This window comes from Pseudomonas sp. KBN12P06040, from assembly GCF_037574965.1.
GTDB classification, from domain to species: Bacteria; Pseudomonadota; Gammaproteobacteria; order Pseudomonadales; family Pseudomonadaceae; genus Pseudomonas; species Pseudomonas aeruginosa.
The window spans coordinates 5,678,407-5,792,652 of record NZ_JBBELS010000001.1; the positions used below are offsets into that span (position 1 = coordinate 5,678,407).

At 67.1% G+C, this 114,246-nt stretch carries 97 protein-coding genes, 2 tRNA genes and 1 riboswitch (2 of these 100 cut by a window edge); of the genes, 29 read left to right on the forward strand and 70 right to left on the reverse strand.

Translation table 11 applies throughout. The features are described from left to right. Positions 1-229 carry the end of a TonB-dependent receptor gene (locus VQ067_RS26845; protein ID WP_277424053.1) on the forward strand. The gene continues 2,708 nt to the left of window position 1, outside the view, so 229 of the gene's 2,937 nt are visible here — the last part of the coding sequence; the start codon falls outside the window, past its left edge; its stop codon occupies positions 227-229. Between the two features lie 144 nt (positions 230-373). Here VQ067_RS26845 and VQ067_RS26850 read toward each other — a convergent pair whose 3' ends face one another. The 4 genes from VQ067_RS26850 to mdlC form a co-directional block, all read right to left on the reverse strand. Then, positions 374-1,627, reverse strand: coding sequence for an OprD family porin (locus VQ067_RS26850; RefSeq protein WP_033984403.1), 1,254 nt, complete (start codon positions 1,625-1,627; stop codon positions 374-376). A 107-nt stretch (positions 1,628-1,734) separates the two neighbouring features. Further along, positions 1,735-3,204: an aldehyde dehydrogenase family protein gene (locus tag VQ067_RS26855; RefSeq protein WP_033990025.1), complete on the reverse strand. Its 1,470-nt coding sequence runs from the start codon at positions 3,202-3,204 to the stop codon at positions 1,735-1,737. Between the two features lie 22 nt (positions 3,205-3,226). Further along, positions 3,227-4,567 (reverse strand): MFS transporter, encoded by a 1,341-nt coding sequence (locus VQ067_RS26860; protein ID WP_003135480.1) that lies wholly within the window; start codon positions 4,565-4,567, stop codon positions 3,227-3,229. Positions 4,568-4,653: 86 nt separating this feature from the next. Then, positions 4,654-6,240 carry a benzoylformate decarboxylase gene (mdlC, locus tag VQ067_RS26865; protein ID WP_015503737.1) on the reverse strand — a complete coding sequence of 529 codons (1,587 nt, stop codon included), beginning with the start codon at positions 6,238-6,240 and terminating at the stop codon, positions 4,654-4,656. Positions 6,241-6,340: 100 nt separating this feature from the next. On the opposite strand from mdlC, the gene VQ067_RS26870 reads away from it, so the two are divergent. After that, positions 6,341-7,237, forward strand: a complete 897-nt coding sequence (locus tag VQ067_RS26870) for a LysR family transcriptional regulator (protein ID WP_003095545.1) — start codon at positions 6,341-6,343, stop codon at positions 7,235-7,237. Between the two features lie 14 nt (positions 7,238-7,251). Here the strand turns inward: VQ067_RS26870 and VQ067_RS26875 are convergent, their stop codons facing one another. Further along, the gene (locus tag VQ067_RS26875; protein WP_003095547.1) at positions 7,252-8,586 is read right to left on the reverse strand and encodes an MFS transporter; all 1,335 of its coding nucleotides are present in this window, start codon (positions 8,584-8,586) and stop codon (positions 7,252-7,254) included. Positions 8,587-8,963: 377 nt separating this feature from the next. Here VQ067_RS26875 and VQ067_RS26880 point away from each other — a divergent pair, with 377 nt between their 5' ends. Further along, the gene (locus VQ067_RS26880) at positions 8,964-10,019 is read left to right on the forward strand and encodes an aromatic ring-hydroxylating dioxygenase subunit alpha (RefSeq protein ID WP_003099966.1); all 1,056 of its coding nucleotides are present in this window, start codon (positions 8,964-8,966) and stop codon (positions 10,017-10,019) included. 14 nt (positions 10,020-10,033) lie between these two features. Continuing rightward, entirely contained in the window at positions 10,034-10,987 is a 954-nt protein-coding gene (locus VQ067_RS26885) for a PDR/VanB family oxidoreductase (RefSeq protein ID WP_003135490.1), read from the forward strand. Here VQ067_RS26885 and VQ067_RS26890 read toward each other — a convergent pair. The 8 genes from VQ067_RS26890 to VQ067_RS26925 all read right to left on the reverse strand — a co-directional run bounded on the left by VQ067_RS26890 (position 10,984) and on the right by VQ067_RS26925 (position 19,026). After that, positions 10,984-11,697, reverse strand: coding sequence for a GntR family transcriptional regulator (locus VQ067_RS26890; RefSeq protein ID WP_003109450.1), 714 nt, complete (start codon positions 11,695-11,697; stop codon positions 10,984-10,986). The two genes, VQ067_RS26885 and VQ067_RS26890, sit on opposite strands and share 4 nt — an antisense overlap. Before the next feature lie 63 nt (positions 11,698-11,760). Next, the gene (locus VQ067_RS26895) at positions 11,761-12,522 is read right to left on the reverse strand and encodes an SDR family oxidoreductase (protein ID WP_003095557.1); all 762 of its coding nucleotides are present in this window, start codon (positions 12,520-12,522) and stop codon (positions 11,761-11,763) included. Between the two features lie 357 nt (positions 12,523-12,879). Beyond that, on the reverse strand, positions 12,880-13,812 hold the full coding sequence (locus tag VQ067_RS26900; RefSeq protein WP_033956952.1) for an ornithine cyclodeaminase family protein: 933 nt from the start codon (positions 13,810-13,812) through the stop codon (positions 12,880-12,882). A gap of 70 nt (positions 13,813-13,882) precedes the next feature. Then, positions 13,883-14,599 (reverse strand): ABC transporter ATP-binding protein, encoded by a 717-nt coding sequence (locus tag VQ067_RS26905; protein ID WP_033989947.1) that lies wholly within the window; start codon positions 14,597-14,599, stop codon positions 13,883-13,885. Further along, the gene (locus tag VQ067_RS26910; RefSeq protein ID WP_003095566.1) at positions 14,596-15,468 is read right to left on the reverse strand and encodes an ATP-binding cassette domain-containing protein; all 873 of its coding nucleotides are present in this window, start codon (positions 15,466-15,468) and stop codon (positions 14,596-14,598) included. Before VQ067_RS26910 ends, VQ067_RS26905 begins: the two co-directional genes overlap by 4 nt. Beyond that, a complete protein-coding gene (livM, locus tag VQ067_RS26915) occupies positions 15,465-16,742 on the reverse strand; it encodes a high-affinity branched-chain amino acid ABC transporter permease LivM (protein ID WP_003099983.1) in 1,278 nt (425 codons plus the stop codon). The genes VQ067_RS26910 and livM overlap by 4 nt, the downstream gene beginning before the upstream one ends. A gap of 10 nt (positions 16,743-16,752) precedes the next feature. Next, on the reverse strand, positions 16,753-17,667 hold the full coding sequence (locus tag VQ067_RS26920) for an ABC transporter permease subunit (RefSeq protein ID WP_003095571.1): 915 nt from the start codon (positions 17,665-17,667) through the stop codon (positions 16,753-16,755). A 234-nt stretch (positions 17,668-17,901) separates the two neighbouring features. Continuing rightward, positions 17,902-19,026 (reverse strand): branched-chain amino acid ABC transporter substrate-binding protein, encoded by a 1,125-nt coding sequence (locus tag VQ067_RS26925; RefSeq protein WP_003109453.1) that lies wholly within the window; start codon positions 19,024-19,026, stop codon positions 17,902-17,904. Positions 19,027-19,645: 619 nt separating this feature from the next. On the opposite strand from VQ067_RS26925, the gene VQ067_RS26930 reads away from it, so the two are divergent. Both VQ067_RS26930 and VQ067_RS26935 read left to right on the forward strand, forming a co-directional pair. Further along, a complete protein-coding gene (locus VQ067_RS26930) occupies positions 19,646-20,584 on the forward strand; it encodes a LysR substrate-binding domain-containing protein (protein ID WP_003095575.1) in 939 nt (312 codons plus the stop codon). Positions 20,585-20,640: 56 nt separating this feature from the next. Further along, positions 20,641-22,266 (forward strand): methyl-accepting chemotaxis protein, encoded by a 1,626-nt coding sequence (locus VQ067_RS26935; RefSeq protein ID WP_003095577.1) that lies wholly within the window; start codon positions 20,641-20,643, stop codon positions 22,264-22,266. 46 nt (positions 22,267-22,312) lie between these two features. On the opposite strand, the gene VQ067_RS26940 is transcribed toward VQ067_RS26935, so the two are convergent. Further along, positions 22,313-23,008, reverse strand: a complete 696-nt coding sequence (locus tag VQ067_RS26940; protein WP_033989945.1) for an NUDIX domain-containing protein — start codon at positions 23,006-23,008, stop codon at positions 22,313-22,315. 14 nt (positions 23,009-23,022) lie between these two features. After that, on the reverse strand, positions 23,023-23,625 hold the full coding sequence (locus VQ067_RS26945; RefSeq protein ID WP_003095582.1) for an adenylyltransferase/cytidyltransferase family protein: 603 nt from the start codon (positions 23,623-23,625) through the stop codon (positions 23,023-23,025). Between the two features lie 109 nt (positions 23,626-23,734). On the opposite strand from VQ067_RS26945, the gene VQ067_RS26950 reads away from it, so the two are divergent. From VQ067_RS26950 to choE, 4 genes are all read left to right on the forward strand, one after another. Beyond that, positions 23,735-24,394, forward strand: coding sequence for a nicotinamidase (locus VQ067_RS26950; protein WP_003095584.1), 660 nt, complete (start codon positions 23,735-23,737; stop codon positions 24,392-24,394). Between the two features lie 2 nt (positions 24,395-24,396). After that, the gene (pncB, locus tag VQ067_RS26955; RefSeq protein ID WP_003135529.1) at positions 24,397-25,596 is read left to right on the forward strand and encodes a nicotinate phosphoribosyltransferase; all 1,200 of its coding nucleotides are present in this window, start codon (positions 24,397-24,399) and stop codon (positions 25,594-25,596) included. 28 nt (positions 25,597-25,624) lie between these two features. After that, positions 25,625-26,452, forward strand: a complete 828-nt coding sequence (gene nadE / locus VQ067_RS26960) for an ammonia-dependent NAD(+) synthetase (protein ID WP_003099998.1) — start codon at positions 25,625-25,627, stop codon at positions 26,450-26,452. Between the two features lie 133 nt (positions 26,453-26,585). Next, the gene (gene choE, locus VQ067_RS26965; RefSeq protein WP_004347688.1) at positions 26,586-27,509 is read left to right on the forward strand and encodes a cholinesterase ChoE; all 924 of its coding nucleotides are present in this window, start codon (positions 26,586-26,588) and stop codon (positions 27,507-27,509) included. A 68-nt stretch (positions 27,510-27,577) separates the two neighbouring features. On the opposite strand, the gene azu is transcribed toward choE, so the two are convergent. Continuing rightward, entirely contained in the window at positions 27,578-28,024 is a 447-nt protein-coding gene (gene azu / locus VQ067_RS26970; protein ID WP_003095591.1) for an azurin, read from the reverse strand. 275 nt (positions 28,025-28,299) lie between these two features. On the opposite strand from azu, the gene VQ067_RS26975 reads away from it, so the two are divergent. Then, on the forward strand, positions 28,300-28,887 hold the full coding sequence (locus VQ067_RS26975; RefSeq protein ID WP_003116172.1) for an LOG family protein: 588 nt from the start codon (positions 28,300-28,302) through the stop codon (positions 28,885-28,887). A gap of 12 nt (positions 28,888-28,899) precedes the next feature. Here VQ067_RS26975 and VQ067_RS26980 read toward each other — a convergent pair whose 3' ends face one another. The 5 genes from VQ067_RS26980 to VQ067_RS27000 form a co-directional block, all read right to left on the reverse strand. Further along, positions 28,900-29,595: a peptidoglycan DD-metalloendopeptidase family protein gene (locus VQ067_RS26980; RefSeq protein ID WP_003095596.1), complete on the reverse strand. Its 696-nt coding sequence runs from the start codon at positions 29,593-29,595 to the stop codon at positions 28,900-28,902. A gap of 186 nt (positions 29,596-29,781) precedes the next feature. Beyond that, a complete protein-coding gene (locus tag VQ067_RS26985; RefSeq protein WP_003095599.1) occupies positions 29,782-30,633 on the reverse strand; it encodes a mechanosensitive ion channel family protein in 852 nt (283 codons plus the stop codon). Positions 30,634-30,883: 250 nt separating this feature from the next. Next, positions 30,884-31,819 carry a transglutaminase family protein gene (locus tag VQ067_RS26990; protein ID WP_023111933.1) on the reverse strand — a complete coding sequence of 312 codons (936 nt, stop codon included), beginning with the start codon at positions 31,817-31,819 and terminating at the stop codon, positions 30,884-30,886. After that, positions 31,819-34,317, reverse strand: coding sequence for a circularly permuted type 2 ATP-grasp protein (locus VQ067_RS26995; RefSeq protein ID WP_033989943.1), 2,499 nt, complete (start codon positions 34,315-34,317; stop codon positions 31,819-31,821). Before VQ067_RS26995 ends, VQ067_RS26990 begins: the two co-directional genes overlap by 1 nt. A 261-nt stretch (positions 34,318-34,578) precedes the next feature. After that, positions 34,579-36,822, reverse strand: coding sequence for a YgiQ family radical SAM protein (locus VQ067_RS27000; RefSeq protein WP_003135540.1), 2,244 nt, complete (start codon positions 36,820-36,822; stop codon positions 34,579-34,581). A 212-nt stretch (positions 36,823-37,034) separates the two neighbouring features. Here VQ067_RS27000 and VQ067_RS27005 point away from each other — a divergent pair, with 212 nt between their 5' ends. Continuing rightward, positions 37,035-38,915 carry a diguanylate cyclase gene (locus tag VQ067_RS27005; RefSeq protein ID WP_033989941.1) on the forward strand — a complete coding sequence of 627 codons (1,881 nt, stop codon included), beginning with the start codon at positions 37,035-37,037 and terminating at the stop codon, positions 38,913-38,915. Between the two features lie 166 nt (positions 38,916-39,081). Beyond that, positions 39,082-39,498: a family 1 glycosylhydrolase gene (locus VQ067_RS33545; RefSeq protein ID WP_445324205.1), complete on the forward strand. Its 417-nt coding sequence runs from the start codon at positions 39,082-39,084 to the stop codon at positions 39,496-39,498. Here VQ067_RS33545 and VQ067_RS27010 read toward each other — a convergent pair. Then, positions 39,461-40,617 (reverse strand): IS3 family transposase gene (locus VQ067_RS27010; protein ID WP_105446839.1). Its coding sequence is split into 2 segments (ribosomal slippage): positions 39,461-40,359 and positions 40,359-40,617, totalling 1,158 coding nucleotides; the frame shifts between segments, so codons are not numbered across the junction. The two genes, VQ067_RS33545 and VQ067_RS27010, sit on opposite strands and share 38 nt — an antisense overlap. Here VQ067_RS27010 and VQ067_RS27015 point away from each other — a divergent pair. Further along, positions 40,616-41,872, forward strand: coding sequence for a glycoside hydrolase family 1 protein (locus VQ067_RS27015; RefSeq protein WP_340080946.1), 1,257 nt, complete (start codon positions 40,616-40,618; stop codon positions 41,870-41,872). The genes VQ067_RS27010 and VQ067_RS27015 overlap by 2 nt on opposite strands. Before the next feature lie 23 nt (positions 41,873-41,895). Here the strand turns inward: VQ067_RS27015 and alr are convergent, their stop codons facing one another. The 8 genes from alr to rnr all read right to left on the reverse strand — a co-directional run bounded on the left by alr (position 41,896) and on the right by rnr (position 50,307). Then, positions 41,896-42,987: an alanine racemase gene (gene alr / locus VQ067_RS27020; RefSeq protein WP_019484479.1), complete on the reverse strand. Its 1,092-nt coding sequence runs from the start codon at positions 42,985-42,987 to the stop codon at positions 41,896-41,898. 68 nt (positions 42,988-43,055) lie between these two features. Next, complete coding sequence (gene dnaB, locus VQ067_RS27025) at positions 43,056-44,450, reverse strand: replicative DNA helicase (protein WP_003095622.1); 1,395 nt, start codon at positions 44,448-44,450, stop codon at positions 43,056-43,058. Positions 44,451-44,578: 128 nt separating this feature from the next. Further along, positions 44,579-45,025 (reverse strand): 50S ribosomal protein L9, encoded by a 447-nt coding sequence (rplI, locus tag VQ067_RS27030; protein WP_003095627.1) that lies wholly within the window; start codon positions 45,023-45,025, stop codon positions 44,579-44,581. 21 nt (positions 45,026-45,046) lie between these two features. Continuing rightward, on the reverse strand, positions 45,047-45,916 hold the full coding sequence (locus VQ067_RS27035; protein ID WP_003095630.1) for a hypothetical protein: 870 nt from the start codon (positions 45,914-45,916) through the stop codon (positions 45,047-45,049). 36 nt (positions 45,917-45,952) lie between these two features. Then, positions 45,953-46,183 carry a 30S ribosomal protein S18 gene (gene rpsR / locus VQ067_RS27040; RefSeq protein ID WP_003095634.1) on the reverse strand — a complete coding sequence of 77 codons (231 nt, stop codon included), beginning with the start codon at positions 46,181-46,183 and terminating at the stop codon, positions 45,953-45,955. A gap of 29 nt (positions 46,184-46,212) precedes the next feature. Beyond that, positions 46,213-46,632, reverse strand: a complete 420-nt coding sequence (gene rpsF, locus VQ067_RS27045) for a 30S ribosomal protein S6 (RefSeq protein WP_003095636.1) — start codon at positions 46,630-46,632, stop codon at positions 46,213-46,215. 214 nt (positions 46,633-46,846) lie between these two features. After that, positions 46,847-47,593, reverse strand: a complete 747-nt coding sequence (gene rlmB, locus VQ067_RS27050) for a 23S rRNA (guanosine(2251)-2'-O)-methyltransferase RlmB (protein WP_003095638.1) — start codon at positions 47,591-47,593, stop codon at positions 46,847-46,849. After that, positions 47,590-50,307 carry a ribonuclease R gene (gene rnr / locus VQ067_RS27055; protein ID WP_023094923.1) on the reverse strand — a complete coding sequence of 906 codons (2,718 nt, stop codon included), beginning with the start codon at positions 50,305-50,307 and terminating at the stop codon, positions 47,590-47,592. The genes rlmB and rnr overlap by 4 nt, the downstream gene beginning before the upstream one ends. 204 nt (positions 50,308-50,511) lie before the next feature. Here rnr and VQ067_RS27060 point away from each other — a divergent pair. Beyond that, a tRNA-Leu gene (locus VQ067_RS27060) sits at positions 50,512-50,598 on the forward strand. 129 nt (positions 50,599-50,727) lie between these two features. Beyond that, positions 50,728-50,814, forward strand: a tRNA-Leu gene (locus VQ067_RS27065). A 155-nt stretch (positions 50,815-50,969) separates the two neighbouring features. Here VQ067_RS27065 and VQ067_RS27070 read toward each other — a convergent pair. The 12 genes from VQ067_RS27070 to VQ067_RS27125 form a co-directional block, all read right to left on the reverse strand. After that, positions 50,970-52,262 (reverse strand): adenylosuccinate synthase, encoded by a 1,293-nt coding sequence (locus tag VQ067_RS27070; protein ID WP_003095642.1) that lies wholly within the window; start codon positions 52,260-52,262, stop codon positions 50,970-50,972. Between the two features lie 51 nt (positions 52,263-52,313). Further along, the gene (locus VQ067_RS27075; protein ID WP_340080947.1) at positions 52,314-53,498 is read right to left on the reverse strand and encodes an ATP phosphoribosyltransferase regulatory subunit; all 1,185 of its coding nucleotides are present in this window, start codon (positions 53,496-53,498) and stop codon (positions 52,314-52,316) included. Between the two features lie 34 nt (positions 53,499-53,532). Further along, the gene (locus VQ067_RS27080; protein WP_003095647.1) at positions 53,533-53,718 is read right to left on the reverse strand and encodes a DUF2065 domain-containing protein; all 186 of its coding nucleotides are present in this window, start codon (positions 53,716-53,718) and stop codon (positions 53,533-53,535) included. A gap of 95 nt (positions 53,719-53,813) precedes the next feature. Next, on the reverse strand, positions 53,814-54,683 hold the full coding sequence (hflC, locus tag VQ067_RS27085; RefSeq protein ID WP_003106429.1) for a protease modulator HflC: 870 nt from the start codon (positions 54,681-54,683) through the stop codon (positions 53,814-53,816). Next, positions 54,683-55,885 (reverse strand): FtsH protease activity modulator HflK, encoded by a 1,203-nt coding sequence (gene hflK, locus VQ067_RS27090; RefSeq protein ID WP_003106427.1) that lies wholly within the window; start codon positions 55,883-55,885, stop codon positions 54,683-54,685. The genes hflC and hflK overlap by 1 nt, the downstream gene beginning before the upstream one ends. A 94-nt stretch (positions 55,886-55,979) precedes the next feature. Next, on the reverse strand, positions 55,980-57,281 hold the full coding sequence (gene hflX, locus VQ067_RS27095; protein WP_003095652.1) for a ribosome rescue GTPase HflX: 1,302 nt from the start codon (positions 57,279-57,281) through the stop codon (positions 55,980-55,982). Between the two features lie 12 nt (positions 57,282-57,293). Next, positions 57,294-57,542 carry an RNA chaperone Hfq gene (gene hfq, locus VQ067_RS27100; RefSeq protein WP_003095657.1) on the reverse strand — a complete coding sequence of 83 codons (249 nt, stop codon included), beginning with the start codon at positions 57,540-57,542 and terminating at the stop codon, positions 57,294-57,296. Between the two features lie 105 nt (positions 57,543-57,647). Next, on the reverse strand, positions 57,648-58,619 hold the full coding sequence (miaA, locus tag VQ067_RS27105; protein ID WP_003109468.1) for a tRNA (adenosine(37)-N6)-dimethylallyltransferase MiaA: 972 nt from the start codon (positions 58,617-58,619) through the stop codon (positions 57,648-57,650). 57 nt (positions 58,620-58,676) lie between these two features. Continuing rightward, entirely contained in the window at positions 58,677-60,578 is a 1,902-nt protein-coding gene (mutL, locus tag VQ067_RS27110) for a DNA mismatch repair endonuclease MutL (protein WP_023099987.1), read from the reverse strand. Beyond that, positions 60,578-62,005: an N-acetylmuramoyl-L-alanine amidase AmiB gene (amiB, locus tag VQ067_RS27115; protein ID WP_033989938.1), complete on the reverse strand. Its 1,428-nt coding sequence runs from the start codon at positions 62,003-62,005 to the stop codon at positions 60,578-60,580. The genes mutL and amiB overlap by 1 nt, the downstream gene beginning before the upstream one ends. 8 nt (positions 62,006-62,013) lie before the next feature. Then, complete coding sequence (gene tsaE, locus VQ067_RS27120) at positions 62,014-62,481, reverse strand: tRNA (adenosine(37)-N6)-threonylcarbamoyltransferase complex ATPase subunit type 1 TsaE (RefSeq protein ID WP_003095664.1); 468 nt, start codon at positions 62,479-62,481, stop codon at positions 62,014-62,016. Continuing rightward, entirely contained in the window at positions 62,469-63,977 is a 1,509-nt protein-coding gene (locus VQ067_RS27125) for a bifunctional ADP-dependent NAD(P)H-hydrate dehydratase/NAD(P)H-hydrate epimerase (RefSeq protein WP_003141721.1), read from the reverse strand. Before VQ067_RS27125 ends, tsaE begins: the two co-directional genes overlap by 13 nt. A gap of 81 nt (positions 63,978-64,058) precedes the next feature. Here VQ067_RS27125 and queG point away from each other — a divergent pair, with 81 nt between their 5' ends. Further along, on the forward strand, positions 64,059-65,144 hold the full coding sequence (queG, locus tag VQ067_RS27130) for a tRNA epoxyqueuosine(34) reductase QueG (protein ID WP_003110324.1): 1,086 nt from the start codon (positions 64,059-64,061) through the stop codon (positions 65,142-65,144). A gap of 33 nt (positions 65,145-65,177) precedes the next feature. Here the strand turns inward: queG and orn are convergent, their stop codons facing one another. Next, on the reverse strand, positions 65,178-65,720 hold the full coding sequence (gene orn, locus VQ067_RS27135; protein WP_003095671.1) for an oligoribonuclease: 543 nt from the start codon (positions 65,718-65,720) through the stop codon (positions 65,178-65,180). Positions 65,721-65,831: 111 nt separating this feature from the next. Between orn and rsgA the strand changes: the two genes are divergently transcribed. After that, positions 65,832-66,851 carry a small ribosomal subunit biogenesis GTPase RsgA gene (gene rsgA / locus VQ067_RS27140; RefSeq protein WP_003102042.1) on the forward strand — a complete coding sequence of 340 codons (1,020 nt, stop codon included), beginning with the start codon at positions 65,832-65,834 and terminating at the stop codon, positions 66,849-66,851. A 3-nt stretch (positions 66,852-66,854) separates the two neighbouring features. Here the strand turns inward: rsgA and motB are convergent, their stop codons facing one another. Together motB and motA are read right to left on the reverse strand one after the other, a co-directional pair. Continuing rightward, complete coding sequence (gene motB, locus VQ067_RS27145; RefSeq protein ID WP_003095673.1) at positions 66,855-67,898, reverse strand: flagellar motor protein MotB; 1,044 nt, start codon at positions 67,896-67,898, stop codon at positions 66,855-66,857. A 19-nt stretch (positions 67,899-67,917) separates the two neighbouring features. Continuing rightward, on the reverse strand, positions 67,918-68,769 hold the full coding sequence (gene motA / locus VQ067_RS27150; protein ID WP_003095674.1) for a flagellar motor stator protein MotA: 852 nt from the start codon (positions 68,767-68,769) through the stop codon (positions 67,918-67,920). A 140-nt stretch (positions 68,770-68,909) separates the two neighbouring features. On the opposite strand from motA, the gene VQ067_RS27155 reads away from it, so the two are divergent. The 5 genes from VQ067_RS27155 to fimX all read left to right on the forward strand — a co-directional run bounded on the left by VQ067_RS27155 (position 68,910) and on the right by fimX (position 76,465). After that, the gene (locus VQ067_RS27155) at positions 68,910-70,421 is read left to right on the forward strand and encodes an HDOD domain-containing protein (RefSeq protein WP_023088637.1); all 1,512 of its coding nucleotides are present in this window, start codon (positions 68,910-68,912) and stop codon (positions 70,419-70,421) included. A 74-nt stretch (positions 70,422-70,495) separates the two neighbouring features. Next, on the forward strand, positions 70,496-71,311 hold the full coding sequence (gene rhdA, locus VQ067_RS27160) for a thiosulfate sulfurtransferase (RefSeq protein WP_004352542.1): 816 nt from the start codon (positions 70,496-70,498) through the stop codon (positions 71,309-71,311). Positions 71,312-71,314: 3 nt separating this feature from the next. Continuing rightward, positions 71,315-72,184 carry an archaetidylserine decarboxylase gene (gene asd / locus VQ067_RS27165; protein ID WP_003141725.1) on the forward strand — a complete coding sequence of 290 codons (870 nt, stop codon included), beginning with the start codon at positions 71,315-71,317 and terminating at the stop codon, positions 72,182-72,184. A gap of 317 nt (positions 72,185-72,501) precedes the next feature. Next, a complete protein-coding gene (gene fimW / locus VQ067_RS27170; protein ID WP_003095679.1) occupies positions 72,502-74,325 on the forward strand; it encodes a cyclic-di-GMP receptor FimW in 1,824 nt (607 codons plus the stop codon). Between the two features lie 64 nt (positions 74,326-74,389). Further along, complete coding sequence (gene fimX, locus VQ067_RS27175) at positions 74,390-76,465, forward strand: cyclic di-GMP-binding protein FimX (RefSeq protein ID WP_003095680.1); 2,076 nt, start codon at positions 74,390-74,392, stop codon at positions 76,463-76,465. A gap of 86 nt (positions 76,466-76,551) precedes the next feature. Here fimX and serB read toward each other — a convergent pair whose 3' ends face one another. After that, the gene (gene serB, locus VQ067_RS27180; RefSeq protein WP_003095681.1) at positions 76,552-77,766 is read right to left on the reverse strand and encodes a phosphoserine phosphatase SerB; all 1,215 of its coding nucleotides are present in this window, start codon (positions 77,764-77,766) and stop codon (positions 76,552-76,554) included. Positions 77,767-77,986: 220 nt separating this feature from the next. Between serB and VQ067_RS27185 the strand changes: the two genes are divergently transcribed. Continuing rightward, positions 77,987-79,525 carry a YtjB family periplasmic protein gene (locus tag VQ067_RS27185; protein ID WP_003095683.1) on the forward strand — a complete coding sequence of 513 codons (1,539 nt, stop codon included), beginning with the start codon at positions 77,987-77,989 and terminating at the stop codon, positions 79,523-79,525. Beyond that, positions 79,522-80,058, forward strand: coding sequence for a metal-dependent hydrolase (locus VQ067_RS27190; RefSeq protein WP_003110319.1), 537 nt, complete (start codon positions 79,522-79,524; stop codon positions 80,056-80,058). Before VQ067_RS27185 ends, VQ067_RS27190 begins: the two co-directional genes overlap by 4 nt. 57 nt (positions 80,059-80,115) lie before the next feature. Here the strand turns inward: VQ067_RS27190 and VQ067_RS27195 are convergent, their stop codons facing one another. The 9 genes from VQ067_RS27195 to VQ067_RS27235 all read right to left on the reverse strand — a co-directional run bounded on the left by VQ067_RS27195 (position 80,116) and on the right by VQ067_RS27235 (position 89,617). Beyond that, positions 80,116-80,826 carry a PqiC family protein gene (locus tag VQ067_RS27195; protein WP_003110318.1) on the reverse strand — a complete coding sequence of 237 codons (711 nt, stop codon included), beginning with the start codon at positions 80,824-80,826 and terminating at the stop codon, positions 80,116-80,118. Between the two features lie 292 nt (positions 80,827-81,118). Beyond that, positions 81,119-83,383, reverse strand: coding sequence for a DNA topoisomerase IV subunit A (parC, locus tag VQ067_RS27200; RefSeq protein ID WP_033940430.1), 2,265 nt, complete (start codon positions 83,381-83,383; stop codon positions 81,119-81,121). Between the two features lie 7 nt (positions 83,384-83,390). Further along, positions 83,391-83,915: a retropepsin-like aspartic protease family protein gene (locus VQ067_RS27205; protein WP_003116165.1), complete on the reverse strand. Its 525-nt coding sequence runs from the start codon at positions 83,913-83,915 to the stop codon at positions 83,391-83,393. Beyond that, on the reverse strand, positions 83,912-84,925 hold the full coding sequence (locus VQ067_RS27210) for an esterase-like activity of phytase family protein (RefSeq protein ID WP_003095689.1): 1,014 nt from the start codon (positions 84,923-84,925) through the stop codon (positions 83,912-83,914). The genes VQ067_RS27205 and VQ067_RS27210 overlap by 4 nt, the downstream gene beginning before the upstream one ends. Beyond that, the gene (parE, locus tag VQ067_RS27215) at positions 84,925-86,814 is read right to left on the reverse strand and encodes a DNA topoisomerase IV subunit B (RefSeq protein WP_003095690.1); all 1,890 of its coding nucleotides are present in this window, start codon (positions 86,812-86,814) and stop codon (positions 84,925-84,927) included. Before parE ends, VQ067_RS27210 begins: the two co-directional genes overlap by 1 nt. A gap of 11 nt (positions 86,815-86,825) precedes the next feature. Further along, the gene (locus tag VQ067_RS27220) at positions 86,826-87,446 is read right to left on the reverse strand and encodes a YqiA/YcfP family alpha/beta fold hydrolase (protein ID WP_003095691.1); all 621 of its coding nucleotides are present in this window, start codon (positions 87,444-87,446) and stop codon (positions 86,826-86,828) included. A gap of 132 nt (positions 87,447-87,578) precedes the next feature. Next, on the reverse strand, positions 87,579-88,397 hold the full coding sequence (cpdA, locus tag VQ067_RS27225) for a 3',5'-cyclic-AMP phosphodiesterase (protein WP_003110316.1): 819 nt from the start codon (positions 88,395-88,397) through the stop codon (positions 87,579-87,581). A 153-nt stretch (positions 88,398-88,550) separates the two neighbouring features. Then, positions 88,551-89,009, reverse strand: coding sequence for a DUF1249 domain-containing protein (locus VQ067_RS27230; RefSeq protein ID WP_003095693.1), 459 nt, complete (start codon positions 89,007-89,009; stop codon positions 88,551-88,553). Further along, complete coding sequence (locus VQ067_RS27235; RefSeq protein ID WP_003095694.1) at positions 89,000-89,617, reverse strand: NUDIX domain-containing protein; 618 nt, start codon at positions 89,615-89,617, stop codon at positions 89,000-89,002. The genes VQ067_RS27230 and VQ067_RS27235 overlap by 10 nt, the downstream gene beginning before the upstream one ends. A gap of 242 nt (positions 89,618-89,859) precedes the next feature. Between VQ067_RS27235 and VQ067_RS27240 the strand changes: the two genes are divergently transcribed. Beyond that, positions 89,860-90,606, forward strand: coding sequence for an RsiV family protein (locus VQ067_RS27240; protein ID WP_003141734.1), 747 nt, complete (start codon positions 89,860-89,862; stop codon positions 90,604-90,606). A gap of 53 nt (positions 90,607-90,659) precedes the next feature. On the opposite strand, the gene thiC is transcribed toward VQ067_RS27240, so the two are convergent. Beyond that, entirely contained in the window at positions 90,660-92,543 is a 1,884-nt protein-coding gene (gene thiC, locus VQ067_RS27245; RefSeq protein ID WP_003135615.1) for a phosphomethylpyrimidine synthase ThiC, read from the reverse strand. A gap of 89 nt (positions 92,544-92,632) precedes the next feature. Further along, positions 92,633-92,769, reverse strand: a riboswitch (TPP riboswitch). 229 nt (positions 92,770-92,998) lie between these two features. On the opposite strand from thiC, the gene opmH reads away from it, so the two are divergent. Further along, a complete protein-coding gene (gene opmH / locus VQ067_RS27250) occupies positions 92,999-94,447 on the forward strand; it encodes an efflux transporter outer membrane subunit OpmH (protein ID WP_003095699.1) in 1,449 nt (482 codons plus the stop codon). Between the two features lie 65 nt (positions 94,448-94,512). Here the strand turns inward: opmH and VQ067_RS27255 are convergent, their stop codons facing one another. From VQ067_RS27255 to VQ067_RS27310, 12 genes are all read right to left on the reverse strand, one after another. After that, positions 94,513-95,217 (reverse strand): NAD(P)H-dependent oxidoreductase, encoded by a 705-nt coding sequence (locus tag VQ067_RS27255; protein ID WP_033989936.1) that lies wholly within the window; start codon positions 95,215-95,217, stop codon positions 94,513-94,515. Between the two features lie 50 nt (positions 95,218-95,267). Continuing rightward, entirely contained in the window at positions 95,268-96,449 is a 1,182-nt protein-coding gene (gene aruH / locus VQ067_RS27260; RefSeq protein ID WP_033989935.1) for an arginine--pyruvate transaminase AruH, read from the reverse strand. 22 nt (positions 96,450-96,471) lie between these two features. Continuing rightward, complete coding sequence (locus VQ067_RS27265; RefSeq protein WP_074241113.1) at positions 96,472-98,151, reverse strand: 5-guanidino-2-oxopentanoate decarboxylase; 1,680 nt, start codon at positions 98,149-98,151, stop codon at positions 96,472-96,474. A 42-nt stretch (positions 98,152-98,193) separates the two neighbouring features. Further along, the gene (locus VQ067_RS27270; protein WP_033989931.1) at positions 98,194-100,284 is read right to left on the reverse strand and encodes an acetate--CoA ligase family protein; all 2,091 of its coding nucleotides are present in this window, start codon (positions 100,282-100,284) and stop codon (positions 98,194-98,196) included. A 66-nt stretch (positions 100,285-100,350) separates the two neighbouring features. After that, on the reverse strand, positions 100,351-101,511 hold the full coding sequence (locus tag VQ067_RS27275) for an acyl-CoA dehydrogenase family protein (protein WP_003095708.1): 1,161 nt from the start codon (positions 101,509-101,511) through the stop codon (positions 100,351-100,353). A 20-nt stretch (positions 101,512-101,531) separates the two neighbouring features. Then, positions 101,532-102,323 carry an enoyl-CoA hydratase/isomerase family protein gene (locus VQ067_RS27280; RefSeq protein ID WP_023101634.1) on the reverse strand — a complete coding sequence of 264 codons (792 nt, stop codon included), beginning with the start codon at positions 102,321-102,323 and terminating at the stop codon, positions 101,532-101,534. Between the two features lie 258 nt (positions 102,324-102,581). After that, the gene (locus tag VQ067_RS27285; RefSeq protein WP_023096220.1) at positions 102,582-103,994 is read right to left on the reverse strand and encodes an amino acid permease; all 1,413 of its coding nucleotides are present in this window, start codon (positions 103,992-103,994) and stop codon (positions 102,582-102,584) included. A gap of 183 nt (positions 103,995-104,177) precedes the next feature. Continuing rightward, complete coding sequence (locus tag VQ067_RS27290; RefSeq protein ID WP_033989929.1) at positions 104,178-106,430, reverse strand: ATP-binding protein; 2,253 nt, start codon at positions 106,428-106,430, stop codon at positions 104,178-104,180. Then, positions 106,427-107,203 carry a substrate-binding periplasmic protein gene (locus VQ067_RS27295; RefSeq protein ID WP_033989927.1) on the reverse strand — a complete coding sequence of 259 codons (777 nt, stop codon included), beginning with the start codon at positions 107,201-107,203 and terminating at the stop codon, positions 106,427-106,429. Before VQ067_RS27295 ends, VQ067_RS27290 begins: the two co-directional genes overlap by 4 nt. Before the next feature lie 3 nt (positions 107,204-107,206). Further along, entirely contained in the window at positions 107,207-107,941 is a 735-nt protein-coding gene (gene aruR / locus VQ067_RS27300; protein WP_003095718.1) for a two-component system response regulator AruR, read from the reverse strand. Between the two features lie 117 nt (positions 107,942-108,058). Further along, entirely contained in the window at positions 108,059-108,706 is a 648-nt protein-coding gene (locus tag VQ067_RS27305) for a TetR family transcriptional regulator C-terminal domain-containing protein (protein WP_003095720.1), read from the reverse strand. A gap of 76 nt (positions 108,707-108,782) precedes the next feature. After that, on the reverse strand, positions 108,783-109,874 hold the full coding sequence (locus tag VQ067_RS27310) for an ABC transporter substrate-binding protein (RefSeq protein WP_003095722.1): 1,092 nt from the start codon (positions 109,872-109,874) through the stop codon (positions 108,783-108,785). A 173-nt stretch (positions 109,875-110,047) separates the two neighbouring features. On the opposite strand from VQ067_RS27310, the gene VQ067_RS27315 reads away from it, so the two are divergent. Both VQ067_RS27315 and VQ067_RS27320 read left to right on the forward strand, forming a co-directional pair. Continuing rightward, positions 110,048-111,994 carry an oxidoreductase gene (locus VQ067_RS27315; RefSeq protein WP_003123586.1) on the forward strand — a complete coding sequence of 649 codons (1,947 nt, stop codon included), beginning with the start codon at positions 110,048-110,050 and terminating at the stop codon, positions 111,992-111,994. 77 nt (positions 111,995-112,071) lie between these two features. After that, positions 112,072-112,671, forward strand: coding sequence for a helix-turn-helix domain-containing protein (locus VQ067_RS27320; RefSeq protein ID WP_003095727.1), 600 nt, complete (start codon positions 112,072-112,074; stop codon positions 112,669-112,671). 48 nt (positions 112,672-112,719) lie between these two features. Here the strand turns inward: VQ067_RS27320 and waaA are convergent, their stop codons facing one another. Next, positions 112,720-113,997, reverse strand: a complete 1,278-nt coding sequence (gene waaA, locus VQ067_RS27325) for a lipid IV(A) 3-deoxy-D-manno-octulosonic acid transferase (RefSeq protein ID WP_023107293.1) — start codon at positions 113,995-113,997, stop codon at positions 112,720-112,722. 35 nt (positions 113,998-114,032) lie between these two features. After that, positions 114,033-114,246, reverse strand: partial view of a LysR family transcriptional regulator gene (locus VQ067_RS27330; RefSeq protein ID WP_003109888.1) — the end only. 671 nt of this gene lie beyond the right edge of the window; the window shows 214 of its 885 coding nt (coding positions 672-885); its start codon lies beyond the right edge, outside the window — the gene reads right to left on this strand; the stop codon is at positions 114,033-114,035.

A 114,246-nucleotide genomic window follows, 5' to 3' on the forward strand; every position in this document is an offset into this window, starting at 1 on the left:
CACCGCCACGGCGGACAAGCCCTGGCAGGTCGGCGCCACCACACCGCAGATCGAGTACCGCTCGGTGCAGCTGTTCGACCTGTTCCTCAAGTACAAGCTGTTCGAGCACACCGAACTGAATGCCTCGCTGCAGAACCTTACCGACCGCTATTACCTCGACCCGCTGGCACAGAGTTTCATGCCCGCGCCCGGGCGTACCCTGCGGGTGGGGATGCAGGCGAAGTTCTGAGCCGCCCTCTCCCCCTCCAGGCGTTGTCGGCGGAGCGCCGCTCCGGTAGGGCGGATAACCGCCCAGCGGTTATCCGCCGAAGCACCGGGCCTCCCGCTCCCCGTCCCTCCGGAACTGTCCGGAGGAGCGGCGAGACAGCGTCCGTCACCACGACAACGGGTAACTCACCACCAGCCGCGTCTGGTCGAAGTCGCTGTTGAAGCTGCGTCGGTTGCTGGCGTGGTTGAGGCGCACGTTGAGCCGCGCCAGCGGACCGCTCTGCACGGTGTAGCCGAGTTCGACATCGCGCTCCCATTCCTTGCCGCCGCTACCGGCCTTGGTGGTGGCGTTCGAGCCATGGCCGTAGCGGACCATGCCGATCAGGCCGGGCCAGCCGAGGCCGACGAAATCGTAGTCGTAGCGAACCTGCCAGGAGCGTTCGTCGGCGTTGGTGAAGTTGCCGTTGAACATGTCGTTGCCCATGCTCCGCCCACTGCTGCCGTAGACCGACTGCCAGCCGCTGTCGCCGCCGACCTTCTGCAGGCCAAGGTAGAAGGTGTGCAGGCCGATGCCGGCAGAAAATAGGCCGTAGACGGTATGGCTGTCGATCTCGCCGGCGCGCGCGGCGCCGTCGTCGCGGTCGACGAACAGGCCGAGGTTGGCGCCCAGGGTCCAGTCGCCGACACGCTGCTTATGCAGCAGGTTGGCGTAGCTCTGCCGGTAGACGTCCTCCAGTTGCCCGTGCCACAGGCCCAGTTGGGTGCGCTCGCGGTTGAAGCGGTATTCGGCGCCGGCGTAGTTGAAACCGTCCGATTTCTGCGTCGGCGCGCTCCAGGCCGACAGGTCCTGCATGTCCGCCGAATTGCGCAGGCTCACCGCGTCGAAGCGTCCGGCCTGCAGGGCCAGGCCCGGCAGCTCTCGGGAAACCACGGCGAAGCCGCGGAACGTCTGCGGCAGCAGGCGTCCGTCGTCGTAGCGCAACAGCGGAATGTCCGGGAGCATCTCGCCGATCTTCAATTCGCTGGCCGAAACGCGCAGCTTGGCGACCACGCCGACACGCCCATAGTCGTCCGCCGCGCGACCGTCATCGTGCAACGGAAGAAGCTCGGAATTGCTGGTGCCACGTCCGCTGTTCAGCTTCACACCGAACAGGCCGATGGCGTCGAGGCCAACGCCGACCGGGCCCGGGGTATAGCCGGAACTGAACTTGAGGATGAAGCCCTGCGCCCACTCGTCCACCAGGCTCTTGCCGGCATCGTGGTCGCGGAAATCGCGGTTGAAGTAATAGTTGCGCAGGACCAGGTCGGTCTTCGCCTCCTCCAGGAAGCCGCCCTCGGCAGCTTGCGCGGCAAGACAGGCGAGCATCGGCAGGACCGCCCCTGCATTGCGCGGGACTGCGGTTTTACGACGGATTTTCATTGTTATTGTGCTCCGTTTTTCAGGGACGACCGGGCCCCGGCAGCCTCTGCGGGCCACCTAGCGACGACGGTCGGGTCAGCGGCGGGGCGCGGGCCCCGCCGCCAGGGTCAGAACGGGTACTGGCGCGGCGCGTGCTGCACGCTGATCCAGTGGTCGGTGGTGAATTCCTCGATGGCCCAGTCGCCGTTGAAGCGGCCAAGTCCGGAGTTCTTCTCGCCGCCGAAGGGCGCGTTGGCCTCGTCGTTCACCGGAATGTCGTTGACGTGGGTCATCCCCGCGCGAAGCTGGCGGGCAAAGCGCACCGCGCGTTCCAGGTCGCGGCTGAACACCGCGCTGGACAGCCCGTATTCGCTGGCGTTGGCCAACTCCAGCGCATGCGCCTCGTCGCGCGCGCGGAGCAGGCCGACCAGCGGGCCGAAGATTTCATCGCGGGCGATCTCCATCGTCGCGCTGACCTCGCCGAATACGTGCGGAGCCAGCAACTGCCCATCGACGCCGCCCTCGTACAGCGGCTTGGCGCCTTCCTGGCGGGCCAGGCGGATCTTTTCCAGCAGGCCTTCGAGCTGGCGCGCGTTGACGATCGGCCCGACCGCGGTATCGGCGCGCTGCGGATCGCCGACGCGGAGACCCTTGACCCGCTCGACGAAGCGCGCGGCGAAGGCGTCGTAGAGGCTGTCCTCGACGATGATGCGGTTGATCGCCATGCAGATCTGCCCCTGGTGGAGGAACTTGCCGAACACCGCGGCATTCACCGCCTGCTCCAGGTCGGCGTCGCCGAGCACCACGAACGGACTGTTGCCGCCCAGCTCCAGCGCCACGTGCTTGAGGTGCGCGCCGCCGCTGGCGATGCGGCCGATGTTGCGGCCCACCGGGGTCGACCCGGTGAAGGTCACCAGGCCCGGCACCGGGTGCTCGACGAAGGCGTCGCCGATCTCGCTGCCGGGGCCGACCACCACGCTGAACAGCCCGGCCGGCAGCCCGGCCTCTTCGAAGATCCGCGCCAGCAGCAGTCCGCCGCAGACCGGCGTGTCGCTGGCCGGCTTGACCACCACCGCGTTGCCCAGCGCCAGGGCCGGGGCGATGGAGCGCTGGGTCAGGTGCAGCGGGAAGTTCCACGGGCTGATCACCCCGACCACGCCGATGGCGCTGCGGTAGACCCGGCTTTCCTTGCCCGGCACGTCGGACTCGACGATGCGCCCGTGCACCCGTGCCGGGAACGACGCCGACTCCAGGGTGATCGCGCGCGCCGCGCCCCATTCGATCTCGGCCTTCAGGCGGGTGCTGCCGGACTCGCGGATGAGCCAGTCGACGATCTCCTCGTGGCGGCGGTCGAACACCTCCACCGCCTTGTACAGCACCGCCGCGCGTGCCGAGGGGCCAAGCGCGGCCCATGCCGGCTGGACCTCGGCGGCCTTGGCGTAGGCGGCACCGAGGTCGTCGCGGTCGGCCTGCTCGATCTCCAGCAGCAGGCTGCCGTCGAACGGATTGCTCACCTTCAGCCGGCGGCCGGCCCGGCCGTGGCGCCACTCGCCGGCCAGGGGCTGGAGACCGAGGTCGGTATAACGGGAATCGCTCATCGCTCTTCTCCTCTTTCGAAAATCACAGGGGTTTCTTCGCCGTCGCGTCGACGGACACTTCCGCCGGCACGCGCGGCCGCAGGTGGATGCAGGCGATCGCCAGCGCGCCGATCACGCCAGGCGCGGCGAAGGCCAGGAAGTTCTGCTGGAACGGCAGCTCCAGGGCCAGCAGGCTGCCGCCGAGCATCGGCCCGGCGATGGCGCCGAGGCGGCCGACACCGGCGGCCCAGCCGACCCCGGTGGAGCGCACCCAGGCCGGATAGAACTGCGCGGCGTAGGCATGGATCACCGCCAGGGTGCCGATGGTGGTGGCGCCGGCCACCACCAGCAGGCCGTTGAGCAGCCAGGGGCCTGGCCCCAGGCCGAGGGCCGCCAGGGAGGCCGCGGCCAGGGCGAAGAACAGCACCAGGGTGCGGCCGGCGCCGAGGCGGTCGGCCAGCCAGCCGCCGAACAACGCACCGAGGGTCGCCCCGACATTCAGGGTGACGAGGAACGCCAGGCTCGAACCGAGGGCGTAGCCGCCGCCGGCCATCAGCTTCGGCAACCAGGTGTTGAGCCCGTAGCTCATCAGCATGCACATGGCGAAGGCCACCCACAGCAAGAGGGTGCCCAGTGCCTGGCGCCCCTCGAACAACTGGGCGACCCGTCCGCTCGGCGCTTCGGCCGCGACAGCGTTCGCCCGCTCGGCGCCGGGCCGGTAGTCGGGATCGACCTTGCGCAGCAGCGCGTCCAGTTCGGCGCGGCGGCCCTTGAGTTCGAGGAACGCCGCCGACTCCGGCAACCAGCGCAACATCAGCGGCACCGCCAGTACCGGCAGCACCGCCACGTAGAACACCGATTGCCAGCCCCAGGCGGGGATCATGGCGATCGCCAGTAGCGCCGAGAGCACCGCGCCCACCGAGTAGAAGGCCGACATCACCGTGACCAGGGTGCTGCGCCGCCCGGCCGGAGCGAATTCGCTGATCAGGTTGATCGCGCTGGGCACCAGCGCGCCCAGCGCCAGGCCGGTGAAGAAGCGTCCGGCGCCCAGTTCCAGCGGGTCGCGGGCGTGCCCGGTGAGGAAGGCGGCGAGGCTCGCCAGCAGGGTGGTGGCGATCACCAGGCGGCGCCGGCCGAAACGGTCCGCCAGCGGCGCCAGCAGGGTGCCGCCGAAGAGCATGCCGAACAGCGCGCAACTGCCGAGGGTGCCGGCCTGCACCGGGCTCAGCTGCCACTCCTGCATCAAGCGTGGCACCACCGAGCCGTAGATGACCATGTCGTAGCCGTCGAACAGCATGATGAAACACCCCCAGCCGAGGATCAGCCAGTGAGTACGGTTAAAGCGGGCAGCGTCGATCACCGCCGCAGCGGATTGCCTGTTCATACCAACCTCTCTCTTGTTCTTGTTATGGGCGCACGCGGGCGTCGGTCGGCACCGCCCACTCTGGCATGGGGCGGCGCCGTGGAACATCAGGGTTCGATGGTTTGCGTCGGCACCTCGATCAAAACCGGGCGATCAGCGGCCAGGGCATGCTTCAAGGCACCTTCGAGCTCTTCGCGGGTGGCCGCGTGGAGTGCCTCGACGCCATAGCCGCGGGCGATCGCGCAGAAGTCCAGGCCGGGCACGTCGAGCCCCGGCGCATCGGGCACCTCGAGCACCCCGGCGAACCAGCGCAGGGCGCCGTAGGTACCGTTCTTGAGGATGATGAACACCGCCGGCACACGGTATTGCGCGGCGCTCCAGAGTGCGGTGATGCCATAGTTGGCCGAGCCGTCGCCGATGATCCCGATCACCTGCCGCCGCGGCTGCGCCAGTTGCGCGCCGACCGCCGCCGGCAGGCCGAAGCCGAGTCCGCCGGCGGCCGGGAAGAAGTAGCTGCCCGGCTCGCGCATCTCCACGCGCTGCCAGAAGGCAGTCACGGTGGAAGTCGACTCCTTGACGAAGATGGCGTCGCGCGGCGCCAGCGCATCGACCACGTCGAACACGGTTTCCGGCCGCAGCGGTCCGCCCTCCTCAGCCATCGCCGGCGGTCGCGGCAGCGCCTCGGGCAACGGCCGCGCACTGGGGCGGACCTGTTCGAGCAGTGCCTCGAGGGTCAGCGCGATGTCGCCGACCAACGCGTCGCCCATCGGCGCCCGTGCTGCTTCGCCGGGATCGCAGGTGACCTGCACCAGCTCGGCGCCGGCCGGCAGGTAGTCGCCGGGGGCGAACTGGTGATAGCGGAACACCGGCGCGCCGACCACCAGGATCAGGTCGTGGCCGTCCAGCAGCCGGCTGATCCCGGCGATGGCCGCCGGCAGCACGCCGCGGAAGCAGGCATGGCGGGTGGGGAACGGACAGCGCGAGGCCGACGGCGCGACCCAGGCCGGCATCCGCAGCTTCTCCGCCAGTTGCACGGCCAGGCCGTTGGCATTCGCCCCGTCGACGTCCGGACCGAGCACCAGCACCGGGTTGCGCGAGCGCGACAGGCGCTCGCCGAGTTCGGCCAGCAATGCCGGCGCCGGCAGCGCGGCGCCGCTGACCTGGCGCGCGGCCAGGTGTTCGACGCCGGCCGGCGCCGGTTGCGCCCAGTCGTCGTAGGGAATCGACAGGTACACCGGCGCCCGCGGCGGCAGGCTGGCGGTCTGGATCGCCTGGCTCAACGCGCGCGGCACATCCTGGGCGCAGGCCGGCTCGTGGCTCCATTTCACCAGCGGCTTGGGCAGTTGTCCGGCATCGACGTTGGCGAGCATCGCCTCGACCCCGATCATCGAGCGCACCTGCTGCCCGGCGGTGATGACCAGGGGGCTATGGGAGTACCAGGCGTTGGTCAGCGCGCCCATGCCGTTGCCGGTGCCCGCCGCCGCATGCAGGTTGACGAAGGCCGGGCGGCCGCTGGCCAGGGCGAAGCCATCGGCCATGCCGACCACCGCGCCCTCGTGCAGGCCGAGGATGTAGCGGAAATCCTCGGGGAAGTCCTTGAGGAACGGCAGCTCGTTGGAGCCGGGGTTGCCGAAGACGGTGGTCAGGCCGTGGCGACGGAGGATCTCGTAAGACGCGGAATGGACGGTTTTCATGCAGGCCTTCAAGCTCGTTTCCTGGATTTGCGCTACTGTTGCAGCCGCTCGATAATCAATCAAATCGATACTCTTTCTATAAAAAATAGAACTGGTCTATATGAGTCCGATCGATCTCAACCTGATCCGCACCTTCGTCACCCTCTACGAAGCGGGCAGCGTGACCCTCGCCGCGGAGCGCCTGTTCGTCACCCAGCCATCGGTGAGCTACGCCCTGGCGCGCCTGCGCGAACTGTTCGACGACGCTTTGTTCACCCGCACCCGCGACGGCATCCAGCCGACCTTCGTCGCCGAGCAGCTCTACGGCACCTTCCGCGAGTCGCTGACGCGCATCGAGGGCGCGGTACAGAGCGTTCGCCACTTCGATCCGGCGACCACCGAGCGACGTTTCCGCATCGCCCTCACCGATCTCGGCGAAGTGGGTTTCCTCTCGCTGATCCTCGAACGCCTGACCCGCGACGCGCCGTTCGCCGAAGTGGAAGTGCTGCCGCTGCAGGTGGACGAGGTCGGCGCCTGGCTGAGCAGCGCCAAGGTCGACGCGGCGATCTGCCGCCAGCCGGTGCCCGGCGCGCGCAGCCAACGGGTCCTGCACGAGCGCTACGTGTGCCTGCTCAGCGACCGCCACCCACGGATCGGCGACAGCCTGAGCCTGGAGCAGTACCTGGCCGAGCGGCACATCGTGGTGACCCGCACCTCCGGCCACGGCATCGCCGAGGACGTGCTCGAGGCCATGCAGGTGCAGCGCCGCATCAGCCTGCGGGTGCCGCACTTCTCGGTGCTGCCGAAGATCATTCCCGGTACCGAGCTGCTGACCATCCTGCCGGCGCAGATCGCCTATCGCTTCGTCGCCGAAGGCGGCATGCGCATGCTCGAACTGCCCTTCACCCTGCCGCCGTTCGACGTCTCCCTGCACTGGCACGAGAGCAGCGAACGCTCGGCGGCGCTGAACTGGTTCCGTACCACCATCGCCGAGGCGATCATCGCCGCCCAGCGCTGAAACGCCGGCGGCCCTCACGCAGCGTCTCCCAGCGTCGGCGAGCGCTCGCGACGCCGCGCACCGAGCAGCGGCAACACGGCGGCCGCGGCGACGAACACCGCCGCGAACGCCCCATAGAGGGACAGCGGCTGCCAGCCGTCGTCGAGCAGGAGCCCGGCCACCAGCGGCGAGAGGATCGCCCCGCCGCGACCGACGCCGATCCCCCAGCCGACCCCGGTGGCGCGCACCGAAGCGTCGTAGAGGCTCGGCGCCAGGGCATACAGGCCGGCCACGCAGGCGTTGGCGCAAAGCCCGATCAGCAGTCCCAGCGGCAAGGCCGCGCCGGGCAGCCCGGCGCTCAGCGAGAACAGCGCGAGCAGAGCGGCAGTAAGCAGCATGAACAGCGCCAGCACCCGTTCCAGGCGAAAGCGCGCGGCAAGCCCGCCGAGCAAGGCGGCACCGAAGATCCCGCCGATGCTCAGCAGGGTGCCGCCGGTGATGCCCTGGGCGGTGGACAGGCCGGCGGCGACCAGCAGCTTCGGCGTCCAGCTCATGATGAAGTAGAAGCCGAACATCACCAGGAAGAACAGCGCCCAGAGCAGCAGCGTGGTGCGTCGCTGGGCGACGCAGAGCAACCGGGCGAGGCGGCTACCGTGCTCCGCTCCGCCGCCAGGCGGGCTCGGCAGTTCGGCGAGCGCCGCGCGGCCCAGGCGCCGGGCCAGCGCGTTGACCCGTTGCAACGCCCGCGGCGGCCGGCGCGCCAGGAGGAAGTCCAGCGACTCCGGCAGGCACAGGCAGACCAGCGGGATCACCGCCAGGGTCAGGCCAGCGCCGAAGACGAACACCGAGCGCCAGCCCCAGGCGCCGATCAGCCATACCGCGAGCAGTCCGCCAAGGGTCGCGCCGAGCGCGTAGCCGGTGGATTGCAGGCTTACCGCCAGGCCGCGCCAACGGCGCGAGGCGTACTCGCTGGCGATCACGTTGCTGCTGGCGAGGATGCCGCCGATACCCAGTCCGGTCAGCCCACGCAGCAACGCCAGTTGCCAGGCCGCCTGGCTCAGTGCCGAGGCGAGCATGCCCAGGCCCGACAGCGCCAGGCAGGCGAGGATCAGCGGGCGGCGCCCCCAGCGGTCGGCCCAGGGCGCGATGAACAGCGAGCCGGCGGCCATGCCGAAGAGGCCGGCGCTGAGCAGCAGGCCGATCTCGGCGCCGCCCAGGTTCCATTCGGCGGCCACCGAGGATGCGGTGAAGGCCATCACCAGCACGTCGAAGCCATCGATCAGGTTGAGCACGATGCACACAGCCACCGCCAGCCACTGGAACGGCCGCATCGGTTCGTCGTCGAGAGCGCGGCGCAAGTCCCGGTTCATGGGCGGCCCTCCCCGAGCGGACAGGAAAGAAGCGACGGCAGGCGGGAGCGAGGCGCGGGAATGCAGGAATCCATCATCGGGAAGACCCTTTTCTTGTTGTTGTAGGCACGGCAAGCGCAGGCACCCTGGCACCGTTGCGTCGATGCCGCAATCCTATTGGATCCATTTGTGCGACAAGAAAACGGATGGCCAGCGGATATCCCACTGTCAGCGAAATCCGAGAAAGGCTCTGGAACGAGATAATTGAGCAATTTTTTCCTGAAGTTTTTTATGTTCGACTATCGAACGGATTATTTTTTGTACAGAAACGGTTGACTTGGAAAAGTTGCCTCGCGAATCATTGGATCCAATTACAAAAACAACGAGAGGATCCGACGATGTTTCCGAAGAACGCCTGGTACGTGGCCTGCACCCCCGACGAACTGGCCGGCAAGCCGCTCGGCCGACGCATCTGCGACGAGCCGATGGTTTTCTACCGAGGCGAGGACGGCCGCGTGGCGGCCCTCGAGGATTTCTGCCCGCACCGTGGCGCGCCGCTGTCGCTGGGCTTCGTCGAGGACGGCGTGCTGGTCTGCGGCTACCACGGCCTGGCGATGGGCGAGGACGGTCGCACCCGCGCGATGCCCGGCCAGCGGGTCCGCGGCTTCCCCTGCATCCGTCGCTTCCCGGTGCAGGAGCGGCACGGCTTCGTCTGGGTTTGGCCGGGCGCGGAAGAACAGGCCGACGCCGCGCTGATACCCCGCCTGGAATGGGCGGAAAGCCCCGATTGGGCCTATGGCGGCGGGCTGTACCACATCCACTGCGACTATCGCCTGATGATCGATAACCTGATGGACCTGACCCACGAGACCTATGTCCATGCGTCCAGCATCGGCCAGAAGGAAATCGACGAGGCCGCGCCGACCACGCGGGTGGAAGGCGACGAGGTGATCACCAGCCGCCACATGCAGAATGTCATGGCCCCGCCGTTCTGGCGCATGGCCCTGCGCGGCAACGGCCTGGCCGACGACGTGGCGGTGGACCGCTGGCAGATCTGCCGCTTCACGCCGCCCAGCCACGTGCTGATCGAGGTCGGCGTGGCCCACGCCGGCCACGGCGGCTACCAGGCGCCGGCGGAGCGCAAGGCGGCGAGCATCGTGGTCGACTTCATCACCCCGGAGAGCGCCACTTCCATCTGGTACTTCTGGGGCATGGCGCGCAACTTCCAGGCCCACGACCAGGCGCTTACCGAGAGCATTCGCGAAGGCCAGGGAAAGATCTTCGGCGAAGACCTGGAAATGCTCGAAAGCCAACAGCGCAACCTGCTGCGCCATCCACGGCGCGACCTGCTGAAACTGAACATCGACGCCGGCGGCGTGCAGGCCCGGCGCATCATCGAGCGCCTGCTGGCGGACGAGCGCCAGGCCGCCGCCCCCAACCGCGCCCAGGCCTGACGGGAGCCTTCGCCATGATCGAGGTCATCGTCGGCGCCATCCGCCTGGAGGCGCAGGATATCCACAGCTTCGAACTGTTCCGGGCCGACGGGGCGGCACTGCCGTCCTTCGAGCCGGGCGCGCACATCGACCTGCACCTGCCCAACGGCCTGGTCCGCCAGTACTCCCTCTGCGGCCCCGCCGAACGGCCGCGCCACTACCGTATCGCCGTACTCCGCTGCCGCGACTCGCGCGGCGGCTCGGCCACGCTGCACGCCGAACTGCGGGTCGGCCAGCGGCTGCGCATCGGCGAGCCGCGCAATCTCTTCCCGCTGTCGCCGGAGCCCGGTCCGCGCCTGCTGTTCGCCGGCGGCATCGGCATCACGCCGCTGCTGGCGATGGCCGAACGCCTGGCCCGCGATGGCGCCGACTTCCAGTTGCACTACTGCGCGCATTCCGCCGAGCGCGCGGCCTTCGTCGACTATCTTGACCGGTGCGCCTTCGCCGACCGCGTGCACTGCCACTTCGACCACGGCGACAGCAGCCGCCGCGCGGACCTTCGCGCCCTGCTGGCGGCCAGTCCGCGCGACGCCCAGCTATACCTTTGCGGGCCGGCGGGCTTCATGCAGTGGATCGAAGAAAGCGCCCGCGAACTGGGCTGGGAAGCAAGCCGCTTGCATCGCGAGCACTTCGCCGCCGCGCCACGGGACGCCAATGCGGACGGCACCTTCGAAGTGCAGTTGGCGAGCAACGGGGCGCTGATCCGGGTCGCCGCCGGGCAGACCGTGCTGGCGGCCCTGCGCGAAGCCGGGGTGGACCTGCCGGCCTCCTGCGAGCAGGGCATCTGCGGCACCTGCCTGACCCGCGTGCTGGACGGCGAGCCGGAGCATCGCGACCTCTACCTCAGCGAAGAGGAGCAAGCCGCCAACGATTGCTTCACGCCCTGCTGTTCGCGTTCGCGCAGCCCACGGCTGGTGCTGGATCTCTAGTCGGCGGCGACGTCGCCGTGAAGCACGGTGACGCCCTTCCGCGCCGGATCGAAGTAGTCGGCATAGCGCAGGGTCGCGTTGGCGTGCTCGCGCATGATCGCCTCGGCGCGCGCCCCCTGGCCGTTGACCAGCGCGTCGACCACCGCGTGGTGCTGCATGTGGGCGAAGTTGAAACGGCGGAATTCCTGCTCGAGATTGTCGCGATCCACCGCCAGGGCGCTCACCGAGGCGAACGGCAGGTGGTCGTTGCGCGCCAGCGCCACGGCGATCGCCGGGTTGCCACTGGCCTCGATGATGGTGCGGTGGAAACGCATGTTCATGCGCTGGTAGCGCTCCAGCTCCTCCAGCAGGACCTGGCCGTTGGCGAACAATCGGTCGCCCTCGGCCAGGCATTCCTCCAGGGTCGCCCGTGCCTCGGCGGACAGCCCGCGCTCGGCCGCCTGGCGTGCCGCCAGGCCTTCCAGAACGCCGCGCACCTCGACCGCGCCGGCGATATCCTCGCGGGTCACCGCGCGCACCCTGTAGCCGCGCCCGGTCTTGCACAGCAGGCCTTCCTGCTCGAGGGTACGCAGGGCGATGCGCACCGGCATGCGCGAGACCTGCAGGCGTTCGGCGGTGGGAATCTCGACGATGCGCTCGCCGGCGGCGAGTTCGCCGGAAGCGATCAGCTTGCGCAGCTCGGCCAGCACGCGTTGGCCCGGTTTGCTCATGGAATTCGCTTATTCGATCGGGACGACCGGGGCATCATAGCGCGCCCCGGCCGCCTCCGCCGGTCAGCTTTCGCGGTGGATGGCGAAGCCGGCCCAGGACTGGCTCACCGGCATGATCTCGAGGCTGTTGATGTTCAGGTGGGCGGGCTGGTTCATGATCCAGAAGATGGTCTCGGCGATGTCTTCCGGCTGGATCGGATGGGCCCCGGCGTAGGTCTTGTCGTAGCGCGCCTGGTCGCCGCCGAAGCGGACCAGGGAGAACTCGCTCTCGCACAGCCCCGGCTCGAGGTTGGTCACGCGCACCCCGGTGCCCTGCAGGTCGCAACGCAGGTTCAGGGAGAATTGCTCGACGAAGGCCTTGGTGCCGCCGTAGACATGGCTACCCGGATAGGGCCACTTGCCGGCCACCGAACCCAGGTTGACGATGCTCGCCCCGGCGCCGTGGGCGATCAGCCGCGGCAGCAGCAGGCGCGTGCTGTAGAGCAGGCCCTTGATGTTGGTGTCGACCATGGTGTCCCAGTCGTCCAGGTCGCAGGACTGCGCCGGGTCGGTGCCCAGCGCCAGGCCGGCGTTGTTGATCAGGCCGCGCAGGGTGGCGAACTCTTCCGGCAGGTTGTCCACGGCCGCGCTCATCGCCGCGCGGTCGCGCACGTCCAGGGTCAGCGGCAACACCCGGGTCTTCGCCGAAAGCTCGCCGGCCAGGGCCTGCAGACGCTCCTCGCGACGGCCGGTGAGCACCAGCGACCAGCCGGCCTCGGCGAAACGACGGGCGCAGGCTTCGCCGAAGCCTGAGGTGGCGCCGGTGATGAACAGGGTGGACGACATGGGCATCTCCTCGTACGGGGCGGAAAAACGATATCCGGGGATTCTAGAGCCTCGCCGTGCCCGGTTGGCCATACAGTTGCGCACGAGTTTGCCGAGGCGTCTGCTCAAAAAACGACCAACCTCGCGGAACCCGCACCGTCCTTGGGCCGCAGCGAACAGCCACCAACTTGTCCACAGGGCGTCGCACAGTTTTCCTGAACAACTGTGGCAGCGGCATGACCACGCGCTGGGGATAAGTGCCCCGGCGCGAGCACTGATCATTTTCTGACCAGCCACGCCTAACCCTCGCCAATTCAAGGGCTTGGCGGTTCTTACCCACCTTATCCACAAGCCCCCGCACAGAAATCCTGAACAACCTCAGGCGGCGTTATCCACAACCCGGCGCGCGGCGACCAGGTCCTCCAGCGCATAACCCACCGACTTGAACAGGGTGATTTCCCCGGGATCGCCGCGCCGCCCTGCCCCGCCCAGCAAGTCGCGCAGTTCGGTGGATATCGCCTCGCGCCCGATGGCGCCTTCGGCGATCGCCTGCAACAAGTCGCCAGCCTCTTCCAGCGCGCCTGCGCGGGTATCCACCACGACCCGCGCGCGCGCCACCGCCAGGGCGTCAGTCTCGCGCATGGACGGCAGGAAGGCGCCGACCAGGTCGAGATGGACGCCCGGCTTCAGCCATGCGCCGCGCACCAGCGCTTCGCGGGAGGTGGTAACGCAACTGACGCAATCGGCCGCCTCCACCGCCGCGCGCAACCCGTCGGCCGCTCGCGCCGGGTAGCCCTCCGCGCGCAGCCGGGCGGCCAGCGCGGCGGCCTTGGCCGGATCGCGGCCCCAGATGTCGATGTGGCGATAGTCGCGCACGCAGGCGTGGGCCCGCACCATGTGCGCAGCCAGGGTTCCGCAGCCGACCACCAGCAGGCGCCGCGCATCGTCCCGCACCAGGTAGTCGGCGGCCAGCGCCGAGCTGCAGGCGGTACGCCGGGCGGTCAACTCCGAAGCCTCCAGCAACGCCAGCGGGCGACCGTCTTCGCCGTCGAACAGAGCGAACACCGCGGCCACCGCCGGCAGGCCACGCGCCCCATTGCCAGGGAACACCGTCACCAGTTTCACGCCGATCCCCTCACCGGCCTGCCACACCGGCATCTGTAGCAGCGAGGCCTGCGCCGGCAAGGCATGGCAGCTGCGTAGCGGCGCACTGCAAGGCTTGGCCAGGCCGATGCGCAACGCCTCGATCAGTTGTGGATAGGACAGGCGCTCGGCGACCTCGGCGTTGCTGAAAAAGCGCAGGCTGTGCATAAGTCGAGTTTCCTCCGTGGCTCCAGGGCAGCGCCCGCCCCGGCGGCCAGGCAGCCGGGGCGGGGCGCGCTCAATGTCCGCCGAGATAGGCGTTGCGCACCTCCTGGTTGCCGAGCAGTTCTTCGCCGCTGCCGCTCATGCGGATTTCCCCGGTGACCATCACGTAGGCGCGGTCGGAGAGCTTCAGCGCATGGTTGGCGTTCTGCTCGACGAGGAAGATGGTCATGCCGCTCCTGGCCAGCTCGCGCAGGGTCTGGAAGATCTGCGTGACCACGATCGGCGCCAGGCCCAGGGAGGGCTCGTCGAGCAACAGCAACTTCGGCCGGCTCATCAGCGCGCGGGCGATGGCGAGCATCTGCTGCTCGCCGCCGGACATGGTCATGGCGCGCTGGTTGCGCCGCTCCTTCAGGCGCGGGAACAGCTCGAACATGCGCTGCATGTCCTCCTCGGCGTGGTCCATGCCGATGGGGATGGTACCCATCAGCAGGTTTTCCTCGACGCTCATGTCGGGGAACACCCGGCGTCCTTCCGGCGACTGCGCGATGCCGTTGGACGCCACGTAGTGCGCCGACTTCTGGCGGATGTCCTGGCCGCGATAGAGGATCTGCCCGGCCGCCGCGCGCGGCTGGCCGAAGATCGACATCAACAGCGTCGACTTGCCCGCGCCGTTGGCACCGATCAGGCTCACCGTCTCGCCCTCGTTGACCTGCAGCGAGACCTTCTTCAGCGCCTGGATCGGCCCGTAGAACACGTCCACCTCACGGAATTCCAGCAACGCCGCGCTCATGACAGCTCCTCTTCGTCGGCACCGAGATAGGCGGCGATCACCTTCTCGTCATGGCGGATCTGTTCGGGGTTGCCACGGGCGATCACGTCGCCGTGGTCGAGCACGATGATGTGGTCGGAGATGTTCATCACCATGCCCATGTCATGCTCGATCAGCAGTACGGTGATCCCGTGGTGGTCGCGCAGGTAGCGGACGATGTTGCTCAGGGCGTGGGTCTCGGCCGGGTTGAGGCCGGCGGCCGGTTCGTCCAGGCAGATGAGTTCCGGCCGCGTGCACATGGCCCGGGCGATCTCCAGGCGCCGTTGCTGGCCGTAGGACATCTCGCCGGCCAGGCGGTTGGCGCAGTCCACCAGGTCGACCACCTCCAGCCAGTAGAACGCGTGGTCCAGCGCCTCGCTCTCGGCGCGGCGATAGCCGGGAGTGTTGAGGATGCCGGCGAGCAGGTTGCGGTTGACGAACATGTGCTGCGCCACCAGCAGGTTCTCCACCACCGACATGTCCTTGAACAGGCGGATGTTCTGGAAGGTCCGCGCCAGCCCGGCGCGGTTCACCAGGTGGGTGCCGCCGAACATCTTGTAGTAGAGGCGACTGCCCAGTTGCGGCGGCTTGACGAAGTCGTCCAGCTGGAACGGCTCGCCGAGCACCTGGATGACGTCCGTGGTGCGCCCCTGGGTGTTGAGCAGGATGTTGCCGCCGGTGGCCTTGTAGAAGCCGGTGAGGCAGTTGAACACGGTGGTCTTGCCGGCGCCGTTGGGGCCGATCAGCGCGGTGATCGAACCGCGCTCGACGTCGAGGTTGACGTCGTTGAGCGCCTTGATGCCGCCGAAGTGCATCATCAGGTGCTCGACGCTGAGGATCTTGTCGCTCATGGCGCCACCCCCTTGCGCGGGGCGAAGCCCACCCGGCTGATGCGGATCAGCCCGCGCGGCCGCCAGATCATCATCACCACCATGAGTATCCCGAGCAGCAGCACGCGGATGTCGGCGAAGCTGCGCAGCAGCTCCGGCGCCACGGTGAGGACGAAGGCGGCGATCACCACCCCGACCGTCGAGCCCATGCCGCCGAGCACGACGATGGCGAGGATCAGCGCCGACTCGAAGAAGTTGAACGAGGACGGGTTGACGAAGCCCTGGTAGCTGGCGAAGAACACCCCGGCCAGTCCCGCGGTGGAGGCGCCGAGCATGAACGCCGAGAGTTTCACCAGCACATGGTTGAGGCCCATCGCGCGACAGGCGATCTCATCCTCGCGCAGCGCCTCCCAGGCGCGCCCGACCGGCATCCGGGTCAGCCGGTGCTTGATGTAGAGCACCAGCAGCACGACCAGGAACAGCACCACGTAGATGAACAGGAACTTCATGTTGGGGTTGTAGGCGATGCCGAGGAACTCGTGGATCGGCACCCCGCCATCCTTGGCCCGGCGGCCGAACTCCAGGCCGAGGAAGGTCGGCGCCGGCGCCGGCATGCCGTTCGGCCCGCCGGTGAAGGACAGCCAGTTGTTCAGTACCAGGCGGATGATCTCGCCGAAGCCCAGGGTGACGATCGCCAGGTAGTCGCCATGCATGCGCAACACCGGGAAGCCGAGGATCGCCCCGGCCACCGCGGCGGTCAGCGCGGCCAGCGGCAGGACGGTCCAGAAACCCAGGCCGAGGTACTGGTAGCCCAGCGCCAGGCCATAGGCGCCAATGGCGTAGAAGGCCACGTAGCCGAGGTCGAGCAGCCCGGCGAGGCCGACCACGATGTTCAGGCCCAGGCCCAGCAGCACGTAGATCAGGCCGAGGATGACCACCGCCAGCAGGTACTTGCTGGCGAAGAACGGGAAGATCACCGCGGCCACCAGGATCAGCGGCACGATCCAGCGCAAGCGGGTCTTGTAGCCCGGCGGCAGGACGTGGACGCCGCTGCCAGCCCCCTCGAAGCGCTCCAGCACGGCCCGCCCGCCGCGGGTCTGCAGGTAGAGGCTGAGCAGGAAGCGCCCGGCCATCACGATCGCGATGATCCAGCCGACCCGCTCGTAATGCAGGTTGAAGCCGTAGCCGTCGAGGACCACGCCGACGATGGGGCCGAACACCACCAGGGCGATCAACCCGGAGAGCACGGCATCGAGGACGCACTGCTTGAGATCGATGGAAGTCTCGTTGCTCATCGTCGTCCCCTTACACCTTGGCGATCTGCGGGCGGCCGAGCAGGCCCTGGGGACGGAAGATCAGGATCAGTACCAGCAACGAGAAGGCGAACACGTCCTTGTAGTCGGTGTTGACCATCCCCGAGAACTGCGCCTCGGCCACTCCCAGCACCAGGCCGCCGAGCATCGCCCCGGGCAGCGAGCCGATGCCGCCGAGCACCGCCGCGGTGAACGCCTTGATGCCGATGATGAAGCCGGCGTAAAAGTCGAAGGTGCCGTAGTTCATGGTGATCAGCACCCCGGCCAGGGCGGCCATCGCCGCGCCGATGACGAACACGTAGGAGATCACCCGGTCGGTGTTGATCCCCAGGATCGAAGCCATCTTGCGGTCCTGCTGGGTCGCCCGGCACATGCGCCCGAGCTTGGTGTAGCGGATCACGTAGGTCAGCACCGCCATGCCGATCAGCGAAGCGATCAGGATGAACAGCTTGGTGTAGGTGAGCTGGACGAAACCGTCGCCGACGTGGAATTTCAGGGCGCCGTCGAGCAGGGTCGGGATCCCCTGCTGGCGCGGTCCCTGTGCCACCTGCACGTAGTTCTGCAGAATCAGCGACATGCCGATCGCCGAGATCAGCGGCGCCAGGCGCGTGGAGTTGCGCAGCGGCTTGTAGGCGATGCGCTCGATCACCCAGCCGTAGGTGCAGGTCACCAGCACGGTGAACAGCAAGGTGCCGAGGATCAGCAGCGGGAAGTTCTGCAGGCCGAAGAAGGCCAGCAGGGCAAGGGCGATGGCCGACAGGTAGGCGGAGATCATGTACACCTCGCCGTGGGCGAAGTTGATCATGCCGATGATGCCGTAGACCATGGTGTAGCCGATGGCGATGAGGCCGTAGACCGAGCCGAGGGTCAGCCCGTTGATCATTTGCTGGAGGAAGATGCCGTCCATTTTTCAGTCTCTTCAGGGCGAATCGCGACGGCCTTTGTAAGGCGCGCCGGCGCTCGCCGGTGAAAGCGGACGGGTGCTACTGAAACGGCCCCGGATCGCGGGACTCCAGACCGACCACACGCAGACGTCTTCGGTGAATCCGCACTACGGCGGCAAGCACGGGCGAGCACTTCAGCAGCTCCCGGACTTACCCATGCGCCGAGCCTGTGCCCGGCGCATGGCGGTCGAGCGCGATCAGGGCAACTGGTGGTACTTGCCCTTGTCGTCCCACTCGTAGACCACGTAGTCGGAGACTTTCAGGTCGCCCTTCTTGTCCCATTCCTTCTTGCCCATCACGGTCTGCACCGGATGCGACTTCAGCCACTCGGCGGCCTTGGCCGGATCGTTGGCGCCGGCGCCGTTGAAGGCCGCCGCCAGGGACTGGATCGAGGCGTAGGAGTAGAGGGTGTAGCCTTCCGGCTCGAAACCGCCGGCACGGAACTTCTCCACCACCGCCTTGCCGTCGGGGATCAGCCGCGGGTCGGCGCCGAAGGTCATCAGCACGCCCTTGACGTACTGCGGACCGCCGGCGGTGGTCGCCAGTTCGTCGGTGACCACGCCGTCGTCGGACATGAACTTGGCGGTCAGTCCCTGTTCACGCATCTGCCGTACCAGCGGACCGGCTTCCGGATGCAGGCCGCCGAAGTAGACGACCTCGGCACCGGAGGCGCGGATCTTGGTAACCAGCGCGTTGAAGTCCTTCTCGCCGCGGGTCAGGCCCTCGTAGAGAACCTCTTTCACGCCGAGCTTGTTCAGTTGCGCCCTGGTGGCGTCCGCCAGGCCCTGGCCATAGGTGTCCTTGTCGTGGATCACCGCGACCTTCTTGGCCTTCAGCACCTTGACGATATAGTCGCCGGCGACCACGCCCTGCTGGTCGTCGCGGCCGCACATGCGAAACATCCCGGAGAGTCCGCGCTCGGTGACCTGCGGGTTGGTGGAACCGGGGGTGATGGCGATGATCCCGGCCTCGTCGTAGACCTCGGATGCGGGGATGGTCGAAGAAGAGCAGAAATGGCCGACCACGGCGATGGCCTTGTCCTGGTCCACCAGGCGGTTGGCCACGGCCACGGCCTGCTTCGGTTCGCAGGCGTCGTCGGCCTTGACCAGCTTGATCTTCTCGCCGTTGATCCCACCCGCCGCGTTGATGTCTTCCGCCGCCTGGGACGCGCCGCGCCAGTATTGCTCGCCGAAGGAGGCGTTGGCGCCGGTATGCGGTCCGGCCACGCCGATCACGACGTCGGCCAGCGCATGCGTGGAAAGACCCATCACGGACGAAACCGCGAGAGCCAGGATGCCTTTTCTGAACAGCTTCTTGGACATGGGGTGTTGCTCCTGAGGATGATGTTGGCGCTCGTAACTACGATGTTGTTGTTGTGTTTCGCTCAACAGGCAGAGCAAGCGGCGTGCCATTCGTTTTTTTCCTGAGTGGCCGGCCACAAGAACTTTAGCCCTCCTTTCCGTTTTTATCTTTGTTATTGGAAATCAGTCATTTAGGCATTTCTCCGAATCCCCTTCGGAGAGCTACAGCCCAGGCCTCACAGGGCCTGAACCGTTCCTAGGAATAACTCTACAACGATATTGAAGCGGTTAGAAACTGCACGTCACTGGTGCGCTGCACGCACTAATTGAGGTCCTCTTTTTCAATGAAAGTGCAGGACAGAGCGGTTTTTAAAATTAATATGAACATGAACTTCCCGGGATTCGGTACTTGGCGGAAAAAGTCGATTCGAATACGACATGGACATATCCGTGAGCGACGCCACGTTCGGCGCAAAGCGCTGTGACGGATTCGTCATAAGCCAGCGAATGCTCTATCGCGAGACTTGCCGGCAGTAATAAGCGTCGCCCGCCACTCCGGCAAGCGAGCTTTCCTCCCCACGTCATTCCGTTTATTCATATAACGCGTTCCGCCCGCTCCACCCGCGCCAGGAAACCCGCCATGCTGAACAAACGCCGCCTGCCGTCGATGACCGCCCTGCAATGCTTCGAAGCGGTAGCCCGGCACCTGAGCTTCACCCGCGCCGCCGAAGAGTTGAGCCTGACCCAGAGCGCCATGAGCAAGCAGGTCGCGCAACTCGAGGAGCAGTTGCAGCACGCCCTGTTCCGCCGGGTGCGCAAGCGCCTGCAACTGACCCCGGCCGGCGAGCTGTACCTGGCCGAGGTACGACGCATCCTGCAGCAGGTAGAGCTGTCCACCCGCTTCCTGCTTTCCTACGGCGGCGAGACCGAAGTGCTGCGAGTGGCGACCCCGCCGACCTTCGGCGCGCGCTGGCTGATCCCGCAACTGAACGGCTGGCGCCACCGCCACCCGAACATCCACCTCGACCTGCGCCAGGAACTGGAACCGGACGACCTGCGCCAGGGCCATTGCGACCTGGCATTCTTCTTCGGCCCCGGCACCCTGCCGGGCGCCGAGTGCATACGCCTGTTCGGCGAACAACTGGTGGCGGTCTGCGCGCCATCCCTGCTGCCGGCCGGCGGACTGGACGAACCGACCCAACTGGCGGGGCTGGTGCTGCTGCAGAACGCCAGCCGCGCGGAGGCCTGGCACGACTGGTTCGCCAGCCTGGAGCGAAATTGCCAGGGTTGCTACCACGGTCCACGCTTCGACACCTTCTACATGTGCATCCGCGCCGCCCAGGCCGGTTGCGGGGTAGCCCTGCTACCGCGCTTCCTGGTCGAGGAGGAACTCGCCGAAGGCAAGCTGGCGATCGCCTGGCCGCACGCCCTGCCCAGCCAGGAGGCTTACTACCTGGCCTATCCCGAGCATGCCGCGGAAGTCCCCAAGGTGCGCCATTTCATCGAGTGGATGGTAGAGCGCCTGGAGCAGGAGCAACCCTCAGCGGGCCCCCGCCAGACGCGCCACGGCCCGGTTTGACGTTTCCGCTGCGCGGAACCATCTTTACTCTCACTCGGTTCACCTCGGAACGTCCCATGCTCACTGGCGTCACGGTTCGAATCCGCCTGCTGGTCCTGGCGTTGCTGCCCCTGACGATGCTCGTCACGGTCATCGCGATGGCGCTGGCCAACGCCAGTCGACTCGATGCCAGCTTCCAGGACCTTTTCAACAACCGGATGAAGCCCATCAGCCAGCTCAAGATCGTCGCCGACGCCGTTGCGGTCAGCGTGGTCGACGCCCTGCACAAGTACCGTGCGGGCGTCTTCGATGAAGAGCGCCTGCAGCAGGAGTTGAGTGGGGCGCTGTCGCGCATCGAGAAGTCGTGGGCCGACTATTCCGCAGACCACCGGACTGCCGCCGAGAAGGAAATCATCGAGTCGCTGGTCCCCACCCTGGAACAGGTCAAGCGGATGACCCTGGCATACGGCGAGCAGGCCAGGGCCGGAAGCCTGCGAAACGTCGAGGCCGGCACGTTCAATCGCGAGATGTATGGTGCGTTCGATCCCCTGGGAACCGCGCTGTCGACGCTGATCGACCTGCAGCTCAGCGAAGGCGCCAAGCTCAACGAGCAGATGGAGAAACGCTACGACTCCATGCGCACCACCTTCCTGCTCATCGGCGCCGCAGCCCTGGTCCTCATCGTCGCCGCGGCCTGGTTCATCAGCCTGTCGATCATGCGCCCGCTTTCCGATCTGCGCGGGGTGATCCGCCGCGTGCAGGACTCCTCGAATCTCACGCTCCGCGCCGATGCGCGCGGGCGCGACGAAGTGTCCGATACGGCGCGCGCATTCAATATGATGCTGGAAAGCCAGCAGGCGCTGCTCCGCCATCTCGCCGAAACGGCCAGGAAGCTGACCGTCACCTCGGACGAGATGAGCGCCATCAGCAACCAGGTCAGCCATGTCGCCACGTCCCAGGGCGACCAGACCGACATGGTCGCCACGGCGGTACACCAGATGAGCATGGCGGTCCAGGACGTGGCGCGGAACGCCCAGGCCGCCGCGGCCAGCGCGGAATCGGCGAACAGCGAGGCGCACACCGGAACCGGCCTCGTGCATGCGAACCTCGACGCCATCCAGGGCCTGTCGGTCATGGTCGGAGAGGCGGGAGCCGTCATCGACACGCTGCGCAACAAGACCGAGGAAATCAGCACCGTTCTGGAAGTCATCCAGAACATCGCCCAGCAGACCAACCTGCTCGCCCTCAATGCCGCGATAGAAGCCGCACGGGCGGGCGAGGCCGGACGCGGGTTCGCGGTGGTCGCCGATGAAGTGCGCAGCCTGGCCACCAATACGCACAAGGCCACCGAAACCATCCGCGAGATGATCGAAGCCCTGCAGGCAGGCGCCAGCAGCGCGGTCAGCGTGATGCAGCAGTCACGCGAGCAGGCCCAGGTCAGCGTCCAGCGCGCCCACGAGGCGGGAAAGGCGCTCGGTCTCATCGCCCAGGCGATCGAAGGCATCGCCCAGAGCAACGCGCAGATATCCACGGCGACGGAAGAACAGACCGCCACCGCGAGCGAGGTCAGCCAGAACATCGACTCGCTCAATGCCAGCATCGGTGAAGTCGCCGAGGGCGCGGTGAAGACCTCCACCTCCAGTGTCGAGCTGGCGAAGCTGGCAAACGGACTGGAGCAGCAGATCCAGCGCTTCACCGTCTAGCAAGCGCGGCAGGGAGCGGCCTCACCGGCCCTGCCGCACCCGTTTGTCAGGACGCCAGCAGGCTGCGGTCGAAAACGAAGGCGCCGCCCTGCTTCGGGGTGAAATGCAGGACGTGTTGCGGGCGCCCCATGGGCGGACGCTGGCGTTCGCCGGTGTCCTCGACCCAGCCAGCCTCTTTCATCCGCTCCAGGCGCCCGCGCAGGCTGGAATGCTGGACTTCCTGGCCGATGGCGCACTCGAAGGCCTTCAGCGCCTCGGCCACGGTGAAGCGCGGCGCCAGCAGGAACAGCGGCAGGGCGCTGTACACCGACTTGCTCGCCAGGCGCTCGCAGGCCTGCTGTACCAGTTGGGCGTGGTCGAACGGCAGGGCGAAGCGCTCGCTGCAAACGTCGCGCAGCGGCACGAAGTCGAGGTCGTCGTCCTCCACCCGGGTGTCCGGGCCGACCAGCACCAGGTAGAACACGCTCAACGACCAGCCGCGCGGGTCGCGTACCGCGTTGCCGACCGTGGCCACCTGCTCGATGTAGGCCGGCTCCAGCCGCGCCTTGTCGCGCAGGGCGCGCACCGCCGCGTCGTCGAGGCTGTGGTCGGCGCTGCGGCCGTTGACCAGCACGCCGGGCAAGGCCCACTGGCCGGCGAAAGGCGCCTGGGCGCGGCGGATCAGCAACAGCTCCAGTCCGTGCCCGGGGTTCAGGCGCAACGCCACGATATCCACGCTGGCCAATACTTCCGCTGAACTCATCGTCACTCCTCTCTTCAGACCGCCTGGCGTTCGCCGCCATAGCAGTGCAGTTCGTCCTTCACTTCCGGCAGGCACCAGGCCTCCGGTATCGCCAGTCCTTCGCGCAGGCGCTGGCGGATCATCGAGCTGTGCAGCGGCAGCCGCTCCTCCGCCACCAGCCGGCCGAAGCGCCAGCACAATTCGGCGGCGCGTTCGAAGCGCGGCAGTTCCGCCTCGTTGTCAGCGCCGATCAGCAGGGCGATCCGCGCTGACGCCAGGCCGCTACGCGCGGCCAGCGCTTCCAGCAGGTCGATGCTGTAGACCGCCGGACGATCAGGCATCAATCCTGCTTCGATCGGCTCGCAATACACCCGCCGCGGATCGATCCGCCGGGCCAGCCGCGCCAGCCAGCGGCAGCGCAGCTCGAAATCGCCCATGCGCTTGCCGAAGGCGTGGCGGTGGCTCGGCACCAGGGCGACCCGTTCGGCGCAAAGCAGCGCCCGGCGGATCACCGACTCATGGCCGGGGTGCGGCGGGTCGAACGCCCCACCATAGACCGCGAGAGCGAAGTCGGGGGCGCGTCCGCCGCTCATCCCGGCAGGCAGTCGGCGAATCCGGGAACTTATTTCATCACGCATAGAAAATACCTTCCACTGCGAAATTTTGTAGTACAAGTGCTTGACGACTTATTTCACGTGATGAATTATGTACCCACATTCAGCCCCAACCCGTCAAGCGGAGGCTTCCATGAATCGCCCCAGCAAGATCGCCAGCTTCGATGTCGACGCCCAGAAAGGCTTCACCCCGCTGTGCCCGGACGAACTGCCGGTGCCCGGCGGCGACGCCATCGGCGCCGCCCTCAACCAACTGGCCAGCCGCGCCGCGCTGCGCCTGGGCAGCAAGGACGCGCACAGCCCGAAGGCTGCCTGGGTAGTGGAAAGCGCCGAGCAGATGCTGCGGCCGCTGGCCTATCCGGATGCCGACCTGACCTGGGTGAGCCACTGCGTACCGGGTACGCCGGGCTTCGAGCTGCTCGACGAACTGCCGCGGCCGATCGACTACGACTTCTTCGTCTGGAAGGGCGTGGAGCCGGACCTGCACCCCTACGGCGCCTGCTACCACGATCTGGCGGAACGCCGCAGCACCGGGGTCATCGAATACCTGAGGCAGAATGGCGTGAGCCATGTGCTGGTGGGTGGCCTGGCGCTGGACTACTGCGTGAAGAACACCGCCCTGCAACTGCGCCGCGCCGGTTTCGAGGTGCTGCTCTACCTGCCCGCCTGCCGGGCCATCGCCGAGGACACCGCGCAGCGGGCCTGCGACGAGATGCGCGACGCCGGGGTGATCCTCTGCGCCGACCTGGAACGACTGGATAGCGCCCTCGCCGGCGCCGACAAGGAGAAGTGAACATGGCCGAAAGCGTCTTTGCCGAGCGCATCGTGCAGAACCTGCTCGATACCGATTTCTACAAGCTGACCATGATGCAGGCGGTGCTGCACAACTACCCCAACGCCGAAGTGGAGTGGGAATTCCGCTGCCGCAACGCCGAGGACCTGCGTCCGTACCTGGCGGAGATCCGCTACCAGATCGAGCGCCTCGCCGAAGTCGAGGTAACCGCCGACCAGCTCGCCTTCCTTGAACGCATCCCGTTCATGAAGCCGGACTTCATCCGCTTCCTCAGCCTGTTCCGCTTCAACCTGCGCTACGTGCACACCGGCATCGAGGATGGCCAACTGGCAATCCGCCTGCGCGGCCCATGGCTGCACGTGATCCTCTTCGAGGTGCCGCTGCTGGCCATCGTCAGCGAGGTGCGCAACCGTTATCGCTACCGCGAGGTGGTCCTGGAACAGGTCGGCGAGCAGCTCTACCGCAAGCTCGACTGGCTCTCCGCCCAGGCCAGCAGCGAGGAACTCGCGGAATTCCAGGTCGCCGACTTCGGCACCCGCCGGCGCTTCTCCTACCGCACCCAGGAGGAAGTGGTGCATATCCTCAAGCGCGACTTCCCCGGGCGCTTCGTCGGCACCAGCAACGTGCACCTGGCCCGCGAGTACGATCTCAAGCCGATCGGCACCATGGCCCACGAATGGCTGATGGCCCACCAGCAACTCGGCCCGCGGCTGGTCGACAGCCAGCAAGCGGCACTGGACTGCTGGGTCCGCGAGTACCGCGGACAGCTCGGCATAGCCCTGACCGACTGCATTACCATGGATGCCTTCCTCGACGACTTCGACCTGTACTTCGCCAAGCTCTTCGACGGCCTGCGCCACGATTCGGGCGACCCGCTGGCCTGGGCGGAGAAAGCCATCGCCCACTACCGCCGCCTGGGTATCGACCCGCTGAGCAAGACCCTGGTGTTCTCCGACGGGCTGGACATGCCCAAGGCGTTGCAGCTGTTCCGCGCGCTACGTGGCAAGATCAACGTCAGCTTCGGCATCGGCACCAACCTGACCTGCGACATCCAGGGAGTCGAGCCGATGAACATCGTCCTGAAGATGACGGCCTGCAACGGCCATCCGGTGGCGAAGATATCCGACGCCCCGGGCAAGACCCAATGCCGCGACGAGAACTTCGTCGCCTACCTCCGCCACGTCTTCAACGTGCCGGCCTAATCCTTTCGCACCTAACGGGAGCCCGAACATGCAACAGATCCAACGCGACATCGCCCAAGCCCTGCAGGTCCAGCCGCCGTTCCAGTCGGAGGCCGACGTGCAGGCGCAGATCGCCCGGCGCATCGCCTTCATCCAGCAGTGCCTGAAGGATTCCGGGCTGAAGACCCTGGTGCTGGGGATCAGCGGCGGCGTCGACTCGCTCACCGCCGGCCTGCTGGCCCAGCGCGCCGTCGAGCAACTGCGCGAGCAGACCGGCGACCAGGCCTACCGCTTCATCGCCGTGCGCCTGCCCTACCAGGTGCAGCAGGACGAGGCCGATGCCCAGGCCTCGCTGGCGACCATCCGCGCCGACGAAGAGCAGACCGTCAACATCGGTCCGTCGGTGAAAGCCCTGGCGGAACAGCTGGAAGCCCTGGAAGGACTCGAGCCGGCGAAGAGCGACTTCGTCATCGGCAATATCAAGGCGCGCATCCGCATGGTCGCCCAGTACGCCATCGCCGGCGCACGCGGCGGCCTGGTGATCGGCACCGACCATGCCGCCGAGGCGGTCATGGGGTTCTTCACCAAGTTCGGCGACGGCGCCTGCGACCTGGCTCCGCTCAGCGGCCTGGCCAAGCATCAGGTACGCGCCCTCGCCCGCGCCCTCGGCGCTCCGGAGAACCTGGTGGAGAAGATCCCCACCGCCGACCTCGAGGACCTGCGCCCCGGCCATCCGGACGAGGCTTCCCACGGCGTCACCTATGCCGAGATCGACGCCTTCCTGCACGGCCAGCCACTGCGCGAGGAAGCCGCGCGGGTGATCGTCGACACCTACCACAAGACCCAGCACAAGCGCGAACTGCCGAAGGCGCCCTGAGCCTCCCGGCCCGTGCGGCAGGCCCGTCGTCGACGGGCCTTTGTCGCGGGCGGGAATGTGCCTGTCGCAACCAGGTCTTCAAGTCCGCGCGGCGGCACGCTAGAAGGAAGCTGAATCCCTGCGAAGGCCAGCCATGCGCACCCGTCTCCCCGCCCTGCTCCTCGGTGTCCTGCTGGCCGGCCAGGCCTGCGGACACACGTCCCCGCTGCTCGCGCCGGTACGGCAGATCCACGCCTTCGGCGACAGCTATTCGGACAACGGCGAAAGCCAGCGACTGACCCGCGAGATGCTCGCCAAGGGCATCGCCGGCGCCCAGGCATTGCCCGGCGAAGTCTACTGGCAGGGCCGCTGGAGCAACGGCCCGACCGCCGTCGAGGTGCTCGCCCGCCAGCTCGGCGCACAACTGGCCGACCATGCGGTGGGCGGCGCCAAGAGCGGAGCGGACAACTACTACGGCTGGATGAGCGCCTACCGCCATACCGGCCTCGCCGGCCAGGTCGACGCCTACCTCGCCACGCTGGACGGCAAGCCGGCCGACGGCCAGGCGCTGCACTTCATCTTCGTCTCCGCCAACGATTTCTTCGAGCATGAGGATTTCGCCGGCGAGCAGACCCTGGAACAACTGGCCGGCAGCAGCGTGGCGAACATCCGCGCCGCGGTGCAGCGTCTCGGAGAGGCCGGCGCACGACGCTTCCTGGTGGTCAGTTCGACCGACCTGAGCGTGGTCCCGGCGGTGGTCGTCGGCAACCGGGTCGAGCGGGCGCAGCGCTACCTGCAAGCGGTCAACGCCAGCCTGCCGATCCAGCTCGCCGCCCTGCGCAAGACCCGCGGCCTGGAGCTGAGCTGGTTCGACCATCTCACCTTCAGCCGCCACTTGCGGCGCAACCCGGCACGCTACGGCCTGGTGGAGCTGGACGCGCCCTGCCAGCCGACCCAGCCCAGCGTCCGCCCGGCCTGCGCCAACCCGGACCAGTACTACTTCTGGGACGAGTGGCATCCGACCCGGCGCGTGCACCAACTGGCCGGCGAAGCGATGGCGGCGCGCTACGCGCGCTGAGCCCGGCGCGCGCCCATGAAAAAGCCCGGCAGCGGCCGGGCTTTTTCATGCAGCGGATCGCTCGCGCATCACTTCAGGGTCAGGGTGCCCTTCATCAGCGCGGAGTGGCCCGGGAAGGTGCAGAAGAACATGTACTGCTCGCCTTCCTTCAGCTTGGAGACGTCGAAGGTCACCGAGTCCTTCTCGCCCGAGCCGATCAGCTTGGTGTGGGCGATGACACGGCTGTCGTCGGGTTTCAGGTAATCCTTGTCCAGGCCGGAAGCCATGCCGTCGGTGACCACGCCCTGCATGTCGGCGGCGGTGCTCAGTACCCAGTTGTGGCCCATGACGTTCTTCGGCAGGTTGCCGGGGTGGGACAGGTTGACGGTGAACTGCTTGCAGCTCTTGTCGACGGTGATGGCATTGGTGTTGAACTGCATCTGGTCGTTACCCTGGATGTCCACCGAGCACTCGGCAGCCAGCAGCGGCGCACTGAGCAGGGACAGCAGGGATACCGCAGCGAGTTTACGTAGCATGGAGCAGCCTCCTAGGCAGGTTGGGCGATGAATCCTGAAAGAGCAGACTGCCCGATCGGGCACCGAGTTCCACTGATTCAGGTCAAACCCGAACCGGACGTGGCGGGGCATCGAGCGGGATCTGCCCGGCGTTTACTACGGGGAACTCCTGTTTTAGCACAGATGTGCCGCTTCGCGCCTGCGACGCAACGTCCGGCAATGCTTCGCACGGCTTGGTCGAAGCGCTCCCAGCCGCTACCCTGTGCGCCTTTTTCCACCCCCGACAGGAGTCGATCATGACCTTGCGTTCCGTCTGCGTATTCTGTGGCGCCAGCCCCGGCGCTTCCCCGGTCTACCAGGAAGCCGCCGTGGCCCTCGGCCGGCACCTGGCCGAGCGCGGCCTGACCCTGGTCTACGGTGGCGGCGCGGTCGGTCTGATGGGCACCGTGGCGGACGCCGCATTGGCCGCCGGCGGCGAAGTGATCGGGATCATCCCGCAGAGCCTGCAGGAGGCCGAGATCGGCCACAAGGGCCTGACCCGCCTGGAAGTGGTAGACGGCATGCACGCGCGCAAGGCGCGCATGGCCGAGCTGGCCGACGCCTTCGTCGCCCTGCCCGGCGGGCTCGGCACCCTGGAAGAGCTGTTCGAGGTCTGGACCTGGGGCCAACTGGGCTACCACGCCAAGCCGCTGGGCCTGCTCGAAGTGAACGGTTTCTACGACCCGCTGCTGACCTTCCTCGACCACCTGGTCGACGAACGCTTCGTCCGCGCCGAACACCGCGGCATGCTGCAGCGCGGTGCCAGTCCGGAGGCGCTGCTCGATGCCCTCGCCGCCTGGACGCCAAGCGTGGCGCCAAAGTGGGTCGACCGCACCCCGCAGTGATCCGCTCCTCTCTCAGGACGGCGGCAGCAGGCTCAGCGGGTCGAGCGGCCGGCCGTTCTGGCGGATCTCGAAGTACAGCTGCACCCGGTCGGCATCCGAGGAACCGGCCTCGGCGATCTTCTGGCCCTTGCTGACCATCTGCCCCTCCTTCACCAGCAAGCGGCTGTTGTGCGCGTAGGTGCTGGTGTACGAGGTACCGTGCTGGATGATCACCAGGTTGCCGTAGCCACGCATGTTGTTCACCGCGAACACCACCTTGCCGGCCAGCGAGGCCTGTACCGGCTGGCCCAGGGTGCCGGCGATGCGGATGCCCTTGTTGAGCTTGTCGGAACTGGAGAAGCGGCGGATCACCGGCCCCTTCATCGGCCACTGCCAGCCGCGCAGGGTCACCGACGGCGGCGGAGGCGGCGGCTTGCGCGCACGGCTGCTCGACGAGGAGCGGCTGCTGGCGACGTAGGTCGACTTGCGCCCGTCGAAGCGCACTACCTGGCCGACCTTGACCGCGTAGGGCGGGCGGATGCCGTTGGCGCGCGCCAGGTCCTTGTAGTTCCAGCCGTGCCGGGTGGCGATCGAATAGAGGGTGTCGCCGCGCTTGACGCGATACTCGCCGCGCACGACCTTCGGCACCGACGCCCCCGGGCCGGGAGCCTTGGAGCTGCACGCGGATACCGCCAGCAGGACGGCGATCAAGAGCAATCTGAAGAACACACGGAATCCTTTTCCCGATGAAACCCGGCCGGCTGCGGCGACGGTTGCAGGCCCGCACTATACCTTGTTCGCCGGGGTGCCCGTTGGACTCGCCGATGGCCCGTTTTCTCCGCGCGGCCCGCCACCCGGTCCGCGCACAAACGCCAACGCCCCGCAGGACGGGGCGTCGGTGCCGAGCGGGAAACGTCAGGCGCCGGCGGACTGCTGCACGATCACCGTCTGCGCCGGCATCGGTGCCGGGAAGTCGGCGCCGAGGGCGTCCTTGATCACCTTGTTGGTATCGAAATAGACCTGCCAGTAATGGTCGTTGTGGCAATACGGGCGCACCGCCAGCACCGGCCCGACCAGGTTGAACTCGAGGATCTCCACGTCCACCGGCGGCTCGCCGAGCACGTTGGGAATCGCCGCGACGCGCTGCTTGAGCAGGGCAATGGCCGCCTGGTAGTCGGCGGCACCGGAAAGCTGCGCCTTCAACTCGACCCGGCGGAACGGGTTGTGGGTGAAGTTCTGGATGTTGTCGCCGAATATCTTGTTGTTGCCGACCATGGTCAGCACGTTGTCCGGAGTGTTGATCGCCGTGGTGAACAGGCCGATCTCCTTGACCGTGCCGGTCACTCCGCCGGCGCAGATGAAGTCGCCGACCTTGAACGGCCGCAGGACGATGATGAAACCGCCGGCCGCCAGGTTCGCCAGCAATCCCGACCAGGCCATGCCGATGGCCAGGCCGACCGCCGCGATCAGCGCCGCCAGGCTGGTGGTCTGGATGCCGAAGAAACCGAGGATGCCCACCACCAGCAGCACGTTCAGGGTCACCGTGATGAACGAACCCACGTAGCGCAGCACGGTGGGATCGACCTTTTGCCGCTCGAGGGATTTCTGCACCATGCCGACGGCGAAGCCGATCAGCCAGCGGCCGATCACCCAGAAGGCGATGGCCGCGAGAATCTTGATGCCGAAGGCGAAGGCGTACTGGGACACCGTCGCCCAGAGCGCGTTGATCTTCTCGGTACCTACGTTGACGATCGTCGTGTCATCCATATCGCTCACCGTGCGCAAGGAAGGAGTCTGGCTCCGTACGAGAACCGCCCCTGGCACCGGAAAGGCAGGCTCCGGCCCTTGGCCCGACAACGTCCGTAGCGGATTCTGGAAAAGCTAGCACGGCGCCGCGAATTTGCCGGAGCACCGCTTCGTTGTCCCCAAACGGCGTGGGCGAGGCTGTGGACAACCTGGGTGAAAAGGTCCGGGAGTCCCGGGCGGCAGGGCCTCCGCGGAGCCGATCACTTTTTGATCAGCCGGCAGTTTCCCGTAGCGGCAGCACCGTCACCCGCACCTCCGGGTCATGGCTACCGCCACCGAGGATCACCCCGCGCAGCGGCGACACATCGGAAAAATCCCGCCCCCAGGCCAGGGTGATGTGCTCCAGGTCAGGCAACAGGTCGTTGGTCGGGTCGAAATCCACCCAGCCGTTCTCCGGGCAATACAGCGAGACCCAGGCATGCGAGGCGTCGGCACCGATCAGTCGCGCCTGCCCGGGCGGCGGGCGGGTCAGCAGGTAGCCGCTGACGTAGCGCGCCGCCAGTCCGCGCGCGCGCAGGCAGGCGAGCATCAGGTGGGCGAAGTCCTGGCAGACCCCGCGACGGCGCTCCAGCACTTCGTCCAGCGGCGTCGCCACCTGGGTGGCCTGCGCATCGAAGGCGAACTCGCGGAAGATCTTCCCCATCAGTGCCGCCGCCACCACCAGCAACGGCCGTCCGGGCAGGAAGCAGTCGGCGGCGAACTCGACGAACCGCCGCTGGATGCGCACATAGGGCGACTCGACGCGGTAGCGGCAGGCTTCCAGTTCGGCGGCGGACAGCGCCCGCCCGGAAAATGCCAGCCCGGCGGCGACGCGCTCCCATGCCGGCGACGCGGCCAGTTGCGCCGGCGCATGGGCGAACACCTCGACCTGCAGCCGCGCGCTGACCCGCAGCGCCTCGTGGGGACGCTCGAAGGCCAGCCGGCTCAGCGGATTGCCGAATGCGTCGTGGCCATCCTCGCGCCGGCTCGGCCCCGGCTCGATCAGCAGTGCCCGCTCATGACAGGCCTGCCAGGCGCATTCGCGTGGCCAGAGATGCGCCAGTTGCCGCGACAGCGAGACCGGCGTCGCATAGCGGTAATGGGTGTCGTGCAGCACCTGGTAGCGGGCGCCCTGGAGCGGAACGGAGCGAAGCGCGGGTGCGGACATCAGGTGGATACCGTTCTCTGGCTGACATCGTCGACATGGGCGAAATAGCGCAAGCCTAGCCGATCGGAGACCTGTCCGGCGCAGGCGGCGATGTCGCGCAGCAGTCGCGCCAGCCCGACGAGCACCTCGTCGAGTCCTGCCGCGCCGAACAGCGGGCTTTCCAGGGCCGCCAGATCGAAGCTGCGCAGGCGTTCGCCCAGGGTCCTGAGTTCCCGCTCGCGTGGCCCGCCGAACTCCTCGTGCAGGCGCTCCAGCGAACGCTCCAGGGCCTGCAACTGGAAGCGCAGCGAGTGCGGGTTCTGCTCGTGCAACAGGAGCAGGTCGAGCACCGGGACCAGCTGCGGCGACGCCAGGTAGCGCGAGCGGTAGGTGATGCCGCTGTTACCCAGCTCCAGCAGCCACTCCAGCGCGCCGGCGTCCCAGGCGCTACCGCCGTCGAGGAAGGCGGCGATGCTCTCGGCGAAGAAGCGCACGCGCTCGATGCGCCGGCCGATCATCAGGAAACGCCAGCCGTCGTCGCGGGTCATGTCGTCGAGGGCGAAACCGGACAACGCGGCCAGGGACATCACTAGCCGGTTGAGGAAGTCCAGCGCTTCGCCGAGGTCGGTGCGTGCCGGATCGAGCGCCTGCATGTCGCGTTGCAGCTCCAGCAAGGCCAGCCAGTTTTCCCCGGACAAGCGCCCGCGCACCTGCGCCGCCGCCCAGTGCAGGCGCCGCAGGTTGGCGCACAGGCTGGCCGGCCAGTGCTCGTCGAGCAGCGCCTGCAACAGGCGCCGCTCCAGCGGCGCGCCATCCCCGGGCAGCAGGCCGATGCCGCCGGCCAGGGCCAGGGCGCTGCGCAGCGCCTCTTCGTCGCCATCGGCATCCACGTAGCGCGACAGCACCACCCGCAGCAGGCGCGCGTGGTCGTCGCAACGCTCGGCATAGCGGCCGTACCAGAACAGGTTTTCCACCACCCGCGACGGCAGGTAGGGATCCTCGCGGACCAGGTCGCGCACGCCGAGCCGGCGCGGCCGCCACGGCTCGCCGCCGACCGCACGCTCGGCCAGTACCCAGGTGTCCTTGCTCGCGCCGCCGCGCTGCATCGACACCACTTCAGCGTCCGCCGCCGAGGCTACGCGGGTCAGGCCGCCGGGCATCACCCAGTAGCGGCCGTCGCTGGCGGCGACGGCGAATACGCGCATGCCGATGGCCCGCGACTGCAGGCCGACGCCGGCCTTGCCGTCGCGCCAGACCGGTGCCTGGGACAACTGCGCCAGGCGTTGCGCCACGTAGGCCTGCGGGCGCTCGCGCAAGCGCTCGCCGAGGGATGCCAGGCCGGCACCGTCGAGGGCGTGGCCGAACAGCGGTTCGCAGCGCTGGCCGGGAAAGGCCGGCTTGATCACCAGGTCGGGCAGTGCCGCGAGTATCGCCTCGAGTGCCTGCGGCTCGCCGCACCAGCGGGTGTCGAGCGAGGGCAGCGCCAACTCCTCGCCGAGCAGGCGGCGACAGGCCTGCGGCAGGAAGCCGAGCAGGCCGGGCGATTCCAGCACCCCGCTGCCCAACGCGTTGGCCACCAGTACGCGCCCCTGGCGTACCGCCTCGAGCAGGCCGGGAATGCCCAGCGCCGAGTCGGTACGCAATTCCAGCGGGTCGCAGAAGTCGTCATCGAGGCGCCGCAATACCGCGTGCACCCGTTTCAGGCCGCCGAGGGTCTTGAGATAGAGGGTGGCGTCGCGCACCGTCAGGTCGTGCCCCTCGACCAGCGGGAAACCGAGCTGGCGCGCCAGGTAGAGATGCTCGAAGTAGGTTTCGTTGAAACGTCCGGGAGTCAGCAGCACCACCAGCGGCGTCTCGCCGTCGCCGGCGGCCTGGCTGGCGAGGGTCTCCTGCAGGGTGCGGAAATACCCGGCGAGATGCTGCACACGCAGGTCGCGATAGAGTTCCGGCAAGGCCCGCGAGACGATCTGCCGGTTCTCCAGCGCATAGCCCGCGCCGGACGGCGCCTGGGTGCGGTCGGCAAGGACCTGCCAGCGTCCGTCGGCATCGCGCGCCAGGTCGACGGCATAGCTGTGCAGGAAAATCCCGCCGGGCGGCCGGATGCCGAGCGCCGGCCAGAGGAAGTTCGGATGGCCGAAGACCAGTTCGCTGGGCAGCAGCCCTTCGGCGAGCAGACGCTGCTCGCCGTACAGGTCGGCCAGCAGCGCGTTGAGCAGCCGAGCACGCTGTGCCACGCCGGCGGCGATCGGCTGCCACTCGGCGGCGGACAGCAGGTTCGGCAGAAGGTCCAGCGCCCAGGGGCGGTCGGTACCCTTGGGATCGGCGTAAACGTTGTAGGTGACGCCGTTCTCCTGGATCTGCCGTTCCACCAGGGCCTGGCGCTGGCGCAGTTGCTCAGGGCTGCTGCGCTCCAGTTGGCGGAACAGCCGCTGCCAATGGGGACGCACGCCACCCTGGCGATCGAGCAGCTCATGGTAGGCCGTATCGGTGAACGGATAGTGGGCAAGCAGCTCGGGCATCGAAGGCTCGCGGGGCTGGGGTTGCGGTCACTGTAGCGGAGTCGGCGACGCGCCGCCGGAGCGAAGCGACGAGGCGTTGCCGGGTCCGCCAGCGCGGTTCTCCGCGAAGACCGGGTTGCCCCGGAAGCGCAAGACTTGTGCCAGCGCCGCCAGGCCCGGGAGGCCAGGAGGTCGCGCCACGGCGATGCACCGCGACGGTGCGCGACCGCTGGCCGGGTTGCAGCCACGCACCCTTTGCGGGCGGCAGGGCCGCCCCGGCGATCAGCGCGGGATGTTCGGCTGGCGCGACTTCTTCTTGCCCTTGGCGAAGGCCGTCGCCTTGTTCTGCTGGCCCTTGCTCCACGGCTTGCCGCCGTCGCTGGCGCGGGGTGGCAGGCCGGTATGCTGGGTCAGCAGCTTGCCGGCCTTCTTGCTGCCGGCCGGCGTCGAGTTCTTCCGCCGGGCGCTCTGGTATTCGCCGGTATCCGGCTGGTAGGTCGGGACCAGGTGGTGCTTGCCATTGCCGATCAGGTCGGCGCGCCCCATCCGCTCCAGCGCCTCGCGCAGCAGCGGCCAGCCTTTCGGGTCGTGGTAGCGCAGGAAGGCCTTGTGCAGGCGCCGCTGCTGGTCGCTCTTGACGATGGTCACGCCATCGCTCTTGTAGGTGACCTTGCGCAGCGGGTTCTTGCCCGAGTGATACATCGCGGTGGCGGTGGCCATCGGCGAGGGATAGAACGCCTGGACCTGGTCGGCGCGGAAGCCGTTGCGCTTGAGCCACAGGGCCAGGTTCATCATGTCTTCGTCGGTGGTCCCGGGGTGGGCGGCGATGAAGTACGGGATCAGGTACTGCTCCTTGCCGGCTTCCTTCGAGAACTTCTCGAACATCTGCTTGAAGCGGTCGTAGGTGCCGATCCCCGGCTTCATCATCTTGTCCAGCGGACCGCGCTCGGTGTGCTCCGGGGCGATCTTCAGGTAGCCGCCGACGTGGTGGGTCACCAGTTCCTTGACGTACTCGGGCGACTCGACGGCGAGGTCGTAGCGCAGGCCGGAGGCGATCAGGATCTTCTTCACCCCCGGCAGCGCCCGGGCCTTGCGGTACAGCTCGATCAGCGAGCTGTGGTCGGTATCGAGGTTCTCGCAGATGCCGGGGAACACGCAGGACGGCTTGCGGCAGTGCCGCTCGATGTCCGGGCTCTTGCAGGCGATGCGGTACATGTTCGCCGTCGGTCCGCCAAGGTCGGAGACCACGCCGGTGAAGCCGGGCACCTTGTCGCGCATCTCCTCGATCTCGCGGATGATCGAGTCGTGCGAGCGGTTCTGGATGATCCGTCCCTCATGTTCGGTGATCGAGCAGAAGGTGCAGCCGCCGAAGCAGCCACGCATGATGTTCACCGAGAAGCGGATCATCTCGTAGGCGGGAATCTTCGCCTTGCCGTAGGCCGGGTGCGGTACGCGGGCATAGGGCATGCCGAACACGTAGTCCATTTCCTCGGTGCTCATTGGAATGGGCGGCGGGTTGAACCAGACATCCACTTCGCCGTGCTTCTGCACCAGGGCACGGGCGTTGCCCGGGTTGGTCTCCAGGTGCAGCACGCGGTTGGCGTGGGCATAGAGCACCGGGTCGTTGCGCACCTTCTCGAAAGACGGCAGGCGGATCACGGTCTTCTCCCGGGTCAGCCTGGGGTTCGCCAGCAACTGCACGACCTTGGCTTCCTGCGGGTCCTCCTGCACGCCCTTTTCCTGCTCGATGGCGCAGGCGGCAGTGTCCTGGGTATTCACGTAGGGATTGATGATCTTGTCGATCTTGCCCGGCCGGTCGATCCGCGTGGAATCGATCTCGAACCACCCCTCCGGGGTGTCGCGACGGACGAAGGCGGTGCCGCGCACGTCGGTGATCGCGCTCAGCGGTTCGCCCTGGGCCAGGCGCTGGGCGATTTCCACCACCGCACGCTCGGCGTTGCCGTAGAGCAGGATGTCGGCCGTGGCGTCCATCAGGATCGAGCGGCGGACCTTGTCCTGCCAGTAGTCGTAATGGGCGATACGGCGCAACGAGGCCTCGATCCCGCCGAGGATCACCGGCACATGGCTGTAGGCCTCCTTGCAGCGCTGGCTGTAGACCAGGCTGGCGCGGTCCGGGCGCTTGCCGGCCAGGCCGCCGGGGGTGTAGGCGTCGTCGGAACGGACCTTCTTGTCCGCGGTGTAGCGGTTGATCATCGAGTCCATGTTGCCGGCCGCCACGCCGAAGAACAGGTTCGGCTCGCCGAGCTTCATGAAGTCGTCCTTCGACTGCCAGTCCGGCTGGGCGATGATGCCGACGCGGAACCCCTGGGCCTCCAGCAGGCGGCCGATGATGGCCATGCCGAAGGACGGGTGGTCGACGTAGGCATCGCCGGTGACGATGATGATGTCGCAGGAGTCCCAGCCGAGCTGATCCATCTCTTCCCTACTCATAGGCAGGAAGGGCGCCGGACCGAAACACTCGGCCCAGTACTTGGGATAGTCGAACAGCGGCTTGGCGGCTTGCATCACGGGCACCAGGGGGTATCTCTAGGAATAGGGGGTCGCGAAAACGCGGGCGCGGAATATAGCACAAAAAATGAGCAATTCCGACGTTTTCACTGGGTATTGCCTGCCGTCGGCCGGCTTCGAAAAAATGCCATCATTTCGCCACCTTCTTTCTATACTCCATTCATCGTCATCTCACCCGGCCTCTAAGGCAGGCCCCCGGGAGAGTCATCGTGCGCCATCCTCTTGCCCTGCTCGCGGTCATCTTCCTGCTACTGGCCAGCGCCGTTTCGCGCGCCGCGCCGGAGTTTCCAGCGCCCCCGGCCAGCGGCGCCTGGTTGAACGGCTCGCTGGACCTGCTCGAAGACCCCGATGGCAACCTGGCGGTGGAGGACCTCGAACAAACGGAGCAGGCCGGCCGCTTCGTCGCCGCCGCCGGCCGCACCAGCGTCGGCCTCAGTCGCAGCGTCTGGTGGCTGCGCCTCGACCTGCCGAGACGCGAGGCGGTATCCGGCGGCTGGTGGCTGGAAGTCGCCAGCGCCAGCCTGCACGACCTGCGCCTGTACCTCCCCGACGAGCGCGGCGGGTTCCGCGAACATCGCAGCGGCGAAGCGGTGCCCTTCGCCGAGGGCCGCGACCACGCCTATCGTCATCCGCTGTTCCAGCTCCCTCCCGGCGATGGGCCGTTGCGCGTCTACCTGCGCAGCTACGATCCCGGCGGCAACGCCTTTCCGCTGAGGCTCTGGAGCCACGACGAACTGCTGGAATACCGCAGCCAGGGCAACCTGCTGTTCGGCATGGCCTACGGGCTGATCCTCGCCCTGCTGCTGTACAACCTGTTCCTCTTCACCAGCCTGCGCGATCGCGCCTATTTCTGGTACGTGCTGACCGCTGCCAGCGCGCTGGTGCTGACCCTGAGCATCAGCGGCCATGGTTTCGAGTATTTCTGGCCCGAGCGGGCGGTGCCCTGGTGGCTTGACCGCCTGGCGCTGCTGGCGATCTGGGGCATCTGCGTGATCCGCTTCAGCCAGAACCTGCTGCAAAGCCGGCAGCACGCACGCTGGGCCCATCACCTGCTGAACGCCTGTTGCCTGCTGTTCCTTGCCTGCCTGGCGTTCAACGCCGCCGGCTGGCGCTGGCAGGCGGCCGGCGTGCTGGCGCTGACCCTGCTGGCCAACCTGCCGATCGCCATCGGCCTGGCAGTGCAGCGCTGGCGCCAGGGTTCGGCCACGGCGCGCCTGTACCTGATCGGTTTCGGCCTGGTGCTCGGCAGCGTCAGCCTTGGCGTGATGCGCGCCACCGCGCTGGTCCAGCCGACCTCGGCCAACGCCATGGTCTTCCCCCTGGCGCTGACCCTGGAGGCCCTGCTGTTTTCCCTGGCGCTCGCCTCGCGCATCCAGGACCTGAAGCAGGAAAGGGCCCTGGCCCTGGACCAGGCCGACCAGGAAAAGAATGCGCGCCTGGCCCTGCTGCACAGCGCCCAGCGCGACCTGGCACGCGCCGTGGAAGTCCGTACCAACGAGCTGAGCGAGGCCAATCGCCAGTTGCAGATGCGCGAAGCGCAACTGCAGTACGCCGCCCATCACGACCCGCTGACCGGGCTTGGCAACCGCAGGCACCTGATGGAGTTCGCCGAAAGTGCCCTGGACGACGCGCGCCGCCACGGCAACAGCATGGCGCTGCTGCTGATCGATCTGGATCACTTCAAGCCGATCAACGACACCCATGGCCACGATGCCGGCGACTTCGTCCTGCAGAACGTGGCCCAGCGGCTGCGCCATTGCGTGCGCACCGAGGATTGCGTGGCACGCCTCGGCGGCGACGAATTCGCCGTGCTGGTCGGCGGGTCGAATGCCGAGCAGCATGCCCGCGACATCGCCGAACGCCTGCTGCGAGAACTGGCGAAACCGGTGGAGTTCGCCAAGCAGTGGCTGGTGATCACACCGAGCATCGGCGTCGCCCTGTTTCCCGGCGACGCCCTGCAGTTCGGCAAACTCTACAAGGCCGCCGACCAGGCGCTGTACCGGGTCAAGGGCGCCGGGCGCGCCGGCTATGCGATGGTCCAGGAGCTACAGTTGGAGCAAGCCATGGACAGCCTTCGAACTTACAAATGAAGCCTGGAGACAGCCCACATATCGAGCTATCCTACAATTCCTTTGAAAGATGATTTCCAGACCTGCGAGTAAAACGCTCAAAACGAGTAGAAATATAAAAATCGACTCGATATCACGAGAACACCTAGACCCCTACAATCATAAACCAACCTAAAAAACCATAAAAATGCGAAGAAGCCTCCTCCAATTTAAAAATTTTCGAAAAACCCTAAAAAAAAATATAAAGAACCGTCTCGCGCTTCTTTCTCTTGCGCTCCTATATGATACCTCGCTGGCCACTGCGAAGCCTCAGGAAAACTGCAACTTTCTCTGGGGAACGGCCTCAGCGGCCTATCAGGTAGAGGGCGGTTGGAATCTGGACGGGAAAGGACCTTCGAACTGGGACGACTTCACCCATAGAGGCATTACCAAGTATCTTATCGGAGAGAGCCACACTGGCGATGTTGCCACGAACCAGATATCCAGAGACGTCTATCTAAAAGACATAGATCTGATGCGCAAACTCGGAGTCAACTTGATCTTGCCCAGCAGCCGTGGACACGGGTTTAAGCACACATCCTGGCCTCGAAGGCCTCTGGGCTGATGTGCCCCAGCGTGCTGTGTCGCCGCTGGCGGTTGTAATCGGTTTCGACGTATTCAAACACGGTTTCACGCATCTGGGCGCGGCTCGTGAAGCGCTCGCCGTGGATGCACTCGACCTTCAGGCTGTGGAAGAAGCTCTCTGCACAGGCATTGTCGTAGCAGTTGCCTTTGGCGCTCATGCTGCATCGCAAGTGATGGGCGCGGATCAGCTCCTGGTAAGCCGCTGAGCAGTACTGGCTGCCGCGGTCGCTATGCACGATCACGTCATTAGGCTGCCTACGTCGCCACAGCGCCATGTGCAAGGCATCGCAAACCAAGTCGGCCGTCATGCGTTCGTTCATGGCCCAGCCGATCACCATCCGTGAATACAGATCGATGACCACTGCCAGATACAGCCAGCCTTCCTCCGTATACAGGTAGGTGATGTCACCCACCCATTTCTGATTTGGCGCAGATGCCTTGAAATCCTGCTTGAGCAAGTTCTCTGCCACTGGCAGGGAGTGCTGAGAATTGGTCGTGGCCTTGAACTTCTTGGCGGCCTTGGCACGCAGTCCTTGCCGTTGCATCGAGGCGGCTACCGTCTTGCGATTGCAGGGTAGGCCGGCTTCCCGCAGGTCGTGGCAAAGCCGTGGAGCCCCGCTGCGGCCCTTGCGTGCGCTGTATGCCTGAGCGACCTGCCGATCCAGTTCGGCTCTTCGCCGCTGGCGCATTGACGGCCTGCGAGAGCACCAAGCGTAGTAACCGCTGCGGGCAACGCCCAACACGCGACACATGGCCTGGATCGAGAAATGCGCGGTATGAGTCCTCATGAAGGCGTACTTCACTTGAGGCTCTTGGCAAAGTACGCGGCGGCCTTTTTTACGATGGCCAGCTCCTCGGCGTGCTCGGCCAACAGCCGCTTGAGTCGGGCATTCTCGTCGGCCAGCGACTGCTCGCGCTCGCTGCCGGACTGAGTCTGGTGCTTCTTGCTCCGCCAGCCGTAGAGCTGGGAAGCATGCAGGCCGAGCTGTTCGGCAGCCTTGCTGACGCCAATGCGCTCGGCCAAAGCCAGCGCTTCGTCCTTGTAGGCTTGGGAATGGCGGGTGCGGGTCTGTTTCATTGGGGTTGCTTGTCTTGCCATGATTCACCTCGTTGCAGTTTATCGCTTAACGGGGTGTCCACTGGGACTGGGCAAGATCAACTCGTACCGTTTCTCGATAAGCTGGGCACGAGTGCTGCCCGATGGCCAGACGATAAACCCCAAAGGGCTCGAGTACTACAAGATACTCATACAAGATTTGAAGGAAGCCGGAATAACTCCAATTGTAACACTTTACCACTGGGATATGCCCTTAGCTCTTTACAAGAAAGGTGGATGGTACTCCTCTAAATCGCCCGACTGGTTCGCTGGCTACGCAAAGCTCATTTTCAGCAATTTTGGCGAAGAGGTACCTTACTTCATAACTTTCAATGAGCCGGAGGGCAATATCTTTACCCTGACGCCCTTGGTAGAGAACTTCCTCACCGAGACCCCCTCACCCTATGAGAAAGTACTATCCGTAGAGTCACGCGCAGCTCAGGCAGAGGCCATGCACAACCTCCTGCTGGCGAACTCGCTAGCGGTTACCTCATACAAGGAAGCAGGGTACAAGGGACGAATCGGTATTGCCCTGAATCTATCCCCCTGTGTCGATAATGAGAACCCGAACAGCGCAGCCAAGAGGAACTGTAACTCTGTGCACAATGCCTGGGTTCTGGACGCGCTTTACAAAGGAAACTACCCGAAAGATATAAAAACTCTCTATCAGAAGTACGCACCCGCGTTCCAGCCCTCTCAGGATGATATGAAAAAGATCATGCAGGGAAGACCTGACTTCATCGGCGTAAACTTCTACTCTCCCACCCTGGTGAAAGACGATCCAAGCCAACCCTTCGGAATAGCAAATCGCCCAAATCCAGACCAGTATCCTTCCTATAACGGCCCCGTCTCTCCTTCTCATCTGGTCGAACTACTAATGCAGATAGACAAAGAATACGACCATCCTACTCTGATCATAACGGAGAACGGAGCCGGTTTCGGAGTGGACGATGAAAAACTCACTGAAAATAGGGTGCTAGATCCACTCAGGGCAAAGTATCTCTCTGACCACATTGATGCAGTGCTCTCAGCCAGGCATGCAGGAGTGAAAGTAGAAGGGTATCTATTCTGGAGTCTTCTGGACAACTTCGAGTGGCTGTTCGGCTACAGAAATCGCTTCGGAATGATTGGGGTCGACTTTGAAAGCCCACAACTAGCGAGGACACCAAAATCCAGCTATTACAAATACCAAGAGAAAATCAGGGATTATAAAGAGCGTAACAAGTGCCTGCCCCAGCAAAGCCGGCACTCAGGTTAACGACTTCAAAAAAAGACCTGGCGCTATAGGCGGCCAGGTCCGTACTGGAAGGCACGCGGAACCCGCGCACCAACCTTGCTCAGAAGCTCGTAGCCGAGGGTGCCGCAGGCACGGGCGACCTCGTCCACCGACAACCCGGCGCCCCACAACTCCACCGGGTCGCCAACGCGAGCCTCCGGCAGGTCGGAGAGGTCGACCGCCAGCATGTCCATCGAGACCCGCCCGGCCAGGGTCGCGCGGCGTCCCCCGACCAGTACCGGAGTCCCGGCTGGCGCGGTGCGCGGGTAGCCGTCGGCGTAGCCGCAACTGACCGTGCCGATCCGCGCCGGCCGCTCGGCGATCCAGGTGGCGCCGTAGCCGACGCTCTCGCCCACGGCCACCTCGCGCAGCGAAATCAACTGCGCGCCCAGGCTCATGGCCGGCCTCAGGCCCAGTTCGGCGGCACTCAGGTCGGCCAGCGGGGTCGACCCGTAGAGCATGATCCCCGGCCGTAGCCAATCCATGTGGGCGGCCGGGATGGTCAGCACCGCCGCCGAGTTGGCCAGGCTGCGCTGGTCGAAATCCAGGTCGAGCAGGCCGAGGAAACTCTCCAACTGCTGCTCGGTGAGCGGATGGTTGCGTTCGTCGGCGCAGGCGAAATGGCTGATCAGGTTCAGTTCGCGCACACCGGGATGGTTGCGCAGGCGCGCATGCCAGGCGCGCAGCGCGACGGGATCGAAGCCCAGGCGGTGCATGCCGGAGTCGAGCTTGAGCCAGACGTTGAGTGGAATATCCAGGCCGGCGGCGAGGAACGCCTCGCCCTGTTCCGCGCCCTGGATCACCAGGTCCAGGCGCAATTGCCCGGCGAGGGCGTATTCGCTCGCCTCGAAGCAGCCTTCCAGCAACAGGATGCGCGCGCTGGCGTGCAAGGCGCGGACTACCGCGGCCTCCTCCAGGCAGGCTACGGCGAAGCCATCGGCATCGTCGTGCAACGCGGTAACCACTTCGCGCGCACCGTGGCCATAGGCGTTCGCCTTGACCACCGCGAACGCCTGGCGCTGCGGCGCGCAGCGCTTGGCCAGGGCATAGTTGTGGCGAATGGCGGAAAGGTCGACGGTGGCAACGAGGGGACGCATGGCATCGGGTCCTGCAACTGAAACGGGTGCCTATGGTAAGGCGCCCGCCGGGCAAGACCCAAGCCGGGTCATTCGTCCTCGAAGTTGTACATGCCGGCGGCAAGGTTCTCGAAGCGCGTGTATTTGCCGATGAAGGCCAGGCGCACCGTGCCGATCGGACCGTTACGCTGCTTGCCGATGATGATTTCGGCGACGCCCTTGAACTCGGTCTCCGGGTGGTACACCTCGTCGCGGTAGACGAACATGATCACGTCGGCGTCCTGCTCGATCGCCCCGGATTCGCGCAAGTCGGAGTTCACCGGGCGCTTGTTGGGTCGCTGCTCCAGGGAGCGGTTGAGCTGCGACAGGGCGATCACCGGGCAGTTGAATTCCTTCGCCAGGGCCTTCAGCGAGCGGGAGATCTCGGAAATCTCGTTGGTCCGGTTGTCGCCGCTGGAGCCGGGTATCTGCATCAGCTGCAGGTAGTCGATCATGATCAGCGCCAGGTCGCCGTGCTCGCGCACCAGGCGACGGGTCCGCGCACGCATTTCCGAGGGGCTGATGCCGGCGGTGTCGTCGATGAACAGCTTCTTGTCGTTGAGCAGGTTGATCGCCGAGGTCAGGCGCGGCCAATCCTCGTCGTCGAGCTTGCCGGAACGGACCTTGGTCTGATCGATGCGACCGAGCGACGAGAGCATACGCATCACGATCGAGTCGGAGGGCATCTCCAGGGAGTACACCAACACGGCCTTGTCGGTGCGCATCACCGCATTCTCGACCAGGTTCATGGCGAAGGTGGTCTTACCCATCGACGGACGCCCGGCGACGATGATCAGGTCGGCCGGCTGCAGGCCGCTGGTCTTCTCGTCGAGGTCGGTGAAACCGGTGGACACCCCGGTCAGCGCCTCGCTGGTGTTGAACAGGTAGTCGATGCGGTCGATGGTCTTGACCAGGATATCGCTGATCCCCACCGGCCCGCCGGTCTTCGGTCGCGCTTCGGCGATCTCGAAGATCTTCCGCTCGGCCTCGTCGAGGATCTCGTTGGCGCCGCGCCCTTCCGGGTGGAAGGCGCTGTCGGCGATCTCGTTGCTGATGCCGATCAGTTGGCGCAGGGTGGCGCGCTCGCGGATGATCTGCGCGTAGGCCTTGATGTTGGCGACCGACGGAATGTTCTTCGCCAGTTCGCCGAGATAGGCCAGGCCGCCGACCTGGGCCAGTTGTCCTTCCTTCTCCAACTGCTCGGAGAGGGTCACCACGTCGATCGGCTGGTTGGCCTCGGCCAGCTTGTAGATGGCGCGGAAGATCAGGCGATGGTCATGGCGGTAGAAATCGCCGTCGGACACCGAGTCCGACACCCGCTCCCAGGCGTTGTTGTCCAGCATCAGGCCACCCAGCACGGCCTGCTCGGCCTCGATCGAGTGCGGCGGCACCTTCAGGGCTGTGGTTTCCAGGTCGTATTGCTCGGGGCTGGTGATCTCGTTCATAGACTCGACGCAAGAAAAAGGAACAGCGGAAAAAACAACGGGCACGGTGCCGTTGCCGGTACCGTGCCCGATGTTAGCGGACTGCCGCGGACACGCATATGCCCGCCCAGCCCTACCGATCGGATCGCTTACTCAGCGACGATGATCAGCTTCAGAGTGGTTTCCACGTCGGTGTGCAGGTGCACGGCGACGTCGAACTCACCGGTGTTGCGCAGCGCGCCGTTGGGCAGGCGAACTTCGGCTTTTTCCAGCGGGTAACCGGCAGCGGAAACGGCTTCGGCGATGTCGCGGGTGCCGATCGAACCGAACAGCTTGCCTTCGTCGCCAGCGTGGGCGCCGAGGGTTACCACCAGCTCGGAGAGCTGGGCAGCACGGGCTTCGGCAGCGGCCTTCTTCTCGGCGGCAGCCTTTTCCAGCTCGGCGCGGCGGGCTTCGAACGCAGCGACGTTCTCGGCGGTGGCGACGGTGGCCTTGCCCTGCGGCAGCAGGAAGTTACGGGCGTAACCGCCCTTGATGTTCACCTTGTCGCCCAGGTTGCCCAGGTTGGCGACTTTTTCCAGCAGGATGACTTCCATTTGAGTCTTACCTCTTAACTTTTAACCTTCACCGTTCGTGGAACCCTGGCGCCGGGCCAGGCGTCCACGAAAATCAAACAGACTGTCGACAACCGCCAAAAGACAGATCAGGTTCCCCAGCAGCAATACAGCCAGGTACAGGCCCACCAGCCAACCACCCGCGAGGCGCTTCAGGGCGATCAGGCCATGCCCGAGCGCCACGCCGGCGATGATCAGCGGCACGCTGCACAACGGGCCGAGCACCGCGGCCTGCACTTCCAGCGCCGGGACCACGACGGCCCCCAGCAGCAGGATCACGGCAACCGCCGGCGCCAGCCGCAAACTCCGGAATTCGCGGCCGAAGCCGCCCGGGTTGTACAGCGAAGCCTGCCAGTACCGCGCGAGCATCAGGCAGAGCAGGCAGGTCACCTGCAGCGAGGAAGCCATGACCCCGGTCAGGGTCGGCACCAGCGCCACCTGCAACTTGTCCAGCTCTTCGCCCGACAGCTGGGACTCCCCACGAAGCTGGGTCAGGACCTTGGTGACTTCCGTCGCCAGGGCGCCGATCAGCTCGCTGGAGGTATGCCCCAGCACCAGCGCGAATACCACGCCAACTGCAACACTGCCCAGCAGCACATGGCTCCAGGACGTACTGGCGCGCAGGATCTGCGCCAGCGTCAGGGTACCGAGCAGGACCAGAAGGATGCTCGGATCGCCCAGGTACCACCAGAACATCGCCGGTAGCACCGCCCAGGCCAGGACGCCGAAGGCGTCGCCGAATCCGCGCCGCAGCAGCACCAGGCTACCGGCGGCGGCACTCAGCCAGAACAACAGTGGAACAACCGCGGAGCCTGCCACGGCGAGCGTGGCCTGCATGCGGCCGCGCATGGTGAACTCAGCCAGTGCGCGCATGCGATCTATCCCTTACCAGCGTTCGACTGCCCGATCTCAACGGCCGTGGCTGTCGGTGTAAGGAAGCAGGGCCAGGTAGCGGGCGCGCTTGATAGCGGTCGCCAGCTGACGCTGGTACTTGGCCTTGGTGCCGGTGATACGGCTCGGAACGATCTTGCCGGTTTCGGAAACGTAGGCCTTCAGGGTGTTGAGATCCTTGTAATCGATCTCTTTCACGCCTTCGGCGGTGAAGCGGCAGAACTTACGACGACGGAAGAAACGTGCCATGTGATTGGCTCCTCAATACTGGTCCGGAATTACTCGTCAGCGTTATCGCTATCGCTGTTGTCGTCGCCATCGGCGCCTTCAGCGTTATCGTTCGGACGCTCACGACGCTCGCGACGCTCGTTGCGGCTTTCTTCAGCCTTGAGCATCTCGGACTGCTCGGTGACAGCTTCGTCGCGACGCATGACCAGGTTACGGATCACGGCATCGTTGTAACGGAAGTTGTCTTCCAGCTCAGCCAGGGCCTTGGCGCTGCACTCGACGTTCATCAGAACGTAGTGGGCCTTGTGCACGTTGTTGATGGCGTAGGCCAACTGACGACGGCCCCAGTCTTCCAGACGGTGGATCTTGCCGCCGTCTTCTTCGATGGCCTTGGTGTAACGCTCGACCATGCCACCGACTTGTTCGCTCTGGTCCGGGTGAACCAGGAACACGATTTCGTAATGACGCATAAATGCTCCTTACGGGTTGCAGCCTGCCGCAGAACGGTCAGGCAAGGAGTGAATGTTTTCTTGGCTTGCCTGGCGGAGAGGCGAACGAACGCCTGCCCGCGCGGCAAGGGGCGACATTCTAGAGAAGGGCAACCGGCGAAGCAAGGAAGATTGGCGAATATTTGTACAGCGGATGGAATGGCGCGGGGCCGCGCCACGGCGGCCCCGCACGCGCTCACTCCAGCGGGGTGCGCTGGCGGAGGATCTCGAACAGGCAGACGCCGGTGGCGACCGAGACGTTCAGGCTGCTGACGCTGCCGGCCATCGGCAACCTGGCGAGGAAGTCGCAGTGCTCGCGGGTCAGCCGGCGCATGCCCTTGCCTTCCGCGCCCATCACCAGCACGGTCGGCCCCTTGAGGTCGAGCTGGTAGAGGGTCTTGTCCGCCTCGCCGGCGGTGCCGACCACCCACAGGCCGCGCTGCTGGAGCTTTTCCAGGGTGCGCGCGAGGTTGGTCACCGCCACCAGCGGGATCACCTCGGCGGCGCCGCAAGCGACCTTGCGCACGGTGGCGTTGAGGGTCGCGGACTTGTCCTTGGGCACGATCACCGCCTGCACCCCCGCCGCATCGGCGGTACGCAGGCAGGCGCCGAGGTTGTGCGGATCGGTGACGCCATCCAGGGCCAGCAGCAGCGGCACGCCCTCGCTCCGCTCGAGCAGTTCCTCGAGCATGTTTTCGCCCCAGACCTGGCTGGGGCTGACTTCCGCGACCACGCCCTGGTGGACGCCTTCCGCCCACTCGTCGAGTTCGCGCCGGTCGCGCTGCCCTACCGGAATACGGAACCCGGCGGCCAGCTCGGTGAGCACCTGGACCCGCGGATCATGCCGCCCCTCGGCCAGCCACAACTGCTTGACCCGCTTCGGGTGATGACGCAACAACGCTTCCACGGCATGCACGCCGTAGACCTTTTCCCACTGACTCATGACTTGGCCTTACGTTTGCGCGCCCCGGTGGCGGCCGGAGCGTTGTCGGCCTTCGGCTTGGAAGGCCCCTTGCGATGCTTGGTCGGCTTTCCCGGCTTGGCGGCAGCGGCGGGCTTGCCGCCCTTGGCCTTGCCCTTCGCGCTCTTGCCCGCAGGAACGACCTTGCCCTTCTTCCCGCCCTTGTCCTTGCCGCCGCCGACGCGCGCCTCGGCGAGCAGCGCCTGCTTCACCTCGCGACTCTTGCGCACGTCGGTGTTGCCGAGCATCTCCGCGGCCTGCGCCAGCAGCTCCGGCGCGACCGGCGGCAGCGCCTGCACCTTGCCGGCCTTGCGCCGCGGCACCACCGCGGCGTCGGGACTGGCCAGCGCCGGCTCCAGGTCGACCTCGGGCACGGATGCGCCCTTGCGCCCCTTCGGCGCCTTGCCGGCGTTCGCCGACTTGTCGCCGTTGCGCTTCTTGCGTCCGATCGGCGCGCTCAGCACGTTTCCGGCCAGCTCGAAATCGATCTTCCGCTCGTCCAGGTCGACCCGCGCCACTACCACTTCCGTGGTGTCGCCGAGACGGAAGCTGCGCCCGGTGCGCTCGCCGCTGAGGCGATGGTGCACGGCGTCGAAATGATAGTAATCGCCGGGCAGCGCGGTCACATGGACCAGGCCTTCGACGAAGATGTCGGTCAGCTCGACGAACAGACCGAAACCGGTGACCGCGGTGATTACGCCAGGGAAGGTCTCGCCGACCCGCTCGCGCATGTATTCGCACTTCAGCCAGTTGGTCACGTCGCGGGTGGCCTCGTCGGCACGCCGCTCGGTCATCGAGCACTGCTCGCCCAACTGGTCCAAGCGCAATTCGTCGTACGGATAGATGCGCGCCTTGGGCATGCTCGCCGCGCCGGCCCGCTGCACGTGCGGAGTCTCCGCCTTGGAGCGGATCACACTGCGGATCGCACGATGCACCAGCAGGTCCGGGTAGCGCCGGATCGGCGAGGTGAAGTGGGTGTAGGCGTCGTAGTTGAGGCCGAAGTGGCCATTGTTGTCCGGGCTGTACACCGCCTGGCTGAGCGAACGCAGCATGACCGTCTGGATCAGGCGGAAGTCGGCGCGGTCGTGGATCTTCTCCAGCAACTCCTGGTAGTCGCCCGGGGTCGGCGCGGCCTTGCCGCGGCCGAGGCTCAACCCCAGCTCGCCGAGGAACTGGCGCAGGTTGTTGAGCTTCTCCTGCGGCGGGCCGTCATGCACCCGGTACAACGCCGGGATGGCGTGCTTCTGCAGGAAGCGTGCGGTCGCCACGTTGGCGCAGAGCATGCACTCTTCGATCAGGCGGTGCGCATCGTTGCGCTGGGTCGGGCGGATTTCCGAGATCTTCCGGTCGGCGCCGAAGACGATGCGGGTTTCCTGGGTCTCGAAATCGATCGCGCCGCGGACATGGCGGCCGGCCAGCAGCGCTTTATACAGCGCATACAGCTGCTGCAGGTGCGGCACCACGCCGGGCAACTGCTGGCGCAGGTTCTCGGCCTCGACGCTGTCGGGATGCTCGAGCAACTGGCTGACCTTGGTGTAGGTCAGGCGCGCATGGGAGTGGATCACCGCTTCGTAGAACTGATAGCCGGTCAGCTTGCCGGCCTTGGACAGGGTCATCTCGCAGACCATGGCCAGCCGGTCGACCAGCGGATTCAGCGAGCAGAGACCATTGGACAGCACCTCCGGCAGCATCGGGATCACCCGCTCGGGGAAATACACCGAGTTGCCGCGCCTGGCCGCCTCTTCGTCCAGCGCCGAACCGACCTTCACGTAGTGCGAGACATCGGCGATCGCCACGAACAGGCGCCAGCCGCCGCCGCGCTTGGCCTCGGCGTACACCGCGTCGTCGAAGTCGCGGGCATCCTCGCCGTCGATGGTGACGAAGGGCACCTGGCGCAGGTCGATACGCTTTTCCTTGTCCTTCTCCGCCACTTCCGGCTTGAGCTTGGCCGCTTCCTTCTCCACCGCGGCCGGCCAGACGTGGGGGATATCGTAGCTGCGCAGGGCGACTTCGATCTCCATCCCCGGCGCCATGTAGTCGCCGAGCACCTCGACGATCTCGCCCTGGGCCTGGCGGTGGATGCTCGGCCATTGCTCGATGCGCACCTGGACGAACTGGTTGTGCCTGGCCTTGCCGGCCTTGCCCGGCGGGATCAGGACTTCCTGCTGGATCTTCGGGTTGTCCGCGACCACCACGCCGATGCCGCTTTCCTCGAAGTAGCGGCCGACCACGATCTCGTGGGCCCGCTCGATCACCTCGACCAGTTGGCCTTCGCGGCGTCCGCGCCGGTCATGGCCGGACACCCGTGCCAGGGCGCGGTCGCCGTCGAACACCAGGCGCATCTGGGTGGGGCTGAGGAACAGGTCGTCGCTGCCATCGTCGGGGATCAGGAAGCCGAAGCCATCGCGGTGCCCGCTGATGCGGCCGCGGATCAGGTCCAGCTTGTCCACCGGCGCGTAGGCGCCACGACGCGTATAGATAAGCTGCCCGTCGCGCTCCATGGCGCGCAGGCGACGACGCAAGGCCTCTTCCGGCTCCTCGCCGGCGAGCCCGAACTCGTCGAGCAACTGGGAGCGAGTCGCCGGAGCGCCTCGCTCGGATAGGTGAGCCAGGATCAGTTCCCGGCTGGGGATGGGGTTTTCGTACTTTTCCGCTTCGCGAGCGGCCTCGGGATCGAGGTTTTGCCAATCGGCCATTAGAGGTAGGTCACCTTTTCTTCTTTAGCGTTTGCTGCCATTGCTCTATTGAAGCGCGAAAACGCTTCGTCGGTCAGCTTCGGCAGCAGAATAATTTTTATCGCATCAGGGGTTTACAAGCAGAATACGTACTCGTATAGTTCGCGCCCACAACGTTGCTGAGACGTTGTAACACGGAAACGATGAGCGATCATCGACTCCAGTGCCCAGGTGGCGGAATTGGTAGACGCACTAGGTTCAGGTCCTAGCGGTGGCAACACCGTGGAAGTTCGAGTCTTCTCCTGGGCACCATATTTCAGACAAAGCCGGACATTAGACCGTTTTTGTTTCAGCAGTTCAGCCACTACCAGGCATTGAAACTGCGACAAGGTTTGCAACACCCAAGTCGATGAGCGATCATCGCACAATGCTGAAAAGCATGCCCAGGTGGCGGAATTGGTAGACGCACTAGGTTCAGGTCCTAGCGGTGGCAACACCGTGGAAGTTCGAGTCTTCTCCTGGGCACCATCTTCAAGACAAACAGCCGAGCATCGCTCGGCTTTTTGTTGTCCGCGATTTTTCCCTTCGAGCCACGCCCCCTCCCCCGCTCGCCGCGGCGCCGACCCCAGAAATGAAAACGGGCCGCATGCGCAGCCCGTTCCGTCATCGCCCCGCTATCCGACTCAGGCGAATGGATGGCGCAGGATGATGGTTTCGTTGCGGTCCGGACCGGTGGAGATGATATCGATCGGCGCACCCACCAGTTCTTCCACGCGCTTGATGTAGGCGCGGGCGTTGGCCGGCAACTCTTCCAGGGTCTTCGCACCCACGGTCGACTCGCTCCAGCCGGGCATTTCCTCGTAGACCGGCTGCAGGCCGATGTAGCTGTCGGCATCGGTCGGCGCTTCCAGCACATCGCCATCGGCATTCTTGTAGCCGACGCACAGGCGCACCACGTCCAGACCATCGAGCACGTCGAGCTTGGTCAAGCACAGGCCGGAGATGCTGTTGATCTCGATGGCGCGGCGCAGGATCACGGCATCGAACCAGCCGCAGCGACGAGCGCGACCGGTGGTGGCACCGAACTCGTGGCCGCGCTTGGCCAGGTAGGCGCCGACGTCGTCGAACAGCTCGGTCGGGAACGGACCGGAGCCGACGCGAGTGGTATAGGCCTTGGTGATACCCAGTACGTAGTCCAGGTACAGCGGGCCGAAGCCGGAACCGGTGGCGGTACCGCCAGCGGTGGTGTTGGAACTGGTCACGTAGGGATAGGTGCCATGGTCGATGTCCAGCAGCGATCCCTGGGCGCCTTCGAACATGATGTCCTTGCCGTGCTTGCGCAGGTCGTGCAGGGTCGCAGCGACATCGGCCATCATCGGCTTGAGCAGCTCGGCATACTCCATCGCCTCGTCCAGAGTCTTCTGGAAGTCGATGGCCGGCTCCTTGTAGTAGTGCTGCAGGACGAAGTTATGGTAGTCCAGCAGCTCGCCCAGCTTGGCGGCGAAGCGCTCGCGGTGGAACAGGTCGCCAACGCGCAGGCCGCGACGTGCCACCTTGTCCTCGTATGCCGGGCCGATACCGCGACCGGTGGTGCCGATCTTGGCTTCGCCGCGGGCCTTCTCGCGCGCCTGGTCGAGGGCGACGTGATAGGACAGGATCAGCGGACAGGAAGGACTGATGCGCAGGCGCTCGCGCACCGGCACGCCCTTCTCTTCCAGCTTGGTGATTTCGCGCAGCAGCGCATCCGGCGCCAGCACCACGCCATTGCCGATCAGGCACTGCACGCCTTCGCGCAGGATGCCCGATGGAATCAGGTGCAGGACGGTTTTCTCGCCATCGATCACCAGGGTGTGGCCAGCGTTGTGACCACCCTGGTAGCGAACTACGGCAGCCGCCTGCTCGGTGAGCAGGTCGACGATCTTGCCCTTGCCCTCATCACCCCATTGGGTGCCCAGGACTACGACATTCTTACCCATAACACTTGTCCCCATCGTGGAAGTTCGATGCCGGCCGCGGCCGGCGGAATCTCAGGACGCCAGCGGCGCCACCTGCCAATTGCCATCGCGCAGCGCCAGCTGCCGGTCGCAGCCCGCCTCGCGCGCAGAAGCCGCATCCTGCCCGGGCAGAGCCTGGACGACACGCTGCCCGTCGCGGCGCAGTCGTTGCACCGCCTGCCAGAGCCCGGCCCCTTCGGCCGGCGCCCAGATACCCGATACAGCCTGGTCCAACCGGGCCTGGCCGAGAGTGACCAGGCTTTTCAGATCGGTGGAGAAACCGGTGGCCGGGCGGGCGCGCCCGAAATCGGCACCGATATCATCATAGCGACCGCCCTGGGCGATGGACTGGCCAACGCCGGGCACGAAGGCCGCAAACACCACGCCGGCGTGATAGTGATAGCCACGCAGCTCGCCGAGGTCGAAATACAGCGGCAAGCCGGGGAAACGTCCAGCCAGCGAATCGGCGATCTCGATCAGCTCGTTCAGCGCCACCTGGACATCGGCCGGCGCCGCCGCCAGACGGGCACGGCCCTGCTCCAGCGCATCGCGGCCGCCGCATAGCTCGGCCAGCGCACGCAACATGCCGCGCAGCTCGGCAGGCAGGTCGGCAGTCAGCGCCTCGACCTCGTCCACCGCCTTGCGCTGCAAGGCATCGAACAACTGCTGCTCGACTTCGCCGGACAGCCCTGCCGCGCGCGCCAGGCCGCGGTAGATGCCGACATGGCCGAGGTCCATGTGCACGTCCGGCACTTCCGCCATCTCGAGCATTTCCAGCATCAGGCTGATCACCTCGACATCGCTGGCGGGGCTCGGATCGCCGTACAGCTCGGCGCCCAGCTGGATCGGACTACGCGAAGTGGACAGCGCGCGCGGCTGCGCATGCAGCACGCTGCCGGCATAGCACAGGCGGCTCGGTCCCTCGCGGCGCAGGCTGTGCGCATCCATCCGCGCCACTTGCGGCGTAATGTCGGCACGGAAACCCATGAGCCGGCCGGACGCCGGGTCGGTCACCTTGAAGGTGCGCAGGTCAAGATCCTGTCCCGCACCGGTGAGCAGCGACTCCAGGTATTCGATATGCGGGGTCACGACGAACTCGTAACCCCAGCGGTGGAACAGATCCAGCACCTGACGGCGGGCTGCTTCGATGCGCGCCGCCTCCGGGGGCAGCACCTCTTCGATCCCATCTGGCAGCAGCCAGCGGTCTACCGTTGCCATTTCGCCTCTCCCCTTTCAGCCGGGCGGCACATCATCAGTGAATCCAGTAAAGAAGCAGGGTGCCGAGCAGCATGCTGCCCAGCCCCACGAGACGCAGGTGACGGTCGCTCAGCCGGCCGATGCCGGTGACCGCCTCGCGCCATTGTCGCGGACACAGGAACGGCAGGATGCCTTCCAGCACCAGCACGAGACAAAAAGCGATGCCGAATTCCTGCCACATGATTCTCGCGGACGCAAAAAAGCCGGGATTTCCCGGCTGGCTCATCATAACACGATTTCTCCGGCGGGCGCTGCCGCCCGCCGGAGAACCGAGTATTACTTGTTGGCCTTGTTCAGATAGCGGAAGAACTCGCTGCTCGGATCGAGCACCAGTACGTCGCGCTTCTCGGCAAAGCTTTCGCGATACGCCTTCAGGCTACGGTAGAAGGAATAGAACTCCGGATCCTGGTTGTAGGCCTTGGCATAGATCGCGGCAGCCTTGGAGTCGCCGTCACCGCGGGTCTCTTCCGACTCGCGGTAGGCTTCGGCAACGATTACCCGGCGCTGGCGATCGGCGTCGGCACGAATGCCTTCGGCCAGTTCGCGACCCTTGGCGCGGTGCTCGCGGGCCTCGCGCTCACGCTCGGTGCTCATCCGCTCGAAGACGCTGCGATTGACTTCCTTCGGCAGGTCGATGGCCTTGACCCGCACGTCGATCACCTCGATACCCAGCTCCTTCTGCGCCATGCGGTTCAGCGAAGCGGTGATGTCGCCCATCAGCGCGTCGCGCTCGCCCGATACCACTTCATGCAGGGTACGCTTGCCGAACTGGTCGCGCAGACCCGCTTCGAGACGCCGCGACAGGCGTTCGTCGGCGATCTGCTTGAGGCCCGAGGTAGCGGTATAGAAGCGCTCGGCATCCGCCACCCGCCACTTGGCATAGGCATCCACCATCACCGCTTTCTTTTCCAGGGTCAGGAAGCGCTGGGTCGGGGCATCCAGGGTCAGCAGGCGAGCGTCGAACTTGCGCACCTGGTTGACGTACGGGATCTTGAAGTGCAGGCCCGGCTTGACGTCGGACTCGACCACCCGGCCGAAGCGCAACATGACCGCGCGCTCGGTCTGCTGGACTACGTAGACGCTGTTCCACAGGACGATGGCGGCGACGACACCGACGATCAGAGCGATCAAAGACTTGTTGCCCATCAGCGGCTCTCCCTCGTACGCGCGTCTTGCTGGCGCAGATCGTTGACGATCCGCGACCCCAGGTCGGAAGCGCTGGCGCTGCCACCACCGGCGGAAGCACCGGCACCCGTAGCGGGTGCGGCGTTACGACCATCGATCATCTTGTCCAGCGGCAGGTAGAGCAGGTTGTTCTGCCCCTGCTGACCGGTCACCAGCACCTTGCTGGTCTGGCTGAAGACTTCCTGCATGGTGTCCAGGTACAGACGCTCGCGCGTCACTTCCGGAGCCTTGCGATATTCCACCAGCAGCTTGGAGAAGCGATCCGCCTCACCCTGGGCGCGCGAAATCACCTCGTCGCGGTAACCGTTGGCTTCTTCGATGATGCGCTGGGCCTGGCCACGCGCCTCCGGCACCACGCCGTTGGCATAGGCTTCGGCCTGGTTCTTCTCGCGCTGCTCGTCCTCGCGGGCCCGGATCACGTCGTCGAACGCTTCCTGCACCTCACGCGGGGCCTGGGCGCTCTGGATGTTCACCTGGGTCACGGTGATACCGGTCCTGTAGGTATCCAGGAAGCGTTGCAGGCGCTCGCGCACCTCGGTCGCCATCTGCTCGCGGCCTTCGGTGAGGATCCGGTCCATGGTGGTGGAGCCGGCGACATGCCGCAGCGCGCTCTCGGTCGCCTGCTGCAGGCTGACCTCGGGCTGGTCGACGTTGAGCACGAAGTCCTGCAGGTTGCTGATCTTGTACTGCACGGTCAGCGGCACTTCGACGATGTTCTCGTCCTCGGTGAGCATCTGCCCCTGCTTGCTGTACGCACGCTCGCGGGTGACGTTCTCCTGGAAGCGCTTGTCGATCGGCGGGAAGTAGAAGTTCAGGCCGGGACCGACCGTCTCGTAATACTTGCCGAAGCGCAGGATGACCGCCTGCTCCTGCTCGTCCACCACATAGATGGCGTTGTACAGCCAGAGCACGGCGAGGATCGCCAGGCCGATACCGAACAGGCCCAGGCCACCGCCCTTGCCGCCGGAACCGGAGCCGGAACCGTTGCCACTGCGTTTTTTTCCACCGAACAGCCCGTTCAGGCTGTCCTGAAGCTTGCGGAAAGCCTCATCCAGGTCGGGCGGCCCCTTGCGGTCACCACCGCCGCCACCACCACCGCGGCGGCCTCCCCACGGGTCTCGATCGTTGTTGTTCGAGTTGTCACCCGGCTCGTTCCAAGCCATAGCGCTCTCCATCTAGTAACGCGAAACGCGCCTGCGGCGCGGCCACCCATGCTACCGAATGCCCTGCCCGCTGCCAAAAGCAGCGATACGGGCTTTATTGCAAAGTGTGTTGCGCAACGAACTCCGCCGGCTGCCAGCCAGCGCGGCTCGCCAGGCGGTTCAACTCGGCCCGCGGCAGGCGCACCTGCAGCAGGGTACAACCTTCCTCATCGTGCGCCTCGGACTGCACCGCGCCCAGTTCGAACAACTGGGCGCGCAGGCGCCCGAGCCGCTGGGGCAGGCGCAAGGTCCCGACGAAGAGGTCCTCGCCGAGCAGCTCGGCGATGGCCTGGCGCAACAGGTCGAGGCCTTCGCCGGTCTGCGCCGACAGCCAGACGCGCACCGGCTTGCCGGAGTCGTCGCGCTGGATGTGCGGCTCGACCGAGGGTAACAGGTCGACCTTGTTATAGACCTCGAGCATCGGCAATTCGTTGGCGCCGATCTCGCCGAGCACCGCCAGCACCTGCTCGACCTGCGCATCCCGTTCGGGCTCGTAGGCGTCGATCACGTGCAGCAGGAGGTCGGCGTTGCTCGATTCTTCCAGCGTAGCGCGGAAGGCCTCCACCAGCTTGTGCGGCAGGTGACGGATGAAGCCCACCGTGTCGGCCAGCACCACCGGCCCGAGATCGTCCAGTTGCAGGCGACGCAGGGTGGGGTCGAGGGTGGCGAACAACTGGTTGGCGGCATACACCTCGGAGGCGGTGAGCGCATTGAACAGGGTCGATTTGCCGGCGTTGGTATAGCCGACCAGGGAGACCGCCGGGATATCCGCGCGCTTGCGCCCGCGTCGAGCCTGCTCGCGCTGGCTGCGGACCTTCTCCAGGCGCTGCTTGATCTGGCGGATGCGCACGCGCAGCAGGCGTCGGTCGGTTTCCAGCTGGGTCTCACCCGGACCGCGCAGGCCGATACCGCCTTTCTGCCGTTCGAGGTGGGTCCAGCCGCGTACCAGCCGCGTGCTCATGTGCTCCAGTTGCGCCAGTTCCACCTGCAACTTGCCTTCGTGGGTACGTGCGCGCTGGGCGAAGATGTCGAGGATCAGCCCGGTCCGGTCGAGTACGCGGCACTCGAACGCTCGCTCGAGGTTGCGCTCCTGGCTGGGCGTCAAGGTGTGGTTGAAAATCACCAGCTCGACGTTTTCGGCCTTGACCAGGTCGTGCAACTCCTCGACCTTGCCACTGCCGATAAGATATTTGGCGCTCGGCTGGTGGCGGGAGACGCTGACGAATGCCACCGTTTCCGCGCCGGCCGAACGCACCAGCTCCTGGAACTCCTGCGGGTCTTCACGCGCCTCGGGGTTCTGCCCTTCCAGATGCACCAGAACAGCCTGTTCCCCACCACCTGGGCGCTCAAAGAACAAAGCGGACTCCCGTCAAGCGTTGCCCGGCTCGGCCGGCTGGTCACCGCTCGGCAGACGCACCGGACGGCTCGGTACCACGGTGGAGATCGCGTGCTTGTAAACCATCTGGCTGACGGTGTTCTTCAGCAGGATGACAAACTGGTCGAAGGACTCGATCTGGCCTTGCAGCTTGATGCCGTTGACCAGATAGATGGAAACCGGGACGCGTTCTTTCCGCAGGGTATTGAGGTAAGGGTCTTGTAGCGAATGCCCTTTTGACATGTGCCGCACTCCTTTAAGGATCGTAGTTTGAAGTAGTCGAATAGGGTGACTTGGCGCCGTCCAAACTCCGGTCTCGCTCCGGAAACAGACGGACAAATTAAGGTCTCAGGCCAATATGGAGACCGTTTTCAGGTATTTCAAGGCACGCGGCAGATTGTCACCTGCTAGGCTGTCCATCCAGTGTAGATGGCTCCAGCTTCGCAGCCAGGTGAACTGGCGCTTGGCCAACTGGCGGGTAGCGATGATGCCGCGTTCGGTCATTTCAGCGTAGGACAGCTTGCCATCCAGGTAATCCCACACCTGACGGTAACCCACGGCTCTAATAGACGGTAATCCTGCATGCAAGTCACTTCTGGCATGCAGTGCTTCGACCTCGGCGATGAAACCCTGTTCCAGCATCTGGCGAAAACGCTGCGCAATCCGCGCGTGCAACACCTGGCGCTGCTCGGGAGCAATCGCCAGCTGAGCGACAGTATACGGCAATTGATTCCTGCCTGACGCGTCAAAATCCGCCTTTTCAGCGCTTTGCCGGCGACGCAGGTCGCTCATCGACACCCCGCCGAGGCGATACACCTCGAGCGCCCGCATCAGTCGCTGCGGGTCGTTGGGGTGGATGCGCGCAGCCGACTCCGGGTCGACCTCGGCGAGTTGCCGGTGCAGCGCCTCCCAACCTTCGGCCAGGGCCTCGGCCTCGATCGCCGCGCGCACCTCGGGATCGGCGCCGGGCATGTCGGCCAGGCCCTCGAGCAACGCCTTGTAATAGAGCATGGTGCCCCCCACCAGCAGGGGAATCCTGCCGCGCGCGGTGGCCTCGGCCATCGCCGCCAGGGCGTCGGCGCGGAATTCCGCGGCCGAATAGCTCTCCGCCGGGTCGCGGATATCGATCAGGCGGTGCGGATAGCGCGCCAGCAGCTCCCGGGAAGGCTTGGCCGTACCGATATCCATGCCGCGGTAGATCAGCGCCGAGTCGACGCTGATCAGCTCGCAGGGCAGCACATCGGCCAGCGCCATCGCCAGGTCGGTCTTGCCGGCGGCGGTCGGCCCCATGAGAAAGATGGCGGGAGGCAGGGAAGACATCGGAAAGCTCTTGGACAAAGCACATAGCTTCGGGCTTTGCGCCCGAAGCTGCAAGGCTCAGCGTCCGCGCAGGAAGAGCTTGTCCAGCTCGTCCAGGCCCAACTGGGTCCAGGTCGGACGCCCATGGTTGCACTGGCCGCTGCGTTCGGTGATTTCCATGTCGCGCAACAGGGCGTTCATTTCCGGCAGGGTCAGGCGCCGGTTGGCGCGCACCGCGCCATGGCAGGCCATGGTGCCGAGCAACTCGTTCAGGTGTGCCTGGATACGGTCGCTGGTGCCGTACTCCAGCAGGTCGGCGATGACATCGCGCACCAACTGGGTCGCCTCCGCCTGCTTGAGCAGCGCAGGGATCTGCCGGATCGCCAGGCTTTCCGGCCCCAGGCGCTGCAGCTCGAAGCCCAGGCGCTGGAACCAGCTGGAATGCTCTTCCGCGCAATCCGCCTCGCGCTCGCTGACCGCGATCGACTCCGGCACCAGCAACGGCTGCCCACGCAAGCCTTCGCTGGCCATCGCCACCTTGAGGCGCTCGTAGGTGATCCGTTCGTGGGCCGCGTGCATGTCCACCAGCACCAGGCCGTGGGCGTTCTCGGCGAGGATGTAGATGCCCTTGAGCTGCGCCAGGGCGTAACCCAGCGGCGGGATGTCCTGGGCGCCCTCGGGCAACGCGGCTGGCGCCTCGCCCGCGGGCAACGGCGCGAAGTAGGCCTTGTAGGCGCCACCGGCCTCGGCCAGAGAAGGCGGCGCCTCCGGCCGGGTATAGGCGGAATAGCCGGAGGAGCCGCCGGAGGCCGACGAGCCGCCACTCCAGCCCACCCGTGCCGCCGGACTCTCCAGCACGCTCTCGGCCAGGCGCATCTCGCCCTGCGGGCCGAACTCGCCGGCGGCAGCGCCGGTCGGTCGCGGCTCGGTCAGGCTGGTCGCCCCGGGCGGCGCGAGCTGGTCGTCGGGACGGACCTCGCCCAGCGCACGATGCAAGGTGCCATAGAGGAAGTCATGGACCATCCGGCTGTCACGGAAGCGAACTTCGTGCTTGGTCGGGTGCACGTTGACGTCCACCACCGCCGGATCGACTTCGAAGAACAGCACGAAGGTCGGATGCCGGCCGTTGTACAGCACGTCGCGATAAGCCTGGCGCACCGCGTGGGCGACCAGCTTGTCGCGCACCATGCGCCCGTTCACATAGAAGTACTGCAGGTCCGGCTGGCTGCGGGAGAAGGTCGGCAAGCCGACCCAGCCCCACAGGTGCAGGCCGTTGCGCTCGACCTCGATCGGCAGCGCCTGCTCGAGGAATGCCTGGCCGCACACCGCGCCGACCCGGCGCGCGCGGGCCAGCTCGTCTCGCGCCTCGTGCAGGGCGAAGATGGTCTTGCCGTTGTGGCGCAGGTGGAAAGCCACGTCGAAGCGGGCCAGCGCCAGGCGCTTGATGACCTCCTGCAGATGGTCGAACTCGGTCTTCTCGGCGCGCAGGAACTTGCGCCGCGCCGGGGTGTTGAAGAACAGGTCGCGAACCTCGACGCTGGTCCCCACCGGGTGCGCCGCCGGCTGTACCCGCGGCTGCATGTCGCGGCCCTCGGTTTCCACCTGCCAGGCTTCGCCCGCGTCGGCGGTACGCGAGGTCATGGTCAGGCGCGCTACCGAGCTGATCGAGGCCAGCGCCTCGCCACGGAAGCCGAGGCTCATCACCCGCTCCAGGTCTTCCAGCTCGCGGATCTTGCTGGTGGCGTGGCGAGCCAGGGCCAGCGGCAGGTCGTCGGCGGGGATGCCGCGACCGTCGTCGCGCACTCGCAGCAACTTGATGCCGCCCTGCTCGACCTCCACGTCGATGCGCCGGGAACCGGCGTCAAGGCTGTTTTCCAGGAGTTCCTTGGCCACCGAGGCGGGACGCTCGACCACCTCACCGGCGGCGATCTGGTTCGCCAGCCGCGGACTCAGCAGCTGGATACGCGGTGCTTCACTCATCACTGGGCCGCCAGGGCGGTGCTCGGGATGGACAGGGCCTGGCCGACTTTCAGGTTGTCGCTGGACAGGCTGTTGCTGCTGCGCAGCGCGGCCATGCTCACTTCATAGCGCTGGGCGATCATCGCCAGGGTCTCTCCGGGCCGCACCACGTGCTCGCGCGGCCCCATGGAGAGCTTGCCCTGGGCGCGCAAAGAGGCGATGTAGGTGCCGGGCGGCGGGCTCTGCTGGAAATACTGGCGGATGCCGCTGGTGATCGAACGCGCCAAGGCCTGCTGATGGCTGGCGCTGGCCAGCTTGCGCGACTCGTTGACGTTCGAGATGAAGCCGGTTTCCACCAGGATCGACGGGATGTCCGGCGACTTCAGCACCATGAACCCGGCCTGCTCGACACGACGCTTGTGCAGCGAAGTGATGCGGCCGACATTGGTCAGCACCTTGTGGCCGACGTCCAGGCTCGACGAGAGGGTGGCGGTCATCGACAGGTCGAGCAGCACGCCGGCGAGCATCTGGTCCTTGTCGCCGAGGCTGACGCTGCCATCGCCGCCGATCAGGTCGGAACGGTTCTCGCTGTCGGCCAGCCAGCGCGCGGTTTCCGAAGTGGCGCCGCGGTCGGACAGGGCGAACACCGAGGCACCGAAGGCGCTGCGGCTCGGCGCGGCGTCGGCATGGATCGAGACGAACAGGTCGGCGCCCTTCTTGCGGGCGATCTCGGTGCGCTTGCGCAGTGGGATGAAGTAGTCGCCGGTACGGGTCAGCTCGGCCCGGTAACCGCGCACCTGGTTGATCTGGCGTTGCAGCTCGCGAGCGATCGACAGGGTGATGTTCTTCTCGTGCAGCCCGCCCGGGCCAAGGGCGCCAGGGTCTTCACCGCCGTGGCCGGCGTCGATGGCGATGACGATATCGCGGGTACCGCCCTTGGTCGGCAGCGGCAGCTTGGCCACCGGCAGGGTCGGCGTCACCGGAGTGACCGGCACGCTCGGGGTCGGCGTCGCGGGTACGTCCGGGGTCAGGTCGGCGCCCTGGTCGTAGAGATCGACCACCAGGCGGTTGCCGTATTGCTGGTTGGGCGGCAGGACGAAGCTTTTCGGGGTGACCTGCGCCGACAGGTCGAGGACCATGCGCAGGTCGTTGGGCGTGCGCTGGGCGGAGCGCACCGCGGTGATCGGGGTGTTGCCGAGCTTGAGACCGTTGAGCTGGGTCGCCAGCTGGGCGCCGCTGACGTCGATGACGATACGGTTGGGTGCGGCCAGGGTGAACAGGCTGTGCTGCACCGGACCGGAGAGATCGAAGACCAGACGGGTGTTGTCCGGAGCGCGCCAGATCCGCACGCTCTTGATTTGCGCGGCGGCCAGAACCTCGCCGACCTGGCAGGCCAGCAGAATCATCACCCCAGTCAACAACGTCCGCAGACGCAAGCCCCAACCCATCGTTTTTCTCATGCTCCCATGGTCAGGGTGGCACACCAGGCTTCGCCCCGCGCACCGTGCGGTACCAGGCGCAGTGTCCGTCCACCCGCTTGGGCAGTAATGGTAATGTCCAGATCGGCGGTTGGCAAAACGCCCGCACCGCGCTCGGGCCACTCGATCAGACAGAGTGCGCTGCCGTCGAAATAGTCGCGGATGCCGAAGAACTCCAATTCCTCCGCATCGGCGAGCCGGTACAGGTCGAAATGGTAGGCGCGCAGCTCGCCGATTTCGTAAGGCTCGACCAGGGTAAAGGTCGGGCTTTTCACCGAGCCGGCATGGCCGAGGCCGCGCAGGATGCCGCGCGAGAGGGTGGTCTTGCCGGCGCCGAGGTCGCCATGCAGGTAGATCACCCCCTGCCCCCCGCTGACCCGGGCGATGCGCCCGCCCAGTTCGAGCATCGCGTCTTCCCCTTCGGCGGACAGGATCACTTCAGACACGGACTGCACTCCTCGAGCAACTGACGAACGGTAGGTATGAGATCGGTCGCCGCCAGCCCGCGACCCTGGGCGCCGAGCCGCTCACCGGCGGCGGCATGCAGCCAGACAGCCAGGCAGGCCGCCTCGAACGCCTCCACGCGCTGGGCCAGCAAGGCACCGGTGATGCCCGACAGCACGTCACCCAGGCCGGCGCCGGCCATCGCCGGATGCCCCTGGGAACAGACGGCGAGTCGTCCGTCGGGCGCGGCGATCAGGCTGCCGGCGCCCTTCAGCACCACCACCGCCTGGTAGCGACGCGCCAGTTCCAGCGCCGCCGCCGGACGATCCGCCTGCACCTCGGCGGTCGAGCGACCCAACAGGCGCGCGGCCTCGCCGGGATGCGGCGTCAGAATCCATGTCTGCGGCCCTGCTCCGACCGGTTCCAGGGCCAGCAGGTTCAACGCGTCGGCATCCCAGACCTGCGGCAACGGTCGCGACCGGACAGCGCTCAGCAGGCTGCGACCCCAGGCGCGCTGGCCAAGCCCGGGACCGAGCACCAGCACGCTGGCGCGTTCGGCAAGGGCCAGCAGTTGGTTCGCCGACGCCACGCCATGGGCCATGACCTCGGGACAACGGCCCAGCAACGCCGGCACATGTTCGACGCGGGTCGCCGCCGAGACCAGCCCGGCGCCGCAGCGCAGGGCGCTTTCCGCGGCCAGTAGCACGGCCCCGCCCATGCCGGTGTCGCCGCCGACCACCAGCAGGTGGCCGAACAGCCCCTTGTGTGCGGTCCGCGGCCGCGCTGCCAGCCTCGGCAGGGCATTTCGCGCCAGGCGGCGAGCCCGGGGCTGGAGCGCTTGCAGCACGACGGCGTCGCTACCGAGTTCGTCGAACACCAGCTCGCCGACCCGTGCCGGCGCCTCGCCAGTGAACAGCCCGATCTTCAGGCCGATGAAAGTCACTGTCAGATCCGCCCTGATCGCTTCCCCCAATACCGCGCCGGTGTCGGCGCTCAAGCCGGAAGGAATATCCACCGCCAGCACCGGCAGGTCGGCGGCGTTGGCCAGGCGGATGGCCTGCGCAAAGGGCTCGCGCACGGCACCTGCCAGGCCGGTGCCGAGCAATGCATCCACTACTACGCCCTCGAGCACGGCGCACTCGCTCCAGGGCTCCACCACGACCCCGGTCGCCAGCGCGGCGGCATGCGCCTGCGCCGCGTCGCCGGCAAGCCGCTGCGGCGCCGCGACCGCCAGCACCCGCACTCGCCAACCCGCACGTTGCGCCAGCGCCGCGATCAGGTAGCCGTCGCCGGCATTGTTGCCGTGCCCGGCGAGCACCGTCAGCGCCGCGGCCTCCGGCCAACGGCGGCGCAAGGCACGCCAGGCGGCGTGGGCGGCGCGCTGCATGAGTTCGAAGCCCGGCGTGCCGGCAGCGATCAGGCGCGCATCCAGGTCGCGCACCTGGGCGGCGGAATAGAGGGCGAGTGGCAGGTCGTCGTGCTGGAAGGTCATGGTCATCGGATCGATTCGGCGTCAGGCGCGCAGTCTGGCAGAATTATACCTATCCCATTTCGCTTTCCCTCGTCTTCGTTGCCTCCCATGACTCCCCAACCTCTGGCCGACAACCTTTCCCCGCCGGACCCCGCCCGCCTCGCCCAGTCCATCAAGGACTGGGGCCGCGAGCTGGGGTTCCAGCAGGTCGGTATCAGCGACGTCGAGCTGGGCGAGCACGAAGCGCACCTGCAGCGCTGGCTGGAGGCCGGCTACCACGGCGAGATGGACTACATGGCGGCGCACGGCAGCAAGCGCTCGCGACCTGCCGAGCTGGTTCCCGGCACGCTGCGGGTGATCTCCCTGCGCATGGATTACCTGCCCGGCGACACGCGCATGGCGCAGGTCCTCGCGACACCGGAAAAAGCCTACGTCTCGCGCTACGCCCTCGGCCGCGACTACCACAAGCTGATCCGCAAGCGTCTGCAACAACTGGCCGAGCGCATCCAGGCCGAAGTCGGCCCGTTCGGTTTCCGCGCCTTCGTCGACAGCGCGCCGGTGCTGGAAAAGGCCATCGCCGAACAGGCCGGCCTCGGCTGGATCGGCAAGAACACGCTGGTGCTCAACCGCAAGGCCGGCAGCTACTTCTTCCTCGGCGAGCTGTTCGTCGACATGCCGCTACCCGTCGACCCGGCGATGGACAGCGAGCATTGCGGACGCTGCTCGGCCTGCCTGGACATCTGCCCGACCGCGGCCTTCGTCGGCCCCTACCGGCTGGACGCGCGACGCTGCATCTCCTACCTGACCATCGAGTACAAGGGCGCGATTCCGCTGGAGCTGCGGCCACTGATCGGCAACCGGGTATTCGGCTGCGACGACTGCCAGATCGTCTGCCCATGGAATCGCTTCGCCCGCCCCACCGGGCAGGGCGACTTCCAGCCGCGCCACAGCCTGGACAACGCCGAACTCGCCGAACTGTTCCTCTGGAGCGAGGAGGAGTTCCTCGGCCGCACCGAGGGTTCGCCGCTGCGCCGCGCCGGCTACGAACGTTGGTTGCGCAACCTGGCGGTGGGGCTGGGCAACGCGCCCTCGACCATCCCGGTGCTGGAGGCGCTGAAGGCGCGCCGCGGGTTCCCTTCGGAGCTGGTCCGCGAGCACGTGGAATGGGCCCTGCGGCGCCACGGGGAAACCTAGCCCAGCCGGCGCCTGCCGCCCGGCCCGGACGGATCAGAGCTTGATGAAGTGGTCGCGATAGTGGCGCAGCTCGGCGATCGACTCGCGGATATCGTCCAGCGCCAGGTGGGTGTTGCCCTTCTTGAAGCTCTCGCGGACCTGCGGCGCCCAGCGCGCAGCCAGCTCCTTGAGGGTGGAGACGTCGAGGTTGCGGTAGTGGAAGTAGCCTTCCAGCCTGGGCATGTGCCGATAGAGGAAGCGGCGGTCCTGGCAGATGCTGTTGCCGCAGATCGGCGAGCTGCGCTTGGGCACCCACTGCTCGAGGAAGGCCAGGGTCTGCGCCTCGGCCTCGGCCATGCTCACGGTGCTTTCCCGGACCCTCTGGGTCAGGCCGGATTGGCCGTGCTGGCGGGTATTCCACTCGTCCATGCCGGCGAGGATTTCCTCTGGCTGGTGGATGGCGATCACCGGTCCTTCGGCCAGGGTGTTGAGGTCACTGTCGGTGACGATGGTGGCCATCTCGATGATGACGTCCCGGTCCGGATCGAGGCCGGTCATCTCCAGGTCGATCCAGATAAGGTTCTGCGGGTTCTGCATGGGGAGTCGCTCCAGTCGCTATGCCGTGCATTCTAGCGTGGAACGCCGCCGCGCGAATGATGGCCGCGCGCCCATGTTAAACTCGCCGCCGATTTTTCATGCGGACGCATCATGGCCAAACGCCACTTGACCCGCCGGCAGAGCTGGCGCATCGAAAAGATCCAGGAAGAACGCGCGGCCCGAGCGGCCCGTCGCGAGTCGCGTGCCGTGGAAGAGCTGGAGGGCGGCGACCTGGGACCGGAGCAGACCGGCCAGGTGATCGCTCATTTCGGGGTTCAGGTAGAGGTCGAGTCCGCCGACGGCCAGGTTTCCCGCTGTCACCTGCGCGCCAACCTGCCGGCACTGGTGACCGGCGACCAGGTGGTCTGGCGTGCCGGCAACCAGGGCATCGGCGTGATCGTCGCGCAATTGCCACGTCGCTCCGAGCTGTGCCGCCCGGACATGCGCGGGCTGCTCAAGCCGGTAGCGGCCAACGTCGACCGCATCGTCATCGTCTTCGCCCCGCGTCCCGAACCGCACGCCAACCTGATCGACCGCTACCTGATCGCCGCCGAACATGCCGGCATCCAGCCGTTGCTGCTGCTGAACAAGGCCGACCTGGTCGACGAGAGCAATGCCGAAGGCATCGATGCGCTGCTGAATGTCTACCGCACCCTGGGTTACCCGCTGATCGAGGTGTCGGCCTTCAATGGCCTGGCGATGGACGAACTGCGCGGCGCGCTGGACGCTCACGTGAGCGTCTTCGTCGGACAGTCCGGGGTGGGCAAGTCGTCGCTGGTGAATGCCTTGTTGCCAGGTGTCGACACCCGTGTCGGCGACCTCTCCACGGTGACCGGCAAGGGCACCCATACCACCACCACCGCGCGACTGTTCCATTTTCCCGGCGGCGGCGACCTGATCGACTCGCCCGGCATCCGTGAGTTCGGCCTGGGGCACGTGTCGCGAGACGACGTCGAGGCCGGTTTCATCGAGTTCCGCGACCTGCTCGGGCATTGCCGCTTCCGCGACTGCAAGCACGACCGCGAACCAGGTTGCGCCCTGCTCCAGGCCCTGGAGGACGGGCGCATCATGCCGCAACGCATGGCCAGCTACCGGCACATTCTGGCAAGCATGCCGGAAACGGACTACTGAACCTCAGTCGCCCTTGATCTGCTCCAGCTTCAGGCTGCCGCCGTCGTCGAACAGGTTGAGCTTCTTCTGCACCTCGTCCGCCGGTAGCGAAGGTTGCGCGCCCGCCGCCGGTGCCTCGGCAGCCGGCTTCGGCTGCTCGCCCGGGGCAGCCGCGGGGGCGCTGGCTTCGGGAGCGCCGGTCTCGCCTTCGATGGCCTTCTGCGCCTTGCGGGTCAGGACCACGATGTCGATCCGCCGGTTCACCGGGTTCAGCGGGTCCTTGTCGTCGAACAGGCGTGCCGAGGCATAGCCGACAACCTGGGCGATCTGCCCTTCCGGATAGCCGCCGGCGACCAGCGCACGGCGCGCGGCGTTGGCGCGATTGGCCGATAGCTCCCAGTTGCCGAAGTCGCCGTTGCCGGCATAGGGCTTGGCGTCGGTGTGGCCGCTGATGCTGATCTTGTTCGGCACCTGGCGGATGGTCTCGGCCATGGCCAGCAGGATGTCCTCGAAATACGGCTGCAGGCGCGCGCTGCCGAGGTCGAACATCGGCCGGTTGGCGGCGTCGACGATCTGGATGCGCAGGCCGTCGCGGGTGATCTCGAAGTGGATCTGGTCCTTGAAGTCCTTGAGCATCGGATTTTCGTCGACCTTGTTCTGCAACTCCTGCAGCAGCAGCGCCAGGCGCTCTCGCTCAACCTGCTCGGCGAGGTTCTCGGCCTGGTCGGCGTTGACCTGATGGTCCTGCTCGGGGCTGATCCGGCTTTCGTTGGAGTCCGGCTGGGCCTGGACCTGCGGATTGAGGGTCTTGTCCGGCGCCGGCGTCGGCGTGCCGCCGAGGTCGATGACGTAGGGGCTGGCGCTTTCGCTGAAACCGATGGGGTCCTGGAAGTATCCGGAAATCGCCTTCTTCTGCTCCGGGGTGGCCGAAGACAGCAGCCAGAGCACCAGGAAGAACGCCATCATCGCCGTCGCGAAGTCGGCGAAGGCGATCTTCCACGAGCCGCCGTGGTGGCCGGCGGCATAGCGCTTGACGCGCTTGACGATGATCGGCTGGTTATTGTCCATCTATCGACAGTGCCTCCACTCAGCGGCCACGCACGGCCTGCTCGAGCTCGGCGAAGGTCGGCCGATGGGCGGGCAGCAGCACCTTGCGGCCGAACTCGACGGCCAGCGAAGGCGGCATGCCGGAAGCGGAAGCGACCAGGCAGGCCTTGATCGCCTCGAACATGTTCAACTCTTCCTTGGCATCGTGCTCCAGCGCGACGGCCAGCGGGCCGACGAAGCCGTAGGCGGCGAGAATCCCGAGGAAGGTACCCACCAGGGCGGCGGCGACGTGGTGGCCGATCTCCGCCTGGCTGCCTTCGCCAAGCAACGCCATGGTGATGACGATGCCGAGTACCGCGGCGACGATACCGAAGCCCGGCAGGGCGTCGGCAACCTTGGTCACCGCGTGGGACGGATGCTCCAGGTCCTCCTTGAGACTGGACAGCTCCATGTCGAACAGGCCTTCCAGCTCGTGCGGCGCCATGTTGCCGGAGGACATGATGCGCAGGTAGTCGCAGACATAGGCGGTCATCCGCTCATCCTTCAGCACGCCGGGGTACTTGCTGAAGATGGGACTGGCCGCGGGGTCCTCGATGTCCGCCTCGATCGCCATCATCCCTTCGCGCCGGCTCTTGTTGAGGATCTCGTAGAGCATGCCCAGCACCTCGAGGTAGTAGGTCTGGGTAAAGCGGTTGCTGAACATCTTCGGCGCTTTCTTCAGCACCACCATGAACGTGCTGCCCGGGTTGGCCTGGAGGAACGCCCCCAGTGCCGCACCGCCGATGATCAGGACCTCGAAGGGCTGGATGATGGCGCCGATCTTGCCGCCGGAGAGCAGGAAGCCCCCGAGGACACTGGCGAAAACGACGATGATGCCGATGATTTTTGACATGAGGACCGGACGTGCGAAATGAACAGGATAAGGAGGGGGACTGCTAGGCTCCCTCTTGTTATCGGTTGCTAGCCGCAAGACTATAGTCCGAATACTCGAAAAGCCAGTTCGCCGCCTCGCCGACACCGAGCCCGACACCCATGACAGACCGCCTCGCCGCCTGGCTCGAAGAGCTCGACCGGCAACCCCTGCCGATCCCCGCCAGCCACTATGCCGGCCTGCACGCCGCGCTGAGCGACAGCCGCCGCTCGCTGCGCGAGATCGCCGACCAGTTGCAGGGCAGCCCGACGCTGGCGTTGTCCATCCTGCGCGAGGCCAATCGCGCCGAGAGCGCCCGCGACAACCCCGCGGAAAGCCTGGAGGTGGCCCTCAGCCGCCTCGGCCTGGCGCGCGCGAGCCAACTTCTGAAGACCCTGCCGAGCATCCAGGATGCGGAGATGCCCAGGGTCCTCGGGCAGATGCTGCTGATCAGCCAGCACGCCATGCAGCAGGCCAGCGGCCTGTTCGGCGCGCGCCTGGCCAGGCTCTGGCAGGAAATTCACTGGGGCAGCCTGCTGACCATGGCTCCGGTCTGGGCGCTGGCCAACGCCCGCCCGCAGTTGCTGGAGCAATGGCAGCAACGCGTGCTGGTACAGGGCGAACCGACCCTGCGAGTGGAGCGCGAACTGCTCGGCATGCGCCTGCTACCGATCTGCCTGGCGCTGGCCGAACGCTGGCGGCTACCGCAGTGGGTCATCCAGGGCTATCGCCTGCTCGCCTGCGACCGTCGCCTGCTGGTTCGAGCCCTGCGTATCGCCCGCGACCATCAGTCGCCCCTGCTCCAGCAACAGCAACTCGATGCCCAGCCCGATCTCGCCCGCTGGCTGACCCAGCCGGCCAACTGCACTCTCCTCGCCAATGGCCTGGCCATCGCCGCGCACCAGAGCTGGGACGGGCCGCACATGCTGCGCTGGCAGCGCCTGACCGGCCTGTACCTGGGCCAGCCGCTGACCGAAGTCCAGCAGCAGGTGCACATGCTCGCCGCGCAAAGCGCGCGCCTGCACGCCCGGCCGCCGCTGTGGCATCCGGCGGTGGCCTTGATCTGGCCCTGGCAGGCCAGCCGCTGGCGTGCCGAAGCGGCGCCCCCGCCGCCGCCCTCGGCGGAAGCCCTGGCCGAGTGGCGGCAGCATTGCGCCGAGTTGCTCCGCGAGCCCAGCCCGTTCAGCAACGTCGTGCAGCTCACCGCCTGTGCCCGCGATGCGCTGCGCGCCTGCGGCCTGCAAAGGATGCTGCTGCTGGTGGCCGATCGCACCCAGGTACACGTGCTGGCGCAGCAGAGCGCCGGACTCGAACCGGGCCAGGAGAAATTGCAACTGGAGATTGCCGGCAGCCCGCTGCTGAAGAAACTGTTCCAGCAGCCTGCCCTGCTGCGCATCGGCCCGAACAACCAGGACCAGTTGCTGCCGGCCCTCGGCGAACCCTTGCGCCAACTGTTCCCCGGGCCTCACCTGCTGCTGCGCTCGCTGGGCAACGGCTCGCGGGTGGTGATGCTGGTCCTGGCCGACCTCGGCGGCCAGCCGTTCAGCGACCTGCATGCCCAGGCCTTCGCCAAGACCGCCCAGTGCACCGAGCGCGCGATCCAGCAGTTCGGCCGCCAGCGCCGCACGGAATGAGGGACATGCCCGGCACACTGGTCGGGCGCGCTTTCCGTTAAACTGCTGCCCTTCTTCAACCCGGGGGTACTCGCATGTCCGTCTTCTCCGACCTGCCATTGGTGATCGAGCCCAGCGATCTCGCGCCGCGCCTGGGCGCGCCCGAGCTGATCCTGGTCGACCTGACCAGTGCCGCCCGCTACGCCGAAGGGCATATCCCCGGCGCGCGTTTCGTCGACCCCAAACGCACCCAGTGGGGACAACCCCCGGCACCCGGCCTGCTACCGGCCAAGGCCGACCTGGAAGCCCTGTTCGGCGAGCTGGGCCACCGCCCGGAGGCGACCTACGTGGTCTACGACGACGAAGGCGGCGGCTGGGCGGGCCGCTTCATCTGGCTGCTGGACGTGATCGGCCACCACCGCTACCACTATCTCAACGGCGGCCTGCCGGCCTGGATCGCCGACGCCCAGGCGCTCGACCGCGAGGTCCCGGCGCCTGTCGGCGGCCCGCTGCCGCTGACGTTGCACGACGAGCCCAGCGCGACCCGCGAATACCTGCAAAGCCGCCTCGGCGCCGCCGATCTGGCGGTATGGGATGCGCGCAACCCCAGCGAATACGCCGGTACCAAGGTGCTCGCCGCGAAGGCCGGGCATGTGCCCGGCGCGATCAATTTCGAATGGACCGCCGGCATGGACCCGGCTCGCGCCCTGCGCATCCGCGCGGATATCGCCGAAGTCCTGGAGGCCCTCGGCATCACGCCGGACAAGGAAGTGATCACCCACTGCCAGACCCACCATCGCTCCGGCTTCACCTACCTGGTGGCCAAGGCGCTGGGCTACCCGCGGGTCAAAGGCTACGCCGGCTCCTGGTCGGAATGGGGCAACCACCCCGATACCCCTGTAGAGGTTTGAGGAATGTCGTTCAAAGATCGTCTGTTCATCTGCAGCCAGTACCTGCTGCCGCACCACCTGCTGTCCCGGCTGATCGGCTTCGCCGCCGACTGCCGGGCGACCTGGTTCAAGGACCGCCTGATCGCCTGGTTCGCCCGGCGCTACCAGGTCGACATGCGCGAAGCACAGGTCGAGGACCTGCAGGCCTATGAACATTTCAATGCCTTCTTCACCCGCGCCCTCAAGGATGGCGCCCGCCCGCTGGCCCAGGAGCCCGGCGCGGTGCTCTGCCCGGCCGATGGCGCGATCAGCCAGCTCGGCCCGATCGAGCACGGGCGGATCTTCCAGGCCAAAGGCCACAGCTACAGCCTGGCCGAACTGCTCGGCGGCGACGCCGAACTGGCCGCGCCCTTCATGGGCGGCGACTTCGCCACCGTCTACCTGTCCCCCCGGGACTACCACCGCGTGCACATGCCGCTGGCCGGCACCCTGCGCGAGATGGTCTACGTTCCCGGCCGGCTGTTCTCGGTGAACCAGACCACCGCGGAAAACGTTCCCGAGCTGTTCGCCCGCAACGAACGGGTGGTCTGCCTGTTCGACACCGAGCGCGGTCCGATGGCCGTGGTGCTGGTGGGCGCGATGATCGTGGCCTCCATCGAAACCGTCTGGGCCGGCCTGGTTACGCCGCCGAAGCGCGAACTGAAGACCTTCCGCTACGACGAAGCCGCCCGTGCGCCGATCCGCCTGGAAAAAGGCGCCGAGCTGGGTCGCTTCAAGCTGGGCTCCACCGCCATCGTCCTGTTCGGCCCGCAGCAGGTCGCGTTCAACGACGGCCTCGGGGCAGCGAGCCCGGTGCGCATGGGCGAATGCCTGGCCCTGCCGAAACAGGCCTGACCTCGCCGGGACGGAGCGCCCCGAGCGTCTCCGTCCCATCTCTCCCCGCCGCCGGAACCTCCCGGCGGGATCGTGGCGTCCGAAGGCTGCGGGTCCATTTCGATGCTGCTAGAGTTCGGAAAGGTCCTATCGAGCCTGTGCCGACCCCTCGGTCAGGAAAGCGGACTGCCGCACAGTTCCTGTCCTGGCCACGACGATGAACCCGCCTCCCGTGTTAAGAAAGAGGAGGCGCAGCCGCGGCGATCGGAAGTCCGGCACCTCTCCGGGGCTTCATCCCCCCGTAGAGCCTTTTCAGTAGCGGAGCCGTCTAACCCCCCATGGAAAACCAGAGCCCCCACCTCTCGTTGCGCGTCCCCACTCCGACGCAGCAGAACCTGAGCTTCTGCGACGCCACCCCGAAGGATATCAAGTACTGGCTGGCGCACCTGCCCAAGGCCAACCTCGGGGAAACCGCGCGCCAGCTCTACCAGGGCCTGATCGAACTCAACCAGTTGGTGCTGCCCGTCGAGGCCCGCCTGCAACTGCTCGAACTGTTCCGTCCAGAGGTGCATTTCGTCTGCGCCCACCTGGAACGGCACTTCCTCAACCAGGCCATCGTCCTCGACGAACGGCCGCGCAAGATCGCCAACCTCTGCCAGGCCCTGCAGAACCACCTGGCCATCGGCTACAAGCTGATCGTGGTCCAGGAAGCGCCGCGCAACAGCCGCGACCGCGCGCAGTTGCTCGCGGTCGGTATCCAGCGGGCGATCCGCAGCCTGTGCGGCCCGCTGATCCGTGCCAGCCAGTTGTACTGCCCGGTCCCCGAGGGGCTTTGGCTGGAACTCCACCAGCTGTACCAGTTGGCCAGCCAGCGCGGTGTGCATCGTCTCGCGGTGCGCGACGAACTGGCCAAGCACACCCCCGGCCTGAGCGTCGAGCAGGCCTACCTGATACCGCTGCTGCTCGGCTGCGCGCGCTGCAACCAGATGCGCCAGAACAACATTGCACGGCTCGCCGAGGTGCTCGAACCCTGGAGCCAATTGCTGTCGATACAGAGCGCGGCGCTGCCCGGCTCGCTGTTCATCGCCGTGCCGCAGATCGACGGCCCGCCGCGCTACCGCTCGCTGTACCCGGAGACCCAACTGGCCAATGCCCTGGGCATCGACACCCAGCCGCTGGTCGAACTGATCCGCGAATACCTGCTACAGCCCGAGGCCGAGCGCGCGAAGGCGCGCCTGCCGCTGATCGAAGGGGTGACCCTGGACCTGCTGCAACATCTCTCCTCGGCCTGGGGTGACATCGCCGAACGTACCTTCCAGCGCACCCAGGGCCAGGGCCAGTTGACCCTGTGCATCGGCATGAGCGCCCTGCACTACTTCCTCGCCGGGCGCCGCCCGTTCAACGAGGTCCTGCAGATCCAGGAAGCGCCCGAGGCGCCTCGCTTCAAGGCCGACGTCCAGGACGCCTGGGCCGGCGCCTTCGATGCGCAGAAGGTCACCGACTGGCAGCCCGGCATGCCGCTGGAGGAAATCGAGTACCGGCCGCACCAGTCGCCCCGCGGTGGGCAGCCCGATCACCCGCAGGCCCACGCACAGACTGACGCCACCGAGGACTATCCGACCTACGCCCTGCCCATCGTCAACCACAGCCCCGGCGGTTATTGCCTGAGCTGGCCAAAGGAGGTGCCCGCCCAACTGCAGGCGGGCGAACTGGTCGGCCTGCAGGACCTTCCCGGCCAGGCGTGGAGCATCGCGGTGGTGCGCTGGATCCGCCAGGTGCGCAATGGCGGCACGCAGATGGGCATCGAGATGATCGCCCCGGCGGCGCAGCCCTGCGGCCTGCAACTGCTGCGCAAGACCGAGCAGAGCAGCCACTACCTGCGCGCCCTGCTGCTGCCGGAAATCGCCGCGATCTCGCGGCCGGCGACGGTGATCACCCCGCGCCTGCCGTTCCAGGAGGGCAGCCGGGTGCAGATCAACCTGCACGGCGAGGAGCGGCGCGCGGTGCTGAATCGCCGGCAGGCCTCGACCGGCAGCTTCAGCCAGTTCGAATACCGCTCGGCGGAACCGGTGAACACCCCGAGCGATAAGCCGGTCACAGCGCCAGTGGCCCGGCCGCCTGCGGGGGAGGAAGATTTTGACTCGCTCTGGAAGTCTCTGTAGATTGCCCCGACACCTCCATTCGCCGTCTTTTCGCGCCCGCCCGGACGCGGACTGAGCCCTTTCCATGGCCATCGAAAAGAAAACCATCCGCCTGCTGATTCTGGAAGACTCGCAGAACGAAGCCGAACGCCTGGTCAGTCTGTTCCGCAATGCCGGCCACGCGACCCGCGTACATCGACTGACCTCTCCCGAGGACCTCGCCGAGACCCTCCAGCAAAGCTGGGACCTGCTGATCGCCGCGCCGACCAGCGAGTGTCTCGAGCCCGGCGAGGCGCTCGCCACCTTGCGCCGCCAGTCGCGCGACATCCCGTTCATCCAGCTGGTGGCCGACAACAGCTCCGACGCCATCACCGACGCCTTGATGCTCGGCGCCCAGGACGCCCTGCCGCAAGGCGAGGACGAGCGCCTGGTGCTGGTCGCCAACCGCGAGCTGGCCGGCCTCGCCGAACGCCGCGCGCGCCGCGCCGCCGAACTGGCCCTGCGCGAGGCGGAAAAACGCTGCCAGTTGCTGCTCGACAGCTCGGTCGACGCCATCACCTACGTCCACGACGGCATGCACATCTACGCCAACCGCTCCTACATGGCGCTGTTCGGCTACGAGGACGCCGAGGAACTGGAAGGCCTGCCGGTCATCGACCTGATCGCCTCCTGCGACCAGGGCGCCTTCAAGGATTTCCTCAAGGGCTACCAGAACGACCAGCGCCAGACCGAACTGGTTTGCACCGGGGTCAAGCTCGACGGCCAGGAATTCAAGGCGCGCATCAGCCTCTCCGCCGCCACCTACGACGGCGAACCCTGCATCCAGGTGGTGATCCGCGGCGAGGTCGACAACGCCGAACTGGAAGAAAAGCTCCGCGAAGTCAGCAGCCAGGACCCGGTCACCGGACTCTACAACCGCAGCCACTTCCTCGACCTGATGGATGCCGCCGTGCAGCAGGCGGTGACCGCCCGCAAGCCGTCGACCCTGGCCTATATCCATCTCAACGGCTACCCCTCGCTCCAGGCCGACCACGGGCTTTCCGGGATCGACCTGCTGCTCGGCCAGTTGGCCGGACTGATGCGCGAACAGTTCGGCGAGGAAGCCGACCTGGCGCGTTTCGGCGATTCGATCTTCGCCGCCCTGTTCAAGGGCAAGACTCCCGAGCAGGCGCAAGCGGCACTGCAACGACTGCTGAAGAAAGTCGAGAACCACCTTTTCGAGCTGAACGGCCGCAGCGCCCAGGCCACCCTCAGCATCGGCGTCGCCGGTCTCGACGAGAAGACCGCCAAGGCCCAGGACGTGATGAACCGTGCGCATCGCTGCGCCGATGACGCGGCACGCAAGGGCGGGTCGCAGATCAAGCAGTACAACCCGGCGGAAGAGCTTGCCGCCGCCGCCCAGCGCGGCGACGTCATCGCGATCCTCCAGCAGGCGCTGGAGACCAACAGCTTCCGCCTGCTGTTCCAGCCAGTCATCAGCCTGCGCGGCGACAGCCACGAGAACTACGAGGTGCTCCTGCGCCTGCTCAATCCGCAGGGCCAGGAAGTGCCGCCGGCGGAGTTCCTGCATGCCGCCAAGGAAGCCGGGCTGGCGGAGAAGATCGACCGCTGGGTGATCCTCAACTCGATCAAGCTGCTCGCCGAGCATCGCGCCAAGGGGCACCAGACCAAGCTGTTCGTCCACCTGTCCAGCGCCAGTCTGCAAGACCCCGGCCTGCTGCCCTGGCTCGGGGTGGCGCTGAAGGCCGCGCGCCTGCCGCCGGAGTCGCTGGTGTTCCAGATCAGCGAAGCCGACGCCACCAGCTATCTGAAGCAGGCCAAGCAACTGACCCAGGGCCTGGCCACCCTGCATTGCCAGGCGGCGATCAGCCAGTTCGGCTGCTCGCTGAACCCGTTCAACGCGCTGAAGCACCTGACCGTACAATTCATCAAGATCGATGGTTCCTTCGTCCAGGACCTCAACCAGGTGGAAAACCAGGAGATCCTCAAGGGCCTGATCGCCGAACTGCACGAACAGCAGAAGCTCAGCATCGTCCCCTTCGTCGAGAGCGCCAGCGTCCTCGCCACCCTGTGGCAAGCCGGCGCCACCTACATCCAGGGCTACTACCTGCAGGGGCCGAGCCAGGCGATGGACTACGACTTCTCCTCGGGAGACGAATGAAGAACGGGCGCCCTGGGCGCCCGTTGCTTTTCCGCTCTACCAACCTGGTTCGTGGCTGCCGGGCCGGCAAGAGGCGCCCGCCGGCCTCAGGCTCGCCCTTCGCGGTCGCGGTAGCCGAGCAGGTAGAGGATGCCGTCCAGGCCCAGGGTCGAGATCGCCTGCTTGGCCGACTGCTTGACCAGCGGCTTGGCGCGGAACGCCACGCCCAGGCCGGCCAGGCCGAGCATCGGCAGGTCGTTGGCGCCGTCGCCGACGGCAATGGTCTGCTCCAGGCTCAGGCCTTCCTTCGCCGCCAGTTCGCGCAGCAGGTCGGCCTTGCGCTGGGCATCGACGATCGGCTCGACCGCCACCCCGGTGACCTTGCCGTCGACGATCTGCAACTCGTTGGCGAACACGTAGTCGATCCCCAGCTTCGCCTGCAATTGACGGGCGAAATAGGTGAAGCCGCCGGACAGGATGGCGGTCTTGTAACCCAGGCGCTTGAGTTCGGCGAACAGGGTTTCCGCACCCTCGGTCAGACGCAGCGAGGCGCCGATCTCCTCCAGTACGTCTTCCGACAGTCCCTGCAGCAGCGCCAGGCGCTCCTTGAAGCTGGCGCGGAAGTCCAGTTCACCGCGCATCGCCCGTTCGGTGATCGCGGCGACCTTCTCGCCGACGCCGGCGGCCTTGGCCAGTTCGTCGATGACTTCCGCCTCGATCAGCGTCGAATCCATGTCGAACACCGCCAGCCGGCGATTGCGGCGGAACACGCTGTCCTGCTGGAAAGCGATGTCGACGTTCAATTCCTGGGCGACGCTGAGGAATTCCGCACGCAGCGCCGCCGGATCGGCCGGTTCGCCGCGTACCGAGAACTCGATGCAGCCCTTGCCCTGGTCGGCGGGCATGTCCAGCGGCATGCGCCCGGAGAGACGGTCGATGTGGTCGATGTTCAGCGCGTACTTGGCGGTGATCGAGCTGACCCTCTGCAGTTGCTCGGCAGTCACCCGGCGGGTGAGCAGGGTCACGATGTGCCGCGCCTTGCCCTGGCCGTCGACCCATTGCCGGTAGTCCTCTTCCGAGACCGGGGTGAAGCGCACCTGCTGGTCCAGCTTGTAGGCGGTGAACAGCACGTCCTTGAGGACCGAGGAACCGGCCTCGGTATCCGGGATTTCCACCAGGATGCCGAACGACAGGGTGTCGTGGATCACCGCCTGGCCGATGTCGAGGATGTTCACCCCGCCCTGGGCCAGTACGCCGGTGATGGCCGCGGTGAGACCGGGGCGGTCTTCCCCGGTGATGTTGATCAGGACAATTTCGCGCAAGGCGTAAGCTCCGCCAGGTAAAAGACGCCATTCTACCCGCTTTCCCGCACACCCGAGAGACGCAGAGCCGGGCATTTGCCATCACCACCGGTCGGAACCGACCGGGAAAACCCGCGAAACCGCCGCGCGGCGGCCTGGAAAGCGCGTCAACGGCCCTTTGCCCCTCGGGGGGCGCTGGTTATACTGCGCGATACCTCTATTTCAGAAGACCGAGCCCCCTGTGACCCGGCCCACGTCCGTCAAGCCCGACAATTTCTTCCTCCTGCTGTTTCGTGCCTTGCGCCAGCGCCGCGTCCCGATCGCTCTGCGGCTCGCCAGCCATAGCCTGATCCTGGTGGCCCTGGCCCTGCTGATCTACGCCTGGGTCATGGGCATGCAGTTTCGCCAGGCCATGCAGCAGCAGGCCGATGCCCTGGGCCAGAGCCTGATCACCCAGACCGCCGCGTCCGCCACCGAGTTGCTGGTGTCCAACGACATCCTTAGCCTCAACGTGCTGCTGAACAACCTGGTGAAGAACCCGCTGGTGGCCCATGCGGCGATCTACAGCGTCGACCAGCGCATCCTCGCCGAGGCCGGCAGCCGTCCGAAGCAGAGCCTGCTCGGCGCCACCGAAGGCCTGTACTCGACGCCGATCACCTTCCAGGAAGTGATCGCCGGGCACCTGCGCATCAGCCTGGACATGCAGCAGTTCCAGCAGCCGATGATGATCAGCCTGCAGAGCATGGGCCTGATCAGCCTGATCCTGCTAATCCTCGCCCTGTATTTCAGCCTGCGCCTGGGGCGGCAGATTTCCACACCCTTGTTGCAATTGCGTGTCTGGTTGCGCGATCCGGACAATCCGGCCCCCGGCGCCGAACTGCAGAACGAGCTGGGCGACCTGGCGCGCGACCTGGAAGAGCGCCTGGTGCCGGAGAAGCCGCCGGCGCCGGAGCCGGAAGAAGCACCGCTGCCGCAGAACTTCGACGACATCCTGCTGGAGGACGACGAAGCCGACCTGCGCAGCCGCAAGGTCGAGGCCTCGGCCTTCGAGGAAGACGACATTCCGCTGGGCGACGCCCTGCTGGACGAGACCAAGCCGGTGGAATTCACCTCCATCGACGAAGACCCGCTGGACCAGGACGCCTTCGACGAGAACGGAGCCGAAGCCGGGGACCAGCCCGCGGCGCCCGCCGCTGCGCGCGAACCGCAACACAGTGCGGTGCTGGCGATCCAGCTCGGCGCCCAGGAACAGTTGCGCCGGTTGCCACGCAGCCGTCTGGTGGACCTCCTGCAACGCTATCGCGACTGCCTGGAACAGGCCGCCCGCCAGTACAAGGGCAGCCTGCACACGCTCAGCGACGGCGGCAGCCTGATTCTCTTCCACAGCCGCGACAACCGCGCCGACTACCTGACCAACGCGCTCTGCTGCGGTGAACTGATGCGCGCGCTCGGCCATGCCCTGCAGATCGAGGTTGCCGACAGCGGCATCACCTTGCAGTTGCAACTGGGCCTGAGCCTCGGCGAAGACCTCAGCGAACAGACCCAGGCCGACCTGCTGCTCAACGAAACCGTGCAGAACGCCCTCGCCCTCAACCAGCACAGCCGCAACCTGCTGCTGGTCGAACGCAGCATCGCCGACGACGCGGTGGTCCGCGAGCGCGCCCGTATCCGCGCCATTGCCAGTCCGGAAGGAGCCTGCTGCGTCGAGCGTCTGCTGGAGCCGTATCCGTCGATGCTCGAGCGCCAACTGGCGCGCATGCACGACCGCGCCCGCCCGTGACCACCCTGATCACCCACCCGCTGCCGGTCCTGGCGGTGGGATTGGCCCTTGGCAGCCGGGTGATCCCGCCACGCCTGCTGCTGGCAGGCATGCTCGCCGCCTGCCTGCCGGACTTCGACGTGATCGCCTTCAAGCTCGGCATCGCCTATCACGATGCCTTCGGCCATCGCGGCTTCAGCCATTCGCTATTGTTCGCCGCGATCCTCGGTGCGCTCGCCGCCCTCGCCTGCCGGCCGCTGCATAGCGGACCGCTGAAAGCCGGGCTGTGGGTGGCGCTGGCCACCGCCTCGCACAGCCTGCTGGACGCGATGACCAACGGCGGGCTGGGCGTCGCCTGGTTCTGGCCCTGGAGCGACGCCCGCTACTTCATGCCCTTCCATCCGATCGCCGTGTCGCCGATCGGTCTGTCGCGCTTCCTCAGCGAACGCGGATTGCTGGTGCTGCAGTCGGAGGCGCGCTGGGTCTGGCTACCCTGCCTGCTGCTGGCGCTCGCCGGCATGGCCCTGCGCTTCCTGTTGCGCCGCTCACGCTGACGCCGAAACGAAAAAGCCCCGCTTCGGCGGGGCTTGTTCCTGGTCGGCTCTCGACAATCAGAACCGATAGACCTCGGCATCGGTGCGAATCGGCACCACCAGCGGCATTTTCGGACCTTCCTCTTCCTTGGCCTTCGGCTTGGCCACCGGCTTGCGCGCGGTCGCCGGCGGCGGCGCCTCGGCCGCCACGGCGATCGGCTTGACGTCCTTGGCCAACTGCGCCGCCAGGCGCTTGAGCAGGTCGCTCTGGGCACGGATCTGGTCGCCGATGCTGCCCTGGTGCCGTTCTTCCTCGTGGAACACCCGGCTATCCTTCAGGTCGCCCTTCTGGTCCAGCAGGCGCCAGCGCGCCTCGATCACCGCCGGCTGCTTGGGGCCGGAGTCGAGGCGACTGATGGTCAGCATCACCTGGACCTGGGGGGTGAAACCAGGTTTTTCCGGGAACAGCGCCAGGCGGCTGCTGCCCAGCTCGCTGGACATCTGCCGCAGCAGTTGCTGGCTGACATTGGTCTCCAGGTTGCCGGCCCAGCGTGCGTCGGTGGACAGGCTGAGAATACCGTCGGCCTGCCGCTGCACCATCACATCGCGCTTGAGATAGTCGGCCAGTTGTACCGGGCCGAGCAGGACGGCCGCACCGCCATCCTTTTTCGGTACTGCGGCGGCACCGACGTCCAACTGGTAGAGCTGGGCCGGCGGATGGACCGCACAACCCGTCAGCCCGAGCAGGCTGACGAGGGAAAGACATGCGAAGACGCGCCACGCGCTCATCGAGAACCACCGTATTTCGCCGAAGATCGGCACTACTGATGCAAGACTTGAATTCTACTGGCCACCCGCCATCGGAAACGGCGGCCGAAGGGGCGTATCATCCCCTAACCAGCGCCATAGCTCCAGAGGCAGAGCGTATTCCGAAACCGGTTTCGGACCACCTGCGTCAGGGGAAAACCCGGCGGAACCCGCCAGGGAGACGACATTCCCCCGGAAAGCCGGCCTCGGAAGAGGCCGCTTTCGCCATTCCCTTGCGGATATGCGAGAGATCGGAGACCGGTAACGGCTCATTTCAATCCTGTGTCGGAATATCCACCAGCAGGCTGTCGACGCGCTGGAAACCGCGCGGCAGCTTGTTGCCTCGCCGGCCCCGCTCCCCCTTGTAGTGTTCCAGGTCGTCGCCCTTGAGCGACAGGGTACGCTTTCCAGCCTGCAGGACCAACGTCGCCCCGGCTGGCAGAACAGCCAGGTCGGTGAGGTACTCCTCGCGGCTGGCCACGCGTTCGCCGGGGATGCCGATGATCTTGTTGCCCTTGCCCTTGCCGAGCTGCGGCAGGTCGGAGACCTTGAACAATAGCAGACGGCCCTCGGTCGTCACGGCCGCCAGCCAATCCTGCTCCACATCGCGCACCGGGCGCGGCGCCACCACGGCGGAGCCGTTGGGCAGGCTGAGCAGGGCCTTGCCGGCCTTGTTCTTGGCTTGCAGGTCCTCGCCCTTGACCACGAAACCATAGCCGGCGTCGGAAGCGATCACGAACAGCGCATCGTCGTCCGGCAGCAGCACGCATTCGAAGCTGGCCCCCGGCGGAGGCGTCAGCCGGCCGCTGAGTGGCTCGCCCTGGCCTCGCGCGGACGGCAGGCTGTGGGCCGGCAGCGAGTAGCTGCGCCCGGTGGAGTCGATGAACACCGCATACTGGTTCGAGCGTCCCGGCGCGGCGGCCTTGAAGCCGTCGCCGGCCTTGTAGGAGAGGCCGGCGGCGTCGATGTCGTGGCCCTTGGCGCAACGCACCCAGCCTTTTTCCGAGAGCACCACGGTCACCGGTTCGGTGGGCATCAGCTCGGTTTCCGACAGCGCGCGGGCCTCGGCGCGGGCGACGATCGGCGAACGGCGGTCGTCGCCGTAGGTCTCGGCGTCCTTGATCAGCTCCTCGCGCACCAGCTTCTTCAGCTTGGCCTCGCTGCCGAGCAGGGTCTGCAGGCGCTTCTGCTCCTTCAGCAACTCTTCCTGCTCGCCGCGGATCTTCATCTCTTCCAGGCGTGCCAACTGGCGCAGGCGGGTGTCGAGGATGTAGTCGGCCTGCACCTCGCTGAGTTCGAAGCGCTCCATCAGCACCGCCTTGGGCTGATCCTCGGTGCGGATGATGTGGATCACCTCGTCGAGGTTGAGGAAGGCGATCAGCAAGCCATCCAGCAGATGCAGGCGGCGCTCGACCTTGTCCAGGCGGAACTGCAGGCGTCGACGCACAGTGCCGATGCGGAACTGCAGCCACTCCGAGAGCAACTGGCGCAGGTCCTTGACCTGCGGCTTGCCGTCGAGGCCGATGATGTTCAGGTTGACCCGGTAGCTGGTTTCCAGGTCGGTGGTGGCGAACAGATGGGTCATCAGCTCTTCGACATCGACCCGGTTCGAACGCGGGATGATGACGATGCGGGTCGGGTTCTCGTGGTCCGACTCGTCGCGCAGGTCGGCCACCATCGGCAGCTTCTTGGCCTGCATCTGCCCGGCGATCTGTTCCAGCACCTTGGAACCGGACACCTGGTGCGGCAGGGCGTGGATGACGATGTCGCCGTCCTCGACGCGGTACACCGCGCGCATGCGCACCGAACCGCGGCCGGTCTCGTAGACCTTCTGCAGGTCGGCGCGCGGGGTGATGATCTCGGCTTCGGTGGGGAAGTCCGGGCCCGGCACGTGTTCGCACAATTCGGCGACCGTCGCGCCCGGCTGGTCGAGCAGGCGCACGCAGGCCGACGCGACTTCCCGCAGGTTGTGCGGCGGCACGTCGGTGGCCATGCCCACCGCGATGCCGGTGGTGCCGTTGAGCAGCAGGTTGGGCAGGCGGGCCGGCAGCACGGCCGGCTCGTCGAGGGTGCCGTCGAAGTTCGGTACCCAGTCCACGGTACCCTGGCCCAGTTCGCTGAGCAGCACCTCGGAATAGCGCGACAGGCGCGCCTCGGTATAACGCATGGCGGCGAAGGACTTGGGATCGTCCGGCGCCCCCCAGTTGCCCTGGCCGTCCACCAGCGGATAGCGATAGGAGAACGGCTGCGCCATCAGCACCATGGCCTCGTAGCAGGCCAAGTCGCCGTGCGGGTGGAACTTGCCGAGCACGTCGCCGACGGTGCGCGCCGACTTCTTGTGCTTGGAATCGGCATCCAGCCCCAGTTCGCTCATGGCGTAGACGATGCGTCGCTGCACCGGTTTCAGGCCGTCGCCGATATGCGGCAGGGCGCGGTCCATGATCACGTACATGGAATAATTCAGATAGGCCTGCTCGGTGAACTCGGCCAACGACCGGCGTTCGACCCCTTCCAGGCTCAGATCGAGGGATTCGCTCATGCGTACCTCACGGAGAAGTGTTTTGGCGCAGCACCAGGGTGCCGTCGCGCTGGGTGAATTCGAGTTGTTTCAGGGCGCTCATGCCGAGTAGCACCTCATCGCCGTCCATGCCCGGCGCAATCAGCGCCGCGACCCCGGACAGGCGGATATCGCCGAGTTGCAGCTGGTCCAGCCGCGTGCGCCAGCCCGTGGCGCGGCCGTTGGCCGTGCTCAGGGTGATCGGCGCGCCGCGCTCCAGCGCGAGTCTTGCCGCCAGGGCTTCCGGCACCGCCACCTGGGTCGCCCCGGTATCGAGCAGGAAGGTCACGCCCTGGCCGTTGATCTGCCCGTTCAGCAGGTAATGGCCCTGGCGGCTGCTGGCCAGGCGCAACTCGACGTAGCCGTCGCCATGGATCGATTGCGGCGCCTGGTTCGGGTTGCGCTGTCGATCTTCCCAGACGCCGAAATAGCGCGTCGCCAGCGCCAGCCCGGCGACCCAGGCCAGCACCAACATGATCCGTCCCAGCCGCTGACCGGGCGCCTGTTGCGTCACTTGTCCCCCAACCAGCCGCCGGCGGGCGCGGCGAAGCGCAGGACGAAGGGCCGCACGTCGCCATCGGCGCGCGCATGGTCGCCATTGTCGATGCCCAGCCAGGCGCCCTTGTCGTCCAGCGACAGGGCTTCCGCGACGCCATAAGGCAGCTCGTAGCGACGCTCCGGCGCCAGGACCGCCGAGGCGAACGACCAGCAGCGTTCGACCTTGGCCTGGGCCAGGTCGCGGCGGCAGATCTGATGCGCCAGGCGCTCCAGGGTGAACAGCTTGCCGCGGTAGAAGGCGAGGTCGGAGAAATCCTTCGGCAGCTTGCGCGCGCTGCCCAGTTCCGGCGGCGGCTCGATCTTGCCGCCCTCGGCGAGCAGTACGCAGCTGCCCTCGCAGCGCCAGGCACTGTTGTCGCGGTGGGCCACCAGCAGGCCGCGGCGCTCGCGCTCGGCAGCCAGCCAGAGGCGCTTGCCCTCGGGGTCGACGGCGATCCCTTCGAACAACGCGTTGAAATTCATCAGCATGCCGCTGGCCCGCGCTTGCGGCAGCAGGCCGGGCGGCAGGCGCAGCCAGTTCGGCGCGCCGCTCACCGGCAGTTGCAGGACCGCCGCGTGCGCCTCGCTGACCAGGTAGCGATTGCCGGCGGCATCGCAGGCGATGCCTTCGAAGTCGAGGTTGCCGCCGCGCACCAGGCCACTGAGCCAGACCCGCGTGCTCATGCCCCAGGGCAACCCGCTGTCCGGCGGGGTCGGAGCGATGAAACTCTCGGCCTCGGCCTGCCAGGGCTGGTCGGAGCCTTCGGCCGAGGGTTGCAGGCGATACAGGCGGTCGTCGTCGCGGTCGGAAACCGTCCACAGCGCGCCGCCACACCAGGCCAGCCCGGAAAGGTTGCCGCCGCGCATGCCCTCCACCGCATGTTCGGAGATGAAGCTCAAGGCTGCCGGAACCGGTGGCTCTGGCGGCGCCTCGGCCGCCTGGACCAGGCCCCCGAACAGGCCGAGGATGGCCAGCAGGCGGCGCATCAGACCAGCACCTCGGCCAGGTTGCCCTTGCTCTCCAGCCAGGACTTGCGGTCACCGGCGCGCTTCTTGGCCAGCAGCATGTCCATGATCTCCAGGGTACCGGTGGCGTCCTCCAGGGTGAGCTGGACCAGCCGCCGGGTATTCGGATCCATGGTGGTCTCGCGCAGTTGCAGCGGATTCATTTCGCCAAGGCCCTTGAAGCGGGTGACCTGCGGCTTGCCGCGCTTCTTCTCGGCGGCCAGGCGCTCGAGGATGCCGTCGCGCTCGGCTTCGTCGAGGGCGTAGTAGATTTCCTTGCCGAGGTCGATGCGGTACAGCGGCGGCATCGCCACGTAGACGTGGCCGGCCTCCACCAGCGGGCGGAAATGACGGACGAACAGCGCGCAGAGCAGCGTGGCGATGTGCAGACCGTCGGAGTCGGCATCCGCGAGGATACAGATCTTGCCGTAGCGCAGCTGAGCCAGGTCGCTGGCGCCCGGATCGACGCCGATGGCTACCGCGATGTCGTGGACCTCCTGGCTGGCGAGCACCTCGCCGCCGTCCACTTCCCAGGTGTTCAGGATCTTTCCGCGCAGCGGCATGATCGCCTGGAATTCCTTGTCCCGCGCCTGCTTCGCCGAGCCGCCGGCGGAGTCGCCCTCGACCAGGAACAGTTCCGCGCGCATCGGTTCCTGTCCGGCGCAGTCGGCCAGTTTGCCGGGCAGCGCCGGCCCCTGGGTGATCTTCTTGCGCTCGACCTTCTTGCCCGCCTTGAGGCGACGCCCGGCATTGCTGATCGCCAGTTCCGCCAACTGCAGGCCGATCTCGGCGTGCTCGTTGAGCCACAGGCTGAAGGCGTCCTTCACCACGCCCGAGACGAACGCCGCCGCCTCGCGGGACGACAGGCGCTCCTTGGTCTGCCCGGAGAACTGCGGCTCCTGCATCTTCATCGAGAGGACGAAGGCGATCCGCTCCCAGACGTCCTCGGGCGCCAGCTTGACGCCGCGCGGCAACAGGTTGCGGAACTCGCAGAACTCGCGCATGGCGTCGAGCAGGCCCTGGCGCAGGCCGTTCACATGGGTGCCGCCCTGGGCCGTGGGAATCAGGTTGACGTAGCTTTCCTGCACCGACTCACCGCCCTCGGGCAGCCACAGCAGGGCCCAGCTCACCGCTTCCTTGGAACCTTCGAGGTTGCCGCAGAAGGGTTCGTCGGGCAGGCGCGGCAGCTCGGCGACCGCGTCGGTCAGGTAGGAGCGCAGGCCGTCCTCGAAGTGCCACTCGACGCGCTCGCCGGTGTTCTTGTCCTCGAACACCACGCTCAGGCCCGGGCACAGCACCGCCTTGGCCTTGAGCACATGCTTGAGGCGGCTGACCGAGAACTTCGCCGAATCGAAATACTTCGGATCCGGCCAGAAATGCACGCTGGTACCGGTATTGCGCTTGCCGACCGTGCCGATGACTTCCAGGTCGCTGTCCTTGAAGCCGTCGGCGAAGGTCATCCGGTACTCGTTGGCGTCGCGCTTGACGCGTACCTCGACCCGGGTCGAGAGCGCGTTCACCACCGAGATGCCGACCCCGTGCAAGCCGCCGGAGAACTGGTAGTTCTTGTTCGAGAACTTGCCGCCGGCATGCAGCTTGGTAAGGATCAGCTCGACGCCCGGCACGCCCTCTTCCGGGTGGATGTCCACCGGCATGCCGCGGCCGTCGTCGATGACTTCCAGCGAGTTGTCCTGGTGCAGGATCACCTGCACGCTCTTCGCGTGGCCGGCCAGGGCTTCGTCGACGCTGTTGTCGATGACTTCCTGGGCCAGGTGGTTGGGGCGGGTGGTGTCGGTGTACATCCCCGGGCGCTTGCGCACCGGGTCGAGGCCGGAAAGGACTTCGATGGCGTCTGCGTTGTAAGTAGCCATGGGGTCTCTATTCAGTCAAAAGTCGAAAAATCGGTGTCGCGCCACAGCGCCGACGGGTAGCCGGCGAACGCCAGCAGCGCCGGCAGGTGCCGGGCGAAGCCCTGGAAGCCGTGGTCGCCGCCGGCCTGGATGCGTAGCGCGCAGGCTCGGTAGAAGGACTGCGCGGCGCGATAGTCGAGGGTTTCGTCGGCGGTCTGCAGCCATACCTGGTAGCGCTCGGGACGTTGCAGGCGCGTGACTTCCAGTTCGGCCAGCGCCGCCACGTGGTCCTCGGTGAGTTCCCAGGTCTCGCCGCTGTAGTGGTTGGTCTGCGCGCCCAGGTAGCCGTCGAAGGAGCGATGCGGGGCGACCGCCGGATTGACCAGGATCGCCGCCAGGCCATGGCGCTCCGCCAAATGGGTCGCATAGTAGCCACCCAGGGAGCTGCCGACCAGCACCGGTCGCCCGAGCTCGGCGATGGCCCGCTCCAACTGGGCGATAGCCTGCCGTGGGTGATGGTGCAGGGCCGGGACGCGCAGGCCTTCGGCCAGGCCCAAGTGGCCGAAGGCCGCCTGCAACTGACGCGCCTTGTGCGATTCGGGCGAACTGTTGAAGCCGTGGATATACAGCAGGGATGGGCTGGTCGCGGTCATCGGGAACGGGCTAATGGGCTTCAACTCGGTAGGGAAAGCCGAACGGTACCAGCTTCCAGGCTTCATCTTCCAGCCTGCGCGCCGATCGGCAACGACGCACGCGGCCGCGGCATCCCGCGACCGGGGGGCATGTCAGTATCCGGCGGTGTCGTAGTCCACTTCGAAGACGACGTCGTCGACCCGCGAGATCCCCGTTTCCAGGCGCCCGTCGTCGTGCAGGCGCAACCAGCGGTAGCCCGGCGCCAGGCGGTCGAGGGTGAAGTCGCTGCTGCCGGGGGCGAACTGCACGCAGGTGGACGGCGAGGCCAGCAGGCGCAGCGGGCCGCGCTGGCGGTCGAACTCCTGGTGAATGTGCCCCCACAGCAGGCAGCGCACCTGCGGATAGGGCGCCAGCAGGTCGAACAGCGCCTGCGGGTTGCGCAGGCCGATGGGGTCCATCCAGTCGCTGCCGATCGGCACCGGGTGATGATGGAAGGAAACCAGCAGGAAGCGTTCGCCGGCGCTGTCGATGGCGCGCCGCAGCAGGTCGAGCTGGTCGTCCTCGAGATAGCCCGGCACCGCGCCGGGAATGCTCGAGTCGAGCAACACCACGCGCCAGTTGCCGACGTCGACGACCTGCTCCAGCAGGTCGCTGCCTTCGGTCGCCCGCTGCATCGGCTCGCGTTCGTCGTGGTTACCGGCGAACCAGCGCAACGGCGCGGCCAGCGGCGCGCTCAACCTGCGGAAGCGTGTGTAGGAATCCAGGCTGCCGTCCTGAGAGACGTCGCCGGTGGCGAGGATCAGGTCGATCCGCGGTTGCTCCCGGGCGACCCGCTCGACCACCTTTTCCAGGCTATGGGCGGTGTCCATGCCGAGCAGGCGCGCGCCGTCCTCGGCGAACAGGTGGCTGTCCGAAAGCTGCACCAGCAGTACGGAGGCGTCGGTGGCGGGAGTGTTCGAATGGCGTGACAAGGGGCCGTCTCCTGAAGGCGAGGCGTCCGCGGTGAATGGGGTGATTATGGTGACCGACGAAAGTGGCGGCAAACCCGGAAAGCGGAACAGATCACAGTTGCGAGGACTACTTTTGGCTTGATGCCATTCAACTGGCCTTTTGCCTGCAACCGCTCAGCGCTGGGCCACCGGCACCATCTCGTGGCCGCAGGCCAGACAGTGGGCGAGCCACTCGCCGAGGAACAGGTTGAGCTGGTTCTTCTCGTCGGGCTGGTGCATCGCCTGGTTCGGGTAGGGATAGATCGCCATCAGCCGCCGCGCCTGTTCGGCGCCGATCACCTCGGCCATCCGTGCATCGTGGTAGACCCGCACTTCCAGCCGCGGCGCCGGCAACCAGGGCAGGCCCAGTTCCTGGCGCACCTGCAGGGTGGTGGTGTACGGGCAGGCCTCGGTCACTTCCAGCGCCAGGACGCCGAGCAGCCGCTCCCCTTCGCTCAGCGCGACCCGGCGCGAGGCCTGTGCCTCGCGCATGTCCGGGAGCAGGCGCATGAGCCGCGCGTAGTTCGCTTCACAGGTCGCCTGCAGGCTGGCCAGGTCGACCCGGTAGCGCTCGCGCAGCAGGTTCAGGCCCATAGCCCACGCACCTCGGCCCGGTTCAGGGCCAGCCACTGCAGGGCGATGATGCTCGCCGCGTTGTTGATCCGCCCGTCGCGCACGGCCTGCAGCGCATCTTCCAACGGCCAGACATGGACGCGGATGTCCTCGCCCTCCTCCGGCAAGCCATGCACGCCGCCGACGCCTTCGCTGTCGCAACGGCCGACGAACAGGTGCACCACCTCGTCGGTGCCGCCCGGCGACGGCAGGTACTGGGTTATCGGCCAGAGCGCACCGAGGGTCAGCCCGGCCTCCTCCATCGCCTCGCGATGGGCCACTTCCTCCGGTTGCTCGTCCTTGTCGATCAGGCCGGCGACCAGCTCCAGCAGCCAGGGGTTGGCGAGCTTCTGCATCGCCCCGACGCGGAATTGCTCGATGAGCACCACGCAATCGCGCTGCGGGTCGTAGGGCAGCACGCAGACCGCGTCATGGCGGACGAACAGTTCCCGACTGATTTCCCGGCCCATGCTGCCGTCGAACTGGCGATGCCGCAGGCGCAGGCGATCGAGACGATAGAAGCCGCGGAAGCATTCCTCGCGCTGCACGAGCTCGACGTCACCGGGGGCGGGTTTGAAGGTTTCGGACATCCTCGACTCACTTCACTCGGGTATGTGGGTTTCGCGCCATCCTATCGCGGCCCGGCGCAGGGCGCAGCCACTTTCAGGACAGCTCGGGAAAACTTCGTGGCGCTCGCCGCGCGGGCGTGTTTCCCGGCCACGGCTAGGCCATACTTGGGGTTTGCGCGGGCCGAACTCAAGCGTGGCGCCAGGGTCGAAACGGACTGGTCGACGCTTCGAGCCCGCCCATCCACCGTCGCAAAAGGAATCCCATGCGCCTTCTGAAATTCGCCGCCCTCGGCAGCCTGGTCGTTCTGCTGAGCGCCTGCCAGAGCTTCTTCAAGCCCGGCCTCGACGACCCGCTGCCCACCGAGCGCCTCGCCAGCGAGCACCTGAAGCCCGGCTGCCAGGGCGAACAGTGCCCCTTGGTAAACATCGACACCCTGAAGTTCCCCGACGAACCGCAGCTGGACCCGATCGTCGAGCGCGCCCTGCTGGAAATGACCCGGGAAAACAACGAAACGCCCCTGCCGGCATCGCTGGCGGCCTACGAACGGCAGTTCCTGGACAGCGCCGAACCGGGCTGGAGCAGCTACCTGCAAGCCAAGGTGCGCGAACAACATGACGGTCTGGTGATCATCGAGCTTTCCAGCTACCTGTTCACCGGCGGCGCCCACGGCATGCCCGGTCGCGGCTTCATCAACTACGACCGCAGGCAGCACAAGGTGCTGAGCCTGCAGGACATGCTGGTTCCCGGCCAGGAAGAAGCCTTCTGGAAACAGGCCGAGCTGGCGCACAAGGCCTGGCTGCTGGCCAACAAGCTCGACCAGGACGCCGATTTCCAGAAGACCTGGCCGTTCCAGCGCACCCCGCACGTGGCATTGACCTTCGGCGCGGTAACGCTGAAGTACGACGCCTACTCCATCGCGCCGTATTCCTATGCCCACCCCGAACTGAAGATCCCGTATCCGCGCCTGAACGGCATCGTCAAGCCGAACCTGTTCCCCGGCCGCGGCTGACGCTTCCGACACCCCGAATCCCCTCGCCGCGGCGAGGGGCCCGGTGGCGCGACCTACACCTGCCTGTAGATCACCGATCCTTCGTCCTTGAAGCGCGCCGCCTGCTCCTGGAAGCCGGCCTCGATGGCCTTGCTCTCGTCGGACAGGCCGTTCTCCTTGGCGTAGTCGCGGACTTCCTGGGTGATCTTCATCGAGCAGAACTTCGGTCCGCACATGGAGCAGAAGTGCGCGACCTTGGCCGAGTCCTTCGGCAGGGTCTCGTCATGGAACGCCCGCGCGGTGTCCGGGTCCAGGCCAAGGTTGAACTGGTCCTCCCAACGGAACTCGAAGCGCGCCTTGGACAGCGCGTTGTCGCGGATCTGCGCGCCCGGGTGGCCCTTGGCGAGGTCGGCGGCATGGGCGGCGATCTTGTAGGTGATGATCCCGGTCTTCACGTCATCCTTGTTCGGCAGACCCAGGTGCTCCTTGGGCGTGACGTAGCAGAGCATGGCGCAGCCGAACCAGCCGATCATCGCCGCGCCGATGCCGGAGGTGATGTGGTCGTAGCCGGGGGCGATGTCGGTGGTCAGCGGGCCGAGGGTATAGAACGGCGCCTCGTCGCAGCACTCCAGCTGCTTGTCCATGTTTTCCTTGATCAATTGCATCGGCACGTGGCCGGGGCCTTCGATCATCACCTGCACGTCGTGCTTCCAGGCGATCTTGGTCAGCTCGCCGAGGGTTTCCAGCTCGCCGAACTGGGCGGCGTCGTTGGCGTCGGCCACCGAGCCCGGACGCAGGCCATCGCCCAGCGAGAAGCTGACGTCGTAGGCCTTCATGATTTCGCAGATCTCTTCGAAATGCGTGTAGAGGAAGTTCTCCTGGTGGTGCGCCAGGCACCACTTGGCCATGATCGAGCCGCCGCGGGAAACGATACCGGTGACCCGCTTGGCGGTCAGCGGCACATAGCGCAGCAGCACGCCGGCGTGGATGGTGAAGTAGTCGACGCCCTGCTCGGCCTGTTCGATCAGGGTGTCGCGGAAGATTTCCCAGGTCAGGTCCTCGGCGACGCCGTTGACCTTCTCCAGCGCCTGGTAGATCGGTACGGTGCCGATCGGTACCGGGCTGTTGCGCAGGATCCACTCGCGGGTTTCATGGATGTGCTTGCCGGTGGACAGGTCCATCACCGTGTCGGCGCCCCAGCGGATACCCCAGGTGAGCTTCTCCACTTCTTCCTCGATCGACGAGCCCAGCGCGCTGTTGCCGATGTTGCCGTTGATCTTCACCAGGAAATTGCGGCCGATGATCATCGGCTCAAGCTCGGTGTGGTTGATGTTCGCCGGAATGATCGCGCGGCCGCGGGCGACTTCCTCGCGGACGAACTCGGGGGTGATTTCCTTCGGGGTGTTGGCACCGAAGCTGTGCCCCGGGTGCTGCTGGTCGAGCAGGCCGGCGGCCCGGGCTTCCTGCAGCTTCATGTTCTCGCGGATGGCGATGTATTCCATCTCCGGGGTGATGATGCCCTTCTTCGCGTAGTGCATCTGCGAGACGTTGGCGCCCGGCTTGGCCCGGCGCGGCGTGCGCACGTGGGCGAAGCGCAGGGCGTCGAGGCTGGCGTCGGCCAGGCGGGCCTGGCCGAACTCGGAGGTCAGGCCGGGGAGGATCTCGGTGTCGCCGCGCTCGTCGATCCAACGCGAACGCACGTCAGGCAGGCCCTTGCGCAGATCGATGCGGACCTCGGGGTCGGTATACGGGCCGGAGGTGTCGTAGACGAACACCGGCGGGTTCTTTTCGCCGCCGAAGGCGGTGGGGGTGTCGGCGAGGGAGATTTCCCGCACCGGGACGCGGATGTCCGGGCGCGAGCCGGTCAGGTAGACCTTGCGCGAGTTCGGGAAAGGCTGCGTCGACTGGCGGTCGAGCTGCTCAAGGCGGGTGATGTTGTTCTTCTGCGTTGCGCTCATCGATGGCTCTCCTGGGTGATTGTCGGGAGAACCTGGCACGCGGGGCCACCGGGACTGGTGGCGAGAAGGACGCGCCGGCAAGGCAGGCATGGCGCGGACATCTTGTTCCCTACGCGGGTTGCTGCGGTCCGCGCGAGGCGGAACCGGACGCTAGCCCGATCAGGTTCAACGGGATCCGGAACTATCCGATCTCAGCCCCTCGTATAGGGCACCCCGACAAGAACCCCGGCAGTCTAATCAACACCGGCGGGATTCGCCAACGGGAAAACGCCCCGCCCGACCGGCAGTCATGGTCCAGTCCGGCGCCCTCTCGCCAGGGAAGACGCAGATTCCCGCACGTTCGCCGGCACATCGATCCGGACTGGCTCTTCGATCAGTTGCCGCGCAGGTGCCTTGACCGCTACCGGTAGCGACCTTAGCCTTGCCCCACCTCGCATCTTTTCCAGGACGAACGAATGCTGCGCAGACTCTCCCTGGCGGCCGCCGTGGCCGCTGCTACCGGTGTCGCCTGGGCCGCCCAGCCGACCCCGCTGCCGACCAAGACCGACCTGATCAGCGTCTACAAGGAAGCCGTCGACAACAACGCCGACCTCGCCGCCGCCCAGGCCGACTACCTGGCGCGCAAGGAAGTGGTGCCCCAGGCCCGCGCCGGCCTGCTGCCGCAACTCGGCGCCGGCGCCCGCGTCGGAGACACCCGGATCGCCTTCGACGAGCGTCCGGCGACCGTCAAGCGCAACAGCCAGGTCGTCCAGGCCACCCTCAGCCAGCCATTGTTCCGCGCCGACCGCTGGTTCCAGTGGCAGGCCGCCAAGGAAACCAGCGACCAGGCCCGGCTGGAATTCTCCGCGACCCAGCAGGACCTGATCCTGCGCAGCGCCGAGACCTACTTCACGGTGCTCCGCGCCCAGGACAACCTGGCCACCAGCAAGGCCGAGGAAGCCGCCTTCAAGCGCCAGCTGGACCAGGCAAACGAGCGCTTCGACGTGGGCCTTTCCGACAAGACCGACGTGCTCGAGGCCCAGGCCAGCTACGACACCGCCCGCGCCAACCGGCTGATCGCCGAACAACGCGTGGACGATGCCTTCCAGGCCCTGGTGACCCTGACCAACCGCGACTACAGCGCCATCGAGGGCATGCGCCACACCCTGCCGGTGGTGCCGCCGGCGCCGAACGACGCCAAGGCCTGGGTCGACACCGCGGTGCAGCAGAACCTGCGCCTGCTGGCCAGCAACTACGCGGTCAACGCCGCCGAGGAAACCCTCCGCCAGCGCAAGGCCGGGCACCTGCCGACCCTCGATGCCGTGGCCCAGTACCAGAAGGGCGACAACGACGCCCTCGGCTTCGCCAACAGCGCCGCCAATCCGCTGGTGCACTATGGCAAGTATGTCGACGAGCGCAGCATTGGCCTGGAACTGAACATCCCGATCTACAGCGGCGGCCTGACCTCCTCCCAGGTCCGCGAGTCCTACCAGCGCCTCAACCAGAGCGAGCAGTCCCGCGAAGGCCAACGCCGCCAGGTGGTGCAGGACACCCGCAACCTGCACCGCGCGGTGAATACCGACGTCGAGCAGGTCCAGGCGCGGCGCCAGGCGATCATCTCCAACCAGAGTTCGCTGGAAGCCACCGAGATCGGCTACCAGGTCGGCACCCGCAACATCGTCGACGTGCTCAACGCCCAGCGCCAGCTGTACGCCGCCGTGCGCGACTACAACAACAGCCGCTACGACTACATCCTCGATACCCTGCGCCTGAAGCAGGCGGCCGGCACCCTCAGCCCGGCCGACCTGGAGGCGCTCAGCGCCTACCTGAAGCAGGACTACGATCCGGACAAGGACTTCCTCCCGCCGGACCTGGCCAAGGCCGCCGCCGAGCAGTTACAGAGCAAGCCGCGCCAGCAGTACTAGCACGAGCGAAGACGCCCCCGGTCGGGGGCGTCTTCGCTTGACTGGCCTGGCGCGCGTCGCCCGGGTCAGCGCGCCAGCGGCTGGAGCAGCGCGTCGAACTGCTCCAGCCGCGGGAACCGCAGGGGTTCATCCTGCTCGAGATTTTCCAGCCGCGCCTGGTAGGCGCGCAGGAAGTTGCCGCGCGCTTCCTCGCTGATGTATGGCACGTGCCAGGCGACGAAGGGCTCCAGCACTTGCATGCCAACATAGGCCAGGGTGCCGCGCAGGATCGGCCGCAGCATGTCCTCCAGCGGTCCGTGGATGGCACCCTCGCCGAACATGTGCTGGCGCCCGCCCAGGGTCAGGCTGACCAGCGCCTTCTTGCCGGCCAGGCCACCCTGGTCGTAGAAGCGCTTGCCGCCATAGCAGACCCCGGACACCAGTACCCGGTCGAACCACCCCTTGAGGATCGCCGGCACCGAGAACCAGTAGATCGGAAAGTTGAGGATCAGCAGGTCGGCCCACAGCAGCTTGTCCAGCTCGGCCTGGATGTCGGCGGCCAGGCTCTGGCGCTTGACGCTCTCGCGCTGCTCCAGGGCGTAGACCAGATAGTCGGGATCGGCGCGCTCGGCGAAGTCGGCGGCACTGGCCACCGGACTCCAGTTCATCGCGTAGAGATCCGAGACCTGCACCGCGTGGCCCTGGCCTGCCAGGGTCTCGCATGCCTGGTCACAGAGCGCGCGGGTGAAGGATTGCGGTTCGTTGTGGGCGTGGACGATCAGTACGTTCATCGTGGTTTCCGAATCGTGGTGACCGGCCGCATCGCTCGCGGCCGAGGGGTTCAGGCCTGGCCGAGCAACTCGGCGGCGCACAGCGCGATGCGCCGACAGGCTTCGCGCAGCGGTTCGGCGCCCAACACCAGGCCGAGGCGGATGTGACCGGCGGCGCTCGGGCCGAAGGCTTCGCCGGCGAGCACCGATACGCCATGGCGGTCCAGCAGGCGGTCGGCGAAGGCCTGGGCGGAAAGTCCGGTGGGGCGGATGTCGACCATCACGAACATGCCGCCGTCCGGGCGCAGTGGACGCAGGCCGGGGCTGTCGGCCAGGCACTCGATTACCAGGTCGCGGCGGCAGCGGTAGGCCTCGCGCATCGCCTCCAACTCCGGCAGTGGCGCTTCCAGCGCGGTGCAGGCGGCATCCTGGATGAATTCCGGTGAGCCATAGAGCATGCACAGGGCGAGGTTCTCCAGGTGCGCGCAGAGTGCTGCGGGACCGACCACCCAGCCGACCCGCCAGCCGGTCATGGCGTGGGATTTCGACAGGCTGTTGAGGGTCGCGGTACGTTCGGCCATCCCCGGCAGGCTGGCCGGGCTGACGTGCTCGCCGTCGAACAGCAGTTCGCTGTAGACCTCGTCGGAGATCATCCACAGGTCATGGGCCGTGCACAGCTCGGCCAGGGCTTCCCAGGTGGCCCGCGGCAGGCTGGCGCCGGACGGGTTGTGCGGGCTGTTCAGCGCCATCGCGCGAGTGCGCGGGGTGATCAGTGCGGCGACCTCCTCGGCCTGCACGCGGAAGCCATTCTCGGAGCGCACCGGCACCGGCACCACCCGCGCGCCACAGGCGCCGAACACCGCTTCGTAGGTGACGTACATCGGCTCGGCGACTATCACCTCGTCGCCCGGATTCAGCAGGCACTGCACCACCGCGTACAGCGCGCACTGGGCGCCGGCCAGCACCACCACCTGCTCCGCGTCCACCGCCTGGCCGCTGCGCCGCCGGTGGCGTTCGGCGATGCGCTGGCGCAGGGCGCGCTTGCCGCGCACGTCGGCGTAGTGGGTGTTGCCGGCCAGCAGGCTGTCGATGGCCGCCTGGACGATGGGCGCCGGGGTGTCGAAGTCGGGGTCGCCGACCGACAGCAGGAGGATTTCCTCGCCCTGCTCGACCCGTGCCAGCGCGCGATAGTGGATGTCCCAGGCAGCGGCGCCGTCGCCGGCGATACGTTGGGTGAAATCGGAATAGCGCATGGATGCTCTCCTTGTCCGGCGGTCAGCGCGCGCAGGCGTGCCGCAGTTCGATCAGGGTCACGCCGGGCTGCCCGAAGCCGGCGCGCAGGTCGCGCTCCAGTTCGTCCAGGTCCTGCGGCTGGCGCACCGCGCAACCGTAGGCGCGGCCCAGCAGGGCGAAGTCGGGGTTGCGCGGCAGCACGCCGATCGGCTCGATGTCCAGGCCGAGCATGTCGTCGCGGATCTGGCCGAGCGCGTCGTTGTTCCACAGTAGCACCACCAGCGGACTGTCCAATTCCTCGCTGGCGGTGGCCAGTTCCTGCGCGGTGTAGAGGAAGCCGCCATCGCCGACCAGCACCAGGCCTGGGCGCTGCGGGGCGCCGAGCTTGGCGCCGATGCCGGCCGGCAGGCCGTAGCCGAGGGTGCCGTAGCCGGTGGGATGCAGCCAGCTGCGCGGTGCTCGGCTGGCGAACGCGTAGTTGCCGGTATAGGCCAGTTGGGTCATGTCGGTGCTGACGAAAGCATCGGCCGGCAGCGCAGCGGCGATCCGGTCGAGGATCGCCTGGTGCAGCGCCTGCAGCGGCGCGTGTGCCGCGCGGATCTCCGCGCGCAGGCGCGCCACCCTCGCGGCGGCCGGTGTGGCGTCGCGGGTCTCCTGCGGCAGGCGCGCCAGCAGCGCCTCCAGGGTCTGCCGGGCATCGCCCCTGAGCGCCACGGCAGAGGGATAGAAGTCGTTGAACTTGCGCGGGTCGACATCGACGCGGATCAGTTCGCCGGACAGCGGCAGGCGTTCGCGCCAGAAGTCGGTGTCGGCCATCTCGGTGCCCACCGCCAGCACCAGGTCGGCCTCGGCGATCATCTCCCAGCCCGGCGCTACGCACAGGCTGGCCCCGGCGTTGAGCGGCGCGTCCGGCGGCAGCAGGCCCTTGCCGGCGACGCTGGTGAACAGCGGCGCGGCCAGGCGCTCGCTCAGCGCGGCAAGCGCCTCGCCGGCCGCCAGCGCGCCGCCGCCGGCGATGAGCATTGGTCGCCGGGCCGCAGCCAGGCGCTCCGCCGCCGCCCGCAATGCCTCGCTGCACGGCACACCACGACCAGGGCGGCGCGCCACGGCAGCGCTCCAGTCATGGGCCACCGGCGCGGCGAGCACGTCGAGCGGGATCGAGATATGCACCGGGCGCGGACGCTCGCTGTCGAACACCGCGTAGGCCCGGGCGATCAGTTCGGGCAGCTGTTCCGGGCTCAAGGCCAAGGCGGAGAAGGCAGTGATCGGCGCGGTCATGGCACGCTGGTCCTGGGTCTCGTGCAGGCAGCCCCAGCCCTTGCCCAGGCTGGCGCTGTGGTTGACGCTGGAAATCACCAGCAGCGGTACCGAGTCGGCGTAGGCCTGGCCGATGGCGGTGGCGACGTTGGTCACGCCCGGCCCGGTGATGACGAAGCACACTCCCGGCTTGCCGCTGACCCGCGCATAACCGTCGGCCATGAAGCCGGCGCCCTGCTCGTGGCGGGTCAGCACGTGGCGGATGCCGCTGCCCGGAAGTCCGCGGTACAGCTCGAGGGTGTGCACGCCGGGGATACCGAAAACGGTATCCACGCCGTAGTTGGCCAGCAAGCGGACCAGGGCCTGGCCGGCGGTGAGGGTCTTCTGTGGTTGCATGGGCAATATCCTCGTCCAGTTCGGCGACCATCGGAGTCGCCGCTCGCGCCGCAGCGCTCTTGCTCCCATTCCCACAAGCGGGAGGGGGAGCCGTCGTGTCCGCCCGGGCCTTCAGCCATTGGCCAGCCGGATCAACGCATCCACCGCCAGCGCTCCCTCGGCATCCGCCAGCAATGGGTTGACGTCCAGCTCCAGCAAGCGCTCGGCATGTTCGCAGGCGAATTCGGCGACCGCGCGGATCGCCGCCACCAGGGCCTCCATGGATACCGCCGGGCGACCGCGGAAGCCGCTGAGCAACGGCGCGCTGCGCAGGCTCAGCAGGGCATCGCGGATCGCCGCGTCGGTGGTCGGCAGGAGCAGGCTGCGACTGTCGCGCAGCAGCTCCACGAGTATCCCGCCGGCACCGATCACCAATGCCAGGCCGAAGCCCTCCTCGCGCTTGACCCCGACGATCAGCTCGGCCAGCGGCGCGCCTGCCATGCGCTCCAGCAACACACGCTCGAAGACCAGTTGCGGCGCGTGCCGGGCCAGGCTTTCGCGCATGTCGAACAATGCCGCCTCCAGCGCCGCCTCGTTGCGCAGGCCGAGCGCCACGCCGCCGGCCTCGGTCTTGTGCGGCAGCGCGGCGCTGACCGCCTTGAGCACCAGCGGGAAGCCGAGGTCGAGGGCCGCTTCGCGGGCCTGCCCGGGGGTGCTCAGCACCCCCGGGGGCAGTGGCAGGCCGAAGGATTTCAGCGCCTGCTTGGATTGCCACTCGTCGAGCAGGTAGCCGTCGCCCGCCAGCGGCCCTGGGCAGATCGGCACCAACGCCGCCTCGCCGCGCTCCAGCAGCGCCGCGCGGCGCTGGCGGTAGCGGGCGATCCGTCCCCAGGCGGCGAGACCATCCTCGACGCCTTGCAGCGCGGCGACGCCCTCGCCGTGCAACAGCTCGCGGGCCCGGGCCGGCAGCAGTTCCGGGAACGCCGAGGCGATGAAGCCGACTTTGCCGTGGCGCTTCAGCGCGGCGCAGTAGCGTTGCAGAAGCAGGTCGCACTGCGGCCGCTCGCCGGTTTCCTCGCCCGGATAGTCGAGCACCAGCAGGGCGGCGTCGGCAGGGCTGCGCAAAGCGCTGTCGAGCATTTCCTCCAGGGCCGCGGCATCGCCCCAGATGGCGGTGGTGAAGTCCAGCGGGTTGGCGATGTTGGCGTAGTCGGGCAGTACCCCGGCCAGTTCGTCGCGCTGTCCGGCGTCGAAAGACGGCAACCCCAGGCCGTTGCGCTCGGCGTAGTCAGCGATCAACCCGGCGTCGCCGCCGGAACAGGCCAGCGCGACCAGGCTCGGCCCGCCAGGCAGGTGGCCGCAGGCGGCGGCCTTGAGGGTTTCGACGAAGCTCACCGGGCCGCTCACGCGGATCACCCCGAGGCGCTCGAACAGGCTGTCGTAGAGCGCGTCGGAACCGGCCAGGGAACTGGTGTGGCTGAGCGCGAGGGCCGCGCCGATCTCCGACACCCCGGTCTTCAGGGCGATCACCGGCACGCCTTTCTGCAACGCCTTATAGGCCGCACGGGCGAACCCCGGGACGTTCTTCAGACCTTCCAGATGCAGGCCGATGGCAGTCACCCGCGGCTCGTCGAGCAGCACGTCCATCAGCTCGGCGATGCCCAGCTGCGCCTGGTTGCCCACCGATGCCATATAGGCCACCGGCAGCGAACGGTCGCTCATCGACAGGTTGTAGGCGAAGTTGCCGCTCTGCGTCAGCACCGCGACGCCCCGCTCCACCTGCCGACCGCCATGTGCCACCGGCCATAGCGCGGCGCCGTGCAGGTAGTCGAGCAAGCCGTAGCAGTTCGGGCCGAGCAGCGCCATTTCGCCGGCGGCGGCCAGCAGCCGGCGTTGCAAGGCCAGGCCCTGTTCGCCGGTTTCGGCGAAGCCGGAGGCATAGCAGATCGCCCCGCCGGCGCCTTTGGCGGCGAGCGCGGCGACCGCGTCGAGGGTCAGTTCGCGGTTGGTGGCGACGAACGCCGCGTCCGGGCCGCACGGCAGGTCGGCGACGCTGGCCACGCAGGGTACGCCTTCGAGTTCGGCGTGCTGCGGATTGACCAGCCACAACTGGCCGGCGAAACCGCCTTCGGCACAGCGTTTCAGGGCACGCGCCATGCCACGGCCGCCAATGAAGGCGAGATGCCTGGGTGCCAGCAGGCGCTTGAGGTTTTCACGATTCATGTCGGTTCTCGATTCGGAACATGGCAGCCTTCCCCTCTCCCCTGGAGGGAGAGGGGAGCCAGGACTTCAACGCAGCAACGGCCGCAGCAGTTCGCGGGAAACGATGTGCCGCTGGATTTCCGAAGTGCCCTCCCAGATCCGTTCGATCCGCGCGTTGCGCCAGATGCGCTCGACCGGTCCTTCATCCATCAGGCCCATGCCGCCGAAGATCTGCACCGCTTCGTCGGCGACCTTGCCGAGGGTCTCGCTGGCGAACAGCTTGGCCATGCCGGCCTCGCCGTCGGTCATGGTGCCCTGGTCCATCTTCCAGGCGGTGTGCAGGGTCATCAGCTCGGCGGCGCGGATCTGCGTGGCCATGTCGGCGAGCTTGAAGGAAACGCCCTGGTAGCTGCCGATCGGCTGGCCGAACTGCTTGCGATCGGCCGCCCAGCGCAGCGACAGGTCGAGGGCGCGCTGGGCCTGGCCGACGCAGTTGGCGGCGACCATCACCCGTCCGGCGGTGAGCCAGGCGTTGGCCACTTCCCAGCCCTTGCCGACCTCGCCGAGTACCTTGGAGGCCGGCACCCGGCAATCGTCGAAGAAGATCTCGTAGGTGTGGTAGCCACGGTTGCTCACGCATTTCGGTCCGCGGCGCACGGTCATCCCGGGCGTGCCCTTGTCCACCAGGAAGGCGGTCACCGCGTTGCGCTTGCGGCCGTTGTGCTCGTAGCTGTCGGTGACGGCGAAGACGATGGCGAAGTCGGCGTGCCCGGCGTGGCTGATGAAGTGCTTGCTGCCGTTGATCACGAAGGCGTCGCCGTCGCGCACCGCGCGGGTCTTGATCGAATTGGCGTCGGAGCCGGCGCCCGGCTCGGTGAGGGCGAAGCAGTCGGTCTTTTCGCCCTGCACGCAGGGCAACAGGTAGTCGCCGAGCTGTTCTCCGGTGCAGGCCATGAGGATCTTCGAGGGCCGCGCGACGAATACATGGAGGGCCCAGGAGACCTTCGACAGCTCGCGTTCAACCAGCGCCTGGGACAGGTAGTCGAGGCCGCCGCCGCCCACTTCCTCGGGCATGTTGAAGGCGTAGAAACCGGCGGCGAGGGCCTTGCCGCGAATCTGTGCGGCCAGCTCCGGCGACACCGCGTCGGCGCGGTCGACATCGTCCTCGTGGGGCAGCAGTTCCTTCTCGACGAAGCTGCGCACCGCCTCGACCAGCATGTCCTGTTCCTGGGTCAGCCTGAAATCCATGGGAATCACCTGCTCGGCGCCTAGCGCCCGCTGAATTGAGGGGAACGTTTCTCGGCCACGGCGCGCAGCGCCTCGGCGGCATCCTCGCTGCGCCCGCAGAGCAGCCCGGCGGCCTGCTCGGCCCGCAACTGCTCGGCCAGCGAGCGCCCGGCGCCGTCGCGCAGCAGGCGCTTGGTCTGGGCGAAGGCGAAGGTCGGGCCGCTGGCGAGACGCGCGGCGAAGGCGCCGACCGTCTCAACCAGGCGCTCGTCGGCGACCACCTCGCCGACCAGTCCGGCGCCCAGAGCGCGCTCCGCGCTCCAGGCTTCGTCGAGGAACAGCAGGCGCTTGGCCGCCTCGCTGCCGAGCAGCCGTGGCAGATGCCAACTGGCGCCGGCGTCCGGGCAGTAGGCCATGCCGGTGTAGCCGGCCTTGAAGCGCGCCGAGGCGGCGGCGATGCGGAAATCGCAGCACAGCGCCAGGTCCATGCCAGCGCCCACGGCGCTGCCGTTGACGGCGGCGACTGTGGGTTTGTCGAGGGCGTGCAGGCGCCCCATCAGGGCGTGGGCGGCCTCGGTCCAGCCATAGCGTTCCAGCTCGCCACGGGCTTCAGCCGCCGCCCATTCGGCGAGATCGGCCCCGGCGCAGAAGCTGCGTCCGCTGCCGCCGAGCACCACAGCGCGCACTGCCGGGTCGCGCTCGCAGGCATCGAGTCGGACGTGCAGGGCCTCCAGGGTGGGGATATCCAGTGCATTGCGCTGTTGCGGACGATTCAGGACGAGCCAGGCGATCCCGGCTTCGACCCGCGTCTGCAATGGGGAAAGGTCAGTCATGCGGCCCTCGTTCTTATTGTTGGTTGATGGCGATCGCGGCTTTCAGGCAATACTAAACACTCGTTCAACAAGACCACAATCCACCCATTCGGGTGTATGTAACGGCCCTGCGGCAGGCGCAAAGCCGCACGCCATGCGATCCGCCGAAAAGCGGCGAAGGCCCGCGCGAGCCGGCTGTTACAACTTCGAACAAACCAACCAGGCGAAAACGAAAACGCCCGCCGGATGCGGCGGGCGTCGGGTCCTGCGGATGGCCGTTCAGCCGGCCCGTCCCAGGGCGGGGTCGCCCAGTCCCTGCGGCTGCCGGCGACGAACCACGTAATAGGCCAGGTAGCAGGCGGCGATGAAGCCGAAGCCCCAGTACAAGGACGGCCGCTGGGTGGGATCGAGGGCGAGGAAGACGAACAGCGAGCAGCACACGGCGATGCAGGCCAGCGGCACCAGCGGGAACAGCGGCGCGGCATATTTCAGCTCGGCGACCGTGCCGCCGCTGGCCATGTGCTCGCGGCGGAAGCGGTATTGGGCGTAGGCGATGACGATCCAGGTGACGGTGCCGGACATCCCGCTCACCGCCATCAGCACCATGAACAGGGTGTCGGCTGCGACCACGCTGGTCAGCAACGAGAGCAGGGCGAAGCACAGGGTGATCAGCAACGCGTAGAGCGGCACGCCGCGCGCGCTGAGCTTCGACAGGCCGCGCGGGGCCATGCCGGTCCTGGACATCGCCCAGAGGATCCGCGTCGAGGCGTACAGGCCCGAGTTGCCTACCGAGAGGATGGCGGTGAGGATGACGAAGTTCATCAGGTCCGCCGCGTAGGGAATCCCGACCATGTCGAACACCTGCACGAACGGGCTTTCCATCAGCCCGGCCTGTTGCCAGGGAATGATGGCGGAAAGCACGACGATGGCCAGCACGTAGAAGATCAGTACGCGGAACACCACGTTGCGCACCGCCCGCGGGATGCTCTTCTCCGGTCGCTCGGTCTCGCCGGCGGCGACGCCCATGATCTCGCAACCCTGGAAGGCATAGACCACCGTCATCATCACCGCGAACACCGCCGACAGGCCGTTGGGGAACAGCCGCTCGCCGACCAGGTTGGAGAACATCGGCGCCGGCGCACCGCTCTTCAGTTCGATACCGCCGAAGATCACCAGCCCCCCGACCACGATGAACACCAGGATCGCCGCCACCTTGATCCCGGCGAACCAGTACTCGGCCTCGCCGAAGGCACGGGTCACCAGGGCATTGAGGGAGAACAGCACGACCACGAAGAAACCCGACCATAGCCACACGGGCACCTCCGGGAACCAGCGGGTCATGAGCATCCCGGCCGCGGTGAATTCCAGGCCTACCGTGGAGGCCCAGCTCATCCAGTAGACCCAGCCGATCATGAAGCCAGTCGCCGGGCCGATGAAACGCGTCGCGTGGGCCTGGAACGAACCGGAGACCGGCATCTGCACCGACAGCTCGCCGAGGCAGACCATCACCAGGTACATCAGCACCCCGGCCACCAGGTAGGCCAGCACCGCGCCGGCCGGGCCGCCCTGGTTGATGGTCACGCCGGAGCCCATGAACAGCCCGGTGCCGATCACCCCGCCGAGGGACAGCATGAAGATGTGGCGGCTCGCCAGGGCCCGGGTGAGTTGCAGCCTTTCCTTGCCGTCAGCCATGGCGCACCTCCGGATGAGGGTACGCGCAGGGGTCTTCGAGATGGCTCATTATTCTTGTCTCCACTCTGTCAGAGGCCGTGTCTTGCGCACGGATGAGCGGATTATTGGCGGCGGATGTAAGACGCCGTTGAACGCGCGGATCGAAGATGTAAAAAGCTGTAAGGAAGTTGTTCGCCGCGCCGCTCAACCGGCCGCTGCGTCGGCTTCGCCGAGGAAGCCGGCGCGGCGCAGGGCTTCGGCGCCGTCGCGGCGCAGGCTACCCAGGCGTGCGCCCCAGGGCCGCGGGTCGACCCCGGCCGCGCCCAGGGCCTCGCGCTCCAGCTCGCCCAGGCCGGCGCCGAGCGCCACCAGGCCCATGGAGTGGCAGCTTCCGGACAGGCGATGGGCGATGTTCGCCGCCTCGGCCAGGTCCGCCTGGTCCAGGGCTTCGGCCAGCAGCGGCAACTGCTCGTCCAGGCTTCCCAGCAGGTTGCCCAGCAGTCCGGCGAGCTTGTGCCGCCCCAGCAGGCGGCGGTGGGTCTCGAGCATCTGCCGGTCCAGCGCGGCGTCCGCCGCAAGCGCAGGCACGCTGGTGCCGACCTCGCCCAGCGCGCGACGCAGCTCGTCCATCCGCAGGGGCTTGCCGAGCACGCCCTGCATGCCCGCGGCGAAGTACCGACGCACCATGTCCGGCTGGATGCTGGCGGTGAAGGCGAAGATCGGCGTGGCGCGGTTCAGGCCGTCGAGCTGCCGGCGAATCCCGGCGCAAAGCTCGAGGCCAGCCATCCCCGGCAGGTGCATGTCCAGCAGGATCAGGTCGAAGCGCCGCTGCCGGCACAGCGCCAGGGCCGGCCCCGCGTCCTCGGCCAGCATCACCCGGTGGCCGTCCCGCTCGAGCAGGCCCTGGGCTACCTCGCGGTTGAGCGCCACGTCCTCCACCAGCAGCACCTCCAGCGCAGACACCGATGCCGCCGGCGGCGTCGCGCCGGACAAGCTCGCCAGCGCCAGCTCGATCTCGAACCAGAACGTACTGCCCTGGCCGACCCGGCTTTCCACGCCGATCCGCCCGCCCAGCGCTTCCACCAGCCGCTTGCTGATCGCCAGGCCCAGGCCGGTTCCGCCGTAACGGCGGGTCACGGCGTCGCCGCCCTGGGTGAAGCGTTCGAAGATGCGTTCGCGCATTTCCTCGGGAATGCCGATTCCATCGTCCGCGACGCTCAGCCGCAGGCGCTCGCTTCCTGCGCTGCGCGCCAGCCGCTCGACGCGAACGCGCACCTCGCCGGCCTCGGTGAACTTCACCGCGTTGCCCAGCAGGTTGGTCAACACCTGGCGCAGGAACTGCTCGGCGCCGCGATGGCCGTCATGAACCTGTGGGTCCAGCCACAGGTCCAGCCGCGTGGCGTTCTCCCGCGCCCGTGGTTCGAGCAGGGTGAGGACGTCCTCGAGCAGGCTCCGCAAGGAAAAGTCCACCGCTTCCGGCACATCCGCCGCTTCCTCCAGCCGGGCGAAGTGGAGGACCTCGTTGAGGATCGCCAGCAGTCCCTCCCCCGCTGTCGCCAGTGCCCGCAGGCGCTGGCGGTCACGCTCGCCGAGCGATGCCTCGCGCAGCAGCTCGGCCATGCCCAGGATGCCGTTCAGCGGGGTACGGATCTCATGGCTCATGGTCGCGAGAAAACGGCTCTTGGCGCGGTCGGCGGCTTCCGCCTGGTCCTTCGCCCGGCGCAGGCTGGCGGTGCGCCGCTCGACCTGCCGACGCAACTCGTCGCGGTCGGCGTCGCGCCGGCGGCGATCGGTGCGCAGGGCCTGGCGCATGTCCTCCAGGGCGGCGGCGACGGCGTCGATCTCATCGCGCTCGCGGTCCACCTTGTCCAGTCGCAGCGGCTGTTGCAGGTCGCCTTCGGCGATATGCCCGGCGAACTCGGACATGCGCCACAGATGGCGAGTGACCAGGCTGTGGAACAGCCAACTGAGGGCCACCGCCAGGCCACAAAGGAAACTGCCCATCCACAAGAGGCTGGCCAGGCCGCCGGAAACCAGCCGGCGATAGACCGCCGCCAGGTCGATGGCGATCTCCAGCTCGCCCAGATGCCGACGCTCGCCCCCCGGCGGCTGGTAGCTCAAGGGAAAGCGCTCGACCCGCAGCAGGCCGCGTGGACGCTGGTCGCCCTGCAGCAGGTTGAAGTCGGCGCTTTGCAGACTGACACGGGCGATGTCGGGGAAATCCCCGAGGCCGCGCAACTGCACGTTCAACTGCTCCTGGTTGAGATCCCACAGGCTGCGCTCGAAGCTGGCCAGGTAGCCGCTGCGGATCAGTTCCAGGCGCGCCTCGATCTCACGCATTTCGCGGCGGTATTCGAAGAACAGCTGCACGGCGCCGGCGAGGACAGTGAAACACAGGCTGAACAGCAGCACCCGCCACAGCAGGCGCCGCGCCAACACTCCGCCGCGGCCGCTCACCAGGCGTCCGCGCGGTTGCCGGCGAGGCGCCGATAGTCGCGCACGCTGTCGTCCAGCCAACGCTGGATGCTGCCGTCGTCGCGATAGCCACGCAGGGCCCGGTCGATCTCGTCCATCTTCGCCGCCAGCGGCGAGTGCCGCGAGACCGCCACCCGCAGGTAGTCCACCGTCAGCGGTTCGGGCAGCGCACGGATGTTCTCGCCGCCGGCCAGGCGCTCGGCGAACAGCGTGCCGGTGCGGCGTTCGTGGGCGATGTAGTCGATGCGCTGGCGCACCAGCTTGCCGAAGTTCTGTCGGCTGTCGGAAACCCATTCGACGTTGCCGTAGCGGCCGACGAAGCGGTCGAAGTCCGCCCCGTAGCTTTCGCCGAACAACAATCCGCCGCGATAGCCGGCGAGGTCGCCGAGGGATCGGATGCGCACCGGCCGCTGGCGGTTGTAGAAGATCGCCACGTCCTCGCGCAGCACCGGCTCGGCGGAAAACGCCAGGTCGCGATCGCGCGCGGGCGTGCGGTAGGCCAGTACCAGGTCGACCCGTCCGGCGGCGGCGTCCAGCAGGCAGCGCCGCCAGTTGCCCAGCACCACCACCTCGACCCGGTAGCCCAGCGCGCCGAACAGCCGCTTCACCAGCTCCGGCGCCAGCCCCCGGACCTGCTGGCCATCGCTCCAGGAGATCGGCGGGTATACCGGATAGTCGCAATAGCGGATGGTCTCCGCAGCCTGTGCCAGGCCGCCCAGCAGCCATCCGCAGAGCGCCAGCCAGCGGGCCTGCATAGCTCAGGCGTCGCTGGCCGCGGCGGTGAACAGGTAGCCGGCGCCGTGGATGGTGATGATCAGTTGCGGTTCGGCCGGGTCGTCGCGCAGCTTGCGACGCAGGCGGCCGACCAGCACGTCGATGGAGCGATCGCTGGGCAGCCACTCGCGGTTGCGGATCTGGTCCATCAACTGGTCGCGGCTCAGGGTATGCCCGCTGTTGCGCAGGAAGGCGCCGAGCAATTGGAATTCGCCATGGGTGAGCAGGGTTTCGTTGCCCGCGTGGTCGATCAGGCGGCGCCGGTCGGCGTCCAGCAGCCAGTCGCCGAACTGCCTGAGGGCCTGCCGGGCGGGACCGGCGCTGGCCTGGGCATGGCGCACCCGGCGGATCAGGTTCTTCGCCCGCGACACCAGTTCGCGCGGGTTCAGCGGCTTGATCACGTAGTCGTCGGCGCCGCACTCCAGGCCGACGATGCGATCGATCTCGTCGTTGCGCCCGGTGATCAGGATGATCCCCACCTCGGAGCGCACCCGCAGCTCGCGGGTCAGGGTCAGGCCGTCCTTGCCGGGCAGGCGGATGTCCAGCAGCACCAGCTCGACCGGCTGGCCGAGATGGGCGCACTCGGCAAGGCAGGCTTCCGCCTGCTCGGCGTTGCCGGCGCAGAGGACGTCATAGCCCTCCTCGCCGAGATAGGCCTGGAGAAGCTCACGAATCACCGGGTCGTCGTCGACCACCAATACGCGCGGAACCATCGCCATCACCTTGCGCCTCCGGCGGGCCGGGGCGTTTCTTGTTCTGGGTTGTCGGACGGTGGGCGGAAGGTGCCGGGGCGCCTTCCGCTGCCAGCAGCAGCCTATCCACTACTGAACGGACGATCAACAAGCTTCCGTCGCACGCCGGAAGCGGCGATGGGCGCCCGCCTCCAGGCCATCCACCCAGGCCTCGCAGATCTGCACGCCCTGCCGCGGCGTGAAGGTCGCGGGATTCAGCCCAGACTCCAGCCACAGCCCGTCGAGCAGGGCGCTGAGGCTGATGGCCGCCAGTTCCGCGTCGAAGTCCGCCCAGCCGCCCTCCTCCGCCAGTTGCCGCAGCACGCCGACCAGCAGCGCCCGGTACTCGCCATAGGAATGGTCGTGGACCCGCCCGATCGCTTCGATGCTGCCCACCGCACCCCAGAACGCCAGCCAGGCGTCGAGCAATTGCGGATCGAGCAGCTCGGCGGAGAAGGATGCCTCGAAGAACGCCGAGAGCCGCGGGCGGGCGCCGCCCGGCGCGGTGTCGATGGCACCGCGGAGCAGGCGCATGACGCGTCCGGTGACCGCCAGGTAGGCCTCGGCCACCAGCGCGTCCTTGCCATCGTAGTGGTGATTGATCAGGCCCACCGATACCCCGGCCTCGGCGCAGATCTTGCGCACCGAGGCGCCCTGGAAGCCATGCCGCTTCAGGCAGGCCAGGGTCGCCTCGATCAGCAGCGCCTTGCGCTGCTCTGGTTCCAGACGGGAAAAGCGCACTTCCTGGTTCATCCTTTCGCGGCTCCTGCTCGTCGCCCGCGACCACCGGCGGGCAGCCCCGATGATCGCAGGTTACGTGGCGCCCGTCTCACTGGCTGGCCCAGGCGTTGAAGCGCTCCTCCAGCTCCTCGCCATGCTCGACCCAGAATTCGTCGTCCATCGCCAGGCCCTGCTCCAGGTTCGCCGGCGCGGTCGGCACCCAGCTCGCCAGTTGCGCGGGCAGGCGCTGGGCGGCCTGGCGGTTGGTCGGCCCGTAGGGAATGTTCTCGACGTAGCGCACCTGGGCATCCGGGGCATTGGCGAAGGCGATGAAGCGACGCGCCTCGGCGCCGCGCTTCGAACCCTTGACCACCGCCCAGTAGTCCATGCCGTACAGGCTGCCCGGCCATACCAGGGCCAGGTTGCGCCCCGCGCGGTGGGCGTCGGCGATGCGCCCGGTGTAGGTGGACGTCATCACCACGTCGCCGGCGGCCAGCCACTGCGCCGGCTGCGCTCCCGCCTCCCACCACTGGATGTAGGGCTTGAGCTGGCCCAGCTTGGCGAAGGCACGGTCGGCGCCGGCGCGGGTCGCCAGCAGCGGATAGACCTGCTCGCGTGGCACGCCATCGGCGAGCAGGGCGAACTCCAGGTTGTAGATCGCCCGCTTGCGCAGGCCGCGCTTGCCGGGGAAGCGCTGGACGTCCCAGAAGTCGGCCCAGGACGCCGGCGGCTGTTGCAGCCGGTCGGCGTCGTAGCCGATCGCCACGCCCCAGACCAGCGCGGCGGAACCGCATTCCTGGGCGGCATTGGCGATCAACTGCTGCTTGCCGCCGATGGCCTGCCAGTCCAGACGCTCGAACAGGCCGTCGTCGCAACCGCGCGCCAGATCCGGCCCCTCGACCTGGACCAGATCCCAGTCGGCGTGACCGGTGTCGGCCATCACCTTGATCCGGGCCATCTCGCCGTTGTACTCGCTCTGCACTACGGGAATCCCGGTCTGCTGCGTGAACGGCTGGAAGAACGCCACCTCCTGGGCCTTCTGTCCGGCGCCGCCGTAGCCGACCACCACCAGGCCATCATCGGCCTGGACTGGCGCGAGGCCGCCGAACGCCAGCAGGACGGCGCCGAGAAGGACGCGGCAAGGAAAAACCGGATGCGGACGGGCGCTGGCCGCGCGGCGCAATGGAAAGGAACGGTTCATGTGCGTCTCCTCTTGTTCTTGTTGTGGAGTGGATCGCAGCGAGCCGCCGGGAAGCGGCCACGGGACAGAAACTATCCAGTCGATTTTAAAAAAACAAGTTGATTTTTTACTGATGGTAAATTCATATCCTGTTTCTGAAGCGCGCCGCGAGAACAACAAGAAGGACGCCAACCGTGAATTTCCCGCACCTGTTCAGCCCCCTGGAAATCCGGGGCAAACGCCTGAAAAACCGCATCATGTCGAGCGGCCACGACACGTCGATGCCCACCGACAACCTGGTCAACGAGCCACTCGTCGCCTATCACCGCGCCCGGGCCCGCGGCGGCGCCGGACTGATCGTCATGCAGGTGGCGGGGGTCCACGACAGCGCGCGCTACACCTCGCACGTGCTGATGGCCACCGACGATGCCTGCATCCCCGGCTACCGGCGGGTCGCCGAGGCCTGCCACGCCGAAGGCTGCGTGGTGCTGTCGCAGATCTTCCATCCCGGGCGCGAGATCATGGAGTCCGCCGACGGCCTGCTGGCGGTGGCCTATTCCGCCTCGGCCTCGCCCAACGAACGGTTCCGAGTGATGCCGCGCGAACTCGACCAGCCGCTGATCGACGAGATCGTCGCCGGCTACGCCGCCGCCGCGCGCCGCCTGCACCAGGCAGGACTGGACGGGGTGGAGGTGGTCGCCAGCCATGGCTACCTGCCGGCGCAATTCCTCAACCCGCGGGTGAACCGCCGCACGGATGGCTACAACGGCGACCTCGATGCCCGCCTGCGTTTCCTCCGCGAAGTGCTGGCGGCGGTGCGCGCGGCCACCTCCGAGGACTTCATCGTCGGCCTGCGCCTGTCCGCCGACGAGCGCGACCCCGAGGGTCTCAGCGAAAGCGAGTCGCTGCAGGCGGCCGAGGCGGTCCAGGGCGAGCTGGACTACCTGCACATCGTCGCCGGCACTTCGGCCTCCCTCGGCGGCGCCATCCATATCGTCCCGCCGATGGCCATCGAGCCGGCCTACCTGGCCCGCGAAGCCGGTACCTTCAAGGCGCGCCTGGCGATCCCGCTGTTCGTCACCGGGCGCATCAACCAGCCCCAGGAGGCCGAGGCCATCCTCGCCCGAGGCCAGGCCGACGTCTGCGGCATGACCCGCGCGCTGATCTGCGACCCGCAGATGCCGAACAAGGCCGAGGCCGGGCGCAGCGACGACGTGCGCGCCTGCATCGCCTGCAACCAGGCCTGCATCGGACATTTCCACCGAGGCTATCCGATCTCCTGCATCCAGCACCCGGAAACCGGCCGCGAGCTGACCTACGCAACGCCCAATCCGGCCTCGCGGCGCAAGCGCGTGCTGGTCGCCGGCGGCGGCCCGGCGGGGATGAAGGCGGCGGCGGTGGCGGCACAGCGCGGCCATGAGGTAGTGCTCTGCGAGGCCGGCGCCCAGCTCGGCGGCCAGGTCAACCTGGCGCAACTGCTGCCGCGCCGCGCCGAATTCGGCGGCGCCTCCACCAACCTGCAACGGGAGATGCAACTGGCCGGCGTCGAGGTACGCCGCAACACGCCGGTCGACCGCGCGCTGGTGGAGCGCGAGCGGCCGGACCTGGTGATCGTCGCCACCGGCGCCGAACCCTATTGGCCGCCTTTCGAGCGCGGCGGCGAGCTGCAGGTCGTGGATGCCTGGCAGGTGCTGCGCGGCGAGGTGCGGGTCGGTCGCTCGGTGCTGGTCACCGACTGGCGGGGCGACTGGATCGGCCCCGGTATCGCGGAAAAGCTTGTGCGCGAGGGCCACCAGGTGCGCCTGGCGGTGAACGGCACCCACTGCGGCGAGAGCCTGCCGCTGTACGTGCGCGACCAGTTGGCCGGCGAACTGCACCGCCTGGGTATCCCGGTCACGCCCTACGCCCGCCTGTACGGCTGCGACGATACCACGGTGTACATGCAGCACAGCGCCAGCGGCGAGGCGATGCTGTTCGAGGAGGTCGATACCCTGGTGCTATGCCAGGGCCACCAGCCGGTGGACCGACTGGCCGACAGCCTGCACGGCCTGGCGGAGGTGCTGCGGATCGGCGACTGCCTGGCCCCCCGCACCGCCGAGGAGGCGATCTACGAAGGGCTCAAGGCCGCCTGGAGCATCTGAGCGGCGCGGCCGCGGCTCCCTCGACGGGTCCCGGCCCAGCCCCTAGAATGCCGCAAACGCAGCCAGGACCCCGCCGCATGCCCCGCCCGTCACCGCCGGACGCCACCGACACGCCACGCAGCGAAACGCACTTCCTCGGCACCCGCATCCGCGGCCTGCGCAAACGCCGCGGCCTGACCCTGGCCGAGCTGGCCGCACAGAGCGAACTCACCGCCGGCTACATCAGCCAACTGGAACGCAACCTGGCGTATCCGTCGATTCCGGCGCTGTTCAACATCGCCCGCAGCCTCGGCGTGACCATCCAGTGGTTCTTCGCCAGCGAGGCCGCGGTGGACCCGGCGGACGCCGGCTACGTGGTGCGGCGCAACACGCGCATGAGCGTGCATTACGAAGACGGCATCATCGACGAACTGCTCACCCCGCAGCCCAGCCGCCAGTTGGAGATCCTCCACTCGCGTTTCCCGCCGGGCACCTACAGCCAGCAGAGCTACAGCCATGAGGGCGAGGAAGCCGGCTACATCCTCAGCGGAATCTTCGAACTCTGGGTCGGCGACCGCCATTTCCAGCTCCGCGAGGGCGACAGCTTCAGCTACTCCAGCCAGGAACCGCATCGCTACGGCAACCCAGGCGACAGCGATACCCTGGTGCTCTGGGTGATCACCCCGCCGACGTTCTGAAACGGCCTGTCGCGATGCAGGGCCAGGGGAGCGCCGACGCGGCGGGCGCTACCCGCCGCGCCCGAGCAACCGCGCCAACCCCGCCAGCAGCCGCTCCAGGGCGCCCTGGTTGTTGCGCAGCACCTTCTCTCCGGCAGTGGCCATGGCCGTCGCGACCTGCGGCTGCGCCCACAGGCGCGCGAGGCCGTCGCACAGCTCGCCGGCATCCGTCACCTCGAGCAGTGCCCCGGCATCGCGCAATTGCGCGGCGATGTCGAGGAAGTTGAACAGGTGCGGACCGGCGAACACCGGCTTGCCCAGGGCCGCCGGCTCCAGCAGGTTGTGCCCGCCGTTGGGCACCAGGCTGCCGCCGACGAAAGCGATGTCGGCCAGGGCATAGAGGAACAGCAGCTCGCCCATGGTATCGCCGAGCAGCACCTGGGTCGCGCGTGCCACCGGCTCGCCGCCGGAGCGCCGGACCGTGGCGAAGCCTTCGCGGCGGCATAGCTCGTGGACGCCGGCGAAGCGTTCCGGATGGCGCGGCACCAGGATCAGCAACGCGTCGGGACGCGTTTCCAGCAGGCGCCGGTGGGCTGCCAGGACGATCTCGTCCTCGCCGGCATGGGTGCTGGCGGCGATCCACAGCGGTCGCGCCGTCGCGTCCCATTCCTCGCGCAGGGCGGCAGCAGCCAGCGGCAGCTGCGGGTCGATGCGCAGGTCGAACTTGATCGAGCCGGTCACGCTGACGCACTCAGGACGCGCGCCGAGACGACGGAAGCGCTCGGCCTCGGCCTCGGTCTGCACGGCGATCCAGGACAGCTCGGCGAGCATCGGCCGGGTCAGCCCGGCGAAGCGCGCGTAGCCACGCGCCGAGCGCTCGGACAGGCGCGCATTGGCCAGCGCCACCGGGATCCCGCGCACGGCGCAGGCATGGATATGGTTGGGCCACAGCTCGGTTTCCATGATCACCGCCAGGCGCGGCCGCACCCGGTCGAGGAAGCGCGCCGCCGCCCAGGGCAGGTCGTAGGGCAGATAGCAGTGCCGGACCTGCTCGCCGAACAATGCGCGGATGCGCTCCGAGCCGGTCGGGGTCATGCAGGTGACGGTGACCGGCAGCTGCGGATGGCGCTCCAGCAGCGCCCGCACCATCGGCGCGGCGGCGATGCTCTCGCCCACCGAGACGGCGTGCACCCAGATGCCGCCGGGCGGCACCTCGGGCAAGGACAGGGAAAAACGCTCGCCGATGCGCTTGGCATAGGCCGGCGCCTGGCGCGCGCGCCACCACAGGCGCAACGCCACCAGCGGCAAGCCGAGGTGGAACAGCAGGGTATAGAGGGTACGGTTCATGGGCGCGCAGCTTAGCAAAACTCCCGCCGACCGGCTCAGCCGATGGCGCGCAGGTGGCGGGTGAAGGTTTCGCCGAGCCAGGCCGCCGCCGGGCCGAGCACCTCGTTGCGCCGCCAGACCAGTTCGACCACCAGCGACGGCGGTGTCCAGTCGCTGGTCAGCTCCACCATCAGCCGATCGTAGGTGGGGTACTGCACCACGTGCCGCGGCAGCCAGGCCCAGCCGAGGTTGCGCATCAGCAACTCGGCC

Excerpts from the sequence above, each read along its gene's own strand:
- VQ067_RS26910 (WP_003095566.1), bottom strand. The coding sequence starts at position 15,468 with ATGAGCGACAAGATCCTCAGCGTCGAGCACCTGATGATGCACTTCGGC.
- VQ067_RS26950 (WP_003095584.1), top strand. The coding sequence starts at position 23,735 with ATGAATCGCCCCAGCAAGATCGCCAGCTTCGATGTCGACGCCCAGAAA.
- VQ067_RS26975 (WP_003116172.1), top strand. The coding sequence starts at position 28,300 with ATGACCTTGCGTTCCGTCTGCGTATTCTGTGGCGCCAGCCCCGGCGCT.
- rlmB (WP_003095638.1), bottom strand. The coding sequence starts at position 47,593 with ATGAGTCAGTGGGAAAAGGTCTACGGCGTGCATGCCGTGGAAGCGTTG.
- VQ067_RS26855 (WP_033990025.1), bottom strand. The coding sequence starts at position 3,204 with ATGAGCGATTCCCGTTATACCGACCTCGGTCTCCAGCCCCTGGCCGGC.
- VQ067_RS26895 (WP_003095557.1), bottom strand. The coding sequence starts at position 12,522 with ATGTCGTCCACCCTGTTCATCACCGGCGCCACCTCAGGCTTCGGCGAA.
- VQ067_RS27235 (WP_003095694.1), bottom strand. The coding sequence starts at position 89,617 with ATGTCCGAAACCTTCAAACCCGCCCCCGGTGACGTCGAGCTCGTGCAG.
- VQ067_RS26945 (WP_003095582.1), bottom strand. The coding sequence starts at position 23,625 with ATGCGTGATGAAATAAGTTCCCGGATTCGCCGACTGCCTGCCGGGATG.
- VQ067_RS27240 (WP_003141734.1), top strand. The coding sequence starts at position 89,860 with ATGCGCCTTCTGAAATTCGCCGCCCTCGGCAGCCTGGTCGTTCTGCTG.
- VQ067_RS26890 (WP_003109450.1), bottom strand. The coding sequence starts at position 11,697 with ATGAGCAAACCGGGCCAACGCGTGCTGGCCGAGCTGCGCAAGCTGATC.
- hfq (WP_003095657.1), bottom strand. The coding sequence starts at position 57,542 with ATGTCAAAAGGGCATTCGCTACAAGACCCTTACCTCAATACCCTGCGG.
- VQ067_RS26990 (WP_023111933.1), bottom strand. The coding sequence starts at position 31,819 with ATGTCCGCACCCGCGCTTCGCTCCGTTCCGCTCCAGGGCGCCCGCTAC.
- rnr (WP_023094923.1), bottom strand. The coding sequence starts at position 50,307 with ATGGCCGATTGGCAAAACCTCGATCCCGAGGCCGCTCGCGAAGCGGAA.
- parC (WP_033940430.1), bottom strand. The coding sequence starts at position 83,383 with ATGAGCGAATCCCTCGATCTGAGCCTGGAAGGGGTCGAACGCCGGTCG.
- aruR (WP_003095718.1), bottom strand. The coding sequence starts at position 107,941 with ATGGCGATGGTTCCGCGCGTATTGGTGGTCGACGACGACCCGGTGATT.
- VQ067_RS27285 (WP_023096220.1), bottom strand. The coding sequence starts at position 103,994 with ATGGCTGACGGCAAGGAAAGGCTGCAACTCACCCGGGCCCTGGCGAGC.
- choE (WP_004347688.1), top strand. The coding sequence starts at position 26,586 with ATGCGCACCCGTCTCCCCGCCCTGCTCCTCGGTGTCCTGCTGGCCGGC.
- queG (WP_003110324.1), top strand. The coding sequence starts at position 64,059 with ATGACTCCCCAACCTCTGGCCGACAACCTTTCCCCGCCGGACCCCGCC.
- asd (WP_003141725.1), top strand. The coding sequence starts at position 71,315 with ATGTCGTTCAAAGATCGTCTGTTCATCTGCAGCCAGTACCTGCTGCCG.
- VQ067_RS27320 (WP_003095727.1), top strand. The coding sequence starts at position 112,072 with ATGCCCCGCCCGTCACCGCCGGACGCCACCGACACGCCACGCAGCGAA.
- VQ067_RS27310 (WP_003095722.1), bottom strand. The coding sequence starts at position 109,874 with ATGAACCGTTCCTTTCCATTGCGCCGCGCGGCCAGCGCCCGTCCGCAT.
- rpsR (WP_003095634.1), bottom strand. The coding sequence starts at position 46,183 with ATGGCACGTTTCTTCCGTCGTCGTAAGTTCTGCCGCTTCACCGCCGAA.
- VQ067_RS27080 (WP_003095647.1), bottom strand. The coding sequence starts at position 53,718 with ATGTGGCAGGAATTCGGCATCGCTTTTTGTCTCGTGCTGGTGCTGGAA.
- alr (WP_019484479.1), bottom strand. The coding sequence starts at position 42,987 with ATGCGTCCCCTCGTTGCCACCGTCGACCTTTCCGCCATTCGCCACAAC.
- VQ067_RS27015 (WP_340080946.1), top strand. The coding sequence starts at position 40,616 with ATGATTCACCTCGTTGCAGTTTATCGCTTAACGGGGTGTCCACTGGGA.
- VQ067_RS27000 (WP_003135540.1), bottom strand. The coding sequence starts at position 36,822 with ATGCAAGCCGCCAAGCCGCTGTTCGACTATCCCAAGTACTGGGCCGAG.
- VQ067_RS27035 (WP_003095630.1), bottom strand. The coding sequence starts at position 45,916 with ATGCGCGCACTGGCTGAGTTCACCATGCGCGGCCGCATGCAGGCCACG.
- VQ067_RS26940 (WP_033989945.1), bottom strand. The coding sequence starts at position 23,008 with ATGAGTTCAGCGGAAGTATTGGCCAGCGTGGATATCGTGGCGTTGCGC.
- rsgA (WP_003102042.1), top strand. The coding sequence starts at position 65,832 with ATGGCCAAACGCCACTTGACCCGCCGGCAGAGCTGGCGCATCGAAAAG.
- orn (WP_003095671.1), bottom strand. The coding sequence starts at position 65,720 with ATGCAGAACCCGCAGAACCTTATCTGGATCGACCTGGAGATGACCGGC.
- azu (WP_003095591.1), bottom strand. The coding sequence starts at position 28,024 with ATGCTACGTAAACTCGCTGCGGTATCCCTGCTGTCCCTGCTCAGTGCG.
- VQ067_RS26930 (WP_003095575.1), top strand. The coding sequence starts at position 19,646 with ATGCTGAACAAACGCCGCCTGCCGTCGATGACCGCCCTGCAATGCTTC.
- VQ067_RS27210 (WP_003095689.1), bottom strand. The coding sequence starts at position 84,925 with ATGCGCCGCCTGCTGGCCATCCTCGGCCTGTTCGGGGGCCTGGTCCAG.
- VQ067_RS26985 (WP_003095599.1), bottom strand. The coding sequence starts at position 30,633 with ATGGATGACACGACGATCGTCAACGTAGGTACCGAGAAGATCAACGCG.
- mutL (WP_023099987.1), bottom strand. The coding sequence starts at position 60,578 with ATGAGTGAAGCACCGCGTATCCAGCTGCTGAGTCCGCGGCTGGCGAAC.
- motB (WP_003095673.1), bottom strand. The coding sequence starts at position 67,898 with ATGGACAATAACCAGCCGATCATCGTCAAGCGCGTCAAGCGCTATGCC.
- rhdA (WP_004352542.1), top strand. The coding sequence starts at position 70,496 with ATGTCCGTCTTCTCCGACCTGCCATTGGTGATCGAGCCCAGCGATCTC.
- VQ067_RS27255 (WP_033989936.1), bottom strand. The coding sequence starts at position 95,217 with ATGAACGTACTGATCGTCCACGCCCACAACGAACCGCAATCCTTCACC.
- VQ067_RS26880 (WP_003099966.1), top strand. The coding sequence starts at position 8,964 with ATGTTTCCGAAGAACGCCTGGTACGTGGCCTGCACCCCCGACGAACTG.
- aruH (WP_033989935.1), bottom strand. The coding sequence starts at position 96,449 with ATGCGCTATTCCGATTTCACCCAACGTATCGCCGGCGACGGCGCCGCT.
- VQ067_RS27265 (WP_074241113.1), bottom strand. The coding sequence starts at position 98,151 with ATGGGAGCAAGAGCGCTGCGGCGCGAGCGGCGACTCCGATGGTCGCCG.
- hflC (WP_003106429.1), bottom strand. The coding sequence starts at position 54,683 with ATGGGCAACAAGTCTTTGATCGCTCTGATCGTCGGTGTCGTCGCCGCC.
- VQ067_RS27275 (WP_003095708.1), bottom strand. The coding sequence starts at position 101,511 with ATGGATTTCAGGCTGACCCAGGAACAGGACATGCTGGTCGAGGCGGTG.
- VQ067_RS27075 (WP_340080947.1), bottom strand. The coding sequence starts at position 53,498 with ATGGCAACGGTAGACCGCTGGCTGCTGCCAGATGGGATCGAAGAGGTG.
- amiB (WP_033989938.1), bottom strand. The coding sequence starts at position 62,005 with ATGGGTTGGGGCTTGCGTCTGCGGACGTTGTTGACTGGGGTGATGATT.
- nadE (WP_003099998.1), top strand. The coding sequence starts at position 25,625 with ATGCAACAGATCCAACGCGACATCGCCCAAGCCCTGCAGGTCCAGCCG.
- VQ067_RS27270 (WP_033989931.1), bottom strand. The coding sequence starts at position 100,284 with ATGAATCGTGAAAACCTCAAGCGCCTGCTGGCACCCAGGCATCTCGCC.
- VQ067_RS26875 (WP_003095547.1), bottom strand. The coding sequence starts at position 8,586 with ATGAACCGGGACTTGCGCCGCGCTCTCGACGACGAACCGATGCGGCCG.
- VQ067_RS26995 (WP_033989943.1), bottom strand. The coding sequence starts at position 34,317 with ATGCCCGAGCTGCTTGCCCACTATCCGTTCACCGATACGGCCTACCAT.
- VQ067_RS27220 (WP_003095691.1), bottom strand. The coding sequence starts at position 87,446 with ATGACCGCGACCAGCCCATCCCTGCTGTATATCCACGGCTTCAACAGT.
- opmH (WP_003095699.1), top strand. The coding sequence starts at position 92,999 with ATGCTGCGCAGACTCTCCCTGGCGGCCGCCGTGGCCGCTGCTACCGGT.
- fimX (WP_003095680.1), top strand. The coding sequence starts at position 74,390 with ATGGCCATCGAAAAGAAAACCATCCGCCTGCTGATTCTGGAAGACTCG.
- VQ067_RS27280 (WP_023101634.1), bottom strand. The coding sequence starts at position 102,323 with ATGACTGACCTTTCCCCATTGCAGACGCGGGTCGAAGCCGGGATCGCC.
- VQ067_RS27125 (WP_003141721.1), bottom strand. The coding sequence starts at position 63,977 with ATGACCATGACCTTCCAGCACGACGACCTGCCACTCGCCCTCTATTCC.
- VQ067_RS27070 (WP_003095642.1), bottom strand. The coding sequence starts at position 52,262 with ATGGGTAAGAATGTCGTAGTCCTGGGCACCCAATGGGGTGATGAGGGC.
- hflK (WP_003106427.1), bottom strand. The coding sequence starts at position 55,885 with ATGGCTTGGAACGAGCCGGGTGACAACTCGAACAACAACGATCGAGAC.
- dnaB (WP_003095622.1), bottom strand. The coding sequence starts at position 44,450 with ATGAACGAGATCACCAGCCCCGAGCAATACGACCTGGAAACCACAGCC.
- pncB (WP_003135529.1), top strand. The coding sequence starts at position 24,397 with ATGGCCGAAAGCGTCTTTGCCGAGCGCATCGTGCAGAACCTGCTCGAT.
- waaA (WP_023107293.1), bottom strand. The coding sequence starts at position 113,997 with ATGAACCGTACCCTCTATACCCTGCTGTTCCACCTCGGCTTGCCGCTG.
- VQ067_RS27295 (WP_033989927.1), bottom strand. The coding sequence starts at position 107,203 with ATGCAGGCCCGCTGGCTGGCGCTCTGCGGATGGCTGCTGGGCGGCCTG.
- livM (WP_003099983.1), bottom strand. The coding sequence starts at position 16,742 with ATGAGCAACGAGACTTCCATCGATCTCAAGCAGTGCGTCCTCGATGCC.
- miaA (WP_003109468.1), bottom strand. The coding sequence starts at position 58,619 with ATGTCTTCCCTGCCTCCCGCCATCTTTCTCATGGGGCCGACCGCCGCC.
- VQ067_RS26935 (WP_003095577.1), top strand. The coding sequence starts at position 20,641 with ATGCTCACTGGCGTCACGGTTCGAATCCGCCTGCTGGTCCTGGCGTTG.
- VQ067_RS26870 (WP_003095545.1), top strand. The coding sequence starts at position 6,341 with ATGAGTCCGATCGATCTCAACCTGATCCGCACCTTCGTCACCCTCTAC.
- VQ067_RS26900 (WP_033956952.1), bottom strand. The coding sequence starts at position 13,812 with ATGCACAGCCTGCGCTTTTTCAGCAACGCCGAGGTCGCCGAGCGCCTG.
- mdlC (WP_015503737.1), bottom strand. The coding sequence starts at position 6,240 with ATGAAAACCGTCCATTCCGCGTCTTACGAGATCCTCCGTCGCCACGGC.
- VQ067_RS26925 (WP_003109453.1), bottom strand. The coding sequence starts at position 19,026 with ATGTCCAAGAAGCTGTTCAGAAAAGGCATCCTGGCTCTCGCGGTTTCG.
- VQ067_RS26920 (WP_003095571.1), bottom strand. The coding sequence starts at position 17,667 with ATGGACGGCATCTTCCTCCAGCAAATGATCAACGGGCTGACCCTCGGC.
- VQ067_RS27155 (WP_023088637.1), top strand. The coding sequence starts at position 68,910 with ATGACAGACCGCCTCGCCGCCTGGCTCGAAGAGCTCGACCGGCAACCC.
- thiC (WP_003135615.1), bottom strand. The coding sequence starts at position 92,543 with ATGAGCGCAACGCAGAAGAACAACATCACCCGCCTTGAGCAGCTCGAC.
- rpsF (WP_003095636.1), bottom strand. The coding sequence starts at position 46,632 with ATGCGTCATTACGAAATCGTGTTCCTGGTTCACCCGGACCAGAGCGAA.
- parE (WP_003095690.1), bottom strand. The coding sequence starts at position 86,814 with ATGGCTACTTACAACGCAGACGCCATCGAAGTCCTTTCCGGCCTCGAC.
- VQ067_RS33545 (WP_445324205.1), top strand. The coding sequence starts at position 39,082 with ATGCGAAGAAGCCTCCTCCAATTTAAAAATTTTCGAAAAACCCTAAAA.
- VQ067_RS26905 (WP_033989947.1), bottom strand. The coding sequence starts at position 14,599 with ATGAGCGCGGCGTTGCTGGAATTCCGTGAGGTGGACGTGTTCTACGGG.
- VQ067_RS27195 (WP_003110318.1), bottom strand. The coding sequence starts at position 80,826 with ATGAGCGCGTGGCGCGTCTTCGCATGTCTTTCCCTCGTCAGCCTGCTC.
- VQ067_RS26850 (WP_033984403.1), bottom strand. The coding sequence starts at position 1,627 with ATGAAAATCCGTCGTAAAACCGCAGTCCCGCGCAATGCAGGGGCGGTC.
- VQ067_RS27305 (WP_003095720.1), bottom strand. The coding sequence starts at position 108,706 with ATGAACCAGGAAGTGCGCTTTTCCCGTCTGGAACCAGAGCAGCGCAAG.
- motA (WP_003095674.1), bottom strand. The coding sequence starts at position 68,769 with ATGTCAAAAATCATCGGCATCATCGTCGTTTTCGCCAGTGTCCTCGGG.
- rplI (WP_003095627.1), bottom strand. The coding sequence starts at position 45,025 with ATGGAAGTCATCCTGCTGGAAAAAGTCGCCAACCTGGGCAACCTGGGC.
- VQ067_RS26885 (WP_003135490.1), top strand. The coding sequence starts at position 10,034 with ATGATCGAGGTCATCGTCGGCGCCATCCGCCTGGAGGCGCAGGATATC.
- VQ067_RS27230 (WP_003095693.1), bottom strand. The coding sequence starts at position 89,009 with ATGGGCCTGAACCTGCTGCGCGAGCGCTACCGGGTCGACCTGGCCAGC.
- VQ067_RS26860 (WP_003135480.1), bottom strand. The coding sequence starts at position 4,567 with ATGAACAGGCAATCCGCTGCGGCGGTGATCGACGCTGCCCGCTTTAAC.
- fimW (WP_003095679.1), top strand. The coding sequence starts at position 72,502 with ATGGAAAACCAGAGCCCCCACCTCTCGTTGCGCGTCCCCACTCCGACG.